Origin of the sequence: Streptomyces sp. NPDC051569 (assembly GCF_044454085.1) — a bacterium.
Taxonomy (GTDB): Bacteria; Actinomycetota; Actinomycetes; order Streptomycetales; family Streptomycetaceae; genus Streptomyces.
The window spans coordinates 460,120-567,184 of record NZ_JBITDJ010000003.1 but is presented as its reverse complement, the minus strand read 5'-3'; the positions used below and the strand labels follow the sequence as shown (position 1 = coordinate 567,184).

Sequence of the window (107,065 nt, the reverse complement as noted above, 5' to 3'; positions counted from 1 at the left end):
TGCAACGTCGCCCCGATATCGGACGTACGCGTCGTCGTCATCGACTGCACCGAAACCGGCGCATCCCCACCGACCGCCACCGACCCGACCTGGATGCGCCGCGAAACGCGGCGCATCGCGATCGGCCGGGCCGGCAGCTCGGGGAGCCCCAGTACGACAGGCTCTCCAGCGGTCATGTCGTCACCGGCTCCCGCCGACCGTCTCCCGGACGGCCCGCAAGGACTCCTTGAGGGAGCCCATGGTGGCGAGGACGGCGGTCGGCTCGTAGCCGCAGTGCGCCATGCAGTTGGCGCACCGCGGGTCCTTGCCGCGGCCGTACTTGTCCCAGTCGGTCTCCTCGATGAGCTCCCGGTACGTCGGCACGTACCCGTCGCTCATCAGGTAGCAGGGGCGCTGCCAGCCGAAGAGCGAGTAGTTGGGGATGGCCCACGCCGTGCACGGGAAGTCGGCCTTGCCTTCGAGGAAGTCCAGGAAGAGCGGCGAGTGGTTGAGGCGCCAGCGTGCCCTGTTGCCGCCGGAGAACGCCTTCTTGAACAGCTCCCGCGTCTGCTCGACGCCCAGGAAGTGCTCCTGGTCGGGGGCCTTCTCGTAGGCGTAGGCGGGCGAGATCATCATCTCGTCCACCTTCAGTTCGTCATTGAGGTAGTTGAGCACCTCGATGATGGTCTGCGGGGTGTCGGTGTTGAAGAAGGTGGAGTTGGTGGTCACCCGGAAGCCGCGCCGCTTGGCGTCCTTGATGGCCTCCACCGCCTCGTCGAACACTCCCTCCTTCGCCACGGACTCGTCGTGCCGTTCCCGCAGCCCGTCGATGTGCACGGCGAAGGCGAAGTACGGCGAGGGCGTGAACTTCTCGATCTTCTTGCGCATCAGCATCGCGTTGGTGCACAGGAAGACGTACTTCTTCTTGGCCACCAGCTGCCGCACGATCTCGTCGATCTGCGGATGCATCAGCGGCTCGCCACCGGCGATGGAGACCATCGGTGCCCCGGATTCGAGCACCGCCCCGACGGCCTGCGCGACGGGCATCCGCTGCTTGAGGATGCCGGCCGGGTGCTGGATCTTGCCGCAGCCCTCGCATTTCAGATTGCAGGCGAAGAGGGGTTCCAGCTCGACGATGAGCGGAAACTTCTCACGCTTGCGGAGCTTCTGTTCGAAGAGGTACGTCCCGACCCTGATGGTCTGACGGAGCGGCATGGCCATCTAGCTCACCTCCTGGGGAGCAGCAAAGAACGGTGCCATTCATGGAAAGCGGGAAGGACGGCACGGAGAACGCGGAAGGCTGATATTCCACCGCGCACGGTGCCGATGCGGACGAGCTCATGCTCCGGAGCGTCCACGACCACCCGGACGGCCGCAACCGGGCGGGGCCCGGTGCTCAGGGCGATCCGGAGCGTGGCGGCGGACTCCATGTCCACCGCCACCGCCCCCGTGGTGCGCAGATCGGCCAGTTCCTGGCCGCGCACCACGTGGTCGGAGCCGGTCAGCGGACCGGTGTGGACCGCGCGTCCCGGTAGGGCGCGGGTCAGCGCGTCGACGAGCAGCCCGGTGCCCGTACAGGGTGTGGAGCCGTACGGGCCCCGGGTCTCGTCGGCGACGATCAGATCCCCCGGATTCATCCCGGGGGTGAGTCCGGCACAGAACCCGGACGCGATGACGGCCGCGCCCCTGTTCCGGTCCTCTCCGAGCGCGCGCGCCACGGCGCGCTCGGCGTTCTTGGGCCCCATGCCGGTGCGGATGACGGTCACCGTGCCCAGCGCGTCACCGCGGCCGCCCCCGCGCAGGGCGAGCCGCTCGATGCCGAGCGCGCAGGCGATCAGCAGGGACGCCGGGGGCCCGGCCGGCCCGGAGGACCGTTCCATCAGACCCCCTTGCGGCTGCCCGCGAGAGCCGCCAGCGGCTCCCCGTGGACATAGCGGCCGAGCGCCGTGAGCGGGAAGACCAGCCGGTAGAGGTGGTAGTTGATGGAGAAGTCCCAGGGGAAGCCGGTGCCGGTGAAGTACGGCTCGTCCCAGGAGCCGTCCTCCCGCTGTGTCCCGGTGAGCCAGGCGATGCCCCGCTCGACGGCTCCGCTCTCGCGCTCCCCGGCCGCGAGGAGCGCGAGGAGCGCCCAGGCGGTCTGGGAGGCGGTCGAGGCGCCGTGCCCGATCCACTTCTCCTCGCGGTACGAACGCAGATCCTCGCCCCAGCCGCCGTCGTCGTTCTGCACGGACGCCAGCCAGCTGACGGCGCGGCGGATCGCGGGATGGGAGGCCGGCAGTCCGGCGGCGGTCAGGGCGGGCACCACCGAACCGGTGCCGTAGACGTAGTTGACCCCCCAGCGTCCGAACCAGGCCCCGCTGGTCTCCTGTTCGGCGAGAAGCCACTCGATGCCGCGCCGGGCGCCGGGGAGATGGGCCTTGCCCTCGAAGGCGAGCATCTCGATGACGTGCGCGGTGACGTCCGCGGACGGCGGGTCGATGACCTCACCGAAGTCGCAGAAGGGCAGCCGGTTGGGGAACGGGCTGCTGTTGTCGGCGTCGAAGGCGCCCCAGGCGCCGTTGCGGGACTGCATGCCCATGGTCCACCGGGCGCCGCGCTCGATGGACGCGTCGAGCCGCTCCGGGTCGGGGTGCCCGACCCGGCGCAGCGCGAGGATGACCTCGGCGGTGTCGTCGATGTCCGGGTAGTTGTCGTTGTGGAACTCGAACGCCCAGCCGCCCGGGGTGAGTCCGGGCCTGCGTACCGACCAGTCGCCGGGGCGGACGATCTGTTCGCCGATCATCCAGTCGGCCGCCTTGACCAGCGCCGGATGGTCCGGGCTGAGCCCCGCGTCGGCGAGGGCGATGGTGGCGAGGCAGGTGTCCCAGACCGGCGACTGGCAGGCCTCGATCATCCGGGCGCCGTCCTCGCGCCGGACGGCGAACCGGTCGAGGGAGGCGAGTCCCGCGCGCATGACCGGGTGGTCCAGGTCGTAACCGAGCAGGTGCAGGGCGATCACGGAGTACACGGCGGGCGGCTGGATCCCGCCCCAGCAGCCGTCGTTCTCCTGCCGTTCGATGATCCAGCGGGCTGCCGCGTTCATCGCGGTACGGCGCAGCAGGCGCGGTGCGACCTTGTGGTAGGCGTGCAGGATCTTGTCGAGGCGCTGGAAGACGCCGTCCCAACTGGCCACGCGGGCGAAGGGCTTGGCCGGGCTGGGGTCGGCCGGGTCGGTGTGCAGTTCGTCGAGGGCGAAGGGAGCGGGCCGGACCGGCCGCTTCGCCGAGACGATGGTGAGGGGCACGATGGTCTGCCGCGCCCAGCAGCCGAAGTCGTAGATGTTCAGCGGGAACCACGAGGGCAGGAAGATCAGTTCGGGTGGGAGTTCGGGGAGGTCGTCCCACTTCCACCAGCCGAAGAGGGCGAGCCAGACCCGGGTGAAGACCCGGGCGCCGGCCATGCCGCCCTGTTCCCGTACCCATTGCGCGGCGCGGGCCATGTGCGGGTCTTCCGGACGGTCCCCGGCGAGCCGCAGGGCGACGTACGCCTCGATGGTGGCGGAGAGATCCGAGGGGCCGCCGTAGAAGGTGGCCCAGGTGCCGTCACCGCGCTGTTCACCGCGGATGAAGAGCGCGGCCGCCGCGGTGGTCCCGGCGTCCTGCACGCCGAGGAACTGACGGAGCAGCAGGTCCTCGGCGTCCATCGTCACATTGGTTTCCAGGTCGCCCTTCCACCAGCCCTCGGCGTCCTGGAGGCCGAGCAGATGCTCGACGGATCGTGCGGTGGCCCGCTCGGCGGCGACCAGGAGGTCGCCGCCCGCGACGGGTGTCGTCATGGTCGGTTCACTGGCCGAGGCTGCGCGGGGTCCCATGGCCCCGGTGCTTCCGTCGGTCGTCGCTGTCATGGCTTCCCCTTCGTGCAGTGGATTTCTGCTGTGCTGGGGTCTCCGTCGTCCGACGCCTCACGGGCTGCGGACGGCGACTGCGATGCATATGGGAATGGTGATCATCTCTTTCGTACGACGACGAAGTCCGCGAGCGCGGTGAGCTGCGCCCGGACCTGTACCGGCATGTCCACACCATCCAGGGCCTCGATGGCGACGGCGTGCTGCCTGCGGGCCTCCTGCGAGGTCCACTCCCGGCCGCCCGCCTCCTCGATCAGCGCCGCCCTGATGGCGAATTCCTCTTCCGAGAAGTGCTCGAAGTCATTGCTCTTGGCGTCGGCGGCGAGCAGCTCGCCGAGCCGTTCGGACGCCGGACCGCCCGCGGCGAGCGCGGCGACGACCGGCAGGGACTTCTTGCGCTGGCGCAGGTCGCTCCAGGTCTGCTTGCCGGTGGACCCGGGGTCGCCCCAGATGCCGAGGAGATCGTCGACCGCCTGGAAGGCGAGACCGAGGTGGTAACCGTACGCCTCCAGCGTGTCGGCCGTACGGTCGTCGGCGCCGCCGAGGACCGCGCCGATGGAGACGGCGCAGGCGAGCAGGGCGCCCGTCTTGTTGCCCTCCATCTCCAGGCACTCCTCGACGGTGACCCGCTCGCGGTGCTCGTAGGAGATGTCCTGCGCCTGACCGTCGATCAGCTTGCGGGTCGCGGTGGTCAGCCGGCGTGTCGCGCGGCCCGCCTCCGGGGTGCCGAGCTCCAGCAGCAGTTCGTTGGCGAGCGCGAACAGGGCGTCGCCGACGAGGATCGCCTGGGCCGGGCCGTGCACCTTCCAGACGGTGTCGCGGTGGCGGCGCTGCTCGTCACCGTCCATCAGGTCGTCGTGGAGCAGTGAGAAGTTGTGGACCAGCTCCACGGCGACCGCGCCGGGGATGCCCTTCTCGGGGGCCGCGCCGGCCGCCTCGGCGGAGAGCAGCGCGAGCGCCGGACGGATCGCCTTGCCGCCGTCGCCGTCGGAGGGCCGGCCCTGCGCGTCGATCCAGCCGAAGTGGTAGGCGGCGACGGTGTCCATGGGCGCGGCGAGCCGGTCGACGGCGGCGCGCAGTACCGGGGTGGACAGGCTCCGCCCCCGTTCCAGCAGCGCATTGACCTCCACGGTGTCGACAGCCGGATTCGCCGGGGGCACAGTCGGCACGGTCTCTCCTCTTGTTCCAGTACTCGTTGGTGCGGTACTCGGGCTCATGCCGCCTCCCGCAGGGGGTGTTCATGGCGGTGGCCGAGCTCGGAGAGTGCCGCGCCGGCGGCGCTGAAGCCGCTGCGTACAGCGCCCTCCATGGTCGCGGGCCAGCCGGTGGCGGTCCATGCGCCGGCCAGGAAGAGGCCGGGGGCGCGGGTGCGGGCGGCGGGACGCAGCCGGCCCACCCCGGGGGCGGGCGCGAACGTCGCGGTCCGCTCCCGGGTGACGAAGAAGTCGCGTACCTCCGCGCCCCGGGCGGCGGGCAGGAGCCGTTCCAGTTCGGGCAGGTAGCGCTCGCGCAGGGCGGAGACGGGCGTGTCGATCTCGTCCTCGGCGGCCGACTGGGAGACCGCCAGGTACTGGCCGTCCTTGAGGCCGGACGCGTCGGTGCGGTCGAAGACCCACTGGACCGGGGAGCCGAGCGCGGCGAAGAAGGGCCGGCGCAGCACGGCGCGGTCGTAGACGACGTGCAGGTTCAGGATCGGCGCGGTGCCGATGTCGAGCAGCCGGTCGGGGTCGTCGAGCGCGCCTTCGGGCAGCAGGGCGTGGGCCTCGCGCTGCGGTACCGCGAGGACGACGGTGTCCGCGTCGAGCCGCTCGCCGTCCACCTCGACGTGCCAGCCGCCTTCCGGGGCGCGGGAGACCGAGCCGACCCGGGTGCGGAGTTCGGTGCGTACGCCGGCGGAGTCGAGTGCCTTGCGCGCCAGGGTGTCGTGCAGGTCGCCGAGCGGGACGTGCGCCCAGCCGATGTCGGCGGCGCCCGGCTCGGAGAGCAGCCCGGTCTTGAAGACCATCGCGGCGAGTCCCATGGAGGCGTGCGCGGCGGTGGCGTTCAGGGTCGCCACGCCGACGAGGTCCCAGAGCGCCTCGATGGTCCGGTCCGACTGTCCGTGGCGGCCCAGCCAGGTGGCGAAGTCGATACCGTCCAGCGCGGGGTCCGCGGGGTCGAGCCGCTTGAGAGCGAGTGCGGCGCGCCCGACGGAGGCGCGCTCGGCGAGCGAGAGGTGCGGGTACGCCGCGAGCCCGGGAGCGAGATGCAGCGGTACGGGCAGGGCGTTGCGCCGGATCCGCCCGAGCCGTGGCCCGCGGGCGGATCCGACATCGAGAACGGGCACGTCGAGACGATCCTGCAGCGGCGCGAGCGCCGCGCCGTCCACCCGGTCGAGGAACCAGCGGTAGGCGGTGCAGCAGCGCAGGTAGACATGCTGGCCGTTGTCGATGGTGAGGTCACCGCGGCGGAACGAGAAGGCGAGGCCACCGAGCCGGGGCCGTCCTTCGACGAGCGTCACCCGCACTCCGGCGTCGGCGAGCTGGAGGGCGGCGGTGATCCCGGCGAGCCCCGCCCCGACCACGACCGCGTGGCGGGATCGCGTGGAGTCATCCGTCGTCATGCGTGTTCCCCCCTCCGGCCGTCGGTGTCAGTGACGCCACGCGCCGGTCCGGGGTTGCCCGGCAATGATCAGCGTGTGCGTTCGAAAGCTGTGCCGCCCACCCGGCGTGCGGAGCGGGGCCCGCCGCGCGGTGGCCGGTGCCCCGCCGGTGCGCGCCGGCGTACGGCGCGATTCCGGCGCCGTACGGGCGCCGGGCGTGCGGGAAAGCCGCCGGCCGCGCCGCGCCGGTGCGCGCCGGTCGTCGCACGCCGGGCACAACGGCCTGCCCGCTCCCCGGGGCGACGCGCGGCGTCATCCGCGTCTCCTGACGGTCTGCCGGGAGATGTGCCGGGCGTCGAGGCCGGAGAGCCCGCGCACGGCGACGTACGCCTTCTCGTGTCCCGGCAGCGAGACCCGGCCGCGCAGGACGGCCTCGGGGTCGCGCTCGATGCGGTCGAGCAGCCGCCGGTAGATGCCGGCCATGGCGGCGACGCAGGCGCCGCTGCGCCGGTCGAGCAGGGGCAGCAGCCGGTAGCCCTCGGCGAACAGCGCGCGGGCGCGGCGGACCTCGAAGTGCACCAGACCGGCGAAGTCGGAGCCGGTGGGCGGGGTGGTGCCGTGGAAGCCGTCGGAGCAGCCGAACTTGGCGAGATCGTCGGCGGGGAGATACGTACGGCCGTTGCCCGCGTCCTCGCGGATGTCCCGGAGGATGTTGGTCAGCTGGAGGGCGAGCCCCAGCGTGTCGGCGTACTCGGAGGCGCGCTCCGCGCCGGGCGCGTCCGGCGCGGTACCGAACACGCCGAGCGACAGCCGGCCGATGGCGCCCGCGACGCACCGGCAGTACGTCTTGAGGTCGTCCCAGGTCTCGTACGTGTCGCCGCGCACGTCCATCAGCACGCCGTCGATCAGCTCGTCGAGTCCGCCGAGCGGGATCGGGAAGCGGCGTGCCGCGTCGGCGAGGGCGACCGCGACGGGGTCGGTGTCGTCCTCGTCCACGGCGCCTTTCCTGATCCTGTCCAGGAGGGCACGGGTGTCGTCGAGCCTGGCCTGCTTGATGTCGGGCGCGAGTGTGCCGTCCCCGATGTCGTCCACCCGCCGGGAGAGGGCGTACAGCGCGGACATGGCCTGCCGCTTGTCGGTCGGCAGCAGCCTGATGCCGTAGGCGAAATTACGTGCCTGCTGTCCGGTGACGGCCTCGCAGTAGCTGTAGGCCGCCAGTACCGGCGCGGACATGGGCGTCTGTCCCTCCACGTTCCGGCTCACCCCTCTCTGTGCGCACTTCGCAAGACAGCTCCCACTTCACGCAGCAGACGTGGCTTGGTGGGTTTGGGCGGTCCGGGGAGCACATCGTGCCCGGCGGCCGCGATCGAAGCGAGGGCGGCACGCCCTCCGGCCACGAATCCGGCGAGCAGCAGCTTGAGCCTGCCGTGGACGCTACCCACCAAAGGGGTGCCTTCATTCAGCAGCCGCCCGGCTCGTTCCGCTTCGTAGGCGATCAGGGCGCGCACCGACGCGTTGCCGGTGGCGGCGGCCAGATCCGCCTCGGTGACATGGAATCGCGCCATGTCCTCGGCGGGGAGATAGATACGGTCGCGGCCCAGGTCCTCGGTCACGTCCTGGAGATGTTCGATGATCTGGAGCGCCGTGCAGACGGCGTCGGAGCGGCGGACGCGCTCGGGGCTCGCGGTGCCGGTGATCTGGAGGACGAGGCGGCCGACGGGGTTGGCGGACAGCTCGCAGTAGGCGAGGAGGTCGTCGTACGTCTTGTACCGCCGCAGCAGCTGGTCCTGGCGGTTGGCCTCGATCAGCCCGTGGAACGGCTCGGGTGTGAGCGAGCGGCGCCGTACGGCCGGTGCGAGGGCGCGCAGCAGGGGGTGTCCCGGGGCCGGGGCACCCGGCTCGAAGACGCGCCGCAGATCCGCCTCCAGGGCGTCGAGCATGACGAGCCGGTCGTCGGCCCGCCCGGCGTCGACACCGAGGTGGCGGGCGTCCGCGCCACCGGGGGCGAGGTCGCCGTCGCCGATGTCGTCCACGAGCCGGGCGTAGCCGTAGACGGCCATCAGGTCGTCGCGCCAGGCGCGGGGCAGGAAGAAGGGGGCCACGGGGAAGTTCTCGTCCGTGGCCTTGTCCAGCGTCGCGCGCGAGGAGGTGTCGGGGCGCACCTGCGGGGGGCCCGTCACTGTCGACTTCCCGGCACGGGGACGGCGGAATCCTCGCGGAGCTGGAGATTTTCCGTCATTGCCGTCACATCTCCCGTTCTACACTGCTGACGCAATACATCCCATTTCGGACACGCCGCCCGTTCCTCCCGGTGCCGAAGGCCGTTCGGCGGGCGGGATGCTCGGGGAGTATGACCCCACTTGCCACGAATCAGCACCAGGACAGCTTACGTTGTACAACTAAGAGGACCACGACGGGGTGTTGAGCGCAGTACAAGAACGACGTATTCCCGGCCAACCTTCCCCAGGGCCAAGGGACTTGACCGATCTTTGACGATCGGACCCCGGACGCCGCGCCGCATTCCCTCCCGGCCCACGCCTCCCGGCCCACGCCTCCCGGCCCCACATCTCCCGGCCCTGGCCGGCGCCCTGTGGCGCCTCGCCGGGGGCCGGGGCCCCGCCATGATGCGCCCGGCCGCTTCACGATCACCGAGGACGCGCCGGGTGCCCACGAGGCCCCGCCGCGAGCCCCGCACCACGAAGCCCCCGCCGAAGCCGTCCGGCGGGGGCCTGCGTCGCGGACCGGACCACGTGCCGGTCTCCTGACCGGACTACTTGCCGGTCTCCTTCTCGTACGCCTTGATGACCTCGTCGGTCGGGCCGTCCATGAGCAGCTCGCCCTTCTCCAGCCACAGCACCCGGTCGCAGGTGTCCCTGATCGACTTGTTGCTGTGGCTGACCAGGAAGACCGTGCCTGCCTCCTTGCGCAGCTCCCGGATCCGCTGCTCGGAGCGGATCTGGAACGTGCGGTCACCGGTGGCCAGCGCCTCGTCGATCATCAGGACGTCGTGGTCCTTGGCGGCGGCGATGGAGAACCGGAGTCTGGCGGCCATGCCGGAGGAATAGGTCCGCATCGGGAGGGTGATGAAGTCACCCTTCTCGTTGATACCGGAGAAGTCGACGATCGACTGGTACCGCTCGCGGATCTGCTCGCGCGACATACCCATGGCCAGACCGCCGAGAACGACGTTGCGTTCGCCGGTGAGGTCGTTCATCAGCGCGGCGTTGACGCCCAGCAGGGAGGGCTGGCCGTCCGTGTAGACCTTGCCGCTCTCCGTCGGCAGCAGACCGGCGATGGCGCGCAGCAGGGTCGACTTCCCGGAGCCGTTCGTCCCGATCAGGCCGATCGCCTCGCCCCGGTACGCGGTGAAGGTGACCCCACGGACCGCGTGGACCTTGCGGACTCCTCGCGACTCCCCCTTCTCGCGGCGGATGATGCGGCTCAGCGCGGCGGTGGCGCTGCCCTTGCCGCCGCTGCCGCCGTTGACGCGGTACACGATGTGCACCTCGTCGGCGATGACGGTGGGGATACGTCCCTGCACGTTGTCGTCAGCCACGGCCGTACCGCTCCTCAGCCTTCCAGAAGTACACGAAACCGACCACGCCCAGGAACACGGACCACGCGAGCGCGGCCGGCCAGACGTGCGCCGGCAGGTTCGAGGAGCCGTATCCGTCGATCAGCGCGTACCGGATGAGGTCCATGTAGATGGCGGCCGGGTTGTACTGGAGCACGTCGGCGATCCAGGACGGCTTGCCCTTCAGCATGACCGGGATGGAGAACATGACGCCGGAGGCGTACATCCAGGTACGCATCACGAACGGCATCAGCTGCGCGAGGTCCGGTGTCTTGCTGCCGAGCCTCGCCATGATCAGCGCGAGACCGGTGTTGAAGACGAACTGGAGCGCCAGCGCGGGCACGATCAGCACCCAGCTCAGGGACGGATAGCTGCCGAAGCCGATCGCCACGACGAACAGCACGATCATCGAGAACAGCAGCTGCTGGAGCTGCTGGAGCGCGAAGGAAACCGGCAGCGACGCCCGGGGGAAGTGCAGGGCCCGGACGAGCCCCAGATTGCCGGAGATCGCACGGACGCCGGCCATCACCGAACTCTGCGTGAAGGTGAAGACGAAGACGCCGGTGACCAGGAAGGGGATGAAGACTTCCTGCGGCATGCCCTTCCTGGTCCCCAGGATCAGGCCGAAGATCAAATAGTAGACAAGAGCGTTCAGCAGCGGGGTGGCCACCTGCCAGAGCTGGCCCAGCTTGGCCTGGCTGTATTGGGCCGTGAGCTTCGCGCTGGAGAAGGCCAGGATGAAGTGGCGCCGGCCCCACAGCTGCCGGACATAGTCACGCAGTCCGGGGCGGGCGCCGCTCACCGCCAGGCCGTACTTGGCGGCTAGCTCCGCCGGAGTCAGACCGTCGTCGGGCGACGGCGGGGCGCTCACAGCGATCGCACCCTCATGGGTTGTGTCACTCACAAGTTGAAACTTTCGTGTTCAAGATGCGCAGCCGAACGGGCACAGGCACGATCGGCCCGGCCCCGGGGGTATGCGAGATGCTCTCAGAGCCGAGCTTGTCAGATGACAGGAGGTCGACCCAGCCGGGTCAGCCGCCATACCGTACGCCACTTCATGGGGCGCCGGGGTCCGCAGGGTGACGCCCAGCCTTCCCGGAATCCGCCGAACCATGCCTTCAACGCGGGAACGGACGGCCGCCTGAGCAGGGTCAGCAGCAGCCACACCCCGAGGTAGAGCGGGACGACCGGCGCGGGCAGGTTCCTGCGGGCGAGCCAGACCCGGTTGCGGGCCACCATACGGTGGTAGACCGCGTGCCGGGAGGGCGGCATGGTCGGATGATTGAGCACCATGTCGGCGCGGTAGTCGATCATCCAGCCGGCGTCCAGGGCCCGCCAGGCGAGGTCGGTCTCCTCGTGGGCGTAGAAGAATTCGCCCGGCAGCGCGCCGACCTGGGCGAGGACCTTCGTCCGCACGGCGTTGGCGCCACCGAGGAAGGTCGTCACCCGGGAGGATCGCAGCGGGTCCGAGGCACGCAGCCTCGGCACGTGCCGGCGCTGGGTGAGCCCGGTCTCGGGGTCGGCGATCCGGAAGCTGACGATGCCGAGTACGGGGTCGGCGGCGAACGCCTCGCGGACCAGTTCGGCGGTGTCGGTGTTCGGCAGGCGCCCGTCGTCGTCGAGGAAGAGCAGGACGTCCACATCGCCACCGGCCGAGCCGAATGCCTCGATGCCGACATTGCGGCCACCGGGGATACCGAGATTCTCGGGCAGCTCGACCGTCCGCACGCCGGCCGGAACGGCGCCCACCGGGGCGCCGTTCCCGACCACGACGATCTCGATCGGGTCGCCCTCCTGGCGGGCGACCGAGTCGATCAGCGCACGCAGATCATCGGGACGGTCGCCCATCGTGATGATCACCGCGCCGAGCCGCATGTCGCTCACCTCAGCCTGCTGGACGCCAGGATGGAGACCAGGTGCAGCAGCGTCTGGACGAGGGCGATACCGGCGAGGATCGCGATGCCGAGACGGCTGAAGAAGAGGTCGCCGTGGACCGTGTCGAGGATCGCCACCACGAGGATGAACAGACTGGCCTCGATGCCGCCGACGAGCCGGTGGAACTTGAGCGCCGCCGCCGCGCGGCGGGCCAGCGCCAGACCGGAGGAGCGGGGCGCGGACGCCTCGTCCTTGACGGCGGGCAGTCCGCTGCGCTGCCTGGCGACGTCGACCAGGTCGGTCTCGGCCTTGATCAGGATCGCGCCGAGCGCGGCCAGCGTGCCGAGGAAGGCCCACAGCCAGTTGGTGGACGTGCCGTTCTCATGGAACACGTCCGCGCCGCGCACCCCGAAGCCGACCAGCAGGGCCGCCTCGCAGAGGTAGTGGCCGATCCGGTCGAGATAGACCCCGGTGATGGAGGTCTGCTTGCGCCAGCGGGCCACCTCGCCGTCGACGCAGTCGAGCAGCAGGTAGATCTGGAAGAGGACGACCGCGAGGATCGCGCCGGTGAGGCCCGGCACGAGCAGCACGGCACCGCCTATGACACCCACGACCACCATGAGGTACGTGAGCTGGTTGGGCGTGATCCGGGTGTTCACCAGGTACGGGTCGATGTGCAGCGAGATCTCCCGCATGTACATGCGCCCGGCCCAGTGCTCTCCGCTGCGCCGGTCCTTCACGCCCTCCGGGTGAACGACCGGACGGAGTTCAGCTACTGATGGTCTTGGCATAGTCGGCGTACGCGTCCCTGATCTGGTCGGTGGACAGGTCGAGGTGCTCAAGGATGGTGAAGCGGCCCGGACGGGTCTGCGGCGCGTACGCCACCGCCCGGACGAATTCGTCGACGGAGAAGCCGATCTCCTCGGGCAGCACGGGCAGGCCGTGCCGGTGCAGCACCTCGGTGAACAGCTGTGCTTCGTCGTGGGCACCGCGCAGGTGCATGGCGAAGGCGGCGCCGAGGCCGACCTGCTCGCCGTGGAGCGCGGAACGCTTGGGGTACAGCAGGTCGAAGGCGTGGCTGATCTCGTGGCAGGCGCCGGACGACGGGCGGGTGTCCCCGCTGATCGACATGGCGATGCCGGAGAGGACCAGCGCCTCGGTCAGGACGGTGAGGAATTCGTCGTCGCCGACCCCGCCGGGGTGGCGCAGGACGGCTTCGCCGGCCGTCCGGGCCATGGCGGCGGCCAGGCCGTCGACGGATTCGCCGTTGACCCGGTGGGACAGCTCCCAGTCCGCGATGGCCGAGATGTTGGAGACGGCGTCCCCGATGCCGGAGCGGACGAAGCGGACCGGCGCGTCCCGGATGACATCGAGGTCGACGACCATGGCGATGGGGGTGGGTACCCCGTACGAGCCACGGCCGTTGTCGTTGTCGAGAATGGACACCGGCGAGCAGATGCCGTCGTGCGAGAGGTTCGTCGCGACGGCGACCATCGGCAGCCCGACCCGGGCCGCCGCGTACTTCGCCACGTCGATGATCTTGCCGCCGCCGAGGCCCACCACGGCGTCGTACCGCTTGCCCTTGATGTCGTCGGCGAGCTGCACCGCCGAGTCGATCGTGCCGTCCGCGACGGGGAACCAGTCGGCACCCGGCAGGACCGGCGAGAGCTTCTCGCGCAGCGCCTGGCCGGAACCGCCGCTGATCGCCACGGCGAGCCGCCCCGAGCTGGAGATGCGCTGGTCGGCGAGGAGCCCGGCGAGGTCGTCCAGGGCGCCGCGGCTGATGTCGACGACGACCGGGGACGGAATGAGCCGGGTCAGTACAGGCACGCGATCTCACGGCCCTTCGCGAGGTCGGCGTGATTGTCGATCTCGACCCACGGGATGTCCCCGATGGGGGCCACGTCCAGGGTGAAGCCGCGGTTGACCAGCTCCTGGTAGCCGTCCTCGTAGTAGAGGTCGGGGTCGCGCTCGAAGGTCGTCCTCAGCGCGTCGGCGAGGTCGGCGGCGGCCTCGGGCTCGATCAGCGTGACCCCGATGTACTCGCCGGTGGCGGTGGCGGGGTCCATCAGCTTGGTGATGCGCCGGACGCCCTTGCCGTCCTCGGTGATGACCTTCATCTCCTCGTCGGCGAGGTGCTTCACCGTGTCGAGGGCGAGGATGACGCGGCGGCCCTCGCCGCGGGCGGCCAGCAGGGTCTTCTCGACGGAGACCGGGTGCACCGTGTCGCCGTTGGCGAGGATCACCCCCCGGGTCAGGACGTCACGCGCGCACCAGAGGGAGTAGGCGTTGTTCCACTCCTCGGCCTTGTCGTTGTCGATGAGGGTGAGCCGGATGCCGTACGTCTTCTCCAGGGCGGCCTTGCGTTCGTACACGGCCTCCTTGCGGTAGCCGACGACGATCGCCGCTTCTGTCAGGCCGACCTCGGCGAAGTTGCCCAGCGTCAGGTCGAGGACCGTGGTGGTCCCTTCCCCGGCCGGGTCGACGGGCACGAGGGCCTTCGGCAGGGTGTCGGTGTAGGGGCGCAGACGCCGTCCGGCACCGGCGGCCAGTACGAGGCCGATCATGCGGGTTCTCCTTCGTCGTGTACGGCGGGGGCTCCGGAGGACACCCAGAAGCGGATGGACTCCAGGAGGACGACCAGCGCCACGGCCACCGCGAGCACCGTCAGAGCCAGCGGGAAAGTGGTGCCGCGCGTCACGAGGAGCGCGGCGAGCACGGTCACCAGCAGGGCCCTGCCCTCGTGCCCGCCGACCGTCCTGACCAGCCAGCGGGGCGGGGCGCCGGTGCCGCCGCGGATGCGGTAGACCGTGTCGTAGTGATGGTAGGCGACGGCCGCCACCAGCCCGAAGGCCGCGGGCAGCGCTCCGTTCACCTCGGAGCGGGCGGCGAGGACCAGGACGGTGCCGTACTCGGCCGCGCGGAACACCGGCGGGACGAGCCAGTCGAGCGCGCCGCGCAGCGGGCGGGCGACCGCGAGGCCCGAGGTCAGGACGTACACCAGGGCCGCGACGACGGGCCAGGGGCCGCCGGGGGGCGCGAAGGACGCCGTGGCGACGAGCGCGGCGCCACCGGCCGAGGCGACCACGAACGGCAGGACGCCGGGGAGCCGGCGGGCCGGGCGGCGCAGCAGAGCGGCGACGCCCTCGGCGAGCGGTCCCGAGTCGGCGAGGTCCGCGAGGGCCTGGGCGGCCCGGTCGGTGCGGTTGACCTTGCGGGTCACCGAGCGCAGGACGCGGCCGGCGGTGGTGTAGCAGGCGGCGAAGGCGCAGCCGACGAGCAGCGCGTAGAAGACGATCCGGGGGGTGGTCAGTGCCGTCAGGACGGCGACCATCGCCCAGCGCTCACCGATCGGGAGCACGATCATCCGGCGCACCCATACCGTCCAGCCGACGCTGTCGAGCTTGCTGGACAAGGCGGCGGTGGGGGTGCCCACCACGGTCTTCCCGGTGGCCGTGGCGGCCGTGGCGTCGACGTTCGCCTCGTTGAAGGAGAAGTCGACGACATGGCGGCAGGTCTGCAGGACCATCGCGCCGAGCGCCAGCGCCCAGACGTCATCGCCGCTCCGGGCCGCGCCGAGAGCGAGGCCCGCGTAGTAGGCGTACTCCTTGGCGCGGTCGAAGGTGGCGTCCAGCCAGGCGCCCATCGTGGAGTACCGCAGCGAGTAGCGGGCGAGCTGCCCGTCGGTGCAGTCCAGTACGAAGGAGAAGAGGAGCAGCACTCCGGCCGCGACGTAGCCGCCCCGGGTGCCGGTGGCCGCGCAGGCAGCCGCGATCAGGGCGGTGAGGAGGGAGGCGGTGGTGACCTGGTTGGGGGTCAGACCGCGGCGCGCGCACCAGCGGGCGAGGTAGCGGGAGTACGGGCTGATGCAGAAGGTGGTGAAGAAGCCGTCGCGCGCCTTCACGGCCGAGCGCAGCCGTACGGCTTCGTCGTCGACGGCGGCGACGGCGGCTTCGGCCTGTTCCCGGGCAGCGCTGTCGGCGGGTACGGCGGCGACGAGCGAGCCCAGCTCGGGCCGCTGTACGGCGGTGCCCTCGGCGTCGAGCGCGGCGGCGACCTGGTCGGCGAGGGGATCGCACGGGGCGAGGGTGGCGGCGGAAGCCTGCTGCGGCGCGGCGGCACCGCCCGCGAGGGGGTCGCCTCCGGCCGTCGGGGCCACCGGGCCGCCGTCGGCGACGGTGGCCACGGCGCGCGTCAGCGCGGCGCGGGCCTCGGGCTGCGCGGTGAGCGCGCCGGGCACCGCGGCGGCCGGGAAACGCGGGTCGGTCAGCGCGAGGCGCAGCGCGTGGAGATGGCCGACGAAGCGGGTGTCCACGAGGGCGACGCGCTCGGCCGCGGGGGCCGCGGCGAGCAGCTGCCCGGCCTCGGCCGCACCGGACGCGGTGCGTACGTCGAATCCCAGCGACCGCAGATCACCGTCGAGCGGCGATCCGGGTACCGGTGGACCGGTGAGGATGGCGGTCGACAGACGAACTCACTCCTTGGCGCTGACAGGGTCGGGTGCGCGGCGACACGCCCCGGGATCCGGGCGGCGGCACGTCGGCAGAGGCTATCCGATGGAGGGAAGGCCGAGTTCACCGGCCGTTTACACCCCTGACGCCCCGGTCTGGACCGGGGCCGGAACGGGTGGAGATCATCATGGTCGACGGATGCCCCGCCTCACAAACCGCGTGCCCCACGACCTGCGGCGGTCCCCGGGCCGGGGAGCGGGTCCGGGGCCCGGCACGATGCCGCGGACAGGGCGGGGAAGGGGCTGAACGGGGTGTTCCGACGTTGCGTCGCCCGCGCGGAGGGCGGCCCGCCGGACAGGAGGGGCTCCGGAACGACTCGTCTAGGGTGGCGGCATGACGTGGCTGATCACAGGTGGAGCGGGTTATATCGGGGCACATGTGGCGCGGTCGATGACCGCGGCGGGCGAGCGGGTCGTCGTCCTCGACGACCTGTCGACCGGCGTGTCCGAGCGGCTTCCCCCGGAGATCACCGTGGTGGAGGGCTCGGTCCTGGACCGGCGCCTCGTCGACCGGGCGCTGGCCGGGCACCAGGTCACGGGTGTGGTGCACCTCGCGGCGAAGAAGCAGGTCGGGGAGTCCGTCGAGCAGCCCCTGACGTACTACCGGGAGAATCTGCAGGGGCTCACGGTGCTGCTCGACGCCGTGGTGGCCGCCGGGGTGCGGCGGTTCCTCTTCTCCTCCTCCGCCGCGGTGTACGGAGTGCCGGATGTGGACTTGATCACGGAGCGGACCCCGGCGCTGCCGATCAGTCCGTACGGTGAGACGAAGCTCGCGGGCGAGTGGCTGGTGCGGGCGGCCGGGAAGGCGCACGGGATCGCGACCGGCTGTCTCCGCTACTTCAACGTGGCGGGGGCCGCGCGGCCCGAGCTGGCGGACACCGGGGCGTTCAACATCATTCCGATGTTCTTCGACCGGGTCGGCCGGGGAGAGGCGCCGCGGATCTTCGGCGCCGACTACCCGACGCCGGACGGCACCTGCGTCCGTGACTACATCCATGTCGCCGACCTCGCCGAGGCCCACCTCGCGGCCGCCCGGTGGCTCGTCCGACAGGAGGGCGCGGGGGACCTCACCGTCAACATCGGACGGGGCGAGGGCGTCTCGGTCCGTGAGCTGGCCGACCTGGTCGCCGAGGTCACCGGCCACCACGCACCGCCGGTGGTCGGGCCGCGCCGGGCCGGTGACGCCGCGAAGGCCGTCGCCTCGGTCGGGCTGATCACCGAGGAGCTGGGCTGGTCGGCCACCCGGGGGGTCCGCGAGATGGTGGAGTCCGCCTGGGAGGGCTGGCAGCTGCACCATCCGGTGGCGCCGGTCGGATGATCCGGCCTTCCGACGCTCTTCCGACCGGCGATCATTTTCGCGGGCCGGAGAAGCCGACAACGGTGTTCAGCACCGTGTTGCCCGATACCCCCCGCCCGTAGTTCACTGACATGGTCGGCGACCAAGGCGACCACGGAGACCACGGAAACCACCGGGAGGCAGCCGCATGGGGGCAGGACACGATCACGGGCACAGCCATGGCCCGCCGGCCGGTACGGCGACCGCCGCGTACAAGGGCCGTCTGCGGATCGCCCTGTCCATCACGCTGACCGTGATGGTGGTGGAGATCATCGGCGGTCTCGTCGCCGACTCCCTCGCCCTCATCGCCGACGCGGCGCACATGGCCACGGACGCGCTGGGGCTCGGGATGGCCCTGCTGGCGATCCACTTCGCGGCCCGGCCGGCGAGCGGGAACCGTACTTTCGGCTTCGCGCGGGCCGAGATCCTCGCCGCGCTGGCCAACTGCCTGCTGCTCCTCGGCACGGGCGCCTATCTGCTCTACGAGGCGATCGGGCGGTTCATCGAACCGGAGCACACCCGGGGCGGCCTGACGATCGTCTTCGCCCTCATCGGCATGGTGGCCAACATCATCTCCCTGTCCGTGCTGGTGCGGGGGCAGAAGGAGAGCCTCAATGTGCGCGGGGCGTACCTGGAGGTGCTGGCGGACACGCTCGGCTCGCTCGCGGTGCTGATCTCGGCCTCCATCATCCTGGCCACCGGCTGGCAGACGGCCGACCCGATCGCGGGCCTGCTGATCGGACTCATGATCGTTCCGCGTACGGTGAAGCTGCTGCGGGAGACCCTGAACGTGCTGCTGGAGTCGGCTCCCAAGGATGTGGACATGGCAGAAGTACGGGCTCATATGCTCGCGCTGCCGGGAGTGGCGGACGTCCACGACCTCCATGTCTGGACGATCACCTCCGGCATGCCGGTGCTCTCCGCGCACGTGGTGGTGAACCCGGAGGTACTGGACACCGTGGGACACGAGAAAATACTGCATGACCTGCAGCAATGCCTCGGGCATCACTTCGATGTCGAGCACTGCACCTTCCAGCTGGAGCCTCAGGGCCACGCGGAGCACGAGGCGAAGCTCTGCCACTGACGTGCGCGTCGGACATCCGCACCTCAGCTCCGCCGGTGAAGCCCGCCGGTGCCGCCCGCCCCCGCCGCCCGGCGCACCAGCCCGACGCACCCGCCCCCGGCGCACCCGCCCGGCGCTGGACCCCGCCGCCCGGCGCCCCCGCTGCGGACGATCCGCTGATCACGCCGCCGGGCGTCGAGGGGAACGGACATGCCCACGCCCCCGAAGTGCGGACACGGGGCTTTTGTACGGCAGACTTGGGGCCCGAGGCCCGAAGCGAAGGATGGTTATGCCGACCACACCAGTCACCACGGCGAACAACTCGTCGAACGGCGTACAAGAAACGATCTTGCTGGAGCTGGTCGACGAGGACGGCAGAACCATCGGCACCGCCGAGAAGCTCTCGGCCCACCAGGCGCCCGGGCAGCTGCACAGGGCGTTCTCCGTCTTCCTCTTCGACGAGCAGGGCAGGCTGCTGATCCAGCGGCGCGCGCTGGGCAAGTACCACTCCCCCGGCGTCTGGTCCAACACCTGCTGCGGGCATCCGTACCCGGGCGAGGCGCCGTTCGCCGCGGCGGCCCGCCGCACCTACGAGGAGCTGGGCGTCTCGCCCTCGCTGCTCGCCGAGGCGGGCACCGTGCGCTACAACCACCCGGACCCGGATTCCGGTCTGGTCGAGCAGGAGTACAACCATCTCTTCGTAGGACTGGCCCAGTCGTCGCTCAGGCCCGACCCGGAGGAGGTCGGTGAGACGACCTTCGTGACCCCGGCGGAGCTGGCCGAGCGGCACGCCGAGGCGCCGTTCTCCGCGTGGTTCATGACCGTGCTGGACGCGGCACGCCCGGCGATCAGGGAGCTCACGGGGCCGGCCGGGGGCTGGTGACACTCCGCGGCGGCGGCGCGGCGAGCGGGGACGCGAGTGGTAGCTCCGCCCAGATGATCTTCCCGCCGCCGGCGGTGCGCTCGACATCGCAGCTGCCGCCGGCCTCGCGGGCGATCTCCTTCACGAGCAGCAGTCCGCGTCCGCCGATGCGCGCGTGGTCGGCCTCCAGCGCCCTCGGCCGGTACGGATGTTCGTCCTCGACCGACACCCGGATGCGCTCGGCGCCGATGGCGATCTCCACGGCGAACTCGGGCGAGAGCAGGGCCGCGTGCAGGACGGCATTGGCGGCCAGCTCGGAGACGATCAGCAGCACCCCCTGCACGACGTCCTCCCTGACCGGCACGCGCTGGCGTTTCAGCAGGTCCCGTACGGCATGCCGGGCCCGGGGCACGGAGACCTCTTCGGCGGGCGCGGCGAAGCGCCAGACCCCTTCGTACGACCGGGGCCGGGCCGGAACACTCCCGCCGCTCTCCATACCTGGGGCACCCACCCTCGGCTCGGCCGGCCGTATCGGCCGGCATGGTCCATGAGCTGTCGAGTGTCGGGAATAAGCGGCTCCGCGCCGTGCCACTGAACAAAAGTCAGCCGGTATTGCCGCAGTGCGCCCGCATATGAGCGTCGAGAGCAACACTGTGACCTTTTCTGACTGTCCACTGTCCCTTGGGGAGCGATCTCGTGCCCGGATACCATCCGGCGCATGGAGCCGCAGCTGCTGCACACCGTCGCGGACGGCGTCGCGACCGTCGTCATCCGCCACCCCGCCAAGCGCAACGCGATGACGACCCGGATGTGGCGGGAGCTGCCGCCGCTGCTCGGGCGGCTGGCGGCCGACCCCGCCGTACGCGTGCTCGTGCTGACCGGCGAGGGCGACACCTTCTGCGCCGGCGCGGACATCTCCTCCCTGCGGGAGCCCGGCGAGGATCCGCGCTCCCTGGCGGTGGCGGCGGAGGAAGCCCTGGCCGCCTTCCCCAAGCCGACGCTGGCCGCCGTGCGCGGCTTCTGCGTGGGCGGCGGCTGCCAGCTGGCCGTGGCGTGCGACCTGCGGTTCGCCGCGGAGGGCGCGCGGTTCGGGGTCACACCGGCACGGCTCGGGATCGTCTACGCGGCCTCGTCCACCCGGCGGCTGGCCTCGCTGGTGGGCCCCGCGACCGCCAAGCACCTGCTGTTCTCGGCCGAGTTGATCGGTACGGAACGGGCGCTGCGCACCGGTCTCGTCGACGAGGTGCTGCCCGCCGGGGACCTGGCGGCGCGGGTCGCGGAGTACGCGCGGGTCCTGGTCTCCCGTTCACAGCTGACCCAGGTGGCGGCCAAGGAATTCCTCTCGGCCCCCGGCCAGGACGACCGCACCGCCTACTGGACGGACCAGGGCCTCGGCGCCGGTGACACCGCGGAGGGGGTCGCCGCCTTCCTGGAGCGCCGGGAGCCGCACTTCAGCTGGACCGTTCCGGCCTGAGCGCGGGGCCGTTCCGGGCCGGAGGGATTCTTCCCGTCCTGGCCGGACCCCCGCCTGCCATCCGTACCAACTAGTCGGTAACATGCGGCCATGACCACACTGCCCGAGCGCGCCGCACGACGCTGTTACGGCGTCGTCAACCCGATCCACTCGACCCTGTACTTCTCGCCCGACCTGCCGCGCGAGTTCGCGCGCGCCGGTCTCGACGACGAGAAGGCCGTCTACTTCGCCGCCCGCTCGGCGCCCATGGGCCGGGTCGGCGCCGGTACGGTGACCGCGGCCTTCTACAACTTCAAGCACGAGCTCGTCGCCCAGCACATCCCGCACGCCTGGGACAGCGTCTCCCCCGAGGACGCGCTCGACGCGCGGCTGCGTGCGGTGGACTCGCTGCTGACGCGACTGCTGGGCGAGGAGGCCATCGCCTCCAAGGAGATGACCGAGGTCGCGGAGCTGGCGCTGCGGGCCGCCGAGGGATGCTCGCGGCCGGCGCGGCCCCTGTACGCCGCGAACGCCGACCTGCCCGTGCCGGAAGCGCCGCATCTGGCGTACTGGCACGCCGCCACACTGCTGCGCGAATACCGGGGCGACGGCCATCTGACGGCACTGCTGAGCGCCGGCCTCGACCCGGTGGAAGCACTGGCCAGCCACACCGCGAGCGGCCGGGGCATGTCGCCGAAGTGGATCCTCGCCAGCCGGGGCTGGAGTCCGCGGGAGTGGGAAGCCGCCAAGGAGCGGCTTCGGGACCGCGGACTGCTGGCGGCCGACGATGAGCTGACCGCGTCGGGCACAGAGCTGCGCAGGGCCCTGGAGGACGAGACCGACCGGCTGGACCGTGCCCCGTACGCGCACCTGGGAGCGACCGGCGTGGCTCGCCTCACCGAGCTGGCCGGGGCTTTCGCGGGGGCGGCGCAGGCGGCCGGAGCGTTTCCGGCCGACCTCATCGGGAAGCGCTGAGGCAGGAGCCGAGGGAGCCGAGCGCACTGACGGTCCGGGGGCACGAGGGCACTGAGGCAGGGCTGGGGCGCTGTTCGGCGCCCACCCGTTTAGGGACTGTTCGACCGGATATCAGCTGTATGGGCGGTAGGCGAAGGTTCCGGCCTCCGGCTCCGGCCCGACAGCCGTCCTCAGGAGGTCATTGTGTTCACCGCCATCGCCGACGTGTTGCGCGCCATCGGCTCGACGCTCGCCTCTGTCGTCACGCTCCCCTTCCGGGCCGTCGCTCGTCTGCTGGGCGGGGCCGCCCACTGAAGGCCCCCGCCACGGCGCCTCCGGCCCGGCACAGCCGGTCGCGCCCGCTGATGTCGGCGCCACCTGCCACAATGCAGGCGGCGGACCACAGAACAGCGGAGCGTGATCGTGACGACGTCCATCGAAGACAGGATCGCCGGGGAACTCGGCGTACGGGAGCGGCAGGTGAAGGCGGCCGTCGAGCTGCTCGACGGCGGATCGACCGTGCCGTTCATCGCGCGCTACCGCAAGGAAGCGACCGAGATGCTCGACGACGCGCAGCTGCGCACCCTTGAGGAGCGGCTGCGCTATCTGCGGGAGCTGGAGGACCGGCGGACCGCGATCCTGGAGTCCGTCCGTGAGCAGGGCAAGCTCGACGCGGCCCTGGAGGCCCGGATCCGGGCCGCCGACACCAAGGCGCGGCTGGAGGACATCTACCTGCCGTTCAAGCCCAAGCGGCGGACGAAGGCGCAGATCGCCCGCGAGGCCGGCCTGGCGCCGCTCGCCGAGGGGCTGTTGAGCGATCCGTCGGTGGAACCGCTCGTGGCGGCCGCCGCGTTCGTCGACGCGGACAAGGGCGTCGCGGACCCCGCCGCCGCCCTGGAGGGCGCGCGCGCCATCCTCACGGAGCGGTTCTCCGAGGACGCCGACCTCATCGGCGAGCTGCGCGAACGGATGTGGAGCCGGGGCAGGCTCGCCGCCAAGGTGCGGGAGGGCAAGGAGGAGGCGGGCGCCAAGTTCGCCGACTACTTCGACTTCGCCGAGGCCTTCCCGCAGCTGCCCTCGCACCGGGTGCTCGCCATGCTGCGGGGCGAGAAGGAAGACGTCCTCGATCTGGTCCTGGAGCCCGAGGAGCCGTCCGACCAGCCGGGACCGGCTCTGTACGAGAACATGATCGCGCGGCGCTTCCAGGTCGCCGACCGGGGCCGTCCCGGCGACAAGTGGCTCGCGGACACCGTGCGGTGGGCCTGGCGGACCCGGATCCTCGTCCACCTCGGGATCGACCTCAGGCTGCGGCTGCGGACGGCCGCCGAGGACGAGGCGGTCCGGGTCTTCGCCGCGAACCTGCGCGATCTGCTGCTCGCCGCCCCGGCCGGTACGCGCGCCACGCTGGGGCTCGACCCCGGGTTCCGTACGGGCGTGAAGGTCGCCATCGTCGACGCGACCGGCAAGGTCGTCGCGCACGACACGATCTATCCGCACGTCCCGGCGAACAAGTGGGACGAGTCGCTCGCGAAGCTCGCCCGGCTGGCCGAGGAGCACAAGGTCGACCTCATCGCCATCGGCAACGGCACGGCGTCCCGCGAGACCGACAAGCTGGCCGCCGAGCTGTGTGCCAAGCACCCGGAGCTGAAGCTCACGAAGGTCATGGTGTCGGAGGCGGGTGCCTCCGTGTACTCGGCCTCGGCGTTCGCCTCGCAGGAACTGCCCGAGCTGGACGTGTCGATCCGGGGCGCGGTCTCCATCGCCCGCCGGCTCCAGGACCCGCTCGCCGAGCTGGTGAAGATCGATCCCAAGTCGATCGGGGTCGGCCAGTATCAGCACGATCTGTCCGAGGTGAAGCTGTCGCGCTCGCTCGACGCGGTCGTCGAGGACTGTGTGAACGGTGTCGGGGTCGACGTCAACACCGCGTCCGCGCCGTTGCTCTCCCGGGTGTCGGGCATCGGGGCGGGACTCGCCGAGAACATCGTCGCCCACCGCGACGCCAACGGTCCCTTCCGCTCGCGCAAGGCACTCAAGGCCGTGGCGCGGCTCGGCCCGAAGGCGTACGAGCAGTGCGCCGGCTTCCTCCGTATCCGGGGCGGGGACGACCCGCTGGACGCGTCGTCCGTGCACCCCGAGGCGTACCCGGTGGTGCGGTCGATGGTGAAGACGACGGGCAGCGAGGTCGCGTCCCTCATCGGGAACGCGCCGGTGCTGCGTTCCCTGCGGCCCTGCGACTTCGTGAACGAGTCCTTCGGATTGCCGACCGTGACGGACATCCTGCGCGAGCTGGAGAAGCCGGGCCGGGATCCGCGGCCCGCCTTCAAGACGGCCACGTTCAAGGACGGCGTCGAGAAGATCGGCGACCTGACGCCGGGGATGGTGCTGGAGGGTGTCGTGACGAACGTCGCGGCGTTCGGCGCCTTTGTCGACATCGGCGTGCACCAGGACGGTCTGGTCCATGTCTCCGCCCTGTCCAGGACCTTCGTCAAGGACCCCCGTGAGGTGGTGAAGCCGGGCGACGTGGTGAGGGTGAAGGTGCTGGACATCGACATCCCCCGCAAGCGCGTCTCCCTCACGCTGCGCCTGGACGACGAGGCGAAGCGCCCGGAGCGAGCGCAGGAGGGTGGCGGCGGTGGCCGTCCCCCGCAGCAGCGGCAGGGTGGCCGTGGCAACGGCGGCCGGGCCGGCGGCAGCGGCGGCAACAGCAGCGGCCGGGCAGGCGGCAACAGCAGCGGCAACGCCGGCGGTGGAGCTGCCCGGCGGGGGGCCGCCGCGCCCCCGGCGAACAGCGCCATGGCGGACGCCCTGCGCCGGGCGGGTCTGACGGATCCGAAGCAGGGCGGCGGCCGGCGCGGCTGAGGTGATACGGGGTGTGGGCGCCGCCGCTGGGCGGCGCCCACACCCCGCTCCCTCAGATCTCGGTCACGGTCCCCGCCGACACGTCCAGGCGGCGTGTCGTGTGGACCGCGTCCAGCATGCGGCGGTCGTGGGTGACCAGGAGCAGCGTGCCGTCGTACGAGTCCAGCGCGGACTCCAGCTGCTCGATGGCCGGCAGGTCGAGGTGGTTGGTCGGCTCGTCCAGGACGAGGAGGTTCACGCCCCGGCCCTGCAGGAGGGCGAGCGCGGCACGGGTCCGCTCACCCGGGGAGAGCGTCGTCGCGGGACGCGTCAGGTGGTGCGACTTGAGGCCGAACTTGGCGAGGAGCGTACGGATCTCCGCCGGTTCGGTGTCGGGGACGGCCGGCCGGAACGCGTCCAGCAGGGTCTCCGGGCCGTGGAAGAGGGCACGCGCCTGGTCGACCTCGCCGACGATCACGCCGGAGCCGAGTGACGAGTGGCCCGCGTCCAGCGGGAGGCGGCCGAGCAGCGCGGCCAGCAGGGTGGACTTCCCCGCGCCGTTGGCTCCGGTGATGGCGACCCGGTCGGCGCGGTCGATCTGGAGTGTGACCGGACCAAAACGGAAGTCGCCGCGCGCCACTTCGGCCGCGCGCAGGATCGCGACCACGGCTCCTGAGCGGTCGGCGGAGGCGATCTCCATACGGAGTTCCCACTCCTTGCGCGGTTCCTCGACGACATCGAGGCGTTCGATGAGCCGCTGCGTCTGGCGGGCCTTGGCGGCCTGCTTCTCGGTCGACTCGGTGCGCTTGTTGCGGCCGATCTTGTCGTTGTCCGTGGATTTGCGGCGGGCGTTCTTGACGCCCTTCTCCATCCAGGAGCGCTGCATGTGCCCCCGGGCCTCCAGGGACGACTTCTTGTCCGCGTACTCCTCGAACTCCTCGCGGGCGTGCCGCCGGGCGGTTTCCCGCTCCTCCAGATAGGCCTCGTAGCCGCCGCCGAAGAGCGTGATCTTCTGCTGGGCGAGGTCGAGTTCGAGCACCTTGGTCACGGTGCGCACCAGGAATTCCCGGTCGTGGCTGACCACGACGGTGCCGGCGCGCAGGCCGGAGACGAAGCTCTCCAGCCGGTCGAGGCCGTCGAGGTCGAGGTCGTTGGTGGGCTCGTCGAGCAGGAAGATGTCGTACCGGGAGAGCAGGAGCGAGGCGAGACCGGCGCGGGCCGCCTGGCCGCCGGAGAGGCTGGTCATCGGCTGGTCGAGGCCGACGGTCAGCCCGAGTGAGGCGGCGACCTCCTCGGCCCGCTCGTCGAGGTCGGCGCCACCGAGACCGAGCCAGCGCTCCAGGGCGATGGCGTACGCGTCGTCGGCGCCGGGTGAGCCGTCGACCAGGGCCTGGGTGGCCTCGTCCAGAGCGGTCTGGGCGGCGGTGACCCCGGTACGGCGGCCGAGGAAGTCCCTTACGGTCTCCCCCGCGCGCCGCTCCGGCTCCTGCGGAAGGTGGCCGACGGCGGCGGCCGGCGGGGAGAGCCGCAGCTCCCCGTTCTCGGGGGTGTCGAGTCCGGCGAGCAGCCGGAGCAGGGTGGACTTTCCGGCGCCGTTGGCGCCCACGAGTCCGATCACGTCGCCGGGCGCGACGACCAGGTCGAGCCCGGAGAAGAGTGAGCGGTCGCCGTGTCCTGCGGCGAGATCCTTGGCTACGAGCGTGGCAGTCATCAGACCGTCGATCCTAACGAGGCGGGCCGCCCGCCGTGGAGTGGGCCTGGACTCCGCTATCCGCTACGGTCCCGGCATGAGCGGTAGCAGGGGCGGGGGCGGCGGGAACGCCGAGGTGATCGTGGTAGGCGGCGGGGTCATCGGGCTGACGACGGCGGTGGTGCTGGCGGAGAGCGGCCACCGGGTGGGGGTGTGGACCCGTGATCCGGTCGCGCGCACCACGTCGGCGGTGGCGGGGGCGCTGTTCTGGCCGTACCGCATCGAGCCGGCACGGCTGGTCGGCGGATGGCTGGAGCATTCGCTGAGCAGGTACGAGCCACTCGCGCGGCGCCCGGAGGAGACCGGGGTGCGCCTCGTCGCGGGCCTGATGGCGGACACCCCGCTCGACGGCCCCGGCAGCTGGTCCTCCCGGATCCCCGGTCTGCGTGAGGCCCGCCCCGACGAGCTGCCCGCGTCGGTCGGCCAGGCCCTGCGGGCCACGGTCCCGCTGATCGACATGCCCGTACATCTGCGGTATCTGAAGGAGCGGCTGCGGGCGGCGGGCGGCACCGTTCAGCGGCGTACCGTCACCGGCTTCGCGGAGCCGGCGGCCGAGGCGCCGGTCGTGATCGACTGCACCGGGCTCGGCGCGCGGGAGCTGGCGGCCGACGCGTCGGTGTATCCGGTGCGCGGACAGGTGGTGGTCGTCGAGAACCCGGGGATAGACGAGTGGTTCGTGTCGTCCCTGCCCGGCCCCGCCGGTACGACGTACGTGATGCCGCACCCGTACGGGGTACTGCTCGGCGGCACGACGACCGAGCACTCCTGGGATCTGGGCCCCGACCCGGCCGAGGCGCGGGACATCATCGCGCGCTGCGCGCGGATCCATCCCGCGCTCGCCGGGGCGCGGGTGCTGGAGCACCGGGTGGGGCTGCGGCCGGCCCGCCCCGGGGTCCGGCTGGAGGCCGTACAACTTCCCGGCGGGGGACGGCTGGTGCACAACTACGGGCATGGCGGGGCGGGCGTCACGGTGGCCTGGGGATGCGCGCGGGACGCCGCGCGGCTGGCCACGGCGTGACGACGCGGCTCACGCGGGAGCACCACGCCGGTGCCGATCATGACGCGGCGGGGACTGGCTCCGGTGAGCGGCGGGAGCTGGCTCCGGGAAACCGGGGAGGGTCCGCCGCGCGGGCCCTCCCCGGTTTCCCGTCCTGACCTCGGTCCGTCACGCCCACTGCGGGCGGTCTTCAACTCATCGGCTCAACAGGCGGCTTCGGGCCGTCCGGCGGTCAGGTGGTACTGCGCCCGCTCGTCGAGGAGCAGCGGCACCAGATTCCGCTGGGACTGGCGGAGCGGCACGAAGGCCCCCTGCCCGAGAGGTACGGCCAGCACCCCGTGCAGAGCGAGTTCGTCCTTGACGTCCGCGTACTGGGCGGCGTCGAGGCGGTAGCCGCACGGCGGGTCCTGAAGGATCTGCTCGGCGGACGCGGGTTCGTTGTCGGCGCCGCCGAGATAGATCGGGCCGTGGTCCTTGAGTCCGGCCAGGCGGGCGCTCGCCGTGGCGGTGACGATCCGGGCCCGCCGCTCGTCGGTGAAGGAGAACAGCCCCTTCAGGGAGTCGAGTTGGCTGCGCACCCGGCGCCGGTTGTTCAGCGCGGCGTCGGCTTTCTCGGCGTCCGTCATCGGGTCGACGCGGCTCTCGATGAGCAGGCCGAGCGCGTGCTTGACCCCGGCGGCGTTCCGCAGGATGCGCTCCTGGCCGTCCCCCGCCGTCTGCTTGACGGGGTCGCCGGTCTCCGGGTCGGTCCAGATGCCGTACGTGCCGATGGAGTGGCCGCCGGCGCGCGCGGCGGGGCGTACGTACTGCTCCGACAGCGCCTGGGACTCGTCGTGGACGCGCGCGTCGGTGTTGAGGTTGCGCGGCCAGAGGTCGAAGAGGTCCTTGTCGTAGTACTTCGGGGTGGCGCCGTACTCGTGCAGGTCGTAGATGACGTCGGGGCGCCGGTCACGGATGAGGGCGGCCATCGCACGGCCCTCGGCGGTCTTGAGCGCGATGTGGTCGCGGTTGATGTCGACGCCGTCGGAGTTGCCCCGGGTGTCGGCGGCCCGCCCGTCCGGGTTGGCCGTGGGGACGACGAGCACGGACGTACGGGCCAGGAAGCGCTGGGTGTCGCGGTCCTGCGCGTAGGCGAGATCACGGACGGTGGTCAGACACGCCTCGCGGCCGGACGGTTCGTCGCCGTGCTGACTGCAGACGAGCAGGACGGTGGCGGGCGCGCGCCGGGCACCGATCTCGACGAGCTGGAGCGGGCGGCCCTGCTTGGTCGTCCCGATCGTGGAGAGCGAGGCGCGGTCGCTTCCCCGGTCGACGGCGGACAGGAACTCCTGTTCCTGGGGCTGACTCGTCCACCGCGCGCCGTCGCTGGTCTCGAAGTCGGTGCGCGGAGGGGTGTGCGCGGCCTGCGCGGGCGCGGTCGTGAGGAGGGGCAGGACGAGGGCCCCGGCGGTCGCCGCCAGAGCGACGGTCCGGAGGTGGGACCTCTTCGTCGTCGTCATCGTCATCGTCTTCGTCTTCGTCTTCGTCTTCGTCTTCATACGGGACGTCATCGGCGGAAATGTCATCAGCGGTACTCTCCCGGGATCGGAGGGGTCCGGCGCGGCTCGGCCGCACCCTGCGGGCGGGACGCGCGCGGGGTGCTGTGCGGTGCGGTGGTCTGCGGTGCGGTGGTCTGCGGCACGGTGCCGGTGGTGGCGGCGCGGTACGCCTCGGAGCCGCCGACCAGCGGGAGTTCCGCCGCCGTACGGGCCAGATCGAGGCGGAGGGTGGGGGTGGTGGACGGCGGGTCGATCAGGCCCCGGTCCGTACCGCCGATGATCAGGGCGAGCCGGTGACCGGCCGGGACGACATGGTCGCTCGCGGCGAGATCGATGGTGACGGTGTACGGCTTGCCCGGCGTGAGCGGACGGTCGTGACGCGCCGAGGCGTACGTGCCGAGGTCGGCCCAGCCCCGGCTGAAGACGGTGTGGTCGACGTCGGCCGTGCGGGCGGCGGTCTCCCGGTAGCAGGAGCTGTCGGCGGCGGTGCTCTCACCCCAGCAGGTGCGTTCGGTGAGGGTGGTGATGCCCTCGCCCGAGGCGTCGTAGGCGCGGATCGTATCGGGGCCGAGGTCGACGAGGACCGCCGAGAGGAACGCGGTCGTGGTGGACGGCGTGGCGGTGACGGTCACCGTGGACGAGCCGGACAGCCGCAGGTCACGGCTGAGCGTCGGGGTGACGAACCCGGCCTTGCCGGGGGTGGACCGGTCGATGTCGGCGGCCCAGCCGTCCTCGTCGAGGCGCGGGTCGTCGGTGAAGGTCTCGGTCGCGCCGGGCCTGGCCGCCGTACGGCTCAGCGTGCCGACCCCGGGCGCCGTGCCCGTACGGGGGTGCAGGGCGGTGGTCCGGGTGGTGCGCGGCGGCCAGGTCCGGTCGGTGGACCACTGGTCGGGGGCGCGCTCGATGTCGGCCATGGGCTCGCGTTCGACGCCGTTGTCGTAGCCGAGCAGGTAGTGGTCGAACCAGCGGTGCAGCGTGCTGACCCACTCGGTGCGCCGGAAGTCGAAGGGGTCGACGTGGCCGGTCTGGGAGAGCCAGATCTTGCGCTCCACGCCCGCGTCCGCGAGGGCGTCCCACCACTGGCCGAGATGCTTGGTGCGGACGTTGAGGTCCTGCATCCCGTGGACGGCGAAGACGCTGGCCCTGACCTTTCCGGCGTTCCGGACGTAGTCGCGCTCGTTCCACAGCCGCGTCCAGTCGCCCGAGCGCGGCGCTTCGTCGACCAGGCGCTGCTGGACGGCCCGGCAGCGGGCGCGGGCCTCGGGGCTCTCCACGTAGTTGGACAGCCACTCGGGTCCCGAGCTGTAGAGGGGGGCACCCTGCTGGAAGTAGTAGTCGTACCAGGAGGTGATGGCGCTGATCGGGACGATGGTCTTGAGTCCCTTGACGCCGGTGGCGGCGACGCCGTTGGCGATGGTGCCGTCGTAGCTCTTGCCGATCATGCCGGTCGCGCCGGTGGTCCAGCCGGCCCGCACCGGGGCGGTCCCGGTACGGGTGGCGTACGCGCGGGCCCGGCCGCCCAGCCAGTCGATGACCGCCTTGGCCGACTGGACGTCGGAGGGGCCGCCGACATCGACGCAGCCGTCGGAGCGGTTCGTACCGGCGAGATCGACGGCGACGAAGGCGTAGCCGCGCGGCACGAAGTAGTTGTCGTAGTGGAGCGGGAAGCCGAGCGGGCCGCCGTCGGCGTCGTAGGTCTTGAGCTGGCTCTCGTTGCCGCGTCCGCAGCAGGAGTAGTAGGGGCTCGCGTCCATGATCACCGGAATCTTCCGGCCCTGCCGGTCCGGCTCCCGGGGCCGTATGACGTCGACGGCGACGCGGTCGGTCCTGCCGTCGGCGTCGCCGTCGAGTCCGGTGTCCACCCAGACGGATTCGCGGATGGCGTCCTCGTACGAATAGACGGGTCTGCTCTCCTTGGCGGCCCCTCCGGCGACTTCGGGCGTACCGGCGACTTCGGGCGTACCGGCCACTCCGGGGCTACCGGCCGCTCCGGGTATACCGGCCGCCGTACCGCTCGCCGTCAGCTGCGCTCCCTGTGCTCCCGGGGCGGCGAGCAGCACCCCGAGCAGGGCGGCGGAGGCCGCCGCGACGATCGATCTGCTGGACCAGCGGTTTTTCCGCGCGGGGAATTCCATGGGGCGGAAGCTACCCCGGTCAACTCCCGTTCAAAAGAGGGAAGTCGAGAGGTAAAAGGGGCTGGCGGGACGGTCATGATGTGACATCTGACGCCATGGACGCGGTCACGGCACGGCGCTGTGGAGGCGCCATGGAAGCGCTCTCATCAGGATCGGTGGCTCAGGATCGGTGGCCGGATAGGCTGGGGCTTTCGCATCCGCCGACGAGGAGCACGCGCCTTGCCCGAACCGTCCCCCGGCCCCCGCCCCACTCTGGAAGCCGTCGCGGCGCGCGCCGGAGTCTCCCGGGCCACGGCCTCCCGGGTCGTCAGAGGCGGCGAGGGCGTGCGGCAGGCGCTGACCGAGAAAGTCCTCAGGGCGGTCGAGGAGCTGGGCTACGTACCGAACCACGCGGCCCGCACGCTGGTCACCCGGCGCACCGGCGCGGTAGCCGTGATCATCGCCGAGCCGGAAGTACGCATCTTCACCGACCCGTTCTTCTCCCAGCAGATTCGCGGCATCGCCAAGGAACTGGCCGCACATGACAGCCAGTTGGTGCTCCTACTGCTCGAAGGACCGGGCGACTACGACCGGATAGCCCGCTACCTGGCGGGCGGCCACGTGGACGGCGCACTCGCCTTCTCGCTGCACACCGACGACCCGATCCCTGCGATCACCCGGCGGGCCGGAATGCCGACCGTCTACGGAGGCCGGCCGAGCTGGACGGCGGCTCGGGACCACCAGGCCGTGCCGTACGTCGACGCCGACAACCGGGGTGGCGCCAGGGCGGCCGTACGGTACCTGAGCGACCTGGGCCGCCGCCGTATCGCGCACATCGGCGGCCCCCGCGACCAGGCCTCGGCCACCGACCGGCTCGACGGCTACCGCGACGTCCTCCCGGACGCGGACCCGGCCCTGATCGCGGAGGGCGCGTTCACCGAGGAGAGCGGGGCGGCGGCGATGACGGAACTGCTGGAACGGTGCCCCGACCTGGACGCGGTGTTCGCCGCCAACGACCTGATGGCCTCGGGCGCCCTGCGGGTACTCAAGGAGCGCGGCCGCTCGGTGCCGGACGATGTGGCGCTGGTCGGCTTCGACGACATGGACCCGGTCGCGAAGGCCACCGACCCGCCGCTGACAACGATCCAACAGGACATCGAAGGCCAGGGCCGCCTGATGGCACGCCTGCTGCTCCGAGGCCTGGCCCACGAACGCGAGGGCACCCCGGCCCCGGCCTCGGTGATCACCCCGACGACCTTGGTACGGCGGGCCTCGGCGTGAAGCCGGGGTCGGTGGAGACGTGCATGGCCGGGCAAGAGCTGGTTCACTGTGCGGAGGTTGTGCTGAGCGGTGTGGCTTCGTCGGTCATTTACCGGGCGGACGCGGACGGGGCTTCTCAGGCTGGACCACGCGAATCCAACTGAATGAAAAGGCCGTTGGCCGCTGACAGAAGAGCAGGTCAGCAAGTGTCGTCCCCGCGTAGGCGGGGGTGTTCCCGCTTGGCGGTCTCCCGGGAGCAGCCGCAGCCGGTCGTCCCCGCGTAGGCGGGGGTGTTCCCCACGTGGTCCAGGTCGTCTGTCCCGGTACCCGGTCGTCCCCGCGTAGGCGGGGGTGTTCCGGTGCGCTGACGGCGGAGGACGCCGACTTCGCCGTCGTCCCCGCGTAGGCGGGGGTGTTCCCTCGACCCCGACCGCGCCCACTACCTACCCGTAGTCGTCCCCGCGTAGGCGGGGGTGTTCCGCGGCCTTCCGTGCCGCCCGCCGGGCCGCGACTGTCGTCCCCGCGTAGGCGGGGGTGTTCCGCGCGGGAACGTTAAGTCCCCGTGGGTGACGATGTCGTCCCCGCGTAGGCGGGGGTGTTCCTCTGAGAGCGCAGGTCGTCTGCGATGGATCGAGGTCGTCCCCGCGTAGGCGGGGGTGTTCCGTCGGACACCGAGGTCAGCACGTGGCTGCTGTCGTCGTCCCCGCGTAGGCGGGGGTGTTCCCGCGGCGATCGCCTCGGCGGGCGGGCCCTCGCTGTCGTCCCCGCGTAGGCGGGGGTGTTCCCGCACCACGGGGCGTACGAGGGTCGGGCCGGTGGTCGTCCCCGCGTAGGCGGGGGTGTTCCCCGGTACGGTCCGGCGCCTGGCATCACACCCATGTCGTCCCCGCGTAGGCGGGGGTGTTCCGCGGTTGCGGTCAGGGAGGTGACGTTCTCTCCGGTCGTCCCCGCGTAGGCGGGGGTGTTCCTGCGGCACGGGACAGGGCCGCAGGATCGATGCTGTCGTCCCCGCGTAGGCGGGGGTGTTCCGCGCCTGAGCACCGTGGCCGGCATGTTCCAGGTGTCGTCCCCGCGTAGGCGGGGGTGTTCCCCGACCGCGCACGAGCTGGGCGACCGGTTGGGGTCGTCCCCGCGTAGGCGGGGGTGTTCCGAGAGCCCGCCGACCGAAAAGGCCGGCGGGCTCGTCGTCCCCGCGTAGGCGGGGGTGTTCCGACCGCCTTCACCACCAGCCTCTACGCCGGCCTGTCGTCCCCGCGTAGGCGGGGGTGTTCCGGGGATCATCAGGTCGTAGACCGTGGGGCGGCGGTCGTCCCCGCGTAGGCGGGGGTGTTCCGCGCTTATGTCACCGGAGCCAGTCCCGGAAGGCGTCGTCCCCGCGTAGGCGGGGGTGTTCCCCCGGGGGATCATCACGTCATCTGCCTCAGGAAGTCGTCCCCGCGTACGCGGGGGTGTTCCCGTCCGTTTACAACGCTGTTCAGGCGTCAGGCGGTCGTCCCCGCGTAGGCGGGGGTGTTCCCTTCCCCGTGCGTTCCAGGTCGGAGATGAAGGAGTCGTCCCCGCGTAGGCGGGGGTGTTCCGCCCACCGGCAAGGACAAAACCATGTCGGCTCTGTCGTCCCCGCGTAGGCGGGGGTGTTCCGCGTTGATATCGGCAAGCCGTCCACAAGAGGCGGTCGTCCCCGCGTAGGCGGGGGTGTTCCCTCGTGCCCGGTCGCCTCCAGGTCCTGGTTGTGGTCGTCCCCGCGTAGGCGGGGGTGTTCCTGGCGCCAGGCCCTGACCGATGCCATCACGGAAGTCGTCCCCGCGTAGGCGGGGGTGTTCCGGGCGCTTGCTCGACGTGGTCGTCGGGCAAGCCGTCGTCCCCGCGCCTGCGGGGGTGTTCCGCGTCAGCGGCGGGCCCGCATCCTCACCGAGGAGTCGTCCCCGCGCCTGCAGGGGTGTTCCCTCTTCGCCGCACAGCCCCTCCTGGCGACCGCGGTCGTCCCCGCGCCTGCGGGGGTGTTCCTGCCATACTGGAGACACTCTGCGCCGGCGTACCCGTCAAGGCGAACCTGGGTTCCCTCGTCGGCGTCGTGCCGATCGCGGTCCAGGACATCCCCGTCCTGTCGGCTCCGCAGAACCAGCAGTGCACGGAGAACTCCACGCAGGCCAAGGGCGACGAGCCCCTGTCGCACATCCTCGACCAGATTCCGGTGCTCTCCGGCAACGGCGTGCACAACGGGTGATCCCCTGAGCCTGATCAGCGTCAGGTGCTCCCCGTCATGGAACTCAAAGAGCCTCGTCCGGCATGATGCCGGACGAGGCTCTTTGAGTGTCTTCGAGGAACTATGCGGCCCGGTCCAACTGTCACGGAAACAGGCCGGTGTGAAGCGCCACAGCGTGACTCGGGCGGGGCTACAGGATGGATCCCGGGCCACTCGCACACTCTATGTAACGGACTTGAACGGGCGCCTGAGCGCGGTGGCCACCGTAGTCCATTCGGTCCCCCCGCCCTCGGGGCGCAGGAAGGCGAGCACGGGCGGTCGGCGTGGTTGCATCCATCGCGGTAGCGACGGGTCCACGTAGGCCTGAACGGCCCGGAGGATGCCGGTGAGGCCCGTGGCGTCGTCCATGACGGTCTCCCCTATGGCGGGGCCGGATTGGTGCCGCGCGGTCACAGCAGCGGTCCTGGGCGTTTCGCGACAAGCCACTCCGTCTCGTCGAGCGGCATCCAGAGCGGCGAGAAGCCGAAGGGGTCGTCGCCGACTCCCGGACGAACGGCAGTGGAGCGGGCGCGATACAGGTACAGGAAGGTGATCCTGGTACGGCGGCGAGTAGCACCGAAGGGGTCCACGATGTCGACCATGACAGGACCGTCGAGCCCGGGAAGCTCCCCGACCTCTCCCACTCGGGTGAACTCCCGCAGTGCGCGCGCGCCGGCGGCCCGCAGGGATTCTCCACCCGTCGGCGTTCCCTCGACGAGCGTGCGGTGTCCGCTGCGGCAGACCGCGAGCAGCCGACCCCGCTCGTCCAACACGAGAGCGCTCGCCTTGACGACGGGGCACCGGCCCCCATGCAGGCACCGCCGATGCCGGGCGTGATCACGCAGCGCACGGAACAGCGGCATCAACTCCCTTGCCTCGTCAGGATGGTGGGTCTCGTAGGCGCGGGCGTCCCTGGCGATGCCGCAGCAGCTCTCCGCCAGGACGTTTCCCCGCTCCGCGCGTAACGCCCGGGGGCGCCGTACACGGCACGCCCGCTCACTGATGCCCCTCAGGGTGCCGCCGCATCAAAACGTTGCAGTCCGACACCGTGCTCGCGTCGCCCACCAAGCGCGACCGGTCACGTACGTTGGCGAGTTCGGTGCACCCTAAACATCCTTCTACCGGGGTCGGTTCCAACGCCGGCCCCAACGGCAGTTCAACCGGTGCGGTGCTGTATCGCGTGGGATCGGTCATGTCTGTACCTCCGCCATTAGCCGCTACACACACCTTCGGCCAGTCAGCGGAGAGGGAGCAGGGGCATCCATAGGGGCAAGTAATGAGCTGTGAAGACACTTGAGCTCTCCAGGAGCAGGCGTACGGGCAAGATGGACGCATGGCCATCGGGAAACTGATCAGAGACCTTCGCACTTCGCGCGGCTGGTCGCAGGGGCGACTAGTGTCGGAGATCAACGATGCCTTTGGAACGAACCTTGACCGGGAGTACCTGAGCCGCTGGGAGCGTTCCAAGGTGACACCGGGGCCCTACTACCTCCGGTGCCTGTCGGCCGTCCTGGACGTGCCCCTAGCCGTACTTGAGGGTGAAGTGAAGCGCCGTACGTTTATCAGCGATGTTGCCGCGACCGCCATAGCCCCTGTGGTGGCCTCCGACTTGCTCAGCGCGGGATTCGCCGCTCGACTCACCAAAGGGCCTTCCGTGGAAGACTGGGGAGCGAAGCTGGCCACGTACGGAACGGAGTACATGAGTCTTGGGGCCGCCGACATTCAGCGTCGCGTGTCCGGTGAGCTTGTCGTAATCCAGCAGCAACTGGACACTCCTCAGCTCTGGTCCGTCGCCGCACGTCTCATGACTCTCTACGCCAAGACCTTTCCGGGCTCCGACGGTTCCAAGGCCGTGAACTGGTATCGCATGGCGGCCAAGGCCGCTGACGAGTCGGGCGACGACCAGGCCCGCGTATGGGTCCGGGGGCGGGCAGCGATCGCGCTGGGATACGAGGGGGCATCCCTTGGCGTCGCCGACGTGTTCGCCGACCAGGCCATGGCGATCAGCGACAAGCCGTCGCTGGGGCTCTTGAACGCGATCATGGGGAAAGCGCACGCCGCGGCCATCCGGGGCGACCACCCGACCGCGCGGAAGCTCATGGACCGAGGGCGTCGTGTTTTCGATACCGCGGCATCGTATGAACAGACCTCTGACTACGCCGTGCCTTGGTGGCGCATGAACGTCTTCACTTCCCTTCTCGCTGCCCGACTCGGGGACGAGGGCACAGCGGTGACAGCGCAAGAGGCCGCGCGTCGGGAGCTGCCCGCTACGCTGCCCCGCTTCGCCACGCACCTGGAGATGCAGCGGGGCCTCATGCTCGCCCGTTCCGGCGACCGAACCGGGGGCGTGGCCTACGCACGGGCAGCTATGAACGAACTGCCGCCCGAAAAACACTCGTTGACCCTGCGACTCCTCATGTCCGAGGTGGAGCGCTCTTGAGTCCGCGTGGCAACCTCAAACCCGTACGCCGGTGGGAGTGGTATCACCTCTCGGTCCCAGTCGGTGTGTCAACGAGGAACTTCCCGCCTCCGCCCAGTCGGCCCGAACGGAAGTGTTCCCCCGCTCCGCGCGTAACGTACGGGACGCGCTGTACACAGCACGCCCGCTCACTGATGCCCCTCCGGGTGCCGTCGCATCAAGACGTTGCAGTCCGACACCGTGCTCGTGTCGCCCACCAAGCGCGAACGGTCACGTACGTTGGCGAGTTCGGTGCACCCTGGACACCCTTCTACCGGGGTCGGTTCCAACGCCGGCCATAACGGCAGTTCAACCGGTGCGGTGCTGTATCGCGTGGGATCGGTCATGCATGGATCGTGCCGCCGGGCGACGCGGGCTTACAGGGACGGAGCGTCCTAGTCTCGCGACGCTAATACCGGTCGCGGCAAGGTCTGCCCCGTCGTGCCGCCCAGCACGCACGCTGTGTTGGCCGTAAGCCCCGACAGCTCCGCTACGAGGGCGTGTGGTCGCCTTACGATCACACGCACGGGCACGACCACTTGACGGGCAACCCTTTCGACCGCCTTGCTAGTTGGCCACTCCCAGGAACTCGGCGAGCCTTCGCAGACCTGGTGGTCGCGCGGCCCCGTTCCACAAGTCGCTGACGACGGCGACAGCCAACGTGTGGTGCCGCATCCACCCTGGGGCCACCCGCCGCAGACTCTCCAGCGCTCCCACAGCCCCGGCAGCATCTCCCATGTCGGTGTGCGCGCGTGCTACGTCCAGCAGCAGCCACGTCCGCCATGAGGGCGGCGTGTCCTTGCTCAGCCTTATGCCCTTGGACAGTGTCAGGGCTTCCTGGGGCCGCTCATGCTGCACGGCGAGGCGAACCCGTTCGATGCGAACCGACGACCGGCTGAACACCGACACCAACTTGCCCTCAGCCGGTGGCGGAAGCGTCGCCAACCGGCCCGCTGCCTTCTCGGCTGTCACCATCATGTCGTTGGCGGTCTCATAGTCGTCGCTTCGTGCGTACGACGTGGCCGCAGACATCAGCAGGCCACCCCAGACACGGATACCCTCCGGCGTACCCGTGTCCTCCCGCTCCACCCCGTCGGCAGCGTGTACGGCGAGATTCCGCGCATCGTCCAACCGGGCCTGCCGCTGATAGGCCCATGCCACCGAGTTCGACACCATCGGGGCAAGCAAGGGGTCCGAAGAGTTCCCAGCGGCAGCGTAGGCGCGCTCCAGAGCCGAGAGACCGAGATCGGTCTTCCCAAGGCGGATGGCCAGGTGTCCGCCGAGTTGCAGTGCCTTGCCGAGCGCCGCGTGACCGGCCGCCCGCTGGTCCGCGCTTCCCACGGCAGCAAGTAGGCGGGCGTCCTCGATGATGCCGGGCAACATGTCCATGAGCCGCCCGAACTCCGCCGCGTGGTACAACGTCCACCCTTCTGCCAGTTCGGCCCGTAGAAGGGGCAGAGACAGCCGCTCAACGCCCCTGGGCTCGATGGGTGGAGCGAACATCGGCGGCATGATCGCGCGCCGGACAGCGACCAATTGGGGCGGCTCGGCATCACCGCTGGACGGCACGCCGGGCGGGTCCCCGAGAAGCGCCGTCAGTTCTACGCCCAGCCCTTTGGCGAGTGAATGAAGCGTCGGCAGCCGTGCACTGTGCTTGCGATGCTGCTCAAGTTTCCGGATCACGTCCACGGACACGCCGGATCGTTCGGACAGCCCCTCTTGGGTGAGGTCGGCAAGGCGGCGCAGTCTTGCCACGCGGTCGCCCAGGTGCTCAGTAGCCATGCCCCGAAACTACGCCCAGGCGTCAGGGCGAACGAAGAAACAACGCTCTCTGTCCCAGTTCACCTTCGCCAATCCCGTTGTCACGTATTGACCCGTGCTCAACGGCGATTGCGCGCCGAGAGGATCAGCCCGTCGAAGTCCACGGGCCGCGAGCGGTCGCGGCCCGCCGTGCGGATCGCCCAGCCCTGTTCGTTGGACGCCGGCTCGACCAGTACGGCTTGGCCGTCTCCGATGCGGGTGGCGAGGAGTTCCCAGAGGCGGTCACGTACGCGGCGGTTGGGGTTGCCGACGAAGACCCCGGCGTTCACCTCGACCATCCACCGTGTGAGGTGGCCCCGGAGGCCGTCGGGTGCGGCGATCAGGACGATGACGGTCATGTGGGCTGCTCCGGGGAGGTCGGTTCCTCGAACTCCGGTCCGATGATGGCGATGTACCGCTCACCCATGCCGGGCTCGGCGGAGGTGGGCGGTTCCGGTTGAGCGGGATCGTCGGCGGCGGTGGGTTGACCGGAGGCCGAGGCCGTGCCGCTCGCCGGGGCGTGCGCTTCTTCGGAAGAGGCCCAGTTGACGCCGGCGGAGACCGTACCGAGGCGTTCGTCCCAGAGTTCGCTGGTCTCCGGGGTGTCGAAATCGGCGCCGGGCGGGTTCAGCAGGGCTTTGATGTCCGTCACGATACGGCCGAGAAGCTTTGTCCCGGCGATCTGGTCGCGGAGGCCGACGCGGGCGTCCCGTTCGTCCGTGAGGCCCTTGGCGGTGAGGTCGAAGGCCAGCGGGATCGTGTACTCCGCCTTGTACAGGTCGGCGATGTCGAGGACGAAGGAGATCGCCGAGCCCGTGTGGACGAACCCGAGTCCGGGGCTCGCGCCGAGACCGACGATGACGGCATGGCAGATGCCGTAGAGCGCGGCGTTGGCGGCGGACAGCAGGCGGTTGAGGTCGTCGCCCGCGGCGAACGCGTCCGATGCAGGTCGTGCGGGTCGGCTTTCCACCAGATGTCGGCCATGGCTCAGCCCTCCCGGCCGGTGAGGGGGGCGAGGGTGAGCAGGCCGCAGCCGTACGCCTTGGAGGGGCCGATCCCGTCGAGGAGGCGGGCGGTGAACGCCGCCGGGTCGGTGATGACCAGGCGCCCTTCGAAGGTGGCGCTGTGGAACGTGACGCTGGACCCAGCGCCGTTCTTCTTGAAGGAGTGACGCTGCCGGTCCGTGATCCGTACCTCGCGGAGCGGGTGCGGATTCCAGGGTGCCTCACCGGGCACAGGGGTGTCCTCCGGACGCGGCCGGTCGGGGACGGGCGCCGGGTGATCGATACCGGGGGCGGCGGCGTCGGTCCGGGAGGCGGGGATGTCGAAGCCCCAGCGCTCGGTCCGGCTGAGGAACCAGTGGAGTTGGGCGGCGGCGGTGCGGTGGCCGAGCCGGAAGCCGCGTACCCGCTTCTGGTCGGTGTTGGCCTCGATGCGCTCGGTCTGCGCGGGGGTGGGGGTACGCGGTGTCTGCGTGTTCTGGACGGGGTTGGCGGTCAGGCGGAACGCGAACTCCCGGCCGCCGGCGATCTGGCCGAGGAGGGGTGCGTAGTCGCGGACCGCGGCGTGCTCACCGTCGGCGTCGGGCCAGCCGGCCCGCTCGACGACATGGGTCCAGTCAGGCTTGGACCGGGTGAGGGCGAAGAGGTGCGGGCGGTGGGGATTGTCGGCGTCCAGCCGCCACAGCACGCGTTCGTCGGCCGGGGCGCCAGGTATGCCGCCCATGACGGCGCCGTGCATGGCACGCGGGTTGGCCAGCAGCCGGCGGCTTTCCGTGCGGAGGGGGTTGATGCGGATACGGGAGAGGTAGGTCATGTCGCTCACCAGCCCAGCAGGGCGAAAGGGTCGTGCCCGGCTTCGTCATCCGGGCCGCTGACGGATTCGTCGTCCGGCTTCGGGAAGCCGGTGGGGATGCGCAGCCAGCCGTGCCGTACGCGGCGGCCGGTGAAGCCGCGGGCGTGCGGGTGGAACGAGACCGGTGCGTCGTGAAGGACGTCGTCACCGTCCGGCTCCTCCAGCGTGACCGAACGGTCGAGGCGCGCCGGGTAGAACGGGTGGCCGAGCTGTCGTTCCCGGCCGCACTGGGCGGCGTACTGTTCGCGGGCGCGCCGGGACGCCTGCCACGGCTCCTCCCGGAGCACCTCGTCGAGCTGTCCTTCCCGCAGGCCGAGGGAGACCGGCTGGGTGGGCGGGCACGATCGGCGGCCCAGCGCGAGGGGGAACGCGGGCGCCCGTACGGCTCGGTCGAGGGTGGTCAACAACGCGTACGGGCCGGTCACGGCAGCCAGGAAGACGGCGTCCTGGAGGTAGTAGCGGGTCGTCACATGGGTGTGCTTGGCCGGGGAGGTCGGTTTCTGGATCCCCTTGGCGGAGACACCCGCCTGGGGCAGTGGTCCGCCCCGGTAGTCACTGACGGTGTGGTAGTCACGCAGCAGGGTTCCGGGCTGGTCGACGCGGATGCCGAGCCGTAGCGGGAGAAGCTCGTCGAGGGGTGCCTCCCGAGGGAGCCCCGACGCGGCGGCGAGCAGGCCGATCACCCCGGATTTGGTGGGTTCCGCGCTGGTCTCGCGGCGGTTGAAGGCGCTGCGCGTGCCCCACGACTGGATCGGCCCGGCAAGCCGCAGCAGCAGGACGGCCTCGCCGTCGGATGTGGGCTCGGGCGGGCTCTGGGTCATCGGGCGGCCTGCTTGAGGGTGTCGGTGAGGTGTGCGCGCAGGCCGTTCAGGAGCTGCGGGAAGGCGAGGGCCTCGCCGAAGGTCTCCTCCAGCAGCTCGGTGGTGCCGGCGGACTCGGTGAAGGTGTGACACACGCCGGTGAAATCGGGTGCGTCGCCCCAGGCGCGGAGGGCTTCGGCGTGCTCGCGCGCCAGCCTCCGCGCGGAGTTCGCCGCGATGCCCGAGGGGCCGTTGCGCCGGGAAAGGTGTCCCTCGGCCGGAGTGGCCGAGGAGGCACTGACCGGCTCCTCGAAGGCGGAGACCAGGTTGACCGGCTGGTCGGAGCGCACGACGACCGCCACCAGACTGGGCAGGGTGCGGTGCGCGAAGGAGTTCCCGTAGCCCGTCGGCATGGAGCGGGTGAACGACGTCACGAACTCCTCGACGGCCGTGACGGCCGCCTCCTCGTCGGTGAGGTTGTGCAGGAGCTGGTGGAGGCCCACGGACGCGTAACGGTAGAGAGTCGCGGAGTTGAAGCCGATGGTGCCGATCATGCCGGCGCCGGTCTCCTCTCCGGTCTGCGCGTCGTCGACCGCGGTGAAGTAGTCGAATTCCAGCTCGACCGCGTGGGTGGACAGGGCATGGGCGACCTGGGTGGCGGCGTCGACGTTCAGGGCGGGGATGTCCGCCACCATGCGTCCGAACAGGGCGACGTCCATGGGGTGACCGGTACTGAACTTCTCCTGTACCGGCATCCGCTTGATCTCGTCGGCCAGTTGGACGTCGTCCAGGCCGGCGAGCTCGACGGCACGGTCCTTCACCAGCCTGGCCACGGCTTCGAGCTGGCGGTTCCCGTAGAAGAAGAGGTAGGCGGTGTCGCCGTCCTTCTTCCCGGCACTGATCTTCAACTGTGCCAGGAGCGCGCCCGACAGTCGAGCAGCCGGCTCCGCGTCCAGACCGGAGCCGACGACGATCCGTTCGGTGAGCGCGGCACCGATACGCCGGGTACGGGTCGCCAGGTCCTGCTCGGGAACGCGCTCGGCGAAGTGCGTGCGGGTGGAGCGCTTCCACGCCTGGGAGGAGACCCGGGAACGGCGGACCCCGCCGAAGTAGGCCTCCTTGGGGTTTCCCTGGTCGTCCCGGTTGAGGTTGGCCGGAGGAACGGTCTGCAGAATGTGAATGTCGACATACGTACGGGACGCGGACAGCGCCATGAGGTCCTCCGGTGGATCGGTCAGCGGGTACGGGTCATCGGCGGTCCTGCCGGACCGCTGCTTCGAGGGGCCACCTGGACGATGGCGCTGGTGTCTGTGGGCTCGATCCCCTTGTGGGCTCGATCCCCTCGTGGGCTCGATCCCCTTGAGCGAAAGGGGAGTCAAGAGGTTTTCGAGGGGGATGCCCGGTCCGCGCGGGCATCCCAGGAGTGGTAGGCGAGCCCCCAGTCGCGGCGGACTCGCTGCCGGGATTCGGGGTGGTCCCAGCGCGCGATGTCCCGGAGCAGCAGGTCGTAGTCCAACGGCTGCTCCACGGAACGCAGTTGGGTCACCAGTCCACGGAGCCGGTAGACCAGGGCCGGTACGGACGTGGCCTGGACGGCTGCCGCGACCCGCCGGTCGACGGCTTCCTCGCCGAACCGCCCGCTGCGGTGCAGGCTGCGCAGGGCCTTGCCCATGGTGATTCCGCCCATGTGCATGGGCCGGCTCTGACTCTGCTGGTGCAGACCGTAGAGCGACAGGGCCGCGTGTTCGGCTTCCAGCTCCGGCGTCACCTGCCCGTCGGTCCGACTCGTGTAGAAGCGCCAGAGCGCGGGCACCGTACCGGCCGGACGGCCCAGGCCGGAACGCAGGGCGGCGAGGTCCTCTCCCGGTGCCCGCATCTCAGCCCCGCCGGCGCGATCGGTGCGCCACCTTCCGTGGCTGTCCGCCCGCTGGCTCCAGTAGCGGCGCACGGGGGCAGCGGGACGGGGGCGCGGGGCGATCGCGGGTGCGGCGGGATCGAGTTGCGGGTCGGTGGACACTGCGGTCCCCTTCGGTGAGAGAGCGGGTGGATCGTCACGTGGTGCCGGTCCGGACGAACCGGTACTCATCCGTTCCGGCGTCCTGCGGCCCGGCGGGTGAGGATCCCGTCCAGACGGGCCCGGAAGGCACCTTCGGCTGTGCTGAGCCGGTAGACGTGGTCCTTACCGTCCTTGCTCACGGTCCGGCCGGTGAAAGTGCCGGGAGCGGCGGTGGAGAAGACCTGCTCCGCCACCTTCCATGTCGCCCGCTCGGCTTTCCGCTCCCATGCCTCCAGGCCTCGCTCCGACAGGTCGAAGTCCTCTCCGACCGTGCGCAGCCCCACCAGCAGACGCCGCACCACCGGGTCGAGTGCGTGCAGAAGGGTGTCTCCGGGGCGCTGGCCTCTGTCCCAGGGAATCGGTTCGCTGCCCGCCGCCCTCCGGAGATCCCCGGAGAGGTGATTGACGGCGGTGGCGAGCTTCTCCGCCTGATCCACCGCGTCCAGCAACGACTGGCAGGTCAGTCCGTCCGGGTCCAGCGCCGCCAGCGGCAGCGGGATCTCGTCGAAGAAGATGTCCTCGATGACGGCGGACTGGTTTCCGTACGCGACGCCGGTCAGCTCCACCTGGAGCGGATACGCCTCCGGTATCCGCTCCCGCACCTCGCTGAGGCAGCTGATCAGGACACTGGCCTGGAAACCCGAACGGGTGGCGGTCGCGTCGCGGTCCTCGGTCGCGCTGCTCATGGCCAGCAGCGCTTCGAGGCCGCGCCAGGCGGCCCGGCCCGGTTGGTGCCTACGGGGGCGGACGGATGGCACCGAACTGCTCCCACCGGCCTTCTTCTTGCCCCGGAGGGCGGGGCGGTCGGTGATCCAGGCGGTGTGCGGCTCGACGCCCGGGTCGATGACGAGCCGGTCACCGGCGGCGACGATGACCCGGGTGACGCGCGCACCCGCCGCTGTCTCTTCGGGGACCAGCCGGATCCGGCGCGACTGCCAGGTCCATACGTCGAGCAGACCGCGGGGGGCTCTGGACCGCCAGGCGGGTGTGGCGCACGAGAGGGTGTCCTCGATCGTGCCTTCCGTCGCGCGCCGGTGCCACTGGGGCAGGTCGTCGGACGGAATCCCCTGCCCGAAGGGGATGTTGAGCAGCAGGGTCTCATAGACGGTCCGCCCGACAGGCATGATGACGCCCAGCTGCCCCAAGGGACCGACCGGGTTTCCCGTGGTCTTGCCGGACTTCATCCGCGGATCGCCGACGACTCCCGTCTTGATGGCGGCCGTGTCCCAGCAGTGGGTGTGCAGAAGCCACCGTGCGGCCTGTGCCGGGGTCAGCTCCAACGGATCGCCCTCGGTACGGGACGAGAACAGCGGAACGTTGTTCCCGGTGGCGTAGGTGGCCACCAACAGGGCGGACCCCTTCGTCTCGCCTTTGGGCGTACGCAGCCCGGCGACCTGCGCGAAGGGCGCGACGGGATCGAACAGATCGAAGAGATGGCGGTACGTGTCCATATAGGCGGACAGCTTTTCCCGCTGCTGACGCGTGAAGGCTCCAGCCTCGAACATCGCTGCCCATTCGGCTGCGTCCGCCGGCCGTCCGAGCGCATCCACCACAACAGGAAGCAGTAATTGACGGAAGATCGCGGGCTTCTGCGTGGGCAGGTCGACCACGATGTCCTGAAATTTTTCCGCGTCAAGGAGCAGGCGACTCAGGCCGACCGCCGGCGTTTCTCCGCCCTTGCGCCGACTCTCACTCTCCGCGTCAGCCGCAGGGCGTACGAGCAGCCATGGCTCGTCCAGTACATTGAACAACTTGGTCCCCCCAAGCTTTTTCGTCTGATCGACGTAAGGTCAAGCGTCGCATATTCCCCTTCGTTCACGTGGGGGAATGGAAAGAATGCCCCGCACCCTTTCACACCAGCCATCCTCGGTACCCACCGAAGACGTTCCGCTTTCTTCTTCCACGGACGGTCCCGTTCCACGGGCAGTCCCGCGACGGAGAGGAAAGCCGAACGGTGAGGAACGTGTTCCCGCCGCTTCGCGCACACTTATCTCCTGGAATGGGGCTCAGCGGCTGTTCCTTCTTCCAGCAGACCGAGTTCGTCGTCATAGCGCAGTCGGCGACCGGCGAGAACGGCACCGCGCCGGGAATCGAGGACGAGAGCCTGGCTGTACCGCAGCCGCGGATGACCGAGCCAGCCGGGCAGCGGGCCCAACTGCTGAACGGCTTCCGCCGACACATGCGTGGGCAGTCGCACCGTCCCACCCAGCACGTCGTCCAGCAGGTGGTCGGAAACATCGCCGTTGACGGTCAGCGCCCTCCCCGAGAGGGTCCGGTACATCTCAGCGTCCTCGATCACGACGATGACCTCGGCGCCGGCCTCTCCGTCCCGGACGACGGCGTCCAGGTCGGTGTCCCGGCCGCCGCCCGGTACGGAGACATAGTGCAGCCCCGCCAGGGTGGTGCCTTCCTTGTCTCCGCGTCGGGTCAGGAGGTACTCGGCGGCCGCGGCGGCCCGCTCGCGCTGTTCGGTCTCCCAGCGCGTCGCCGCCGCCCGCGCGTCCTCTCTCCAGGGTGACGGCACGAACGTGTCGCGGCTCCCGTAACCGGCCGCGACGAGTTCGGGCACCTCGCCGGGGACGCGCCACAGGCCGGTGTCGCCCTGGGCCTTGAACACCAACGCGGCGGTACGGAGCAGCAGGTGGCGTCCGTAGATGAATTCTGACGCGCCGAGGAACTCCGGCGCCGCGCCGCCGGCCGTGGCGAGGACGGGATCGGACGCGCCCGCGTCCGGTGTTCCGTCCTGCCCCGCGAAGCCGGTGATCACGACGCGTGGACGGGCCAGGCGGGCGGTCCGGGTGACACCCTCATGGCGGTGCAGGCGCCCGATCCGTTGCAGCAGGAGGTCGATCGGAGCGAGGTCCGTGATGAGAAGGTCGGCGTCGACATCGAAGGACTGCTCAGCCAGTTGAGTCGCGACGACGATCAGCCGGGCCGGCCGTACCGGGGGCTCGCCCTCCTTCGGCGCGCCGAGCATGCTCAGACAGTGTCGCGTTCGGTCCGCTCGTGGTCCGACAGCGATCTTCCCGTGCAGCAGCAGTACGTCCTCACCGAAACGCTCGCGCAGCGCGATGGAGAGGGACTGAGCCCGACGGACGGTATTACGGATCACCAGGGCGCAGCCGCCCGCCGCGAGTTCCACGCCGAGAAGGTCGGCGACCGAAGCGTCCGCCGCCTCCTGTGCCTTCTCCGCCTCCTCCCGGGGCGCCCGGGGACCGGGGATCGTCTCCGGCATGAGCTCGACGGAGACATGCAGATCCTCACGCCAACTGGCACAGGTCGCGATATCGACGTGCGACCGGGACCCGTCCGGCGCCATCCACGCGGCGGTCACCGAGGGGTACCCCCGTGGTTCAGGAAGCGCTTCGGCAGTGAATTCCTCGGCGGTGAATTCCTCACGTGAGGCGGCGCCGGCCAGGTAGGCGTCGATCAGCTCCTGGCGCTGCCGGGGCGGAAGCGTCGCGGACAGCAGCACCACGGGAGCCCCGGCCTGACCGAGCCAGCGCAGGCCCTCCTTGAGGAACTGCGACATGTAGACGTCCGCCGCGTGCACCTCGTCAAGCACCACGACCTTGCCGGCCAGGCCCGCCATACGGAGCATCACGTGCTTGGTACGGGTCGCGGCGAACAGCAACTGATCGATCGTGCCGACGACGAACGGGCACAGAAGCCCTCGCTTGGCACCGAGGAACCATTCGGCGGGGCCGCGTGACACCGGTCGTACGGGGTGTCCGCGCAGAGCGGCCACTCCGTCTCCGTACAGGTCGTCGTCAGCGCACTCGCCGAACTCGTCGACCCCACCGAACCTGGCCTCGGGGTCTTCGGCGCCCCCGTCCAGCAGATCGCGCCACTCCTTGTTGAACATCCGCTTGCCATGGAGCAGGGCGACCTGGGAGGCCAGTTCCTCGTCGATGGCGCCGACCCAGGTCCTCACCTGCCCGAACATCGGATCGCTGGTGGACTGCGTCGGCATCCCCACGAACACGCCGTCCGCACCGAATCGGGCCGCCAGGATCTCGGCCGCCATCAGCGCGGCCTTGGTCTTGCCCTCCCCCATCGGCGCCTCGACGACCAGCAAGCCGGGGGCTTCCATGCGCCGGGCCGTGTCCAGGACCATGGTCTGGGACGGACGGGGGTCCTGCCGGAACCGGTCCCGGAACGCGTCAGGAGCAGGCTCGGCCAGACGCCCCCAACCACCCCGCAGGCGGAGACTCTCCCAGGCCCGGCCCGCCCGCTCTCGCGCACGGCCCACGGTCACCTCCGACAGCTTGTCGATGCCGCCGAAGTGCTTCTCGTCGCTGGCGATCCAGTCCGCCATGACGACGAGACCGCTCAGGTGCAGCTGCGCCGCGCGCGAGGGGACCCGCACCGGCTCGGCCCCGGCCAGGTCCCGGAAGCCGAGCTCCTCGGTGAAACGGTGCACCAAGGCCGACCGCGCCTCGGCCCAGCGCGGGCCGCCGGCCAACTGTCCCCGGCCTTTCGGATTCGGATCCGTGGCGGCCCGGCGTGGAAAGGCACCATGATGCCCGGCCACCAGCGGCCATACCCAGCCCACGTGTTCGTCCCGCCACCCGGCTCCCGGAAGCACCGTACGCAGCACCCAAGCGCCTGCCCGATCGTGCCGCCACGCGAATTTTCTGGCGGTGGGCTCATGCCATTCGAGCCCGGTCGCACGCACCCTCTCGGCGCCCTTCGGCCAGAGACGCTGAAAGGCGGGCGTGGCCTTTCCACAGTCGTGCAGTCCGCACAACCAGGCGAAGAACCGCCGCCCTTTGCCCGCCCCTCCGGCGACTTCGTCGATCATCTGCCGGGTGGAAGGAGTCAGAAAACCATCCCACAGGCACTCAGCCACCGCTGCGGTGTCAAGGAGATGGGACAGCAGGAGATTCATCGTCCCGCCGCCCTTCTCCTCGGACTTCCCCCAGAGCACACCGAGGGCGTCGGCAGCGTCACGTGCGGCGTCGGGCTGAAAGCGGCTCCCAGCCACGCAACTCCCTCCGTCCGTCTCGGTCTGCTTTGTAAGCTGGATCGGCAGCCTAAACGGGACCACTGACAGTGCGAGGGAATTGAACATTGCTTACCTGTTTTCCGTCCGCCGGGAGGTGCCCTGTGGTAGGGACGGAGGCCGCAACGCAACTGAATGAAAACGGGGCGGCGGCCGGGTAAGGTCGCAGGTCAGCAAGTGTCGTCCCCGCGCCTGCGGGGGTGTTCCCCGCAAGGCGCAACCCCCACAAATCGAACGGGCGTCGTCCCCGCGCCTGCGGGGGTGTTCCCGGGTGGAACGGGGCGGGTGCAACGGGGCGTCCGTCGTCCCCGCGCCTGCGGGGGTGTTCCCTTCGGGCTCTTCCTTGGCGCGCTCCCATCCGAGTCGTCCCCGCGCCTGCGGGGGTGTTCCCTGTGATTCCGATAGAGCGGGCCTGCGACCAGAGTCGTCCCCGCGCCTGCGGGGGTGTTCCGACCTTGACGCCACCTTTGACGAGATCAACGAGGTCGTCCCCGCGCCTGCGGGGGTGTTCCGCCGAGGTTGTCCCACGCCTGCCAGCTGTTCCGGTCGTCCCCGCGCCTGCGGGGGTGTTCCGGTGACGTCGCGCGGTGAAGAGCAGCCGCAGACGTCGTCCCCGCGCCTGCGGGGGTGTTCCGCTCGGCCCACGCGCCCTTGTCGGCGACCAGGTGTCGTCCCCGCGCCTGCGGGGGTGTTCCTCTCTGCGTCGGGCCTCAGCGGTGGTGGGCACCGTCGTCCCCGCGCCTGCGGGGGTGTTCCCTCGGTCATCGGGCACATGGAGTGGCAGAAGGGGTCGTCCCCGCGCCTGCGGGGGTGTTCCGTCGGGGCGCTGTACCGGTGCACCTGAGCAGCAGTCGTCCCCGCGCCTGCGGGGGTGTTCCCCAGCACCAGGAGATTCGCAACCTCCACGCCGAGTCGTCCCCGCGCCTGCGGGGGTGTTCCAGCAGCCAACTTCGGCGGCCTCGGCGCCCCGGGGTCGTCCCCGCGCCTGCGGGGGTGTTCCACCGCGTGATGAAACCGTCAAGAAATTCGCCAAGTCGTCCCCGCGCCTGCGGGGGTGTTCCTTGGGCCACGGTGGGCTTGTTCGGCGCCCCGGGGTCGTCCCCGCGCCTGCGGGGGTGTTCCCCCACCGTCGTTGGACGCACCCGCGTCTCACTGGTCGTCCCCGCGCCTGCGGGGGTGTTCCTGCTCGGCGGGCGCGTCGCCACCCTTACTGCCCGTCGTCCCCGCGCCTGCGGGGGTGTTCCGGTTGCGCTGACGGAGTTCGTTCGGAGCGAGGAGTCGTCCCCGCGCCTGCGGGGGTGTTCCGATTCCGTCACCTACGGAATCCACGCTCGACTGGTCGTCCCCGCGCCTGCGGGGGTGTTCCCCCGTTGGCAGCCTCGACGCATCCCTCCGTGCTGTCGTCCCCGCGCCTGCGGGGGTGTTCCCGCAGTCGGCGCCTACACACTGGAGATCAGCGCGTCGTTCCCGCGCCTGCGGGGGTGTTCCCCTCACCCTGACCGTCGCTGGATCCACCTCGGCGTCGTCCCCCGCGCCTGCGGGGGTGTTCCGTGGATGGGCGGCGGGATCGCGGCGATTCTGCTGTCGTCCCCGCGTCTGCGGGGCTGTGGCTTCCGCCTTGCCGTCGAGGCGGGCGGCGGGCTTTCCGCCCGCCGCCCGCCTCCGTCCGTCGGCCCCACAAAGCTCGCCGCCGCAAGCGCTCGTACGCCCCCCGGGCTCACGGGTCGCCCGCGCCCCCAGGAGTCGCGGCGTCGGGCGAACCGTACCGGCCGGTAGGGCTCGGCTCAGGATTCCGGGACCTCCAGGGTGGTGATTCGCTGGGCTCCCCCCGTGGTGCCGGGCTGGGCGCTTGTCAGGTCGAGCCTCAGGCGTGCGGCCGTCAGGCGGTCGAAGGTCAGGGTGGTCGGTGACCCGGAGGTGGTGGCCCAGGTGATGTGCTGGTTCTTTGCCGGGACGTACTTTCGGCCGTCCCAGTACGAGGCCGTCACGGAGGCCGGCAGTGCGTGTGTGGCGTCGACGGTGAAGGTGATCTCGACGGTGGTGAAGGTGCGCGGGCCGTCCCACGTCACCGATACCCAGTCGGACGGGCGTGCTCCGTTGAAGGCGGGCAGGAGCGCGGTCGCGCTCTTGGCGAACGCGTTCGACCAGCCGGTGTTGGTGTTCCCGTCGAGCATGGCCGTCGGCAGCGTGTTCGGCGACCCTGAGTAACTGGCATCCGCCAGGGGGTAGTTCGGGGTCCCGGTGCCCGGGTCGGGCTGCGGGGCCGGGGCCGGTGCGCGGGAGAGGACGGCCGCGTTGGTGGCGCGGACCGTGATGGTCGCCGGGCGCAGGGCCGCCGATTCGGCGGTGATGGCGACCTTGCCGGGCTTGGTGCCCGACCGGACGATGGCCAGGGCCTTGCCGTGGAACGCGGCCCGGTCGGAGGCCTGGTAGCGTTCGGCGCTCTCCTGGCGTCCGTTGTCCACCCCGGCGAGCGAGCCGCCGGTGACGTGGAAGGCGATGCGGTTGTCGGCGCCGGGCACCACGACTCCCCTCGCGTCGATCACCTCGGCGGTCACGTAGCACACGGAGCGGCCGTCTGCGTCGAAGGCCGGGCGGTCCGGGGTGAGCCGCAGGGCGTGTGGTGCACCGGCGGTGCGCAGCACGTCCGTGGCGACCTGGCGTCCCTGGTGGCGGGCCACCGCCTTGAGCTCCCCGGCCGCGAAAGGCACCTGCCAGACGAGGTGCAGTTTTCCGGCGCTTCCGTTCGGGCTGGTGTAACTGCTTGGGTAGGGGCCGGAGGTGACGGTCTTGTCGTCCCCGGTCGGCTCGGTGGTCTCCAGGTAGGTCCTGCCGTCGGTCGTCCTCTTCGTGTCGAACTTCCGGACGCCGAGCGATGTGCCGTTGAGGAACAGCTCGACCGTGTCCACGTTCGCGTACGCCCAGACCTCGACGGTCTCGCCGGGCCGGTGGTCGGTCCAGTCCATGGGCAGCAGGTGGACCATCGGTTCACTGGTCCACTGGCTGCGGAAGAGGTGGTACATGTCCTTCGGGAAGCCGGCGGTGTCCACCGCGCCGAAGAACGACGCCTTGACCGGGAAGACGTCGTAGGGCGTCGGTTCGCCGATGTAGTCCATGCCCGACCACAGGAACTCCCCGACGAAGAACCGGCGGTCCCTGTCCTTCTTGAGCCCGTACTCGCCGCTCATCGTCCAGGACGCGAGGTTGTTGTCGAAGGAGGAGGTCTCGCGCTTGCCGGGGGTGTGGTTCTCGCCGGTGTTGAGGTGGGCGGGTTCCTGGTACGTCCCGCGGGTCGAGGTCTCCGAGGAGGACTCGGACTCGAAGAGGAACAGGTGCGGGTACCGCGCGTGCAGGGCGTCCACCGAGGCGGCGGAGTTGTAGTTGAGGCCGAGACCGTCGATCTTGCTCAGCATCCGGTCGGCCGGGGATCCCACGGCGGGCAGCGCGCGGTACTTGTCCGAGCCGATCACGATCGGGCGGGTGGTGTCGAGGGCGCGGATGCCGTCGATGAGCCGCTGCGCCATGCCGAGTCCGGCTTCGCCGGTGGAGTCAGGGATCTCGTTGCCGATCGACCACAGCATCACCGCCGGGGAGTTACGGGCGGCCTTGACCATCTCGGCGATGTCGGCGTCGCACCAGGCGTCGAAGAAGCGGCCGTAGTCGTGGGCGTTCTTGCCGGTCTTCCAGCAGTCGAACGCCTCGACCATCATGAGGATGCCCAGGCGTTCGCAGACCTCGATCATCTCCGGTGACGGCGGGTTGTGCGAGGTCCGGAGGGCGTTGACACCCATGGACTTCATGAGGGTCATCTGGCGCAGCAGTGCGTCGCCGCTGACGGCGGCGCCCAGGGCGCCCTGGTCGTGGTGGAGGTCGACACCCTGGATCTTGGCGTATTCGCCGTTGAGGGTGAGTCCGTTGTCGGGGTCGATCGTGAGGGAGCGGAATCCGAAGGTGGTGCGGTACGTGTCCACGGTCTTTCCGTCGACGCGCAGTTCGGTGTCCAGGCTGTAGAGGTGCGGGGTGTCGAACGACCACAGTCGGGGATGCCGGACGGTCATCTCCTGTGTGGCGGCGGTCGGGGTCTGCCCCGTCGTCAGGTATGAACTCGCCCGGGCCACCACGTGGTCATCGGGGTCGCGCACCGTGGTGACGACGGAGACCTTCGTGCCGCCGCCGGACGCGTCGGCGACGGTGGTCCGCGCGCTGACGGTGGCGTGGCCCGCCGCGACGGTACGGGCGAGGTCGGGCGTGGTGACGGCGGTGCCCCAGCGCTCCACGTGTACCGGGGTGGTGATCACCAGCCGGGCGTGCCGGTAGATCCCGCTGCCCGAGTACCAGCGGCTGCTGGGGAGTTGGTTCTGCACCTTGACGGCTATGACGTTGGGGGTCCTGCCGTCGGTGTGCAGCAACGGGGTGAGGTCGAAGGCGAATCCGGTGTAGCCGTACGGGTGGTTGCCCACGAGTGTGCCGTTGCAGTACACGTACGAGTCCATGTAGACGCCGTCGAACTCCACGGAGATCCGCTTGCCGGCCAGTTCGCGCGGCAGGGTGAAGGAGTTGCGGTACCACCCGAGGCCGCCCGGCAGGAAGCCGGTGCCCGCCGCGGTCCCGAAGTCCGTGGTGGGGGTGAGTTCGATGCTCCAGTCGTGCGGCACGGCGACCGCGCGCCACGCCGAGTCGTCGAAGTCGGGTTTAGCGGCGTCGGCGTACGCACCGGTCGGGTCGGTGATCCCGGCCGGGTTGACCAGCGAGAACCGCCAGCCGTCGGTGAGTTCGACGGTACGGCCGGAGGAGGCCCGGGAGGAGGAAGTGGCCGGATCGGCTTGTGCGTTGCCCGGGGCGAGCAGCCCCGCGAGTGAACCGGTCGCGCCGACTGCCAGGAACGACCTGCGATTGACTGCCACGCGATTCTCCGCTTCGTCGCCGGACGGCACACATATCCATCGGATGGACCAGAAACAATCAATGGCAAACAGAATCGCTCACCGGGGATCGGATTCTTCCAGGTGAGCGCCGCCGAGCGTCAAGTGGTGTGCCGAGGGTTTCGCTCCCCGCGTGGCAGTCGGCCGCCCTCCCCGTCGGCGATGTCGTACACCGCCTCCGACATCTCGCCACCGTAGAAGCGGCCACTGACAGTCCCGTCCGCCCTTTCACCGCCGTGGTGGCGCGGCAATACTGTTGCTCCTGGTCCGAGAAGCGAGGTGTGGGCATGGTGGTCGATACCGAGGAGCCGGCGCTCACCGTCGACGAGCTGGCCGCACGGGCCGGGGTCACCGTACGGACCGTGCGCTTCTACAGCGCCCGGGGGCTGCTGCCGCCCCCGGTGATCGGGCCGCGCCGGGTCGGCCGTTACGGGCGGGGGCATCTGTCCCGGCTGGCGCTCATCGACGAGCTCCAGCACCAGGGCATGACGCTCGCCGCGATCGAACGCTATCTGGAGCATTTGCCGCCCGGTCTGAGCGCGCACGATCTGGCCGTCCACCGCGCGCTGGTGGCTTCCTGGGCACCGGACTCGGAGGAGGACGCCACGCGGGCGGAGCTGGAGCGGCGCGCCGGGCGGGGGCTGGGCGAGGAGGACATCGACCGGCTCGCCGCGATGGGGGTCCTCGTGCGGGGCGAGGGTCCGGACACCTACCGGCTGGATCCGGGGCTGCTGCGGCTCGGCGTCGAGCTGCTGGAGGTGCCGATCGCGTACGAGACGATCCTCGCGGCACGGGCGGTCCTGCTGGAACACACCCGGGAGGCGGCGCAGACGCTGACGCGGCTGTTCCGGGACGAGGTGTGGGCGCCGTACCGCGAGCGCGAATCCGACCAGGAGCAGGTCGCGGCGATGAAGTCCTTGTCGGCCCATATGCGGCCGCTGGTGGTGCGGGCACTGGTGACCGCCTTCCAGCGGTCGCTGAAGGAGGAGCTGCGGGCCGCGTTCCAGGCGGAGTGAGGACGGCCTGGAGCGCGGGGCGGGGCGCGGGGCGCCCGTGGTGGGTCAGGCGTCGCTGAACCGCTCGCCCTTCGCCGCCTTCTCGACCAGCAGCGCGGGCGGCTCGAACCGCTCGCCGTACCGCTCCGCCAGCTCGCGGGCGCGCGCGACGAAGCCGGGCAGGCCGCCCTCGTACCCGTTGATGTACTGGAGCACCCCGCCCGTCCAGGCCGGGAAGCCGATGCCCATGACGGAACCGATGTTGGCGTCGGCGACCGAGGTCAGGACGTTCTCCTGGAGGCAGCGGACGGAGTCCAGGGCCTCGGAGAAGAGCATCCGCTCCCGCATGTCGAGGAAGGGTACGCCGGCGTCGGGCCTGGCGAAGTGTTCGCGCAGGCCGGGCCAGAGGCGGACGCGCTCGCCGTTCTCGGCGTACACGTAGAAGCCGGCGCCGCCGCTGCGTCCCGGTCGCCCGAATTCGTCCACCATCCGGTCGATGACCGCGTCCGCCGGGTGCCCGGACCAGGTGCCGCCCGCCTCCTCGACCGCGCGCCTCGTCTCCTCGCGGATCTTGCGCGGCAGGGTGAGCGTCAGCTCGTCCATCAGCGAGAGCACCTTGGCCGGGTAGCCGGCCTGCGCGGCGGCCTGTTCGACCGACGCGGGCTCGATGCCCTCGCCGACCATCGCGACGCCCTCGTTGAGGAACTGCCCGATGACACGCGAGGTGAAGAAGCCCCGCGAGTCGTTGACGACGATCGGGGTCTTCTTGATCCTGCGCACCAGGTCGAAGGCGCGGGCGAGGGCCTCGTCGCCGGTGCGTTCACCCTTGATGATCTCGACGAGCGGCATTTTGTCGACGGGTGAGAAGAAGTGCAGCCCGATGAAGTCGGCGGGGCGTGACACGCCGTCGGCGAGCGCGGTGATGGGCAGGGTGGAGGTGTTGGAGCAGAGCAGCGCGTCCGGCTCGACGACGTCCTGGATCTCCTGGAACACCTTGTGCTTGAGCGCGGCGTCCTCGAAGACCGCCTCGATCACGGCGTCGCAGCCGGCCAGGTCGGCGGGGTCGGCGGTCGGGGTGATGCGGGCGAGCAGCGCGTCGCGCTCGGCCCCGGTCGTCCGGCCCCGGGAGAGCGCCTTGGCGAGGAGTTTCTCCGCGTACCCCTTGCCCTGTTCGGCCGCTTCCCGCGTGACGTCCTTGAGGACGACGTCGATACCGGCGCGCGCGCAGGAGTACGCGATGCCCGCGCCCATCATCCCGGCGCCCAGGACCGCGACCTTGCGGACCTCGCGCGGTACGACGGAGCGGGGGCGTCCCGCACCCGAGTTGACGGCCTGGAGGTCGAAGAAGAACGCCTGGATCATGTTCTTGGCGATCCGGCCGGTGACCAGCTCGGTGAAGTACCGGGCCTCGATGATCTGCGCGGTCTCGAAGTCGACCTGAGAGCCCTCGACGGCCGCCGCGAGGATGTTGCGCGGCGCGGGGTAGGGGGCGCCCGCGATCTGCTTCTTCAAGGTGGCAGGGAAAGCGGGCAGGTTGGCGGCGAGACGTGGGGTGGACGGTGTGCCGCCCGGGATCTTGTAGCCCTTGACGTCCCAGGGCTGCCACGACTCGGGGTGGGCGTCGATGAAGGCGCGCGCCCGCGTGAGCATGTCCTCGGTGGTGGCGGCGACCTCATGGATCAGACCGTTGTCCCGGGCGCGCTCCGGGGTGTACTGGGTGCCCTGGAGCAGTACCTTCAGCAGCGCGTCGGCGATGCCCATCAGCCGTACGGTACGGGTGACTCCGCCGCCGGCGGGCAGCAGCCCGAGCGTGACCTCGGGCAGGCCGATCCTGGACCCGGGGGCGTCGAGGGCGATGCGGTGGTGGCAGGCGAGGGCGATCTCGTAACCGCCGCCCAGAGCGGCGCCGTTGATGGCCGCGACGACAGGCTTGCCGAGGGTCTCGATGCGGCGCAGGGCGCGCTTGACGGCCAGGCCGCTCTCGAAGACCTCCTGGGCGTCCTCGGGGCGGGCCTTGATCAGGTCCTTGAGGTCGCCGCCCGCGAAGAAGGTCTTCTTGGCGGAGGTGACGATGATGCCGCGGATGCTGTCCCGCTCGGCCTCCGCGCGGTCGGCGACGGCCGCGACGGACTGCCGGAACGCCCGGTTCATGGTGTTGGCGGACTGGTTCGGGTCGTCGAGGACGAGGGTGACGACGCCCGTCCCGTCCTGTTCCCAGCGGATGGTGGTGGACTCGCTCATGCTGCTGCTCCGTAAAGTCCGTGCGGGCCGTGCCGGGTGGGAGGGGAACGGGCGGGGAGGGGAACGGGCCGGTCAGAGGCGCTCGACGATGGTCGCGACGCCCATGCCGCCGCCGACGCAGAGCGTGGCGAGGCCGTACCGCTTGTCCTGGCGCTCCAGTTCGTCGATGAGGGTGCCGAGGATCATCGCCCCGGTGGCGCCGAGCGGGTGGCCGAGCGCGATGGCGCCGCCGTTGACATTGACCTTGTCGAGGGAGATTCCCATCTCCCCGACGAAGCGCAGGACGACCGCCGCGAAGGCTTCGTTGATCTCGACCAGGTCGATGTCGTCGATGGTCAGTCCGGCCTTGGTGAGTGCCTTGCGGGTCGCGGGGGCCGGGCCGGTCAGCATGATGGTCGGTTCGGAGCCGGAGACGGCGGCCGAGACGATCCGGGCGCGGGGCGTCAGCCCGTACCGCTCGCCGATCTCCCGGGAGCCGATGGCGACGAGGGCGGCGCCGTCCACGATGCCGGACGAGTTGCCCGCGTGGTGGACATGGTCGATCCGCTCGACCCAGTGGTACTTCTGCAGGGCGACGGCGTCGAAGCCGCCCTGCTCGCCGATGGCGGCGAAGGACGGTGTGAGCGCGGCGAGCGAGTCGGCGGTGGTGCCGGGGCGCGGGTGCTCGTCGTGGTCGAGGACGGTGAGTCCGTTGCGGTCGAGGACCGGGACGACCGAGCGCCCGAAGCGGCCTTCCTTCCAGGCGGTGGCGGCCCGTTCCTGGGAGAGCGCGGCGAATTCGTCGACATCGCGCCGGGTGAAGCCGCCGAGGGTGGCGATCAGGTCGGCGCCGATGCCCTGCGGGGCGAACCCGGTCGCGAAGTTGGTCATCGGGTCCATCGCCCAGGCCCCGCCGTCGGAGCCCATCGGTACGCGCGACATGGACTCGACGCCGCCCGCGAGGATCAGGTCCTCCCAGCCGGAACGGATCTTGGCGGCGGCCAGGTTGACGGCCTCCAGGCCGGAGGCGCAGAAGCGGTTCTCCTGTACGCCGGCGACGGTGTCGGGCAGTCCGGCGGCGATGGCCGCGACCCGCGCGATGTCCGAGCCCTGGTCGCCGAGCGGGCTCACCACACCGAGCACGATGTCGTCGATCGCGGCCGGGTCGAGACCGGGGAAGCGGCCACGGAGTTCGTGGATCAGGCCGACGACGAGGTCGATCGGCTTGGTGCCGTGCAGGGCGCCATGGGCCTTGCCGCGGCCGCGCGGGGTGCGGATCGCGTCGTAGACGAACGCTTCGGTACTCACGGCAACTGCCTTTCGGAGAATGCGGAGACTTCACTGAAGCGGTGGAGCGGCGAGCGGTGGAGCGGCGAGCGACACGGGAGGGCTTGGACGGCGGAGAGATGGGCCGCCCGCCTGGTCACGCCAGCAGTGACCGGCCGATGATCTCCTTCATGATCTCGGTCGTACCGCCGTAGATCGTCTGGATCCGGCCGTCCGTGAACGCCCTGGCGACCGGGAACTCCGTCATGTAGCCATAGCCGCCGTGCAGTTGCAGGCAGCGGTCCGCGACCCGTTTGTGCAGCTCGGTGGCCCACCATTTGGCCATCGAGGCGTGCACGGCGTCGAGTTCCCCGTTCGCGTGGTCGACGATGCAGCGGTCGAGGAACGTCCGGGTGACGGCGCACTCGGTGGCCATCTCGGCCACCTCGAACCGTATGTGCTGGAGTGCGGCCAGCGGCCGCCCGAACGCCTCGCGCTCCTTGACGTGTCGCGTGGTGATCTCCAGCAGATGTTCGGCGCCGGCGATCCCGGCCATCGCGATGCTCAGCCGCTCCTGCGCCAGGTGGTTCATCAGATGACCGAAGGCGCCGTTGAGTTCGCCGAGCAGATTCTCCTTGGGGACGCGGACGTCGTGGAAGAACAGCTCGGCGGTGTCCTGCGCCTTCTGGCCGATCTTGTCGAGGTTGCGGCCGCGCTCGAAGCCGGCCGCCCCGCGCTCGACGACCAGCAGGGAGAGCCCTTTCGCGCCGCCCTGCGGAGTCGTGCGGGCGACGACGATCACCAGATCGGCGAGGATGCCGTTGGAGATGAAGGTCTTCGAGCCGTTGAGCAGCCAGTGGTCGCCGTGGTCCTCGGCGGTGGTGCGGATGCCCTGGAGGTCGGAGCCCGCGCCCGGTTCCGTCATCGCGATGGCGGTGATGATCTCGCCGGTGCAGAAACCGGGCAGCCAGCGGCGCTTCTGTTCCGCCGTGCCGAGCGTGGTGAGGTAGGGGCCGATGATGTCGTTGTGCAGGCCGAGCGCGAGCCCGGAAGCACCGGCCCGGGTGAACTCCTCGGCGAGGACGGCGCTGTAGCGGAAGTCCGGGTCGCCGCCGCCTCCGTACTCCTGAGGTACGGCGAGGCCCAGCAGCCCCTGCCGGCCGGCCGCCAGCCAGGCGTCCCGGCTCACGATCCCGTCCTTCTCCCACTGATCGTGGTGGGGAAGGACCTCCTTGGCGAGGAAGGTACGGACGGTCGCGCGGAACGCCTCGTGCTCGGCGGCGAAGATCCGGCGCTTCATCTCAGCTCCCCTCGGTGTCGCGTACGGGCACGCCCTGGCCGGGTGCGGGCCGTTCGCGTGCGGGCCCGTCCGTCTCCCGCGCGGGCAGGTCCCAGTCGCGGGCGACCTCGGCGGTGTCCGCCCCCGGCTGCGCGGGCGGGCGGCGCACGGACCCCGGGGTGGCGGAGAACCGGGGCGCGGGGGCCGGCTGGGTGATGCCGCCGTGATCCGTGAACGTCCCCCGGGCCGCGAGATGCGGGTGGGCGGGGGCCTCGGTGAGCGACAGGACGGGGGCGACGCAGGCGTCGGAGCCCTCGAAGATCTTGGTCCACTCCCGCCGGGTCTTCGTCCTGAACCGGGCGGCGACGGCGTCCCGGAGCTCGTCCCAGCGCGCGAAGTCCTTACGGGCCGGGACCTCGTCCGCGATGCCGAGCAGCTCGATGAACTCGTTGTAGAACCGCTGCTCCAGCGCGCCGACCGCCATGTACGCGCCGTCGGCGGTCTCGTAGGAGCCGTAGAAGGGGCTGGCCCCGTCGAGCAGGTTGGCGCCCCGCCGGTCCTGCCAGCCACCGGCGGCCATCATGGCGTGGATCATGGTGGTGAGGTGGGCGGTCCCGTCGACGATCGCCGCGTCCACGACCTGGCCGGTGCCGCCGGGGGTACGCGCGTGCTGGAGCGCCGCGAGCACCCCGATGACGAGATAGAGCGCGCCGCCCGCGTAGTCCCCGAGGAGGTTGGCGGGCAGGGCGGGCGGTTCCTCGGCCTTGCCGATCATGGAGAGGGCGCCGGTGACGGCGATGTAGCCGATGTCGTGCCCCGCGCGCTCGGCGAGCGGGCCTTCCTGGCCCCAGCCGGTCATCCGCCCGTACACCAGCCGTGGATTGCGGTCCAGGCACTCCTGGGGGCCGATGCCGAGGCGCTCGGCGACGCCGGGCCGGTACCCCTCGATGAGCACATCGGCGCGCTCGACTAGATCGAGGACCCGGGCCGCGCCGTCCTCGGCCTTGAGGTCGATCAGCACGGAGCGTTTGTTGCGGTTGGTCAGGTCGTACGCCGGGTCGATCCCGAGGCCCGCGCCGCCCGGCCGGTCGATCCGTACGACGTCGGCGCCGAGGTCGGCGAGCGTCATGGCGGCGAACGGGCCGGGCCCGATCCCGGCCAGCTCGACCACGCGGACGCCGGTCAGCGGACCGTTTCCCGTCGCCTCGGTCGGCGGACCGTTTCCTGTCGCTGCCATCTGGGCCCCCAGCACTGTGACACAACCGATGTAACACCAGCGATGCTAAGAAGCCGCTCCACACCGCACAAGACCCCGGCGAAGCAAGCGCTTAGCTCTTCGTCGCCGAGCCTATGCCGTCCAGCTCCGCGATCAGCTTCTTGGTGGCGATGACGCGATAGCTCTCCTCCACCCAGTCGCAGAGCAGCCGGGCGGGCTGCGCGCCCTTCTCTTCCAGCGGGACCCGTACCCAGCCGGCCTTGCCGAGTCCGTATCCGACGGGCTCGGCGCCCGGGAGGGACAGGGCGTGGGCGTGCGCGGCCTCGTCCGTGAGTTTGAATCCGACGCCCAGCGGATCGGTGCCGTGCCCCATGCCGAGGAAGACGAAGATCTTCTTGTTGACCTTGACGACAGGCTCACCCCAGGGGAATTCCTCCGCCGCACCGGGCAGCGAGAGGGCGAATTCCCGCACCTCTTCCCATGTCGTCCGCGCGCCTGTCGGTTTCGTCGCCATCCCGGCCTCCGCTGTCGCGTCCCCCTGTTTCCTCCCACGCTAGCGTCGGCCACCGACAAGGGCGCGGAGCGGACGGCGGGGGTCCGCTTGTGGGTCGCGGACGCGCGGCAGCAGCGCGGTCAGGACCGGGACCGGCCTCACCCGGTCGCCGACCGGTCGCAATCGGTCACAACAGATCGATAACCGGTCACTAACCGGTCGCTTCGCGCAGCGCCCTGCGGCAGAGGGTGTCGGCCCGCCGGGTCGACTCGGGAAGGCGGTAGTCGCGGGCGAGGTGGAGGGTGTGCGCGCAGGCGGTCGCGAGATCGACGCGGTGGCCGACGGAGACGAAGACCGGCTTGACGCCCTCCTGGGTGCGCAGCGCCCTGCCCACCTCCTCGGCATCTCCCTGAACGCTGCCCGCCTCCCCGCCATGCGCGAGCAGCGGCGAGAAGTCACCACGCCGGGCGCCCGGCTGTTCGTACGAGAACGTGAACGGGTTCTTCGCCACCCCGATCACCGGCAGCCCGGTGACCACCCCGAGATGGCTGGCGAGCCCGAAGCGGCGCGGATGAGCCCGCCCGTAACCGTCACAGACGACCAGCCCCGGGCCCTTCGTCAGCGAGGCGAGGGCGGCGAGGACGGTCGGGATCTCCCGGAAGGCGAGCAGCCCGGGGACATAGGGGAAGGTGACGCGGCCGACGGCGGTGGCCTCGTCGACCACGGCGAGGGTCGCGGCGTCGAGTACGACGGCCGCGGCGGCGACGACATCCCGCTCGTCGTCGTACGCCACATCCACCCCGGTCACCAGGCCCGTGCCGGGCGGCGGCCCCGGCTCGCCGAGCACGACGCGGCCGCGCAGTTCGTCCTGGATGGCGCGTGCCTCGGTCTCGTCCGCAGGCGTTCTGAGCATGGTCATGATGATCACCACCCTAGGGCCGGACGGGACCTGTGGGCCGCCCACGTTCTGGCTGATCCGGGTCTTGGCTAATCTGGCGATCATGTTCGTTCTGGAATTGACCTATACCGGTCCCATCGAGCGCGTTGACGAGCTTCTCGACGCCCATGTGGCCTGGCTGGACGCGGAGTACGCGTCCGGTGTCTTCATCGCTTCGGGCCGCAAGAACCCGCGCGACGGCGGGGTGATCCTGGCGGTCGGGGAGGACCGTGCCGAGATCCAGCGGATCACGGCGGCCGACCCCTTTGTGACCGGCGGTGTCTGCGTGTACCGGATCACCGAATTCATCGCGACGAAGACCGCGCCCGCGCTCGCCTCGTACCGCCAGACGCTCCCACAGCTCCCCCACTGATCACCCTGAGCCCGATCTCCCTGAGCGGCCCGCGCCTCCGAGCGGCCCGCGCCTCCGAGGCCCCACAGATCTCGCGGCGCTCAGGGGACTCAGGGCGCCGCCTCCGAAGTGCGTCCTTCCCTTGCCCTGACCGCCGCAGCCGCCCCAGGACCATCCGCCGGCCCGGCAAACCCTCAAGAGAAGTGACACACGTCACTCCCCTCCAGGCGCACTTATCGGCCCGCTCCTCCGTCTTTCTCATAAGGAGAAGACCGCCGGAGACGACCCCATCCGAACCGTCGCCGGTCCGTCGAAGGGGAGCAGTCATGTCACCCGTCATCGAAGAGGCCGTACAGGCCCGCCTGGTCGCGTCCACCCCCCAGGTGGAGATCGTTCCCGCGACGCTGCACTACGACCGTGAGGACCCCTTCACCGTACGCATGGCCTTCCCGCCGCCTGCGACGCTGGAGGGCACCGAGGTGACCTGGGAGTTCTCCCGTGAGCTGCTGGCCACGGGGATCACCGAGCCCGCCGGAGCCGGTGATGTGCGGGTGCGGCCCTTCGGCTACGGCCGTACGGTCATGGAGTTCCACGCCCCCGAGGGCACGGCGATGGTGCACCTGCGCACCGCCGAGCTGCGCCGCTTCCTGGAGCGGGTGCACGGCCTGGTCCCGGCCGGCCGCGAACACCTCTATCTGGACCTGGACCACGATCTCACCGAGCTGCTGCGCGACGCCTGCTGAGACGGGCCGCCCTCAGCCAGGAACGGGCCACCTGCCCTGCCCCACCTGCCCTGCCCTGCCCTGCCCTGCCCACACGCGATCGCGCGACGTATCCGTATACCGCCCGGCGGTATACGGATCTTTCGCTGTGCCACGAAACCACCGGCTGCCGCTCCCATCCGCCTCCCCTGTGATGAGACCGGGCAAAGGGCGGAAGGGCGGGAAAGGTGGAGGGGAGGGAGAGGTGCGGGGGAGGGAAAAGTGGAGGGGAGGGGGGAGAGACGGGGGCAAGGTACGCGTCCTGCCCCTTCCGTACACCTCCCCGACCTCGGCACATAGCGGAGCGTAACGACCCTCCGGCGCCCCCGGGCTTGGACTCCGGCTTACCGCGCCTTTAACCTACGGTGTCGTAACCTACGAACCCGTAGGTAAAAAATACTCCCGTCCCCAGGAGCACCCGTGACGATCACCTCTCCCCACCTCGGCAGTTCGGACGCGTGGACCGACGCCCGACTGCTGTACGCGCTGGAAGAGGTGGTGGAGAAGGAGCTCAACCGCCATCTCAAGGTGGCCAAGGACTGGATGCCGCACGAGTACGTGCCGTGGTCCGACGGCCGCAACTTCCCCGGCATATTCGAGGACGGGGATGCCTGGGACCCCCAGCAGTCCAAGGTCACGGACATCGGCAAGATCGCCCTCGTGGTGAATCTGCTGACCGAGGACAATCTCCCCAGCTACCACCACGAGATCGCCAGCCTCTTCGGGCGCGACGGAGCGTGGGGCACCTGGGTGCACCGCTGGACCGCCGAAGAGGGCCGGCACGGCATCGTGATGCGTGACTATCTGCTCACCTCGCGCGCGGTGGACCCTGACAAGCTGGAGCAGTTCCGGATGACGCACATGGCGGAGGGTTTCGAGTCCGACAACCGCCACTCGATGCTGCACTCCGTCGCGTACGTCGCCTTCCAGGAGCTGGCGACCCGTGTCTCGCACCGCAACACCGGGCACCAGTCGGGCGACCCGGTCTGCGACCGGATGCTGGCGCGGATCGCCACCGACGAGAACCTGCACATGGTCTTCTACCGGAATCTGCTGGGCGCCGCCTTCGAGATCGCCCCCGATCTGACCATGCAGTCCGTGCGCGATGTCGTCGTCAACTTCCGGATGCCGGGACACGGTATGCCGGGCTTCGAGCGCGCCGCCGCGCAGATGGCCATAGGCGAGATCTACAACATGCGGATCCACCACGACGACGTGCTGCAGCCGGTGCTGCGCTACCTCAAGGTCCTCGACATCGACGGGCTGGGCCCGGAGGGGATCAAGGCGCAGGAGGAACTCGGCCTGTACATGGGCGGGCTGGACTCCGAGGCGAGCAAGTTCGACGAGAAGCTCGCCGCTCGCAAGGCCCGGATGGCCGCCCGCGCCGCCGACTGACCTCCTGCACCGGGCAGGCCCGCGCCGAGGCCCGATCAGCGCTGAGAGCCGATCAGCGCTGAGAGGCCATCAGCGCTGAGACCCAACCAGCGGCGTGATCCGGCCCCTTGAAGGCGATGCCCGTTCCGGGCCGTACGGACGCGTCGTAGGCTGATCAGGATGAAACCTGTCCTCCGTGTTTTTCTCATCGGCGCCCCCCTTGCCGTCGTCGCCGCCGTCATCTTCGGCAGCGGCGGCGGCTCCGGTGTGCTCGCCGACCATCCGCCGTCGTACCCCGGGCAGAGCAGCGCGCCCGATCCGCTCGCGTCCGGGGACTCCAAGGACAACGAGGAGCTGGAGGACCGGATCCGCGCGATGCCGGCCGGGCTCGCGGATCCCGGGAAGAAGGAGATCGCCGGCAAGCTGGTGGCCAGCGCGGAGAACTCCACGCTCGACTGGCGGAGCCAGTACGGCGTCATCGGGGACGTCGGCGACGGCAACGGTTACACGGCCGGGATCATCGGCTTCTGCTCCGGTACGAACGACATGCTGCGCCTGGTCGAGTCGTACACGGAGAGCCACCCGGACAATCCGCTCGCCCCGTATCTGCCCGCGCTGCGCGAGGTGGACGGCACCGACTCGCACCAGGGGCTCGATCCCGGCTTCCGCGAGGCCTGGGCGAAGGCCGCCGAGGATCAGGACTTCCGTGACGCGCAGGTCGCGACCCGTGACCGGCTCTACTTCGACCCGGCGGTCCGGCTGGGCAAGATGGACGGGCTCGGCACACTCGGTCAGTTCGTCTACTACGACGCGATGGTGCTGCACGGCCCCGGGGTCGACGCGCAGGGCTTCTACGGCATCCGTCAGGCGGCGATGAAGAAGGCGAAGACGGCGGCCGAGGGTGGCGACGAGAAGGCGTATCTGAACGCCTTCATGGACGAGAGCCGGTCCGTGATCAAGCTGAAGTTCATCAAGACGCAGCGTGACTCGTCCCGGATCGACACCGCTCAGCGGGTGTTCCTGCGGGACGGCAACACGAACCTCGATCCGCCGCTCGTCTGGCAGATGTACGGGGACACGTTCCGGATCGAGGAATGACACCGACCGGTCACACGGGCCGGTCGCAGCGACCGGTCGCACGGGCAGGTCGCAGCGACCGGTCGCACGGGCAGGTCGCACGGCCCGGTCGCACGGGCAGGTCACACGGGCCGGTCACCCCACCGACCGGTCGCCGCGCCGGAGTCGCTGCCGCTCCTTCTCGGAGAGCCCGCCCCACACACCGAACCGCTCGTCGTGGGCGAGCGCGTACTGAAGGCACGCTGTCCGGCCGGCGCAGGCACCGCACAGCCGCTTCGCCTCGCGGGTGGAGGAGCCGGGCTCGGGGAAGAAGAACTCCGGCCCGGTCTGCGCGCACAACGCGTCGGCCTGCCAGGACAGTTCACGCGTGCTGGGGTTGATCGCCATGCCCGTCAGGCTGCCGCGTCGCGATAAACGCCCGCTTGACGAAGCATCAACGGGGGACGATATCGGTACCCGGCCGTCAGGCGTCGTCCGGAGCCGCTCCCTGCATGACGGCGAACCGTGCCCCGTAGGGATCGGCGAGCTTGGCGAACCGTCCCACGCCCTCCATGTCGAACGGCGCCATCCGTACCGTACCTCCCAGCTTCCGCGCCGCGGCCACCGTCGCGTCGCAGTCCGCGACCGCGAAGTACAGCAGCCAGTGCGGCCCCGCGTCCGACTCGACCGGGTCGGAGCCGAGCGGCACGAACCCGCCGAACATGGCGTCCGGACCCTGGCCCGCCGGATTGACCATCCGGTACGTACCGGTGCCGTCCGGCAGCGGCATGCTGAGGGCCTCCCAGCCGAAGACCGAGCTGTAGAAGGCGTACGAGGCGTCCTCGTCCTCCGTGTACAGCTCGCCCCAGCACAGCGCGCCCGGGTCGTTGACGACATCGAGCCCCTTCAGCTTGCCCGGCTGCCAGGCCGAGAAGGGGGCCCCCGACGCGTCGTTGAAGACCGCCATCCTCCCGATGTCCATGACATCCATCGGCTCGTTGACGATGGAACCGCCGCCCTGCCGGACGGCCTTGGCCGCCGCGTCGGCGTCGGAGGTCTGGAAGTACAGATGCCACGCCGAAGGCCCCTGGTCGGTCGGCACGGTCATCGCGCCGGCCGCTGTCCTGCCTCCGAGCTGGAACATGCCGTAACCGCCCGCGTCGGGCCCCGCCGACAGGAAGTCCCAGCCGAGCAGTCCGTTGTAGAAGGCGATCGCCCCGTCCAGATCGGGGGTGCCGAGGTCGGCCCAGTTCGGCGAGCCGGTGACAAAGGGAGTCTTGAGCATGACGTACTCCTTCGTGGTCCCGTTGCTCTCCTTCCGAGTCTCCCCCCGTTGCCACGCCGGGGCGACCGCGATGGTCCCCTGGGCAGCACGCCGGCCCGGCGGCGGTTCCGGCGAGGCGCCACGTGCGGCGGGCCGCGGCGCCTCCCGCCGGGCATGGGAGCATGAACGGGTCGGAGCGGATCGGTCGGATGGGGCGACGTCATGGCTGGTACGGGTCCCGGGCCTCAGGGCGATCTGGTGCCGCCGGGCAGAAAGGCCAAGGCGACTGTCGCCGAAGCGGCACTGCTCCTGGAGAACGCGGACCGGACGCTCGGTGATCACGCCCGCGCCGTGGCCGCCGTACGGAACGCTTTCCGGCCGCTCCAAGAGGATCTGATCCACGCCGAGCTGGGGGCGATCCCGGTCTCCCGGCTGAAGGATGTCACCGGGGGGCGGCTGCGGCTCGGCGCCCTCGAACAAGCCGGATTCGCCTCCGTGGGTGAGGTGCGCGACGCGGGCAGGCACGCCCTGCGCCAGCTGCCCGGCGTGGGCGCCCAGACCGCCGACCAGGCGGTCGAAGCCGCCGACCGGATCGCCGAGGCGGTCGGGGAGACCGTCTCCCTGAGGATCGATGTCGACGCGCCCGAGCCGCGCGTCACGGCGCTGCTGCTCGCCCTGCACCGGCTGATCGAGGCGGGCCCCGGGCTGCGGCGCGCTCATGACACCGCCGACCGGCTCGCCACCGAGCTGCGGGCGCTGCTGCCGGAGGCGGGTCCGGCCGGCGGACGGCTGCGGATGGCACTGGGCGGACGGGAGCGGCGTACGCGGGCCCTCGCCGCGGTGGGCCGGCTCCGGCGCCTGCTCGACGAGGCGGCGCGGGCGGACGTACCGGTCCTGCTCGCGCAGGTATCGGTCGATCTGCTGCGCGAGCCCGCCTCGGAGATCGCCGGATGGGTCGACTTCGAGCTGCGCTCCGCGGAGTACTACAGCCTGCTCGCGGAGACGGTGGGCGGCAGTCCCGATCTCACCGCCTCCGAGGGCTTCATGCCCTCCGCCATCGTCGCGCGGGTACGGGCGCAGGAGCTCGACGACACCCGGCTGCGGGTGTCGCTGCGCGGCTACCAGTCGTTCGGCGCGCGCTTCGCGCTGGCCCAGCGCCGCGTGATCATCGGCGACGAGATGGGTCTCGGCAAGACGGTCCAGGCCATCGCCGCGCTCGCGCATCTCGCGGCGCACGGCTCCACGCACTTCCTGGTGGTGTGCCCGAGCAGTGTCCTGATCAACTGGACGCGGGAGATCAGTGCCCGGAGCACCCTGCGCGCGATTCCGGTGCACGGTCCTGAGCGACTGGCGGCGTTCGCCGAGTGGCGTGAGCGGGGCGGGGTCGCCATCACCACCTTCGACTCACTGCACACGCTGCCGCCGCCGCGAGCCGACGGCGGCGAACCGCAGATGCTGGTCGTCGACGAGGCCCATTACGTGAAGAACCCGGAGACGCGCAGATCCCGTGCCGTGGCCGCGTGGACGGAGCCGGCCGGGCATGTCCTCTTTCTGACGGGGACCCCGATGGAGAACCGGGTCGCGGAGTTCCGGGGCCTGATCCGGCGCCTGCGGCCCGAACTGGCCCCGGATGTGCAGGAGATCGACGCGGTGGCCGGCTCGCAGGCCTTCCGCCGGGCGGTCGCCCCCGCCTATCTGCGCCGCAACCAGCAGGACGTCCTCGGCGAACTGCCCGCGCTGGTGCGGGTCGACGCGTGGGAGGAGTTCAGCGCCGCTGACCTGGCGGCCTACCGCGAGGCGGTGTCCGACGCGCACTTCATGCGGATGCGCCGGGCCGCGTACGCCCGTCCCGAGACCTCGGCCAAGCTGGGCCGGCTGCGGGAGCTGGTCGCCGAGGCCGCGGGAAACGGGGTGAAGGTCGTGGTCTTCTCGTACTTCCATGACGTCCTGGCCACCGTCCACGACGCGCTCAGGGCGGTCCACGAGGGCCCCGGCGAGCCGGTGTTCGGCCCGTTGTCCGGCGCTGTCCCGGCCGCCCGGCGGCAGCGGCTCGTCGACGACTTCACCGCGGCCCCCGGCCACGCGGTCCTGCTGAGCCAGATCCAGGCGGGTGGCATCGGGCTGAACATGCAGGCCGCTTCGGTCGTCATCCTCTGTGAACCCCAGGTCAAACCCACGCTGGAGCACCAGGCCGTGGCCCGGGCGCACCGTATGGGCCAGGTCCGCACCGTCCAGGTGCACCGCCTCCTCGCGGTGGACAGCGTGGACCAGCGGATGCTGGACCTCCTCGCCGACAAGAGCCGTCTCTTCGACGCGTACGCGCGCCGGAGTGAGACGGCCGAGGCGGTGTCCGAGGCCGTGGACGTCCCGGACCGGGACATCGCTCGCCGCATCGTCGAGGAAGAGCAGCTGCGGTTGAACACCCCGGGGCCCGGGGCGGCGACGAGGATGCCGGGGAGCGCGGCGGAAGAGCCGCGCCGCACCCCGGAGGATGCGGATGCCGTGAGTGACGCGCCCTGATCGCGTAGGCGCACGCCGGGGCCCGTCGACGCCGGGCGTGCCACCGTACGAAGGGGCGCCGGCCGGCGGCCCGGAAGGCTTCCGGGCCGCCGGCCGGCGTGGTCGTCGGAGGTGGTGTCGTCGGACGTGGTCGTCAGACGTGGAACGCTCTCCGGTGGAGTGTCACCAGCGGGTCGGCGCCGGCGGCGCGACCACCGGCGGACGGTCGTCGCAGGTGATGGTGTTCGGCAGTTCCCATGAGGCGAGCCAGGGACCGGTGGTGCCGCCCCCGTCGTTGCCACCGAGGTCCGTCAGCGCGAACTCCGAGCCGGCGGGGGTGAAGTTGAACGATCCGCAGTTGTTGACGCCGACAGCGCCGACGTTGCGCGCGTCCACGTTCTCGAAGGACGCGGACCCCGACGCCCGGGCGCTGAGCACCGAGGTGCCCGTACCGTCGACCTTGATGTCCTTGAAGTGGACGTTCGTGATCGAGTACAGGTCCTTCACCGGGAAGTCGCTGACCAGCATGATCGCGTTGTAGGTGTTGTCGAGGAAGCGGTCCCCGGTCACCTGGATGTCCGCGTCGATGTTCTTCTCCAGGGCGTAGAACCAGATGGCTCCCAGCCCGATGTTCCAGTTCAGCTCGTACGTACCGGCCCGGACCGTGGTGTTGTCGGTGATCCACAGGTGCCCGGTGAACGGCTCGGCGCCGAAGCGCGAGCCGACCTGGATGGCGCTGCCCTCCCGGATCGGGTCGGCGATGAGGTTGTTCGAGACGGTGTTGTCGGTGCCGCCGTAGAGGGCGACGCCGTTCGCGAGCACCGGCGTCTGCACGGTGTTGTGATCCACCGTGTTCCTGGCGTCCTCGGTCTTCTCGGACCACAGGGCTATGGCGTCGTCACCGGAGTTGCGGACGAAGTTGTCCGACACGACCGACTGTGTCACGCCGGTGTGGAAGTTGATGCCGTCGGCGATCTGGTCGGTGATGACGTTGTCCGTGATCCTCAGCTTCGACATCGGTCCGTCGAACCACATGCCCACCTTGGTGTGGTGGATGTAGAGGCCGTCGATGGTCGAGTCGCTCATCGCCCCGCCGACGCCGTTCACCTGGTCGGTGTCGATACGTTCGCGGACGTCGCCCTCGATGGCGAAGCCGGACAGGTGGACATTGGTGCTGCCACCGGCCGACGCGTCCTTGCCGTAGAAGCCGACGCCCGTGTGCACCGAGCCGTCGGGGGCCGGGGTGCTGAGGGCGACCTGGTGGCCCTTGATGATCGTGTACCAGCTGCCGGCGCCTTCGATCGTCACGTTGTCGACGATGATGTGGCGGTTCACCTGGAAGGTGCCCGGCGGGATGTAGACCTTGAGGTGCGTCCGCTTCGCGAAGGCGATCGCCTTGTCGAACGCGTCGGCGGAGTCACGCCGGCCGAGCGGGTCGGCCCCGAAGGCCAGGACGTTGGCCGCGAGCAGATCGACGTGCGGCAGACCGACGAGCTGCGAGTCGAGCAGGTCGACGACCGTCGGTACGCCACGGCTCCCGGCGGGCACGGTCAGCCGCACCTTGTCGCCGGCGCGGTAGGTACGGCCGAGCGGCAGGCGCTGCTCGTCGTAGAAGTGGTTCGGACGGTACGGCTTCGCGATCACGGGGGCGGGCGTCGTGGCGCTGGGCACGCAGGAGCACTCGGTGATCCACCAGTCGGGCTGCAGCAGACCGGCGTTGGGGGCGTTCGAGAACGGATACTGGTTGTACAGCCACGCGTACTGCGAGGTGAGCGTCATGGTGGACCGGTCCTTGCCGTTCACCGTGACATCGAGCGGCGCGGTGATGCCGCCGCCGCCCGGCGCGTCCGGAATGCTGTAGCGCACGTTGATCGCGTCGGCCGCGCTCGGCAGCGTGAACTCGACGTACTGTCCGGCCGTCAGTTTGACCGCCTTGCGGCCGGACGCCTCCGCCGGCAGCGTGTAGGCGCTGCGGTCGGGGCCGATGACCGCGCCGTTCGTCACGGCGTTCTCCGCCTCCTGCTCGGCGAAGCCGACGGCGGCGCCCCGGCCCGTGACGAGCGACGGATCGAGGGCGGCGCGGGTCACCACGGGGGCGGCGGCGCCCGCGCCGGTACCGGCGAGGGCCGTGCCGCCGACCAGCATGCTGAGACCGACGGTGGCGGCGGTCACCGCCGCGACCGCCGCGACCGCCGAGGCGGCTCTTCGCGGTGGTCTGCCGGTCCACCTCGCCGCGGCTCTTGTGAGGCTCCGTGACATCGAATGCTCTCGTTTCTCTCGGAAGGGCGCATGCCTGAACACTCGAGGCGAAGCGGACGCCATGAGGGTGAGGCGAGATTAGGACTCCGCATCCCGTTCCACAAGGTTCCTACACAATATTTTCGCGGCCTTGCCGCACAGCTGCGGCTGTCCATTAATTTTTTGCGCTGACTACCGCATTCATTGCACGATCCGTACGGTCCGCGCGCACGACTGAGGCCCCCGTCCCCAGCGTGAGCTGGGGGACGGGGGCCTCAGGTGGGGCGTGGGCCGGCGGGCAGGACCTAGTGACCCGCGTGCTCGGCCGCGCCCTTTCCGGCGTCCGCCGCGCTCTTTCCGGAGTCGGCACTCTTTCCGGCCTCCGCGCCCTTCGGCGACTTCTCCGCGCCCATCGTGTGGCCGGGGTGATGCGGCTCGTAGTTGGGGATCGTGCCGTCCGGCTTCGCCACCAGCAGCAGACCCGCCATGCCCATGTCGGAGTGGCTCTGGACGTGGCAGTGGTACATCCACGCGCCCGCGCCCACGTTCTCACCCGCGATGATCTGGAAGCCGAACGAATCCGCCGGGCCGACGATCTTGTTGTCGATCACCCGGCTGGTGTCGTCCGGGCCGCTGAGCAGGCCCGTCCTGGTGTCCGCCCAGCGATGACCGTGGATGTGGAACGTGTGGTAGAACTCGCCGTGCGTGATCATGATGATCTCGACCCGGTCCCCCACCGTGGCCTCGAAGTTGGGGGTTTCGGCGGCGGGCTTGTTGTTGATCGTCATGTCGTTGAAGACGATCGTGAACTGCTTGTCCGGCAGGATGTCGCCCTTCCTGCGGACGATGACCGGACCGAAAAGCCCCTTGCGGATGCCACCGGTCCCGTGGTCCGTGCCGACCACATGGTCGTGGTAGTGCCAGTACCCCGCACTGCCCGTCTGCCAGGTGCCGTCCTTGCGCTTGCCGGGGGCGTGGGTACGCCAGGTGTAGGTGCGCGTGCCGCCCGGTTCGACATGGCTCTTGTTCATCCGGGTGCCGTCGCTGGCGACGTCGTAGTCCACCCCGTGCACGTGGAGGCTGGCGTCGACATCGGTGGCGTTCTCGAACTCGATGTGGAGGGTGTCCCCCTCGATCAGCTCGATCAGCGGGCCCGGGACGCTCGCCTTGCCCTTCTCGAAGCCGTACCCCATCTGGCCGTCCGGCAGGGTCTCCGCGTAGAGCTTGATGGTGCGCACCTGGCCGCCGGCGGGGGCGGTCCTCGGGGGCGGTTCCGCCGAGGTCGCCGAGGGAGCCGAGGCGACCGACAACGATGTCAGCCCCGTCGCGGCCACCGCACCCCCGGCGAACAGGCGCCGGTTGAAGCTCCTTCTGTCCATGGCCATACCGAACTCCCCTGTGCCGTAAGGAGGTTGCGGGGCACACGAGGCCCCTGGGACGGCCACACGGTAGACCAGCGAACTTCGTTTATCCACACCCAGGACAAAGTTGGTGGGAATGCGGCCGTAGCTATTGGCGAAACGCCGAAAGAGGTCTAGCTTCATGCGCTGTTGTGTACACCACAAGTTGTGTCCCGAGATGTGACCACAGAGGGGTGGGTGAACACGTGCAGCGCGCACCACATCACCGGTCGAGATCCAGGCGCGGAATGGCCGCGGCCCTGGTGGCCGGCACGATGGCGGCGTCCCTGCTCGGCGGCACGGCCGCCACGGCCAAGCCGGTTCCGGAGCCGTCGTCGAGCAAGCTGGCCATCACGTCGCCGCCCGGCGGAAAGAACGTCAAGGTCCTCGTCTTCCACGCCTCGGCCACCGAGGAGTCGCCGGTCGTCAACGCCGGCATCGAGGCCATCGAGGCGGTCGGCCGGTCAGGGCCCGAGGCCGAGCGCTTCAAGACCGTGGCCACGGACGACGCCTCGGTCTTCACCAAGGCCAACAAGCTCAGCACGTTCAACGCGGTCGTCTTCCTGACGGGCGGCGGCGACGTGCTCGATCCGGCGCAGGAAGCGGGCCTGGAGGCCTATCTGGAGGCCGGCGGCGGCTTCCTCGGCATCCACGACGCGGCCCGTACGGAGCCGTACTCCGACTGGTTCACCGGGCTGATCGGTGCCCGGCCGGCCGCCACGAGCCCCACCAAGGTGCAGCGGGCGACCGTCGAGGTCGGTGACCGGATCAATCCCGCCACGAAGAACCTGCCGCTGGAGTGGAAGCGGCCGGACACCTGGTTCAACTGGAAGACCAATCCCACCGGTACGGTGCACACCGTCGCCCGGGTCCGGGAGAGCACCTACCAGCCGGGCACCGGCGCCAACGGCGCCGACCACCCCGTCTCCTGGTGCCGTGACTACGACGGCGGCCGGTCCTTCTACACCGGCATGGGCGGCACGGCCGACTCGTACGCCGAGACGGACTTCCGCGACCACCTGCGCGGCGCCCTCCTGTGGACGACGCGCATCTCCCGCGCCGACTGCAAGGCGACGATCGACTCCAACTACACGGCGGAGCGCGTCACCCAGCCCAACCAGCCCGGTCAGCAGGACCAGATCGGCGAGCCGCACGGCACGGTCATCGCGCCGGACGGACGCGTGCTGTACATCGGCCGGGGCGGCGGCGACAACAGCGCCCCCGTGGTGACCGACTGGAACAACCCCGAGGCAGGCAAGGGCATCGGCCAGATCCACGTCTACGACCCGAAGACCAAGAAGGTGACGCTCGCGGGCGCGCTGACGATCTTCGGCAACAAGGGCGGCGGCGACGAACTGGTCAAGGTCGAGGAGGGGCTGCTCGGTATCGAGCTGGACCCCGGCTTCGAGACCAACGGCTGGGTGTATCTGCACTACACACCGCACTCCCAGCTCGACCGCGACAAGCAGATGGCCGAACGGCGCGTCTCCCGCTTCACGCTCGACCTCGCGACCAACAAGCTGGACCTCGCCTCCGAGAAGGTCCTGCTGAAGTGGCCGGTGCAGGTGCACAGCTGCTGCCACGCGGGCGGCGGCATGGCGTGGGACTCGAAGGGCAACCTCTACATCGCGGTCGGCGACAACAACTCGTCGCAGTTCAGCGATGGTTACTCGGGCAACAACCCGCAGCCCACCTACAAGGGCGTCTCCTTCGCGGACGCACGCCGCACCGCCGGTAACACCAACAACCTCAACGGCAAGATCCTGCGGATCCACCCGGAGGCCGACGGCACGTACACCCTGCCCACCGGGAACCTCTTCACGGGCAAGGAGACGGCCGAGGGCGGCGGCAAGACCCGGGGCGAGATCTACGTGATGGGCGTGCGCAACACGGCACGTATCTCCGTCGACAAGAAGACCGACATCCTCTACGCGGGCTGGGTCGGCCCGGACGCGGGTGAGCCGAGCACCACCTGGGGCCCGGCGAAGTACGACACCTTCTCCGCGATCACCCACGCGAGCAACCGTGGCTGGCCGTACTGCATGGGCAACAAGCAGCCCTACCGGGACCGCAACCTGCCCGACCCGAGCAAGCCGCTCGGCTGGTACGACTGCGACCACCTGAAGAACGAGTCCCCGAACAACGACGGTCTGGTGAACATCCCGCCGGCCGAGGCCAACACCATCTGGTACTCGCCGCAGGGCGGTGCGCCGGACTACCCGCGTGACGCCAACGGTGTCCCCAGCTACGACGTCGACGAGGCGACGTATCTGCTGCCGTGGCTCAAGGGCGGCGGTCAGGCGACGATGGACGGCCCGGTCTACCGCTACGACGCGGCGACCGCGAGTGACGTCAGCTGGCCCCAGTACTGGGACGGCAAGTGGTTCGTCGGCGACTTCTACGACGCGGACAACCCGCGCCACGCGGTGCTGACCGACCCCAAGACACTCGCGAACGGCGGACTGCCGGTGAGCGCCGAATCGCTGCGGAAGATCGTCCCGGTCGGTGAGGGCGGCATCCGCAACCTCATGGACTGGAAGTTCGCCCCGGACGGCTCGCTCTACGTCCTCGACTACGGGCGCGGCTTCTTCACCTCCGATTCCCAGTCCGCGCTGTGGCGCGTCACGTACAAGGGCGGCGAGCCGACACCGGCCGCCAACGATCTGGCCAGGAAGGCTGCACAGTGAGACAGCGACCTCTACGCCTGTGGACGGCCCTGATGGGCGCGTTGCTGATGGTGCTGGGGCTGACGTCGACGGCCGCCTACGGTCGTGCCAACGACAGCGCCGCCGCGCCCAAGGCCGCCCAGGTGCTCTCCTGGACGGCGGGCGACCCCTACGACCACTACCTCAGCTTCCCGACGACGGCGGTGGCCGGAGCGGCCACCATCACGTTCGAGAACAGCGCGGCCACCGGCAACACCACCGGTATGCCCCACACGTTGACCTTCGACGTGTCCAATCCCGCCTACAACAACGACGTCCCGCTGAACATCCTGGCCAACCCCAGTGATGCCCAGGGCGGCAAGTACACGGCCGAGGTCAACCTGACCCCGGGCACGTACCGCTTCTTCTGCTCCATGCCCGGCCACACCCAGATGACCGGCATCCTCACCGTGACCGACGGCGGTGGCGGCGGGGGCGACGAGGACACCACCGCCCCCGAGACGTCGGCCAAGGTCGACGGCCAGCAGGACGCCGACGGCGCGTACGTGAACTCCGCGACGGTCTCCGTGACGGCGACCGACGACGGTTCCGGCGTGGCGACGACCGAGTACGCGGTCGGCGCGGACGGCGCGTGGCAGCCCTACACGGCTCCGGTGGTGGTCGACCAGGTCGGCACGCACACGATCCGCTACCGGGCCACCGACAAGGCGGGCAACGCGGCGGAAGAGAAGTCCGTCGACTTCTCCGTCGTGTCCGGGCCGAGCGACGACACGACCGCGCCGGAGACCTCGGCGACCGTGAGCGGCGAGAAGGACGACGCGGGGAACTACCTGACGATGGCCACGGTCACCGTCACCGCGTCGGACACCGGCTCGGGCGTCAACACCATCGAGTACGCGATCGGCGCCGACGGCGCGTGGCAGGCCTACACCGCACCGGTGATGGTCCATGAGACAGGCACCCACACGGTCCGCTACCGCGCGACCGACAAGGCGGGCAACGCGGCGGCCGAGAAGTCCGTCGACTTCACCGTCGTCGAGCAGCCGCCGGCGCAGGACACCACCGCGCCGGAGACCTCGGCGGCCGTGACCGGTGACAAGAACGCGAACGGCGCGTTCATCACCAGCGCCAAGGTGACGCTCACCGCCACCGACGCCGACTCGGGCGTGGACAAGGTCGAGTACTCCCTCGACGGCGGCCCGTACCTCGCGTACACCGCGCCCGTCATCGTGGACCGGGTCGGCTACCACACGGTGGCGCACCGGGCGACGGACAAGGCCGGCAACACCTCGCAGGCCAAGCAGGCGTCGTTCAGCATCGCGCAGGGCGGCGGTGTCCCGGCACCCAACTGCCCCGAGTTCGACGAGCGGTTGACGGTCATCGTCGGCACGGTCGACTCGGGTGTGCCGAACCGGCTGACCCGTAACCGGTGCACCATCAACGAGCTGATCGAGGACGAGAGGGAGTGGACCTCGCAGGCCCTCTTCCTCAAGCACGTGGACGGTGTGCTGGACAAGCTGAAGACCGACAACGTCATCGACCAGCGCGAGCTCAAGGCGATCACCAAGGCCGCCAAGCAGTCCAAGATCGGGACGCCCGGCCAGACCGAGGGCTACCGCGATCTGTTCGACGGCACGGCCGCGTCCCTGGCGAAGTGGGAGCAGGTCGGCGGCGGCAGGTTCGAGCTGGCCGACGACGGTGCGATCACCAGCAGCACCACGGTCGACGGCATGGGCATGCTGTGGTTCCCGGAGCGCAAGTACGGCGACTTCTCGCTGAAGCTCCAGTTCCGCGACAACGGCGCGGGTGACGTCAACGCCAACGGCGGTGTCTTCGTCCGCTTCCCGAACGTCCACGACCACCCGGAGGAGACCCGGCCCGAGTGGGTCGCCATCAACTACGGGCACGAGATCCAGATCTACGACGGTCCCGGCGGCGACATGTACAAGACGGGGTCGGTCTACGGCTTCGACCGCGTGGGGCTGGCCGGTGCGGGTGTCACGGAGAAGGGCACCTGGAACGACTACGAGGTCCGCGCGGTCGGCCAGCACTTCACCATTCTGCGCAACGGTGTCGTGATCAACGAGTTCGACAACATCGGTGGCCAGGAGTTCACACCGGCGCGTGACGGCGACCCGGGCACGGACGGCCGGCGGTACGCCACCGGCTATGTCGGGATCCAGGTCCACAGCACGACGGACGTGATCTCGTACCGCGACATCCGGATCAAGGAGCTGTGACCGGAGCGGTTCCGGTGCCGTCATCGGCACCTGAGTGACAGCGGCGGATGTGCCCCCTCCCGTACCGGAGGGGGCACATCCGTCTCCTCGCGGGTCACGACGCGCCGTCGTGCCGCGCGCGGCTCGGCTGGACACGCTTCGGCTCCCCCGGCATCTTCGGATAGTCCGGCGGGTACGGCATGTCCCCCAGCCCGTGGTCCCGTTCGTGCCGGTCCGCCAGCTCCAGCAGGCTCTCCAGGCTGTGCGCCTCGTCCGCCATCTCCGCGTGCACGTCACCCAGTTCGGCGAAGCGCACCGGCATGGTCGCCACATCGAAGTCGCGCGGCGCCACCTCGTCCAGCTCCGACCAGCGCAGTGGCGCGGAGACCGGTGCGTGCGGCCGGGGGCGTACGGAGTAGGCGCAGGCGATGGTGCGGTCCCGGGCGGTCTGGTTGTAGTCCACGAAGATACGCTCGCCGCGTTCCTCCTTCCACCAGGCCGTGGTGACCCGGCCCGGCATCCGCTTTTCCAGCTCGCGGCCGACGGCGATGGCGCAGCGGCGCACGTCCGTGAAGGTCCAGCGCGGTTCGATGGGGACGAAGACGTGCAGGCCGCGCCCGCCGGAGGTCTTGGGCCAGCCGCGTACCCCGTGTTCTTCGAGCAGGACGCGCAGCTCGTGGGCGGCCGCGACCGCGTCGTGGAAGTCGGTGCCCGGCTGCGGGTCCAGGTCGATGCGCAGCTCGTCCGGGTGGTCGGTGCGCCCGCGCCGTACCGGCCAGGGATGGAAGGTGAGGCAGCCGAGGTTCGCCGCCCAGAGAACGGCGGCCTCCTCCGTCGGGCAGATCTCGTCGGCCGAGCGCCCGCTGGGGAAGTCGATACGGGCCGTGGGGATCCAGTCGGGGAGGTTCTTCGGCGCCCGCTTCTGGAAGAACGACTCGCCCTCGACGCCCTCGGGGAAGCGTTCCAGGGTGGTCGGCCGGTCGCGCAGGGCACGCAGGATCCCGGGCCCCACGGCCAGGTAGTAGCGCGCGATGTCCAGCTTGGTGAAGCCGCGCTCGGGGAAGTAGACCTTGTCCGGGCTGGACAGCCGTACGGCCCTGCCGCCCGCTTCCAGCTCCACCGCTGTACCCGCTGCACCCATGTGCGCCACGGTAGGCCGGGCGCACCCGGAGCGCATATCGGGCGAAGCGCCACCATCCCGCGCACAATCGGTCCATGGATCTGCCGGTGATGCCCCCCGTGAAACCCATGCTGGCCAAGTCGGTGGCCACGATCCCGGCCGGGATGCTGTACGAGGCCAAATGGGACGGCTTCCGGGCGATCGTGCACCGCGACGGCGACGAGGTGGCGATCGGCAGCAGGACCGGGAAGTCCCTCACGCGCTACTTCCCCGAGCTGGTCACCGGGCTGCTCGCGCAGCTGCCCGAGCGCTGTGTGGTCGACGGCGAGATCGTGATCGTCCATGAGGACCGGCTGGACTTCGAGCGGCTCACCGAGCGGATCCACCCGGCGAAGTCCCGGGTGGACCTGCTCGCCGAGCGGACCCCGGCGAACTTCGTGGCCTTCGATCTGCTGGCCCTCGGGGACGCGTCCCTGCTCACGATCCCGCAGGTGCGGCGGCGGGAGGCGCTGGAGGCCGCCTTCACCGGCGTACGGGCGCCCGTGTATGTGGCGCCCGCCACCACCGATATCGAGGTGGCGCGCGAGTGGTTCGACCAGTACGAGGGGGCCGGTCTGGACGGGGTGGTGGCCAAGCCGCTCGACCTGCCGTACCGGCCGGACACCCGGGCGATGTACAAGATCAAGCACGAGCGGACGGCGGACGTGGTCGTCGCCGGTTACCGGCCGCACAAGAGCGGCCCGGTGGTGGGCTCGCTGCTGCTCGGCCTGTACGACTCCGGGGGCGTCCTCCAGCATGTCGGGGTCTGCGCCGCGTTCTCGATGAGGCGCCGGGCGGAGCTGGCCGAGGAGCTGGCGCCGCTGCGGATGGAGACGGCGCGGGGGCATCCGTGGGCGGCCTGGGCGGAGGAGTCGGCGCACGAGAGCGCCCGGCTGCCCGGTGGCCCCAGCCGCTGGTCCGGTACGAAGGACCTGTCCTGGCTCGCGCTGCGGCCGGAGCTGGTGTGCGAGGTGGCGTACGACCATATGGAGGGCGACCGGTTCCGGCACACCACGCAGTTCCGCCGGTGGCGCCCGGACCGTACGCCCGCGAGCTGCACGTACACGCAGCTGGAGGAACCGGTGCGGTACGACCTGGCGCAGGTGCTGGCGACGCCGGGGGCGTGAGCCCGGCCCCCGGCGTCGCCGGCACCTGCCCCCGCTGATCCGGTCGGGCGCGGCGATCCTGCGGGCGGGTGATCCTGCGGGCGGGTGATCTCGGCGGCGGTGATCCTGCGGGCGGGTGATCTCGGCGGCGGTGATCTCACGGACCTGTGACGCCCCGGCGCGTGACCGGGTCAGGGAGCCGCCCGGCGCATAACGTCCCCGTCATGCGTGTACTCGTCACCGGAGGCGCGGGCTTCATCGGCTCGCACATCGTCACAGCCCTGGCCGGGGCCGGCCATGAGCCCGTCGTCCTGGACGCCCTGCTGCCCTCGGCGCACCCCGTGCCACCACCGCCGCCCCCGGGGGTGGCGTGGATCCATGCCGATGTACGGGACCGGGCGGCCGTCGCGCACGCCCTGCGGGGCGTGGACGCCGTCTGCCATCAGGCGGCGATGGTCGGTCTGGGCAAGGACTTCGCGGACGCGCCCGCGTACGTGGGCTGCAACGACCTGGGCACCGCCGAGCTGCTCGCGGCGATGGCCGTGGCGGGCGTACGGGACCTCGTCCTGGCCGGGTCGATGGTGGTCTACGGCGAGGGCCGCTACGAATGCCCCCGGCACGGCCGGGTCGCGCCGGGCCCCCGGGCGGCGGCGGACCTGGACGCGGGACGCTTCGAGCCCGGATGCCCTTACTGCGGTGCCGAGTTGGCGCCGGGACTGATCGCCGAGGACGCACCCACCGACCCGCGCAATGTGTACGCGGCGACCAAGCTGGCCCAGGAGCATCTGGCGGCGTCCTGGGCGCGGGCAACCGGCGGCCGGGCGATCTCGTTGCGCTACCACAATGTGTACGGCCCCGGGATGCCGCGCGACACGCCGTACGCGGGGGTGGCGTCGTTCTTCCGGTCCTCACTCGCCCGGGGCGAGGCACCGCAGGTCTTCGAGGACGGCGGGCAGCGGCGGGACTTCGTGCATGTACGGGACGTGGCGGCGGCCAACGCGCTGGCCCTGGCGGCCGCGCGGGGCAGGGAGCCCGGCGTGCTCCGCGCGTTCAACACCGGCAGCGGGGAGCCGCACACGGTCGGCGAGATGGCCACCGCCCTGGCGGCGGCGCACGGCGGTCCTGATCCGGTGGTCACCGGCGGGTACCGGCTCGGCGACGTCCGGCACATCACGGCCTCGTCGGAGCGGCTGCGGACGGAGCTGGGCTGGCGCTCCGAGGTCGGATTCGCCGTGGGCATGGCGGAGTTCGCGGGATCGGGGCAGCGGGCGGCGGCGATCCCGTAGGCAGGCGCTTCCCCCGTACGCCCCGCAGCCTCCCGTCCCCGTACGCCCGTTCCCGTACGCCCGCGCTCGCACCCCCACGCTCGCAACCCCACGCTCGCACCCCCGCGCTCGCACCCCCACGCTCGCACCCCTGCGCTCGCACCCCTGCGCCGTCGTACACCCCCCCGCCGGTTTCCGAATTCACCTGGTGATGGACATGACTCATTCGACCCTGCCCCCGACGCCCCTGCCCCCGACGCCCGCGACGGTCGACGTCGTACTCCCCTGCCTGGACGAGGCGTTGGCACTGCCCTGGGTGCTGGAGCGGCTGCCGGACGGCTGGCGGGCGATCGTCGTCGACAACGGTTCGTCGGACGGCTCCGCCGAGATCGCCGCCGGACTCGGAGCGACGGTGGTGCACGAGGCGCGGCGCGGTTTCGGGGCGGCCTGTCACGCCGGGCTGCTCGCCGCCGAGGCGGAGTTCGTCTGCTTCTGCGACTGTGACGCCTCCCTCGATCCCGGGCTGCTGCCCGCGTTCGTGGCGGAGGTGGCGGCGGGCCGGGCCGATCTGGTGCTGGGACGGCGGCGCCCGGGGACGCGCGGGGCCTGGCCGCCGCACGCCCGGGCCGGGAATATGGCGCTGTCGTGGATGCTGCGGCGCCGGACGGGCCTGCGCCTGCGTGATCTCGGCCCGCTGCGCGCGGCCCGCCGGGAGGCGCTGCTCGGCCTGGCCCTGACGGACCGCCGCAGCGGCTACCCGCTCCAGATGGTCGTCCGGGCGGCGGACGCGGGCTGGCGGGTGACGGAACGCGACGTGCCGTATCTCCCCCGGGCCGGCAAGTCGAAGGTGACCGGTACGTGGCGGGGCACCTGGCAGGCGGTGCGGGACATGAGGGGCGTACTGGCGGAAGCACCGGTGGAGGCCGCTCCTCAGGCGGACACCGCTCGGGCGGACACGGCTCAGGCGGGTACCCGGTGACGACGCTGATGGTGCTGGCCAAGGCCCCCGTGGCCGGGCGGGTCAAGACGCGGCTCACGCCCCCGTTCCGGCCGGAGGAGGCCGCCGCGCTGGCCGAGGCGGCGCTCGTCGACACCCTGGCGGCGGTGCTGGCCGCGCCCGCCCGGCGGCGGGTCCTCGTCCTGGACGGCGTACCGGGCGACTGGCTGCCGGCCGGCATCGACGTCGTACCGCAGTCGGATGGCGGACTGGACGAGCGGCTGGCCGCCGCGTTCGGAGCGTGCGCCGGGCCCGCCGTGCTCATCGGGATGGACACCCCGCAGGTCACACCGGAACTGCTGGCCCCGGCCCTGGCACCGGACGCCTGGCGGGGCTGCGACGCGTGGTTCGGTCCCGCCGTCGACGGCGGGTTCTGGGCACTGGGCCTCGCGGCGCCCGACCCGGCGTTGCTGCGGGGCGTGCCGATGTCCGTCCCGGAGACCGGGGCGGTGCAGCGGAGGCGCCTCACCGACGCGGGGCTCGCCGTACGGGATCTGCCACGGCTGCGGGACGTCGACACCGCGTACGACGCCGAGCTGGTGGCGGCGCGGGCGCCGGACACCCGGTTCGCCGCCGCCCTCGGCCGGCTCACCGGGGCCGGGGTTCGATGAGCCGGGGTTCGATGAGCCGGGGCGCGATGCGAGGCGCCTTGCGGCCGCGCCGTGCGACGCCGTGGGAGGCCGACCCGTACACCGACGCGCTGCGCACCGGCCGGGGGCCGCTCTTCCTGCGGCGGGCCGACGGGCGGCTGCTGCCCCTGGACGTGGAGCGCTGGTGCGCGGCGCCCGACGGGGCGGATCTGACCGTGCTGGACAGGTGCCACGGGCCGGTGCTCGACATCGGTTGCGGCCCCGGCCGGCTCGTCGCCGCGCTGGCCGCCCGGGGCCGTCCCTCGCTGGGCATCGATGTCAGCCCGGCGGCGGTGGAGCACACCGTACGGGCGGGCGGCCGCGCACTGGTGAGCTCGGTCTTCGACCCGTTGCCGCGCGAGGGCGGCTGGCACACAGCGCTGCTGATGGACGGCAACATCGGCATCGGCGGGGACCCGGTGGCGCTGCTCAGCCGGCTCGCGGACGTCGTGGGCGCGGTGGGTTCGCTGATCGTCGAGACGGCTCCGGCCGGGATGGACCCGGATCTCGACGAACGGGCCCGCGTCCGGGTCGACAACGGCAACGGCACTCCGGGGGATGCCTTCTCCTGGGCCCGCGTCGGCGCCCGCGCACTGGTCGGACACGGTCACGCGGCGGGCTGGACCCTGCTGGAGGAGTGGACGGCGGAGGGCCGGAACTTCGTGGCCCTGGCACGTACGCCGTCACCGCCGAAGGCGCTCCCGCGCCCGGCACATCGTGGTTAGGCGCTGTCAGACAGCTCCCCGGCGCACCGGCGAGGAGCTACGCACAGGGCACGGGGCCAAGGCCGTCGTCCGGCGAGGCGCGGCCCGCCCGACAGCGTGAGGCCGGTACGCCGGATCGCGGTGTGTCTCCCCCTTGCCGGGCGGAGACGCACCGCGATCGCCGAAGTGACACCGAATGCCGTACCGGTCCGGTCGGTCCGGTCGGTCCGGTCGGTCCGGTCGGTCCGGTCGGTCCGGTCGGTCCGGTCGTGCTCTTACTGGAGTGCGCCTTCCGGCCGCGCCTCCGAGGTGTTGCCGCGTGCGACGGTGCGGCCCTTTCCGCCGTTGTTCCTCTCGGGGCGCAGGGCGCGGAAGAGAAGGGGAACGGTGACGGCCGCGAGACCGGCACTGATCCAGATGACGACGTGCAGGGCGCTGGTGAACGCCTCGGCCGCGACGAGCGAGGTGGTGTGGATACCGCCGTTGAGTTCGTCGGTGACCTTCTGCGGGTCGGCGACCTTGCCGATCAGCTGGGAGGACGTGACGCTGATCAGCAGCGAGGCGCCGACCGCGGCGGCGGCGGTGTCGCCGCTGAGACGGAAGGCGTTGAACATACCGGCGGCCATGCCGGCCCGGTTCAGTTCGACGCTGGAGACCGCGGCGCCGTCGAGGATGGCCAGCGTGACACCGTAACCGGCGCCGGTGAGCAGCAGCGGACCGGCGATCACACCGAGACCGCCGTGCGGGGCGATGACCGTCAGCCAGGCCATACCGGCGGCCACCATCGCCATGGCGGTCACGAGCTGGGCCCGGACGGAGAAGAGCTTGGCCAGGACCGGGGCGAGGAGCGGCAGGATCAGCGTGGGCACGGTGAAGAACATCAGCACCGCGCCGGCTTCCAGCGCGCTGTAGCCCTCGACGGCACTGAAGTACGTCGGCAGCAGGACCAGCAGCGGCAGCAGCGTGAAGGCGAGGGAGGCGGCCGCGAAGCTGACTCCCGTGAAGCGCCCGTTGCGCAGCAGGGCCAGGTCGAACATCGGGTTCTTCTGGTGCTTCTCGGCGAAGTAGAAGATGGTCATGAGGACCACGGCTCCGATGAAGGAACCGATGACCGCGCCGGAGCCCCAGCCGAATTCCGGGCCCTCGATGAGCGCGAAGATCAGCAGGAACAGACCACCGGTGAAGGTGATCGTGCCGGGCCAGTCGAGCCGCTTGGCGTCCGGGTTCTTCGACTCCGCGAGCAGCGGGGAGAAGAGGGTCACCAGGAGGCCGATGACGGCCGGGATGGCGAAGACGCCGCGCCAGCCCATGCCGGTGAGCAGGAGGCCGGAGATGAGCGGGCCGAAGGCGAGGCCGGCGCCGAGGGCGGTGCCGAAGACACCGAAGGCGCGGACGCGGGCGGCGCCCTCGAAGCGGGCGGCGAGGAGGGTCGAGCCGGCGGTCAGGGCCGCGCCGGCGCCGATGCCGTTGATGAAGCGGGCGATGTCCAGCAGGACGATCGAGTTGGCGACCACACAGAGGATCGCGCCGATGGTGAAGAGGAGCATGCCGAGTTGGAAGATGCGACGCCGGCCGAAGCGGTCGGCGAGGGTGCCGAAGGCGAGCATCAGCGAGGCGAACATGACGTTGTAGCCGCTGACCACCCATGACAGGGCCTGCGGGCTCGGGTGCAGTTCCTTGGCGATGTCGGGCAGGGCGACACCGGCGCCGGTCAGGCCGACCGGGAGCAGGAAGATGCCTACGGAGATCAGCAGCAGGGTGACCCAGGCGGGTCTCAGCGCGGATGATGAAGGAGTCTTCATCGCTTGTGCGTCATTCATAGTTTCAGGACCCTACACCGATGTTGGACAGTGTGAAGCCTGCGTAAAAGTCGTCACGCCGTGGCAGCTCCGGCTTCCCGGCGATTGCGGGTCACCCAGGCCGACGATGTGGCAAAGGACACGGCCCGTGTGATGCCCGGGGCCGTCACGGACACCTCACTGCGCGTCCACGTCGGCGGCGTCACCGCCAGCTACGACGACTTCGCCAAGGTCATCGTCGGCAAACTCCCGCTCTTCGTCGGCGTCGTCATCGCGCTCGGCTGTCTCCTCCTGCTGCTCGCCTTCCGCTCCATCGGCATCCCGCTCAAGGCCGCGTTGATGAACGTCGCCGCGGTCGCCTCGTCCTTCGGGATCGTGGTCGCGATCTTCCAGTGGGGACGGGGAAGCGAGCTGCTGGGCCTCGGCAGCGCGGGCCCCCGTCGAACCCTTCCTGCCGGTGATCATGGTCGCCGTCCTCTTCGGTCTGTCCATGGACTATCAGGTCTTCCTGGTCAGCCGGATGTACGAGGAGTGGCTGCTGACCGGCGACAACCGCCGGGCGGTCCGGGTCGGCCTCGCCGAGACCGGCCGGGTGATCAACTCGGCGGCGGTCATCATGATCGTGGTCTTCCTCTCCTTCGTCCTCAGCGGGGAGCGGGTCATCGCGATGTTCGGCATCGGGCTGGCATCGGCGGTCGCGCTGGACGCCTTCGTCCTGCGCACGCTGCTGGTTCCCGCCCTGATGCACCTGCTGGGCGGCGCCAACTGGTGGCTGCCCTGGTGGCTGGACCGCTGGCTGCCGCGTCTCAGCATCGAGCCGCCCGAGTGCCGCGCCCTGGCGAAGGTCCCGGTCACGCGCCCGGCGCCGGGACAGTCCGCTCGTACCGTAGGGGCGGCAGACACGGGTTGCTCGGGCGCCGGTCAGGATGTGTCGGTACGGAGGCGTCGCGTCCGGCCATCACCGCCTCCTCTCCCTCTGCTCGTGCTCTGCTCGTGCGAAGGGGAGCGCCCGCGATCGACAAAAACGCGGGAAAGACAGGAGGTCAGCTCCAGAGGGCCGAGGCCATGGCGATGGAGTGCTTGCGTGCTTCCGGGTCGTGGGTCTCGGTGGCGAGGAGCAGTTCGCGGACACCGGTCCGGGCGACGAGTTCCTCCAGCCGGGGCCGTACGGTCTCCAGGGTCCCGAGGTAGGACGCCGCGAGCTGCTGATCCACGGCGGCGGCCTCCCGCGCCGTCCAGAGGGGACCGATGTCGTCCACCGGTCGCGGGAGGAGCTGGGAGACGCCGCGCAGGTGTCCCAGGAAGCGCTGCTGGATCGAGGTGAACAGGCGCCGCGCCTCGCGTTCGTCGTCCGCCAGGACCAGATTGACGCAGGCGATGGCGTACGGCTCCGGCAGGGTGTCGGAGGGCCGGAAGTCCGCGTGGTAGAGGTCCATGGTCTCCTGGAGGCCGCCGGGCGCGAAGTGGCCCGCGATGACGAACGGCAGCCCGAGCCGGGCGGCGAGCGCCGCGCTGTACGTGCCCGAGCCCAGCAGGTGGATCGCCGGCCGGGCACCCTCGCCCGGCACGGCGTGCACCCGGGGGTGGCTGCCGTCCAGGTAGGCGCGGAGTTCGGCGAGGGCCGTCGAGCGCGTCGGGCAGATCCGGGGCCTGCTCGACGCGGGCCTGTCCACGGATCTCATCCGGGAGATCCTGCCCTGCTTCCGGGGTTCCGGCTCCGATCTGCGGCCCGTGGTCCACCCGGACCTGGTCGCCAGCCTCTCGCAGGTCCTCGCGGACATCGAGCGCCGGCTCTCCGCGCTCCACCACAACCGCGACGTGATCCGGCACTACATCGCCCAGGCGGGATCGGCGCCCTCCCCGGTGGGCATCCAGGCGGTTCCGTCTGGATCGGCGGGCGTGCGATAGGGCGATGCCGGGCGGGTAGGGGTGGCTGTCAGTCGTAGAAGAACAGCTCAAGGTCCTCGACGGATCCTGGCCCGGTCAGAAAACGCTCGGCCTGGGCAATCTCATTCTCCGGCGGCGGCCGCCCCTCTCGGAGCCGCGTCATCCATTTCTCGCCCTGCTCGACGATCGCATAGATCCCGGACAGCAGCTCGGCCATGCCCGCAGGGTGGGTCGGGCTGTGCCCGACGACGGGTTGGAGTTCCCACCCGCCTGCCCGGGCCGCCAGTCGGAGCGCACCGGCCCAGTTGGCGATCCGTCCAATACGTACGTGCCAGGAGTCGTCGGTGAACGGGGCCGGTCGGCCGCCGTGCAGGGCGCCGGTGGCGGCCCCGATGTCCGCCATCACCTGCCGCTCCACGGCATCACGGACCCAGCGTCCCTCCTGTGATTCCTCGATGGCGGCAGACCACCACGCCCATGCACTGTCCAGCCGGGCTGTGAACGTATCCGTGCCGACAGGTTTCCATGAGCGCCGCCGTCGGCCTCCAGAGCGAGGCGGATCACTCTGAGGGCCAACTGCTCATAGAGACAGACTCTTGCTGGCTGCGGGGTGTGGGACAACGCCCCGCCGGCGCGGGGATCACAGTTCGGCGGTGGCACGCTCGCGCGCCTCAAAGGAACCAACCCCGCGGGCGCGGGGATCACGCACGGCGCTACAAGCCGATGCTCGCCGACACGGGACCAACCCCGCAGGCGCAGGGATCACAGGAGCTGACCTGGGAGTTTATCTGGGCAGGCGCCTGTTTTTACTTACTTCTTCAGATTCCGACATAGCGATCGGACAGGGCCCCACCCGACTCCAACGCGGCCCACCGCAGATCTTCGCGCGAGCTTGCACAGGGTTCAATCCCAGCGAGTTCATCAGGGGAAGCCCAGTACCACGACCCGCTGGTCAGGACCGTGCGGCTGCCCGGTGCAGGATCCCTGCCAGTTCGCGCGGTTGGGAGAACATCGGCCAGTGGCCGGTGTCCATCTCGACCAGCCGCCAGTGCTCGCTGGTCAGCAACTCCGTTACGTCGTCGTTCGGTTCGGGACCGTCGAGCAGGCATTTGATGTACGTCGCCGGAAGCTCGCCGAGCGGACGCGACAGGGCGGCCGGCTCGGTCAGTGTGGCGCCCGGGTGTGGCGTCGAGCCGCCCACGATCCGTGCGACCTGTTCATCGCCGAGCCCCTGCCCCTCGTAGTCGTCGGGGGTCAGCGGCGGCCAGAAGCCGCCGTTGTCGGCGATCAGAGCCTCCAGGGCCGCCCGGCCCTGCCACCAGCCGGAGGCGAACGAGCCGCCGTCGACGGGAACTTCGGAGTCGACGAAGACCACGCGGGCCAGCCGGTCGCCGATCCGTTCGGCCGCCTGACCGACCGGGATGCCCGCGTAGCTGTGCCCGACCAGGACGACGTCCCGGAGATCGTGCCGTTCCACCTCGTCGACGATGTCCCGGACGTGGGTCTGCTGCCCCGCCGGTACGCCCTGCTTGTCACCGAGGCCGGTCAACGTGATCGGGTGGGCACCGTGTCCGGCCGCTCGCAGCTCGGGCACCACCTCGTCCCACGCCCACGATCCCAGCCACGCGCCCGCCACCAGTACGTATGTCGCCATGGCCGCAACCTAGCGCAGAGATCCGGCCGACGCGGGACGCCCGGGCCCGGTGCTCATTCCTCCAGGAAGGTGCCGTCCACGTACACCCAGGCACCTTCGTGGCGGGAGAAGCGGCTCCGCTCGTGCAGCGACCCCGGCCGCCCCTGGTCGGTGAAGCGGGCGCGGAAGGTGACCGTGCCGGTCGTGTGGAACGCGCTGCCATCGGTGGTTTCCAGGATCTCCAGCCCCGCCCACCGCATCGCCGGATCGAATTCCACGCTCGGCGGCCGGGTCGCGGGGGCCCAGCTCCGGAGGAGATACGGCTCGTCGCGGACGACGAAGGCGCTGTAGCGCGAACGCATCAGCAGTTCGGCGGTGGGCGCCGTCCCGGCTCCCCCATGGAACCGCCCGCAACACGCCCCGTACGTGGCCGGCAGACCACAGGGGCAGGGCGAGGCGGCCGTGACGGCGGACGGAGCGGGGCGGGAGGAACGGGCGGGGCGTCGGGACATGCCCCTATTCTGCGGCCTGCCGTCAGGCGTCCGTCCGATCCGCTCGCTGGGCGGCGAAGGCCACGAAGCCCGTCCACGCACCGGGGACGATCATGAGCACCGGCCCGGCGGGGTTCTTGGAGTCACGGACGGGCACGACATCAGGCAGGCCGGACGCGACCTCAACGCAGTTACCGCCGTTGTCGCTGCTGTAGCTGGACTTTTGCCACGCCGTACCGGGCAGGCTGCTCACGCTGATCATGGTCTGAGTTCCTTCAAAGCGTTGGCGATCATGTCGATCGACCGGTCGGGCGAAAGGGCAGCGGCCGTGAGCAGATCATAGGCGCGTGCGGCCTCCCTCACTTCTTCGGGCTCAGCGAGGATCTGCCCTTGCAGGAATCCGTCGACGTACACGACGTCCGGCCCCTCATCCAGGGTGAGGGCGGAGAACGGCCCACCCACTCCCGCGTGCCCACCTGCGTCGAACGGGACGATCTGCAGAACCGTGTTGTACGCCTCAGCGGCCGTCAGCAGGTGCTCAAGTTGACCACGCATCGTGTCAACGCTTCCCATCCGGCGGTGGAGCACGTTCTCATCCAGCACTATCCACAGTTCCGGTGGAGTGTCCCGCTTGAGAATGTGTTGTCGTTGAAGCCGCGCAGTGACGTGTTCCTCGACGATGTCGGGATGAGGCCGTCTTACGGCAAGTACCGCCCGCGCGTAGTCTTCCGTCTGCAACAGGCCAGGCACTACCTGCACTTCGAACGACCTGATCTCTGCCGCCGCTTCCTCAAGCTCTACGTACGGACGGAACCACTTGGGGTACGCGTACTTGATCACCAAGGGCCAGAGTCGCGTGAAGTGCTGGTCCATATCGAAGATTCTGTCCGCGAGCGCCGACAGTTCCTTCGTCGGCAGCCGCTTCGCCGCCTCGATCTTGTTGAGCAGCGAGGGCGCCATCAACGCCTCTTTGGCGAGGGCTCGCTGGGACATACCCGCCTTTTCCCGGAGCCTCCGTAAATCCGTCGCGTAGAACGCCAGTACGGAGTCCGCCGGGTCCAGCTCGTCTGCATACGCCACGTGGGCAGCCCCTCTCTTGAAAGCCCCCAAAGTCAACGCCGACCCCCTGTTGAGCGTACTCGCGCCCGCCGATGCTTGAACACAGAAAGCGAGTAAGCGATTACGGAAGGCACGCTCTCATGTGTAAGAAAACCCCGCAGGGGCCGGAACCGGTCGGCAAGCCGGCCGCGCCGGACGCTTCTCTCGCCGCCGAGGAACTTCCTCACCTGACACCTGAGTGGGTTCCTCGCCATTTCGCCCGGCCGACCAGGGAGTTGACGGCGCGCGTGGCGCTCGGGCTGAGGCGGCTGGCGGGATGACACGTAGCGAGTCGCGAAGGATTCTGTCCCTGCTGGAGACGGCGTTCGGCGCGGACGGGGTCCTCCTCGTCAGGAAGTCCGATCCCGGAGCGGAGGGCGCGGACCTCGTCCCCGGCTCCGCGCTGCGCTGGCCCCCGTGCGAGTGCGGGTCGCCCAAGTGCCCCGACTACGTGGCCCCGTCCGGCCCGGAAGCGGAGGGAGCCGCAGAACGATGACCAACCACCCTCTGCGACTTGGCCGTTGACGTGGTCGGCGCCTGGGTCCAGCGCATGTCTTACGTCTTGCGTCATAGGTGAGACGCGATCCGCTGGACGAGCGCTCACGACCTTGGCGCCGCCCCGGCTCGGCTACGCCCGCGCGACGAACGCATCCGTGCCGAACTTGGACGACGCCTCACCATGCTCTTCGGCCCGGACGCGCTCCAGCACCTGATCGAGCAGATGTCCCACCACCTGGCGGACGCGGCCGAGGCCCGCTGAGCCGCGTCCCGGTGCCCCGGCCGGATCAGCCGCCGAAGGCGGTGGACGGCAGGCCCTGCCCAGCGCCGGGGAGGACCAGCAGCGAACCGGAGAGCGGGTGCGGGCGGTCCAGGCCGGTGCGGGCCGTGGTGACATAGAGGTCCCGCAGGCCCGGACCGCCGAAGGCGCAGGCGGTGGGGCGCTGTACGGGCAGCTCGACGGTCCGGTCCAGCACACCGGTTGGCGTGTAGCGGCGTAGCGCCCCGCCGTCCCAGAGCGCGACCCAGAGGCAGCCGTCCGCGTCGACGGTGAGCCCGTCCGGAAGGCCCGCTCCGGGCTCGATGGTGGCCAGTGTCCGCCGGTCCACGACGCGTTCGCCGTCGACGCGGAAGCGGTCGACGCGCCGGGTGGGGCTGTCGATGTAGTACATCGTCCGCCCGTCGGGACTCCAGCCGGTGCCGTTGCCGACGGCCACGGTCAGTGCCCGGGTGGCCGTGCCGTCCGGGGCCACCCTGATCAGGGTGCCGCCCTCGGGCGCTTCGTCGTAGCGCATGCTGCCCGCCCAGAGCGCGCCGTCGGGGGCGACGGCCGCGTCGTTGCCCCGGCGGCCGGGCACCGGGTCGTGGTGCAGCCAGGAGAACGCCCCGTCGGGACCGTACCGGCCGATGCCGTCCCGGAGGTTGACCACCAGGCCGCCGTCCGCGCACGGCTTGGCCGCGCCGACGTGCTGCTCGGTGGCCAGCACCGTACGGTGTCCGCCGGCCGGGTCGTAGGTGTGGACGCGGGAGGCGAGTATGTCGACCCAGATCAGCCGCTGAGCCGCACCGTCCCAGGTGGGGCCCTCGCCGAGGCGGGCGTGCGCGCGGGTGGCGACCTCGGCCCTCATCGCCGCGCCCGGTGGCCGAGGCGTACGGAGATCTCGGTCGCGCCCCGGACGGCCAGCCCGGCCAGCTCGGCCTCGCGTTCGTCGCTCCAGCGGATCATCGGTACGGAGATGGACAGGGCCGCGACGACCTGTCCGGTGCTGTCCCGTACCGGTGCGGCCACGCAGCTCACGTCGGGGTTGGACTCGCGGCGCTCGACGGCCACACCGCGCTCCCTGATCTGTGCCAGCTGGGCGCCGAGGACGTCGGGGTCGGTCACGCTGTCGGGTGTCATCGCGATGAATTCATGACCGGCCATGCGGAGTTCGAGTTCCGTCTCGGGGAGCGAGGCGAGCAGCATCTTGCCGACCGAGGTGCAGTGGGCGGGCAGCCTGCGCCCGGTGGCGGAGACCATCCGGACGGCGTGGGTGGAGTCGACCTTGGCGATGTAGATGACGTCGGTGTCTTCGAGGATCGCGACGTGCACGGTCTCGTCGCAGGTCTCGGCGATCTCGCGGGCGACCTGCCGGCCCTCGGCGGCGAGGTCGAGCTGTTCGGCGTAGCGGCTGCCCAACTGGTAGGTGCGGACGCCGAGTCGGTAGCGGCCCGGCCGACCGGGGACGGGTGCGACGTACGAGCGGGCCGCGAGGGTGGTGAGCAGTTCGTGCGCGGTGGTGCGCGGCAGTTCCAGCCGGCGGATGACGTCGGGGGCGGAGAGCGTGCCGTCACCGTCCAGGAACAGTTCGAGTATGTCCAGGGCCCGCGTGACCGCGGGAACCAGCCGTCCCATGGCCGATCACCCACCCTTTCGTTCGGTACTTCGGCTGTCGTTCGATACTTCGGCCAGTGGCCGGAATGACGAACAGGCTAACGGCTGTGCAACCCATTGACACCCCCCGTGCCGCCTGAATAACGTCACGCCAGCATTTCGAACGTGTGACGAGATTTCGAACACACTCAAGGGGCCAACTGCCTTGCGCATCACGGGAATCACCACCCATGTCGTCGGTACGCCCTGGCGTAACCTCACCTACGTCCTCGTCCACACCGACGAGGGTCTGACCGGCGTCGGCGAGACCCGGATGCTCGGCAGGACCGACGCGCTGCTCGGGTATCTGCGCGAGGCGGAGGCCAACCACATCGCGGGGACGGACCCGTTCGCGGTCGAGGACCTCGTCCGCCGGATGAAGTACGGCGACTTCGGCCGGGCCGGAGAGATCGTGATGTCGGGGATCGCCGTCGTCGAGATGGCCTGCTGGGACATCAAGGGCAAGGCCCTCGGCGTGCCGGTCTGGCAGCTGCTCGGCGGCAAGGTCACCGACCGCGTCAAGGCGTACGCCAACGGCTGGTACACCACCGAGCGCACCCCGGAGGCCTACCACAAGGCGGCCCAGGCGGTCGTCGAGCGCGGCTACCGGGCCCTGAAGATCGACCCGTTCGGAACCGGCCACTTCGAGCTGGACCGGGCGGCGTCCAACGACGCTGTCGCGCTGATCGAGGCGGTACGCGACGCGATCGGGCCCGAGACCGAACTGATGCTGGAGATGCACGGGCGGTTCAGCCCGGCGACGGCGATCCGGATGGCACGGGAGCTGGCACCGTACGCCCCGGCCTGGCTGGAGGAGCCCGTACCGCCGGAGAATCTGAAGGCGCTGCGCAAGGTCGCCGACAAGGTCGACCTGCCGATCGCGACGGGCGAACGCATCCATGACCGGATCGAATTCCGCGAACTCTTCGAGTCCCAGGCCGTCGACATCATCCAGCCCGACGTCGGACACATCGGCGGCATCCTGGAGGCACGGAAGCTGGCCGCCACCGCCGAGACGCACTACACACTCATCGCGCCGCACAACGTCGGCGGCTCCGTGCTGACCGCCGCCAGCCTGCAACTCGCCGCCTGCACACCGAACTTCAAGATCCTTGAACACTTCAACGACTTCGCGGACGCGGAGATCAAGAAGGTGGTCACGGGCGCCCCGCGGGTCGACCCCGCGACGGGCTGCTTCGAGATCTCGCACGCACCGGGGCTCGGCGTGGAGTTCGACATCGACGCGGCGGCCGAATTCCCACAGCAGCAGGCGCGGTTCGACCTGTGGGCCGAGGGCTGGGAGAAGCGCGACCCGAAGCGCGCCGGGACGGGCGCAGCACGCGATGACGCGGAGGCGGCGAGATGAGCAGCCGGTCCGTGGTCGTCGACCGGCCGGGCGTCCACCGGCTGGTGAACGGCCCCGAGCCGGTGCCCGGACGCGGCGAGGTACGCGTCCGGGTGGCGGCGGCCGGTATCTGCATGAGCGACCGCGAGGTGTACGACGGCCACCGCGACGCCTCCTTCGTCCGCTACCCGGTGACACCGGGACACGAGTGGTCCGGGACCGTGGACGCGGTGGGCGAGGGCGTCGGGGCCGACCTGATCGGCCGCAGGACCGTGGCCGAGGGGTTCCGCTTCTGCGGGGTCTGCGCGCGCTGCCGGGACGGCGAGACCTCGCTGTGCACCGCCGGATACGCCGAGACCGGCTTCACCGTCCCCGGTGGCTTCGCCGACCATGTGGTCGTCCCCGCGCGGCTGCTGCACCTCCTCGCCGACACGGCCGATCTGCGGGCCGCGGCCCTGCTGGAGCCGGCCGCGGTGGTGGCCGCCGCCGTACGGTCCTGCCCCCCGGAACCGGGTGAGCGGGTCGCGGTCGTGGGCGCGGGGACGCTGGGGCTGCTCGCCGTACAGCTGCTCGCCGCCTCCTCCCCGGGCGAACTGGCGGTCATCGACCCGCGCACCGAACGGGCGTGTCTGGCGGGGGTGCTGGGCGCGAGCACGATCCACACGCCCGAGCAGGCGGAGAAGCTGCACGGCCGCTACGACCTCGTCATCGAGACGGCCGGGGCGCCGACGACAGCCGCCTCGTCGTGTCTGCTGGCGCGGCGCGGCGGCCGGGTCGTGATCACCGGCATGTTCGCGCCCGGCGCGACCGGCATCGACCCGGTGCACCTGTCACTGAACCAGCTGACCGTGCGGAGCGTCTTCGGGGCCCCCTCGGCCGCCTGGTCCTTCGCCGTCGGCGCGTTCACGGCCGGGACGCTCGATCCGGGGCCGCTGATCACGCACGAATTCCCGCTGGAGCGGTACGGGGAGGCGGTGGCGCTCGTCGGCGGGGGCGACCCCGGCACCGGGAAGGTGCTGCTGCGCCCCTGAGCGGGCCGTGCGCCACGCGCACCCGACCCGGGCCACCGCACCGCACCGCAGCACGGGCGCCACGCGACACCGCACCGCAGCACCGGCCCGACGCACACGACCGATCCACCGCCCCGAACCGAAGGACTCCGTCCGTGACCGACGCATCAGCCCCCGGCCCGCGCCGTCCCGGCGAGCGGGCGCTCGCCGCGCTCGGCCTGGCCGCGCCACCGGACAACCCGGCGGACACCTCTCCCCACGCCTTTCCCGACGGCGGTCGCTGGCGCACCGAGATCCCCTCCGTCGAAGGCCCCGAGTCACTGGCCGAGGTCCTCAAGGAGTCCCTGCGCCTCGACGTGCCGGTCCACCGGGTCAGCCAGGGCAGTGGCGTGTGGATGCTCTCGGACGCCGACATCACCGAGATGGTCGACGCCTGCGCCGCCCGCGACATCGAACTGTGCCTGTTCACCGGGCCGCGCGGCACCTGGGACACCGGCGGCTCGACCCGTACCGCCTCCGGCGGCGCGGGGCTGCGCGCCCGGGGCCATGACGCCGTGGCCGGCTGCGTCGAGGACGCCCTGCGCGCGACGGAACTCGGCGTGCGGTGTCTGCTCGTCGCCGACGAAGGCGTCCTGTGGTCGCTGCACCAGCTGCGCGCCCGGGGTGCGCTGCCCGCCGACACCACGTTCAAGGTCTCGGCGCTGATCGGTCCGGTCAACCCGGCTTCGTACGCGGTGTTCGAGCGCCTGGGCGCCGACTCCGTCAACGTCCCCTCGGACCTGACACTCGCCCACCTCACCGAGATCCGCCGGGTCAGCCGCGCCCCCATGGACCTCTACATCGAGGCGCCCGACGACCTCGGCGGCTACGTCCGGATGTACGAGACGGCGGAGCTGATCCGGCGTGGCGCACCGCTCTACCTCAAATTCGGCCTGTCCAGGTCCCCGGGCATCTACCCGTACGGCGCCCAGCTCCGCGAGACCGCTCTCAGCAGCGCCCGCGAACGGGTCAGGCGGGGCAGGCTCGTCCTCGATCTGCTCGACCGGCACGGCGCCGGCGGCGGCATGTCGCCGCTCGGCTCCCGGCTGCCCGGTCCCCTCGACCGTTTCACCCCCACCCTTCCGCTCCCCCACGACAAGGACTGATCGCCATCATGCGTACGCGCCGAGCCGCACTGACCGTCACCGCCGTATCCCTCATCCTCTCGCTGGCCGCCTGCGGGCAGAGCGGCGACGGCGGCAGCAAGGAGGAGAAGAAGAAGAGCAGCGAAGGCGCCACCATCGGGATCGCGATGCCCACCAAGTCGTCGGAGCGCTGGATCGCCGACGGCAACAACATGGTCGCCCAGTTCCAGAAGCTCGGTTACAAGACCAACCTCCAGTACGGCGAGGACGACGTCGCCCAGCAGGTGTCCCAGATCGAGAACATGATCACCAAGGGTGTCGACGTCCTGGTGATCGCGGCCATCGACGGCCGGGCGCTCAGCGACGTCCTCCAGCAGGCCGCCGACAAGAACATCAAGGTGATCTCGTACGACCGGCTGATCCTCGGCACCAAGAACGTCGACTACTACGCGTCCTTCGACAACGAGAAGGTCGGCGTGCTCCAGGCGAACTACCTGCTCGACAAGCTCGGCCTGAAGGACGGCAGCAAGAAGGGCCCGTTCAACCTGGAGGTCTTCGGCGGCTCCCCGGACGACAACAACACCGGCTACTTCTTCAACGGCGCGTGGAAGACCCTCAAGCCGTACATCCAGAAGAAGCAGCTCGTCGTCCGCAGCGGCCAGACCTACCTGAGCCAGGTCACCACCCTGCGCTGGGACGGCGGCACGGCCCAGAAGCGCATGGACGACCTGCTGACCAAGGCGTACGGCTCGCAGAAGGTGGACGCGGTCCTCTCGCCGTACGACGGCATCTCCATCGGCATTCTGTCGGCGCTCAAGTCGGACGGTTACGGCACGTCCGCCAAGCCGTACCCGCTGGTCACCGGGCAGGACGCCGAGGTGGCCTCGGTGAAGTCGATCATCGCGGGGCAGCAGACGCAGACCGTCTACAAGGACACCCGGGCGCTGGCCAAGCAGGCCGTGCAGATGGCGGACGCCGTCCTGAACGGCAAGAAGCCCGAGGTCAACGACGAGAAGACCTACGACAACGAGGTCAAGGTCGTCCCGGCCTTCCTGCTCGACCCGGTCAGCGTCGACAAGTCCAACTACCAGTCGGTGCTCGTGGACTCCGGTTACATCAAGGCGAGTGACCTGAAGTGACCTCTCCTGTCCTGGAGATGCGCTCCATCGTGAAGACCTTCCCGGGGGTCAGAGCGCTCTCCGACGTCAGCCTCACCGTGGAGCGGGGTGAGGTGCATGCCATCTGCGGGGAGAACGGCGCGGGCAAATCCACCCTGATGAAGGTGCTCAGCGGGGTTCATCCGCACGGGAGTTACGAGGGAGAGATCCTCTTCGAGGGCGCTCCCTGCGCCTTCAAGGACATCGGGGCCAGCGAGTCACAGGGCATCGTGATCATCCATCAGGAGCTGGCCCTCATCCCCTACCTGTCCATCGCGGAGAACATCTTCCTCGGCAACGAGCACGCCTCGCGCGGCATCATCAGCTGGAACGAGACGCTCCGGCATGCCGCCGCGCTGCTCAAGCGGGTGGGGCTGAAGGAACATCCGCAGACCCGGGTCGCCGACATCGGCGTCGGCAAGCAACAGCTCGTGGAGATCGCGAAGGCGCTCGCCAAGAAGGTGAAGCTGCTGATCCTGGACGAGCCGACGGCCGCGCTCAACGACGGCGACAGCGCTCAACTCCTGCTGCTCATCAAGGAGCTCAAGGCACAGGGCATCACCTCGATCATCATCTCGCACAAGCTGAACGAGATCTCCGAGGTGGCCGACTCCGTCACCATCCTGCGGGACGGCCGGACCATCGAGACCCTCGATGTCCGGGCGGAGTCGACCACCGAGGACCGGATCATCCGGGGCATGGTCGGCCGCGATCTCGACCACCGCTTCCCCGACCGCACCCCGTACGAGGGCGAGCCGGGGGCGCGGCCCGCGCTCGAAGTGCGCGACTGGACCGTGCACCACCCCATCGACCAGCAGCGCAAGGTCGTCGACGGGGTCTCGGTGGAGGTCCGCCGGGGCGAGATCGTCGGGATCGCGGGGCTGATGGGCGCGGGCCGCACGGAGCTGGCGATGAGCGTCTTCGGGCGCTCGTACGGGCGCAACATCAGCGGCACGGTGCTGAAGGACGGCCGGGAGATCCGTACCCGCACGGTGCCGGAGGCCGTTGCCCACGGCATCGCGTACGTCACCGAGGACCGCAAGCAGTACGGGCTCAACCTCATCGACACCATCGCCAGGAACATCACGCTGGGCGCCCTGTCCAAGGTCGCCCGGCGCGGGGTGGTCGACGAGCACGAGGAGACCCGGGTCGCCGAGTCGTACCGCGCGAGCATGAACATCAAGGCGCCGACCGTCTTCGAGCAGGTCGGCCGGCTCTCCGGCGGCAACCAGCAGAAGGTCGTGCTCAGCAAGTGGATCTTCGCGGGGCCCGATGTGCTGATCCTCGACGAGCCCACGCGCGGGATCGATGTCGGCGCCAAGTACGAGATCTACACCGTCATCGACCAACTGGCGGCCCAGGGCAAAGCGGTCGTCTTCATCTCCTCCGAACTCCCCGAGTTACTCGGCATGTGCGACCGCATCTACACGATGGCGGCCGGCCGGCTCACCGGTGAGATCCCGCGCGCGGCAGCGACCCAGGAGGTCCTGATGCGCCACATGACCAAGAACACGAGGTAGTCGACATGGGTCCGGTCACCACCGACACACCGAAGGGCGACGCTCCGAAGGGCGACGGGGCGAAGGGAGGCACGGCGCGGAAGGGCCCGTCCTCGCCCTCGTCGGGGCGCACCACCACCGGGGCGCTGCTGCTGGAGGCCGCGCGCCGCAACATGCGGCAGTACGGGATGCTGATCGCGCTCGGCCTGATCGTCGTGCTGTTCCAGATATGGACCGACGGCGTGCTCCTCATGCCGAACAACGTCACCAATCTGGTGCTGCAGAACAGCTACATCCTGGTGCTCGCCATCGGCATGATGATCGTCATCATCGCGGGCCACATCGACCTGTCGGTCGGCTCGCTGGCGGCGTTCGTCTCCGCCGCGTGCGCGGTGATGATGGTCGAACACAAGATGCCCTGGGTCCTGGCCCTGGTGATCGGCCTGATCATCGGCGCGATCGCCGGTGCCTGGCAGGGCTTCTGGATCGCGTACGTCGGCATCCCGTCGTTCATCGTCACACTCGCCGGCATGCTGCTCTTCCGTGGCGCCACGCAGATCTTCCTGGGCTCGCGCTCGCTCGGCCCGTTCCCGGAGGGCTTCCAGAAGATCTCGACGGGGTACCTCCCCGAGGTCGGCCCGGTCACCAACTATCACAATCTGACCCTGCTGCTGGGGCTCGCGCTCCTGGCCTTCGCGCTGTTCCAGGAGTTCAGGGACCGGCGCCGGCAGCAGGCGTACGACCTGGAGGTGCTCCCCCGGAATCTGTTCCTGGTCAAGTGCGTGGCGCTGGCGGCGGCGGTCGTCGCCTTCACGATGACGCTGGCCAGCTACCGGGGCGTCCCGGTCGTCCTGCTGCTGCTCGCGGCGCTGCTCATCGGCTTCGGTTTCGTCATGCGCAACGCCGTCGTCGGCCGCCACGTGTACGCCCTCGGCGGCAACCAGGCCGCCGCCAAACTGTCCGGCGTCAAGGACCGCCGGGTCACCTTCCTGGTCTTCGTCAACATGGGCGTACTCGCCGCGCTGGCCGGGATCGTGTACGCGGCCCGGCTCAACGCGGGTGTGCCGCAGGCCGGGGTCAACTTCGAGCTGGAGGCCATCGCGGCCTCGTTCATCGGCGGCGCGTCGATGAGCGGAGGCGTCGGCACGGTGTTCGGCGCGATCATCGGCGGGCTCGTCCTGGGCGTGCTGAACAACGGCATGTCCCTGGTGGGCATCGGCACGGACTACCAGCAGGTCATCAAGGGCCTGGTGCTGCTGGCGGCGGTGGGCTTCGACGTCTGGAACAAGCGCAGGGTGGGAGCCTGACAGCCAGGCAGGCCCGTCACCCCCCAAAATAACCCTCATGAGGCTGACTATTCTGGGTGGTGGCGGTTTCCGCGTGCCGCTGGTGTACCGGGCGCTGCTGCGGGACCGGGGGGCGGGCCGGGTCACCCGGGTCGCTCTCCACGATGTGGACGCCGGCCGGCTCGCCGCCGTGGCGCGGGTCCTGGCCGACCAGGCCTCCGGTGTGGCCGACGCGCCGGAGGTCACGGTGAGCACCGATCTGGACGAGGCGCTGCGCGGCGCGGACTTCGTGTTCTCCGCGATCCGGGTGGGCGGGCTCGACGGGCGCGCTGCCGACGAGCGGGTGGCGCTGGCGGAGGGCGTGCTCGGGCAGGAGACGGTCGGGGCGGGCGGGATCGCGTACGGACTGCGGACGGTCCCGGTCGCCGTCGACATCGCGCGCCGGGTGGCCAGGCTGGCCCCCGGCGCGTGGGTCATCAACTTCACGAACCCGGCGGGTCTGGTCACGGAGGCCATGTCGCGGGTCCTGGGCGACCGGGTCATCGGGATCTGCGACTCGCCGGTCGGTCTGGGCCGCCGGGTCGCGCGGGTGCTGGGGGTGGATCCGGACGAGGCGTGGTTCGACTACGTGGGGCTCAATCACCTGGGCTGGCTGCGGGGGCTGCGGGTCGGCGGGCGCGACGTGCTGCCCCGGCTGCTGGCGGATCCGGCGGCGCTGGGTTCGTTCGAGGAGGGCAGGCTGTTCGGCCCCGAGTGGCTCGATTCGCTCGGCGCGATCCCCAACGAGTATCTGCACTACTACTACTTCAACCGGGAGACCGTCCGCGCCTATACGGACGCCGAGCAGACGCGCGGGGCGTTTCTCCGCGACCAGCAGGCGGGTTTCTACGGTGAGTTGGGCCGCGCGGACGGCGCTCCCGGCTCGGCGCTCGACGCCTGGCACCGTACGCTCGCCGAGCGCGAGGCCACGTACATGGCGGCGAACCGCGACGCGGCCGGGGTGGGTGAGCGGGACGACGAGGATCTGGAGTCGGGCGGGTACGAGAAGATCGCCCTGGCCCTGATGCGGGCCATCTCCCGCGACGAGCGAGCCACGCTGATCCTGAACGTACGCAACCGCTCCACGCTGTCCGTGCTGGATCCGGAGGCGGTCATCGAGGTGCCGTGCTTCGTGGACGCGAACGGCGCGCATCCGGTGGCGGTGGATCCGCTGCCGTATCACGCGGTGGGTCTGGTGACCTCGGTCAAGGCGGTCGAGCGCGAGGTGCTGGCGGCGGCGGAGAGCGGGTCACGGGCGAACGCGGTGAAGGCGTTCGCGCTGCATCCGCTGGTGGACTCGGTGCCGGTGGCGCGGCGGCTGCTCGACGGCTACACGCGGGCGCATCCGGGGCTGGCGTACCTGAAGGGCTGACGCCGGAATACGCGCGGCGCCGCAGCACACCTGAAAGCGCTGCGACGCCGCGCGGTTCTACCGGGTGACGGATAGTGGTTCGCGAGGTCCTGCGAACGGGGTCCACGGACGAGCCGCGGCGGATCTGCGATGGATCTGCGATGGATCTGCGGTGCATCGGTGGGTCGGTGCGTCGGTGGAACAGGAACGGCTGGTGGGGATCAGGTGAGGAGGAAGTCCGCCTGACCCGACTTGGCGCCCTGGATGAACGCGGCGATCTCGCCGGTGGTGTAGATCAGGGCGGGGCCGTCGGGGTCGGCGGACTGGCGCACCGCGACCCTGCCGTCGGCCAGCTTCATGGCCTCGATGCAGTTGCCGCCGTTACCGCCACTCCACGGCTTGTGCCAGCCTTCGGCGCCGAGGTCGGCGGCGGGCATGCCGTTGTATATGCGATCCATTCACAGCTCCTTGCGGACATCCTGGAGGATCTCCTTCGTGCGTTGTGCAGTCGCGGCCTGGGCCGCCATCCGGTCCATGACCTCCAGGTGAGTGGCCACCTCCGGGCGCGCGTCGAGATAGACGGCGCCGGTCAGGTACTCGCTGTAGACCATGTCCGGCAGTTCCGGTACGGCGAAGCGGAAGATCACGAACGGCCCGTAGGTCCCGGGGTGGTGTCCGGACGAGAATTCCGCGATCTGGAGCGTCACATGGGGCAGGGACGAGCTGTCGAGCAGCCTGTCGATCTGCTCCCGCATGACGTCCGGGGTGTCGCCCACCGGGCGGCGCAGCACTGTCTCATCCATGATCACCCAGAATTTGGGCGCGTCGGCCCGGGTGAGCAGTGCCTGGCGCTCCATGCGGAGTGCCACATGCCGTTCGATGTCTTCCGACTGGGACTGTCCCACGGCCCCGGCGTTCATGACCGCGCGGGCGTATCCCTCGGTCTGGAGCAGGCCGGGAACGAAGTGCGGTTCGTACGACCGGAGCAGGGCGGCCGCGCCCTCCAGGCTCACGTACATGCTGAACCAGTCGGGCAGGATGTCGTGGAACCGCTGCCACCAGCCGGGCTTGTTGGCCTCTTCGGTGAGTTCGACGAATGCGTCGGCCTCGTCCTCGGGGATCCCGTACGCCCTGAGCAGCACCTGGACATAGGGGATCTTGAGGGCGACCTCGGCCGTCTCCATGCGACGTATCGTGGCCGGGGCCACGCGCAGGAGCTTGGCGGCCTCTTCGCGTTTCAGGCCGGAGCGCTCGCGCAGATCCTGCAGGCGTCTGCCGAGTACGACCTGGCCCACGGTCGGGGCGGACCGCGGTTCACTCACTTTGGGACCTCCCCACGCACGTTTGGCAGCAGTCTGCCATGCCTTCCGGACGAAGAACACGGCACTCTGGATTTTTCAGAGTGGCACTTGCCAAGTGTCCTCGGCGGGAGGACAGTGGGCGTGTGAACCAGTTCACGCGGCTGTGCGCTCTGCCATGGGAGATGTCTGGTGCACCGTCGCCGCTCCCCCACCGTTAGGAATCGGTCGTGGCACCTGGTAACGCGCTCACCCCACAGCTCACCGCCCCGTGCCTTGCTCACGCTGTCCGCCGCTACGGCTTCGAATTGCCGGCCCGTGCCGAATCCGTCGGCCGTGCCAGAACGCTCGCGGGCGACCGGCTCGCTCGCTGGGGCATATCGGAGAGCACCCGCGAGACCGTGATCCTGATCGTCTCCGAACTCTTCACGAACGCGATCGTGCACGCCGCGGGCGATCACGTCATCTGCGAGATCAAGGAAGGCATGGGATACCTGCGGGTCTCCGTGGAGGACCAGGGATACGGTCCGACCGGGCCTCGGATGCACCGCGCCTCCGAGGACGAGGGCGGCCGGGGCCTGTTCCTCGTCGACTCGATGGCGCAGGGCTGGGGAGTCCACGACACCGCGGGCTACGGCCCCGGGCGGGTCGTCTGGGCCGAACTGCCGCACGGAGTGGAGTCGCCGTGCTGAAGACCGCGCTGCACCGCATCGGCCTCGGCGGACCGCCCGGCCAGGTGGAACTCCCGCTCCCGCCGACCCTGCCGGCCTCGCTGGGCTGCGACGCGGTGGGCGTCCCGGCCCGGCACGGCTTCCGGCTCATCGCACGGCTGCCCCGTACGGGCTGTGTCTTCGCCGACGCCGACTACTGGTGGTGGATCGTCCCCGCGGGCTCCGACCTCGACCTGAGCTGGCCGTCACCGGCCCGCTACGTGGCGGGGACGAGCGTGCCCGCGACGCGGCCCCGGCTGATCCACTGGCCGGACGACGCCACGCCGTACACCCCGCCGATCCCGTTCTACCTGATGGTCTGCCAGCTGGCCGGCAAGGCTCCGGCCTGGGCCCCGCAGCCCACGGGGACGGTACCGGCGCGGCAGCGGGGCTGAGAAGAGCCGGGGACCTGGGCCCCGGGCGTCTTCCGGTCCGCCGGGCGCCGGGGATCTTCTCGCCGCCGGGCGCCGGGGATCTCTTCGTCCGCCGGGCGGACGGGCGTCAGGCGCCAGGGCGGGCGTCAGGGCGTCGCCCCGGACCAGCCGCCTTCGGTCGCCGTCAGCAGCTCCGTCAGCCGGGCCGGTGACGGGAGGGGACCGTGGTCCGCTGTGACCCGCAGGGCCGAGGCCGCCGTCAGGTGACCCAGGCGCAGGGCGCGTACGGGGTCGCCGCCGTGGCGCAGGCTCGCCAGGTAGCCCGCGGCGAAGGCGTCTCCCGCGCCGACCGGCTCGACGACGTGGACGCGCAGCGCGGGGACGGTGTACGCCGTCGGGCCGAGGAAGGCCGTGGAGGCGCGGGATCCGTCCTTGACCACCAACACGGCCGGGCCCGGGAGCAGTTCACGGACCGAGCCCGCGTCCTTGACGGTGTCGCCCCACAGGGCCTGGGCCTCGTCGAGGCCGACGAAGACGATGTCCGCGCGGTCGGCCAGTGACCACAGGGTCTCGGCGGCCGGTTCGTGCCGCCAGAGAGCCGGGCGGTAGTTGACGTCGAAGCTGACCGGGTAGGGGCGCCCGGGAGCCAGCGTCTCCTCGACGAGGGCGCGGCAGGACGGTGACAGGGCCGCCGTGATACCGGTGAGATGGACAAGTCCCGCGTCCCGCAGGGCGTCGGTGCGCAGCAGCTCCGGGCCGAGAGCGGCGGCGGCCGAGCCGCTCCGGTAGTAATGGACCCGCGTGCCGTCCGGGCCCGGGTTCTTGATCAGCAGGCCTGTCGGGCGCGTGGGGTCGGTCCGTACGGCGGTGACGTCGACACCGAGGGCCGCGACCCCGTCCCGTACACGCCGGCCGAAGGGGTCGTCGCCGACCGCCGAGACCCAGCGCGCGGGCACCCCGTGGTCGGCCAGATACATCGCGACGTTCGACTCGGCGCCCGCGATGTCCACGCGGAGCAGACCGGCGGTTTCGAGCGGGGCGACCGGGTCGGGGGCGAGGGCGGCCATGGTCTCGCCGATACAGACCACGGGACCGGGGCCCAGGGGCCTCGGGGCGCTCACGACCCGTGCTCCGGGCGGTAGGACGCGGTCGGCGGGCCCGGTACGTCGACCCGTACGGCGAAGACCGCGCCGTCCAGCGGGCCCGGCCGGGTCAGGCCGATCCGGGCGCTGGTGACGTACAGCGTGCGGCCGTCGCCGCCGCCGAGGCAGACCCCGGCGGGCTGGGTGGCGGGCAGCGGCACCACCTGGTCGAGTGTGCCGTCCGCCCGGTAGTGGTGGACGACTCCCTCACCCCAGATGGCGGTCCACAGACCGCCTTCCGTGTCCACGGTCATCCCGTCGGGGCTGCCGGAGGGCGGCGCCGCGAACACCGAGGGGGCACCCAGCTCTCCCGTCGCCGGTTCCACCGGATAGCGGCGGATGAGCGCGCGGGCGCTGTCCGCGAGGAACAGTGCCGTGCCGTCGGCGGAGAAGGCCGGGCCGTTCGGCACGGTGATGCCGTCCAGTACCCGGGTCACCGTGCCGTCGCGGTCCACCCGGTAGAGGGATCCGGCGCCGTCGGCCGCGTCGTACGTCATGCTGCCCGCCCAGAACCGGCCGAACGGGTCGGCGGTCCCGTCGTTCATCCGGGTCGCCGTGGACGCGGCGTCCTCCGGGCGGGCCAGCCACTCGGCCGTGCCGTCGGCGGCGAGCAGGCAGATACCGGTGCCCGCGGCGGCGATCCAGTCGCCGGGGCGGCCCGCGACCGGGGCCACCGCGCCCAGCGGTACGGGCAGTTCGGTGAGGACGTCCAGCGGACCGTCCGTACGGTCGTCGCCCGGCGGGGCGGAGAGCAGCCGGCCGGTCAGGATGTCGGTGAGGACGATCCGGCCGTCGACCCAGCGGATGCCCTCGCCGAGTTCGAGCCGGTCGGACCAGCGGGCGACGGGCACGGCGGCGGACACAGCGGTCGGCACAGCGGTCGGCACAGCGGTCGGTACAGCGGCGGACGGGCGTCCGGGTGCGGTGTCGTTCATCGCGTCTTCTCCCTGCTCTCGATGTCACCGACGACCGCGAGGAACTCCGCTGCCCGGGTGCGCAGTCCAGCCTGGCTTCCGCCGTCAGCCGCGTCCCCGACCAGCGGTGAACCGACCCCCACCGCGAGGGCGCCGGACGCCAGATACTCCCGCGCGGCCGCCGCGTCCACTCCCCCGACGGGCACGAGCGGCAGGTCGGGAAAGGGCCCCCGCAGCGCCCGCAGATAGCCGGGGCCACCGGCCTGGGCGGCCGGGAAGATCTTGAACGCCTCGGCTCCCAGCCCGCGTGCGGCCAGGATGTCCGTCGGCGTCATCACCCCGGCGAGCACCGGAAGCCCCAGCTCCCGGGCCGCCGTGATGCCGTCACTCACCGCCGGGGTGACGATGAAGTCCGCCCCGGCCCGGTGTGCGGCGCGCGCGTCGCCGGCGCCGAGGACGGTGCCCGCGCCGAGCGGCACGCCGGGGCCGAGGGCGGCCCTGGCCCGGGTGATGACGTCGAGCGCGTCCCGGCCGCTGAGGGACACCTCGACCAGCCGGACGCCCTCCTCGATCAGGGTCAGTACGGTCCTCAGCGCCGCGTCGGGGTCGTCGCCGCGCACGATGGCGACAAGTCGGTGGGCGCGCAGGGCGGCCGGCAGATCCACGGGAGGGGTTCCTTTCCTGTACGACATTCAGAGT

Annotated in this window: 90 protein-coding genes, 2 pseudogenes and 2 CRISPR repeat arrays (1 of these 94 cut by a window edge); of the genes and pseudogenes, 36 read left to right on the top strand and 56 right to left on the bottom strand. The window is 70.7% G+C overall.

Annotated features, from left to right (window positions below):
- The 15 genes from ACIBAE_RS08250 to ACIBAE_RS08180 form a co-directional block, all read right to left on the bottom strand.
- Window positions 1-176 (bottom strand): flavodoxin-dependent (E)-4-hydroxy-3-methylbut-2-enyl-diphosphate synthase (locus ACIBAE_RS08250; protein WP_399283082.1); only part of this gene is annotated, 176 nt, incomplete at its 3' end.
- A 4-nt stretch (window positions 177-180) separates the two neighbouring features.
- Window positions 181-1,200 (bottom strand): adenosyl-hopene transferase HpnH, encoded by a 1,020-nt coding sequence (hpnH, locus tag ACIBAE_RS08245; protein WP_399283044.1) that lies wholly within the window; start codon window positions 1,198-1,200, stop codon window positions 181-183.
- Window positions 1,201-1,205: 5 nt separating this feature from the next.
- Window positions 1,206-1,859 (bottom strand): 1-hydroxy-2-methyl-2-butenyl 4-diphosphate reductase, encoded by a 654-nt coding sequence (locus tag ACIBAE_RS08240; RefSeq protein WP_399283043.1) that lies wholly within the window; start codon window positions 1,857-1,859, stop codon window positions 1,206-1,208.
- The gene (gene shc / locus ACIBAE_RS08235; RefSeq protein WP_399283042.1) at window positions 1,859-3,862 is read right to left on the bottom strand and encodes a squalene--hopene cyclase; all 2,004 of its coding nucleotides are present in this window, start codon (window positions 3,860-3,862) and stop codon (window positions 1,859-1,861) included. The genes ACIBAE_RS08240 and shc overlap by 1 nt, the downstream gene beginning before the upstream one ends.
- 101 nt (window positions 3,863-3,963) lie before the next feature.
- Window positions 3,964-5,022 carry a polyprenyl synthetase family protein gene (locus ACIBAE_RS08230; protein WP_399283080.1) on the bottom strand — a complete coding sequence of 353 codons (1,059 nt, stop codon included), beginning with the start codon at window positions 5,020-5,022 and terminating at the stop codon, window positions 3,964-3,966.
- A gap of 53 nt (window positions 5,023-5,075) precedes the next feature.
- Window positions 5,076-6,464 carry a hydroxysqualene dehydroxylase HpnE gene (gene hpnE, locus ACIBAE_RS08225; protein ID WP_399283041.1) on the bottom strand — a complete coding sequence of 463 codons (1,389 nt, stop codon included), beginning with the start codon at window positions 6,462-6,464 and terminating at the stop codon, window positions 5,076-5,078.
- Window positions 6,465-6,755: 291 nt separating this feature from the next.
- Window positions 6,756-7,706 carry a presqualene diphosphate synthase HpnD gene (gene hpnD, locus ACIBAE_RS08220; protein ID WP_399283040.1) on the bottom strand — a complete coding sequence of 317 codons (951 nt, stop codon included), beginning with the start codon at window positions 7,704-7,706 and terminating at the stop codon, window positions 6,756-6,758.
- Window positions 7,703-8,623, bottom strand: a complete 921-nt coding sequence (gene hpnC, locus ACIBAE_RS08215) for a squalene synthase HpnC (protein WP_399283039.1) — start codon at window positions 8,621-8,623, stop codon at window positions 7,703-7,705. The genes hpnD and hpnC overlap by 4 nt, the downstream gene beginning before the upstream one ends.
- A 590-nt stretch (window positions 8,624-9,213) precedes the next feature.
- Window positions 9,214-9,999: an ABC transporter ATP-binding protein gene (locus ACIBAE_RS08210; protein ID WP_399283038.1), complete on the bottom strand. Its 786-nt coding sequence runs from the start codon at window positions 9,997-9,999 to the stop codon at window positions 9,214-9,216.
- Window positions 9,992-10,921, bottom strand: a complete 930-nt coding sequence (locus ACIBAE_RS08205; protein WP_399283037.1) for an ABC transporter permease — start codon at window positions 10,919-10,921, stop codon at window positions 9,992-9,994. Before ACIBAE_RS08205 ends, ACIBAE_RS08210 begins: the two co-directional genes overlap by 8 nt.
- A 98-nt stretch (window positions 10,922-11,019) precedes the next feature.
- The gene (locus ACIBAE_RS08200; protein ID WP_399283077.1) at window positions 11,020-11,892 is read right to left on the bottom strand and encodes a glycosyltransferase family 2 protein; all 873 of its coding nucleotides are present in this window, start codon (window positions 11,890-11,892) and stop codon (window positions 11,020-11,022) included.
- Between the two features lie 5 nt (window positions 11,893-11,897).
- Window positions 11,898-12,683, bottom strand: coding sequence for a CDP-alcohol phosphatidyltransferase family protein (locus ACIBAE_RS08195; protein ID WP_399283036.1), 786 nt, complete (start codon window positions 12,681-12,683; stop codon window positions 11,898-11,900).
- Window positions 12,661-13,722 (bottom strand): iron-containing alcohol dehydrogenase family protein, encoded by a 1,062-nt coding sequence (locus ACIBAE_RS08190; protein ID WP_399283035.1) that lies wholly within the window; start codon window positions 13,720-13,722, stop codon window positions 12,661-12,663. The genes ACIBAE_RS08195 and ACIBAE_RS08190 overlap by 23 nt, the downstream gene beginning before the upstream one ends.
- Complete coding sequence (locus ACIBAE_RS08185; protein ID WP_399283034.1) at window positions 13,710-14,459, bottom strand: sugar phosphate nucleotidyltransferase; 750 nt, start codon at window positions 14,457-14,459, stop codon at window positions 13,710-13,712. The genes ACIBAE_RS08190 and ACIBAE_RS08185 overlap by 13 nt, the downstream gene beginning before the upstream one ends.
- Window positions 14,456-16,360: a DUF5941 domain-containing protein gene (locus tag ACIBAE_RS08180; protein ID WP_399283075.1), complete on the bottom strand. Its 1,905-nt coding sequence runs from the start codon at window positions 16,358-16,360 to the stop codon at window positions 14,456-14,458. Before ACIBAE_RS08180 ends, ACIBAE_RS08185 begins: the two co-directional genes overlap by 4 nt.
- A gap of 376 nt (window positions 16,361-16,736) precedes the next feature.
- Between ACIBAE_RS08180 and galE the strand changes: the two genes are divergently transcribed.
- The 3 genes from galE to idi all read left to right on the top strand — a co-directional run bounded on the left by galE (window position 16,737) and on the right by idi (window position 19,684).
- On the top strand, window positions 16,737-17,720 hold the full coding sequence (gene galE, locus ACIBAE_RS08175; protein WP_399283033.1) for a UDP-glucose 4-epimerase GalE: 984 nt from the start codon (window positions 16,737-16,739) through the stop codon (window positions 17,718-17,720).
- 166 nt (window positions 17,721-17,886) lie between these two features.
- Window positions 17,887-18,822, top strand: a complete 936-nt coding sequence (locus tag ACIBAE_RS08170) for a cation diffusion facilitator family transporter (RefSeq protein ID WP_399283032.1) — start codon at window positions 17,887-17,889, stop codon at window positions 18,820-18,822.
- A 268-nt stretch (window positions 18,823-19,090) separates the two neighbouring features.
- Window positions 19,091-19,684 carry an isopentenyl-diphosphate Delta-isomerase gene (gene idi / locus ACIBAE_RS08165; protein WP_399283031.1) on the top strand — a complete coding sequence of 198 codons (594 nt, stop codon included), beginning with the start codon at window positions 19,091-19,093 and terminating at the stop codon, window positions 19,682-19,684.
- Here idi and ACIBAE_RS08160 read toward each other — a convergent pair.
- Entirely contained in the window at window positions 19,659-20,159 is a 501-nt protein-coding gene (locus ACIBAE_RS08160) for an ATP-binding protein (protein ID WP_399283030.1), read from the bottom strand. The genes idi and ACIBAE_RS08160 overlap by 26 nt on opposite strands.
- 222 nt (window positions 20,160-20,381) lie before the next feature.
- Between ACIBAE_RS08160 and ACIBAE_RS08155 the strand changes: the two genes are divergently transcribed.
- The 4 genes from ACIBAE_RS08155 (at window position 20,382) to ACIBAE_RS08140 (ending at window position 24,929) form a co-directional block, all read left to right on the top strand.
- Window positions 20,382-21,137: an enoyl-CoA hydratase/isomerase family protein gene (locus ACIBAE_RS08155; protein WP_399283029.1), complete on the top strand. Its 756-nt coding sequence runs from the start codon at window positions 20,382-20,384 to the stop codon at window positions 21,135-21,137.
- A gap of 90 nt (window positions 21,138-21,227) precedes the next feature.
- Entirely contained in the window at window positions 21,228-22,091 is an 864-nt protein-coding gene (locus ACIBAE_RS08150; protein ID WP_399283028.1) for a hypothetical protein, read from the top strand.
- A gap of 183 nt (window positions 22,092-22,274) precedes the next feature.
- Entirely contained in the window at window positions 22,275-22,385 is a 111-nt protein-coding gene (locus ACIBAE_RS08145; protein WP_399283027.1) for an LPFR motif small protein, read from the top strand.
- Window positions 22,386-22,493: 108 nt separating this feature from the next.
- Window positions 22,494-24,929: a Tex family protein gene (locus tag ACIBAE_RS08140; protein WP_399283026.1), complete on the top strand. Its 2,436-nt coding sequence runs from the start codon at window positions 22,494-22,496 to the stop codon at window positions 24,927-24,929.
- Window positions 24,930-24,981: 52 nt separating this feature from the next.
- Here the strand turns inward: ACIBAE_RS08140 and ACIBAE_RS08135 are convergent, their stop codons facing one another.
- Window positions 24,982-26,619, bottom strand: a complete 1,638-nt coding sequence (locus ACIBAE_RS08135; protein ID WP_399283025.1) for an ABC-F family ATP-binding cassette domain-containing protein — start codon at window positions 26,617-26,619, stop codon at window positions 24,982-24,984.
- A gap of 76 nt (window positions 26,620-26,695) precedes the next feature.
- On the opposite strand from ACIBAE_RS08135, the gene ACIBAE_RS08130 reads away from it, so the two are divergent.
- Window positions 26,696-27,676 (top strand): FAD-dependent oxidoreductase, encoded by a 981-nt coding sequence (locus ACIBAE_RS08130; RefSeq protein WP_399283024.1) that lies wholly within the window; start codon window positions 26,696-26,698, stop codon window positions 27,674-27,676.
- Window positions 27,677-27,858: 182 nt separating this feature from the next.
- On the opposite strand, the gene ACIBAE_RS08125 is transcribed toward ACIBAE_RS08130, so the two are convergent.
- Window positions 27,859-29,154: a M14 family metallocarboxypeptidase gene (locus tag ACIBAE_RS08125; RefSeq protein ID WP_399283073.1), complete on the bottom strand. Its 1,296-nt coding sequence runs from the start codon at window positions 29,152-29,154 to the stop codon at window positions 27,859-27,861.
- 65 nt (window positions 29,155-29,219) lie between these two features.
- Window positions 29,220-31,328: a Xaa-Pro dipeptidyl-peptidase gene (locus ACIBAE_RS08120; protein WP_399283023.1), complete on the bottom strand. Its 2,109-nt coding sequence runs from the start codon at window positions 31,326-31,328 to the stop codon at window positions 29,220-29,222.
- A 219-nt stretch (window positions 31,329-31,547) separates the two neighbouring features.
- Between ACIBAE_RS08120 and ACIBAE_RS08115 the strand changes: the two genes are divergently transcribed.
- Both ACIBAE_RS08115 and ACIBAE_RS08110 read left to right on the top strand, forming a co-directional pair.
- Complete coding sequence (locus ACIBAE_RS08115) at window positions 31,548-32,588, top strand: LacI family DNA-binding transcriptional regulator (protein ID WP_399283022.1); 1,041 nt, start codon at window positions 31,548-31,550, stop codon at window positions 32,586-32,588.
- Between the two features lie 187 nt (window positions 32,589-32,775).
- Window positions 32,776-34,571: a CRISPR direct-repeat array (repeat unit 28 nt; unit sequence GTCGTCCCCGCGTAGGCGGGGGTGTTCC).
- Window positions 34,572-34,584: 13 nt separating this feature from the next.
- Window positions 34,585-34,791, top strand: a pseudogene (locus ACIBAE_RS08110) (rodlin); the annotation flags it as partial.
- 428 nt (window positions 34,792-35,219) lie between these two features.
- On the opposite strand, the gene ACIBAE_RS08105 reads toward ACIBAE_RS08110, so the two are convergent.
- Complete coding sequence (locus ACIBAE_RS08105; RefSeq protein ID WP_399283021.1) at window positions 35,220-35,672, bottom strand: NUDIX hydrolase; 453 nt, start codon at window positions 35,670-35,672, stop codon at window positions 35,220-35,222.
- 470 nt (window positions 35,673-36,142) lie between these two features.
- Here ACIBAE_RS08105 and ACIBAE_RS08100 point away from each other — a divergent pair, with 470 nt between their 5' ends.
- Complete coding sequence (locus ACIBAE_RS08100; RefSeq protein WP_399283020.1) at window positions 36,143-37,249, top strand: helix-turn-helix domain-containing protein; 1,107 nt, start codon at window positions 36,143-36,145, stop codon at window positions 37,247-37,249.
- 585 nt (window positions 37,250-37,834) lie between these two features.
- Here ACIBAE_RS08100 and ACIBAE_RS08095 read toward each other — a convergent pair.
- The 10 genes from ACIBAE_RS08095 to ACIBAE_RS08050 all read right to left on the bottom strand — a co-directional run bounded on the left by ACIBAE_RS08095 (window position 37,835) and on the right by ACIBAE_RS08050 (window position 53,686).
- Window positions 37,835-39,049, bottom strand: coding sequence for a helix-turn-helix domain-containing protein (locus ACIBAE_RS08095; protein WP_399283019.1), 1,215 nt, complete (start codon window positions 39,047-39,049; stop codon window positions 37,835-37,837).
- A 98-nt stretch (window positions 39,050-39,147) separates the two neighbouring features.
- On the bottom strand, window positions 39,148-39,426 hold the full coding sequence (cas2e, locus tag ACIBAE_RS08090) for a type I-E CRISPR-associated endoribonuclease Cas2e (RefSeq protein ID WP_399283018.1): 279 nt from the start codon (window positions 39,424-39,426) through the stop codon (window positions 39,148-39,150).
- Window positions 39,423-40,037, bottom strand: a complete 615-nt coding sequence (locus ACIBAE_RS08085; RefSeq protein WP_399283017.1) for a CRISPR-associated endonuclease Cas1 — start codon at window positions 40,035-40,037, stop codon at window positions 39,423-39,425. The genes cas2e and ACIBAE_RS08085 overlap by 4 nt, the downstream gene beginning before the upstream one ends.
- Window positions 40,038-40,054: 17 nt before the next feature.
- Window positions 40,055-40,882, bottom strand: coding sequence for a type I-E CRISPR-associated protein Cas6/Cse3/CasE (gene cas6e, locus ACIBAE_RS08080; RefSeq protein WP_399283071.1), 828 nt, complete (start codon window positions 40,880-40,882; stop codon window positions 40,055-40,057).
- A 5-nt stretch (window positions 40,883-40,887) separates the two neighbouring features.
- Window positions 40,888-41,742 (bottom strand): type I-E CRISPR-associated protein Cas5/CasD, encoded by an 855-nt coding sequence (gene cas5e, locus ACIBAE_RS08075; RefSeq protein WP_399283016.1) that lies wholly within the window; start codon window positions 41,740-41,742, stop codon window positions 40,888-40,890.
- Window positions 41,739-42,935 (bottom strand): type I-E CRISPR-associated protein Cas7/Cse4/CasC, encoded by a 1,197-nt coding sequence (cas7e, locus tag ACIBAE_RS08070; protein WP_399283015.1) that lies wholly within the window; start codon window positions 42,933-42,935, stop codon window positions 41,739-41,741. The genes cas5e and cas7e overlap by 4 nt, the downstream gene beginning before the upstream one ends.
- Window positions 42,936-43,096: 161 nt before the next feature.
- Window positions 43,097-43,738: a type I-E CRISPR-associated protein Cse2/CasB gene (gene casB, locus ACIBAE_RS08065; protein WP_399283014.1), complete on the bottom strand. Its 642-nt coding sequence runs from the start codon at window positions 43,736-43,738 to the stop codon at window positions 43,097-43,099.
- Between the two features lie 65 nt (window positions 43,739-43,803).
- The gene (gene casA / locus ACIBAE_RS08060; RefSeq protein ID WP_399283012.1) at window positions 43,804-45,528 is read right to left on the bottom strand and encodes a type I-E CRISPR-associated protein Cse1/CasA; all 1,725 of its coding nucleotides are present in this window, start codon (window positions 45,526-45,528) and stop codon (window positions 43,804-43,806) included.
- Between the two features lie 236 nt (window positions 45,529-45,764).
- Window positions 45,765-48,764, bottom strand: coding sequence for a CRISPR-associated helicase Cas3' (cas3, locus tag ACIBAE_RS08055; protein ID WP_399283011.1), 3,000 nt, complete (start codon window positions 48,762-48,764; stop codon window positions 45,765-45,767).
- Between the two features lie 197 nt (window positions 48,765-48,961).
- A CRISPR array of direct repeats spans window positions 48,962-50,393; the repeat unit is 28 nt; unit sequence GTCGTCCCCGCGCCTGCGGGGGTGTTCC.
- A gap of 173 nt (window positions 50,394-50,566) precedes the next feature.
- Complete coding sequence (locus tag ACIBAE_RS08050) at window positions 50,567-53,686, bottom strand: glycoside hydrolase family 2 TIM barrel-domain containing protein (RefSeq protein ID WP_399283010.1); 3,120 nt, start codon at window positions 53,684-53,686, stop codon at window positions 50,567-50,569.
- 305 nt (window positions 53,687-53,991) lie between these two features.
- Here ACIBAE_RS08050 and ACIBAE_RS08045 point away from each other — a divergent pair, with 305 nt between their 5' ends.
- Window positions 53,992-54,720: a MerR family transcriptional regulator gene (locus ACIBAE_RS08045; RefSeq protein ID WP_399283008.1), complete on the top strand. Its 729-nt coding sequence runs from the start codon at window positions 53,992-53,994 to the stop codon at window positions 54,718-54,720.
- 45 nt (window positions 54,721-54,765) lie between these two features.
- Here ACIBAE_RS08045 and ACIBAE_RS08040 read toward each other — a convergent pair whose 3' ends face one another.
- The 6 genes from ACIBAE_RS08040 to ACIBAE_RS08015 form a co-directional block, all read right to left on the bottom strand.
- Window positions 54,766-56,940 (bottom strand): 3-hydroxyacyl-CoA dehydrogenase NAD-binding domain-containing protein, encoded by a 2,175-nt coding sequence (locus ACIBAE_RS08040; protein ID WP_399283007.1) that lies wholly within the window; start codon window positions 56,938-56,940, stop codon window positions 54,766-54,768.
- A gap of 72 nt (window positions 56,941-57,012) precedes the next feature.
- On the bottom strand, window positions 57,013-58,227 hold the full coding sequence (locus tag ACIBAE_RS08035; protein WP_399283006.1) for an acetyl-CoA C-acetyltransferase: 1,215 nt from the start codon (window positions 58,225-58,227) through the stop codon (window positions 57,013-57,015).
- A gap of 115 nt (window positions 58,228-58,342) precedes the next feature.
- Window positions 58,343-59,485: an acyl-CoA dehydrogenase family protein gene (locus tag ACIBAE_RS08030; protein WP_399283005.1), complete on the bottom strand. Its 1,143-nt coding sequence runs from the start codon at window positions 59,483-59,485 to the stop codon at window positions 58,343-58,345.
- 1 nt (window position 59,486) lies between these two features.
- Window positions 59,487-60,701: a CaiB/BaiF CoA transferase family protein gene (locus ACIBAE_RS08025; protein ID WP_399283004.1), complete on the bottom strand. Its 1,215-nt coding sequence runs from the start codon at window positions 60,699-60,701 to the stop codon at window positions 59,487-59,489.
- Between the two features lie 91 nt (window positions 60,702-60,792).
- Window positions 60,793-61,194, bottom strand: coding sequence for an MmcQ/YjbR family DNA-binding protein (locus ACIBAE_RS08020; protein ID WP_399283003.1), 402 nt, complete (start codon window positions 61,192-61,194; stop codon window positions 60,793-60,795).
- 190 nt (window positions 61,195-61,384) lie between these two features.
- On the bottom strand, window positions 61,385-62,092 hold the full coding sequence (locus ACIBAE_RS08015) for an endonuclease V (protein ID WP_399283002.1): 708 nt from the start codon (window positions 62,090-62,092) through the stop codon (window positions 61,385-61,387).
- Window positions 62,093-62,174: 82 nt separating this feature from the next.
- On the opposite strand from ACIBAE_RS08015, the gene ACIBAE_RS08010 reads away from it, so the two are divergent.
- From ACIBAE_RS08010 to ACIBAE_RS07995, 4 genes are all read left to right on the top strand, one after another.
- Window positions 62,175-62,483: a YciI family protein gene (locus ACIBAE_RS08010; protein WP_399283001.1), complete on the top strand. Its 309-nt coding sequence runs from the start codon at window positions 62,175-62,177 to the stop codon at window positions 62,481-62,483.
- 305 nt (window positions 62,484-62,788) lie between these two features.
- Window positions 62,789-63,205 (top strand): SsgA family sporulation/cell division regulator, encoded by a 417-nt coding sequence (locus ACIBAE_RS08005; RefSeq protein ID WP_399283000.1) that lies wholly within the window; start codon window positions 62,789-62,791, stop codon window positions 63,203-63,205.
- A 438-nt stretch (window positions 63,206-63,643) separates the two neighbouring features.
- Window positions 63,644-64,618, top strand: coding sequence for an acyl-ACP desaturase (locus ACIBAE_RS08000; RefSeq protein WP_399282999.1), 975 nt, complete (start codon window positions 63,644-63,646; stop codon window positions 64,616-64,618).
- 159 nt (window positions 64,619-64,777) lie between these two features.
- Window positions 64,778-65,695, top strand: coding sequence for a chitosanase (locus ACIBAE_RS07995; protein ID WP_399282997.1), 918 nt, complete (start codon window positions 64,778-64,780; stop codon window positions 65,693-65,695).
- Window positions 65,696-65,809: 114 nt separating this feature from the next.
- On the opposite strand, the gene ACIBAE_RS07990 is transcribed toward ACIBAE_RS07995, so the two are convergent.
- Both ACIBAE_RS07990 and ACIBAE_RS07985 read right to left on the bottom strand, forming a co-directional pair.
- The gene (locus ACIBAE_RS07990; RefSeq protein ID WP_399282996.1) at window positions 65,810-66,061 is read right to left on the bottom strand and encodes a WhiB family transcriptional regulator; all 252 of its coding nucleotides are present in this window, start codon (window positions 66,059-66,061) and stop codon (window positions 65,810-65,812) included.
- Window positions 66,062-66,137: 76 nt separating this feature from the next.
- Window positions 66,138-66,938 (bottom strand): VOC family protein, encoded by an 801-nt coding sequence (locus ACIBAE_RS07985; protein WP_399282995.1) that lies wholly within the window; start codon window positions 66,936-66,938, stop codon window positions 66,138-66,140.
- Window positions 66,939-67,139: 201 nt separating this feature from the next.
- Between ACIBAE_RS07985 and ACIBAE_RS07980 the strand changes: the two genes are divergently transcribed.
- Window positions 67,140-69,437 (top strand): DEAD/DEAH box helicase, encoded by a 2,298-nt coding sequence (locus ACIBAE_RS07980; RefSeq protein ID WP_399282994.1) that lies wholly within the window; start codon window positions 67,140-67,142, stop codon window positions 69,435-69,437.
- 162 nt (window positions 69,438-69,599) lie between these two features.
- On the opposite strand, the gene ACIBAE_RS07975 is transcribed toward ACIBAE_RS07980, so the two are convergent.
- Both ACIBAE_RS07975 and ACIBAE_RS07970 read right to left on the bottom strand, forming a co-directional pair.
- Complete coding sequence (locus ACIBAE_RS07975; protein WP_399282993.1) at window positions 69,600-71,675, bottom strand: glycosyl hydrolase family 28-related protein; 2,076 nt, start codon at window positions 71,673-71,675, stop codon at window positions 69,600-69,602.
- Window positions 71,676-71,959: 284 nt separating this feature from the next.
- Window positions 71,960-73,033 carry a multicopper oxidase domain-containing protein gene (locus ACIBAE_RS07970; RefSeq protein WP_399283070.1) on the bottom strand — a complete coding sequence of 358 codons (1,074 nt, stop codon included), beginning with the start codon at window positions 73,031-73,033 and terminating at the stop codon, window positions 71,960-71,962.
- A 269-nt stretch (window positions 73,034-73,302) separates the two neighbouring features.
- Between ACIBAE_RS07970 and ACIBAE_RS07965 the strand changes: the two genes are divergently transcribed.
- Entirely contained in the window at window positions 73,303-75,741 is a 2,439-nt protein-coding gene (locus ACIBAE_RS07965; protein WP_399282992.1) for a ThuA domain-containing protein, read from the top strand.
- A 32-nt stretch (window positions 75,742-75,773) separates the two neighbouring features.
- Window positions 75,774-77,960, top strand: coding sequence for an OmpL47-type beta-barrel domain-containing protein (locus ACIBAE_RS07960; RefSeq protein ID WP_399283069.1), 2,187 nt, complete (start codon window positions 75,774-75,776; stop codon window positions 77,958-77,960).
- Between the two features lie 94 nt (window positions 77,961-78,054).
- Here ACIBAE_RS07960 and ligD read toward each other — a convergent pair whose 3' ends face one another.
- The gene (ligD, locus tag ACIBAE_RS07955; RefSeq protein WP_399282991.1) at window positions 78,055-79,080 is read right to left on the bottom strand and encodes a non-homologous end-joining DNA ligase; all 1,026 of its coding nucleotides are present in this window, start codon (window positions 79,078-79,080) and stop codon (window positions 78,055-78,057) included.
- A 74-nt stretch (window positions 79,081-79,154) separates the two neighbouring features.
- On the opposite strand from ligD, the gene ACIBAE_RS07950 reads away from it, so the two are divergent.
- From ACIBAE_RS07950 to ACIBAE_RS07930, 5 genes are all read left to right on the top strand, one after another.
- Window positions 79,155-80,225, top strand: a complete 1,071-nt coding sequence (locus ACIBAE_RS07950; RefSeq protein ID WP_399282990.1) for an ATP-dependent DNA ligase — start codon at window positions 79,155-79,157, stop codon at window positions 80,223-80,225.
- 203 nt (window positions 80,226-80,428) lie between these two features.
- Window positions 80,429-81,490 carry an NAD-dependent epimerase/dehydratase family protein gene (locus ACIBAE_RS07945; RefSeq protein ID WP_399282989.1) on the top strand — a complete coding sequence of 354 codons (1,062 nt, stop codon included), beginning with the start codon at window positions 80,429-80,431 and terminating at the stop codon, window positions 81,488-81,490.
- A gap of 196 nt (window positions 81,491-81,686) precedes the next feature.
- Window positions 81,687-82,448: a glycosyltransferase family 2 protein gene (locus ACIBAE_RS07940; protein ID WP_399282988.1), complete on the top strand. Its 762-nt coding sequence runs from the start codon at window positions 81,687-81,689 to the stop codon at window positions 82,446-82,448.
- An 8-nt stretch (window positions 82,449-82,456) separates the two neighbouring features.
- Complete coding sequence (locus ACIBAE_RS07935; RefSeq protein WP_399283067.1) at window positions 82,457-83,077, top strand: DUF2064 domain-containing protein; 621 nt, start codon at window positions 82,457-82,459, stop codon at window positions 83,075-83,077.
- A gap of 26 nt (window positions 83,078-83,103) precedes the next feature.
- Window positions 83,104-83,820, top strand: a complete 717-nt coding sequence (locus ACIBAE_RS07930) for a class I SAM-dependent methyltransferase (RefSeq protein ID WP_399282987.1) — start codon at window positions 83,104-83,106, stop codon at window positions 83,818-83,820.
- 254 nt (window positions 83,821-84,074) lie between these two features.
- On the opposite strand, the gene ACIBAE_RS07925 is transcribed toward ACIBAE_RS07930, so the two are convergent.
- The gene (locus ACIBAE_RS07925) at window positions 84,075-85,619 is read right to left on the bottom strand and encodes an MFS transporter (protein ID WP_399282986.1); all 1,545 of its coding nucleotides are present in this window, start codon (window positions 85,617-85,619) and stop codon (window positions 84,075-84,077) included.
- A gap of 150 nt (window positions 85,620-85,769) precedes the next feature.
- Between ACIBAE_RS07925 and ACIBAE_RS07920 the strand changes: the two are divergent.
- Window positions 85,770-86,433 (top strand): annotated as a pseudogene (locus ACIBAE_RS07920) (MMPL family transporter); the annotation flags it as partial.
- A gap of 208 nt (window positions 86,434-86,641) precedes the next feature.
- Here the strand turns inward: ACIBAE_RS07920 and ACIBAE_RS07915 are convergent.
- The gene (locus ACIBAE_RS07915; RefSeq protein ID WP_399282985.1) at window positions 86,642-87,280 is read right to left on the bottom strand and encodes an LLM class flavin-dependent oxidoreductase; all 639 of its coding nucleotides are present in this window, start codon (window positions 87,278-87,280) and stop codon (window positions 86,642-86,644) included.
- Window positions 87,281-87,329: 49 nt separating this feature from the next.
- Between ACIBAE_RS07915 and ACIBAE_RS07910 the strand changes: the two genes are divergently transcribed.
- Window positions 87,330-87,506, top strand: coding sequence for a hypothetical protein (locus ACIBAE_RS07910; protein WP_399282984.1), 177 nt, complete (start codon window positions 87,330-87,332; stop codon window positions 87,504-87,506).
- Between the two features lie 28 nt (window positions 87,507-87,534).
- Here ACIBAE_RS07910 and ACIBAE_RS07905 read toward each other — a convergent pair whose 3' ends face one another.
- The 5 genes from ACIBAE_RS07905 to ACIBAE_RS07885 all read right to left on the bottom strand — a co-directional run bounded on the left by ACIBAE_RS07905 (window position 87,535) and on the right by ACIBAE_RS07885 (window position 90,689).
- Complete coding sequence (locus ACIBAE_RS07905) at window positions 87,535-87,888, bottom strand: hypothetical protein (protein WP_399282983.1); 354 nt, start codon at window positions 87,886-87,888, stop codon at window positions 87,535-87,537.
- Window positions 87,889-88,437: 549 nt separating this feature from the next.
- Window positions 88,438-89,139, bottom strand: a complete 702-nt coding sequence (locus ACIBAE_RS07900) for an alpha/beta fold hydrolase (RefSeq protein WP_399282982.1) — start codon at window positions 89,137-89,139, stop codon at window positions 88,438-88,440.
- A gap of 53 nt (window positions 89,140-89,192) precedes the next feature.
- Complete coding sequence (locus tag ACIBAE_RS07895) at window positions 89,193-89,630, bottom strand: YchJ family protein (RefSeq protein WP_399282981.1); 438 nt, start codon at window positions 89,628-89,630, stop codon at window positions 89,193-89,195.
- A 22-nt stretch (window positions 89,631-89,652) separates the two neighbouring features.
- Window positions 89,653-89,871 (bottom strand): DUF397 domain-containing protein, encoded by a 219-nt coding sequence (locus ACIBAE_RS07890; RefSeq protein ID WP_399282980.1) that lies wholly within the window; start codon window positions 89,869-89,871, stop codon window positions 89,653-89,655.
- Window positions 89,868-90,689: a Scr1 family TA system antitoxin-like transcriptional regulator gene (locus tag ACIBAE_RS07885; RefSeq protein ID WP_399282979.1), complete on the bottom strand. Its 822-nt coding sequence runs from the start codon at window positions 90,687-90,689 to the stop codon at window positions 89,868-89,870. The genes ACIBAE_RS07890 and ACIBAE_RS07885 overlap by 4 nt, the downstream gene beginning before the upstream one ends.
- Window positions 90,690-90,984: 295 nt before the next feature.
- Between ACIBAE_RS07885 and ACIBAE_RS07880 the strand changes: the two genes are divergently transcribed.
- Window positions 90,985-91,203, top strand: a complete 219-nt coding sequence (locus ACIBAE_RS07880; RefSeq protein ID WP_399282978.1) for a hypothetical protein — start codon at window positions 90,985-90,987, stop codon at window positions 91,201-91,203.
- A gap of 289 nt (window positions 91,204-91,492) precedes the next feature.
- On the opposite strand, the gene ACIBAE_RS07875 is transcribed toward ACIBAE_RS07880, so the two are convergent.
- Window positions 91,493-92,332 (bottom strand): SMP-30/gluconolactonase/LRE family protein, encoded by an 840-nt coding sequence (locus ACIBAE_RS07875; protein WP_399282977.1) that lies wholly within the window; start codon window positions 92,330-92,332, stop codon window positions 91,493-91,495.
- Window positions 92,329-93,099, bottom strand: coding sequence for an IclR family transcriptional regulator (locus ACIBAE_RS07870; RefSeq protein ID WP_399282976.1), 771 nt, complete (start codon window positions 93,097-93,099; stop codon window positions 92,329-92,331). Before ACIBAE_RS07870 ends, ACIBAE_RS07875 begins: the two co-directional genes overlap by 4 nt.
- A gap of 184 nt (window positions 93,100-93,283) precedes the next feature.
- Here ACIBAE_RS07870 and ACIBAE_RS07865 point away from each other — a divergent pair, with 184 nt between their 5' ends.
- The 7 genes from ACIBAE_RS07865 to ACIBAE_RS07835 all read left to right on the top strand — a co-directional run bounded on the left by ACIBAE_RS07865 (window position 93,284) and on the right by ACIBAE_RS07835 (window position 101,949).
- A complete protein-coding gene (locus ACIBAE_RS07865) occupies window positions 93,284-94,483 on the top strand; it encodes a mandelate racemase/muconate lactonizing enzyme family protein (RefSeq protein WP_399282975.1) in 1,200 nt (399 codons plus the stop codon).
- A complete protein-coding gene (locus ACIBAE_RS07860; RefSeq protein WP_399282974.1) occupies window positions 94,480-95,493 on the top strand; it encodes a zinc-binding dehydrogenase in 1,014 nt (337 codons plus the stop codon). The genes ACIBAE_RS07865 and ACIBAE_RS07860 overlap by 4 nt, the downstream gene beginning before the upstream one ends.
- A gap of 134 nt (window positions 95,494-95,627) precedes the next feature.
- Entirely contained in the window at window positions 95,628-96,617 is a 990-nt protein-coding gene (locus tag ACIBAE_RS07855; protein WP_399282973.1) for a hypothetical protein, read from the top strand.
- A gap of 8 nt (window positions 96,618-96,625) precedes the next feature.
- A complete protein-coding gene (gene chvE, locus ACIBAE_RS07850; RefSeq protein ID WP_399282972.1) occupies window positions 96,626-97,735 on the top strand; it encodes a multiple monosaccharide ABC transporter substrate-binding protein in 1,110 nt (369 codons plus the stop codon).
- Window positions 97,732-99,273, top strand: a complete 1,542-nt coding sequence (mmsA, locus tag ACIBAE_RS07845) for a multiple monosaccharide ABC transporter ATP-binding protein (protein WP_399282971.1) — start codon at window positions 97,732-97,734, stop codon at window positions 99,271-99,273. Before chvE ends, mmsA begins: the two co-directional genes overlap by 4 nt.
- A 5-nt stretch (window positions 99,274-99,278) precedes the next feature.
- Window positions 99,279-100,559, top strand: coding sequence for a multiple monosaccharide ABC transporter permease (mmsB, locus tag ACIBAE_RS07840; protein WP_399282970.1), 1,281 nt, complete (start codon window positions 99,279-99,281; stop codon window positions 100,557-100,559).
- 37 nt (window positions 100,560-100,596) lie between these two features.
- The gene (locus ACIBAE_RS07835; protein WP_399282969.1) at window positions 100,597-101,949 is read left to right on the top strand and encodes a 6-phospho-beta-glucosidase; all 1,353 of its coding nucleotides are present in this window, start codon (window positions 100,597-100,599) and stop codon (window positions 101,947-101,949) included.
- Window positions 101,950-102,149: 200 nt separating this feature from the next.
- Here the strand turns inward: ACIBAE_RS07835 and ACIBAE_RS07830 are convergent, their stop codons facing one another.
- A complete protein-coding gene (locus tag ACIBAE_RS07830; RefSeq protein WP_399282968.1) occupies window positions 102,150-102,386 on the bottom strand; it encodes a DUF397 domain-containing protein in 237 nt (78 codons plus the stop codon).
- Window positions 102,387-103,250: a helix-turn-helix domain-containing protein gene (locus ACIBAE_RS07825; RefSeq protein ID WP_399282967.1), complete on the bottom strand. Its 864-nt coding sequence runs from the start codon at window positions 103,248-103,250 to the stop codon at window positions 102,387-102,389.
- A gap of 206 nt (window positions 103,251-103,456) precedes the next feature.
- Between ACIBAE_RS07825 and ACIBAE_RS07820 the strand changes: the two genes are divergently transcribed.
- Both ACIBAE_RS07820 and ACIBAE_RS07815 read left to right on the top strand, forming a co-directional pair.
- Window positions 103,457-103,918 carry an ATP-binding protein gene (locus tag ACIBAE_RS07820; RefSeq protein ID WP_399282966.1) on the top strand — a complete coding sequence of 154 codons (462 nt, stop codon included), beginning with the start codon at window positions 103,457-103,459 and terminating at the stop codon, window positions 103,916-103,918.
- Window positions 103,912-104,331: a hypothetical protein gene (locus ACIBAE_RS07815; RefSeq protein WP_399282965.1), complete on the top strand. Its 420-nt coding sequence runs from the start codon at window positions 103,912-103,914 to the stop codon at window positions 104,329-104,331. The genes ACIBAE_RS07820 and ACIBAE_RS07815 overlap by 7 nt, the downstream gene beginning before the upstream one ends.
- A gap of 125 nt (window positions 104,332-104,456) precedes the next feature.
- Here ACIBAE_RS07815 and ACIBAE_RS07810 read toward each other — a convergent pair whose 3' ends face one another.
- From ACIBAE_RS07810 to ACIBAE_RS07795, 4 genes are all read right to left on the bottom strand, one after another.
- Entirely contained in the window at window positions 104,457-105,431 is a 975-nt protein-coding gene (locus ACIBAE_RS07810) for a sugar kinase (RefSeq protein WP_399282964.1), read from the bottom strand.
- Window positions 105,428-106,315 carry an SMP-30/gluconolactonase/LRE family protein gene (locus ACIBAE_RS07805; RefSeq protein ID WP_399283065.1) on the bottom strand — a complete coding sequence of 296 codons (888 nt, stop codon included), beginning with the start codon at window positions 106,313-106,315 and terminating at the stop codon, window positions 105,428-105,430. Before ACIBAE_RS07805 ends, ACIBAE_RS07810 begins: the two co-directional genes overlap by 4 nt.
- A gap of 68 nt (window positions 106,316-106,383) precedes the next feature.
- On the bottom strand, window positions 106,384-107,031 hold the full coding sequence (locus tag ACIBAE_RS07800) for a bifunctional 4-hydroxy-2-oxoglutarate aldolase/2-dehydro-3-deoxy-phosphogluconate aldolase (RefSeq protein ID WP_399282963.1): 648 nt from the start codon (window positions 107,029-107,031) through the stop codon (window positions 106,384-106,386).
- 27 nt (window positions 107,032-107,058) lie between these two features.
- Window positions 107,059-107,065 carry the end of a hypothetical protein gene (locus tag ACIBAE_RS07795; RefSeq protein WP_399282962.1) on the bottom strand. The gene runs 878 nt beyond the window's last position, so the window shows 7 of its 885 coding nt (coding positions 879-885); the start codon falls outside the window, past its right edge; it ends in the stop codon at window positions 107,059-107,061.

What these genes read in the sequence shown, in the direction of transcription:
- hpnH (WP_399283044.1), bottom strand. Translation starts at nt 1,200, where the DNA reads ATGGCCATGCCGCTCCGTCAGACCATCAGGGTCGGGACGTACCTCTTC.
- ACIBAE_RS08240 (WP_399283043.1), bottom strand. Translation starts at nt 1,859, where the DNA reads ATGGAACGGTCCTCCGGGCCGGCCGGGCCCCCGGCGTCCCTGCTGATC.
- shc (WP_399283042.1), bottom strand. Translation starts at nt 3,862, where the DNA reads ATGACAGCGACGACCGACGGAAGCACCGGGGCCATGGGACCCCGCGCA.
- hpnE (WP_399283041.1), bottom strand. Translation starts at nt 6,464, where the DNA reads ATGACGACGGATGACTCCACGCGATCCCGCCACGCGGTCGTGGTCGGG.
- ACIBAE_RS08200 (WP_399283077.1), bottom strand. Translation starts at nt 11,892, where the DNA reads ATGCGGCTCGGCGCGGTGATCATCACGATGGGCGACCGTCCCGATGAT.
- ACIBAE_RS08195 (WP_399283036.1), bottom strand. Translation starts at nt 12,683, where the DNA reads ATGCCAAGACCATCAGTAGCTGAACTCCGTCCGGTCGTTCACCCGGAG.
- ACIBAE_RS08185 (WP_399283034.1), bottom strand. Translation starts at nt 14,459, where the DNA reads ATGATCGGCCTCGTACTGGCCGCCGGTGCCGGACGGCGTCTGCGCCCC.
- galE (WP_399283033.1), top strand. Translation starts at nt 16,737, where the DNA reads ATGACGTGGCTGATCACAGGTGGAGCGGGTTATATCGGGGCACATGTG.
- ACIBAE_RS08170 (WP_399283032.1), top strand. Translation starts at nt 17,887, where the DNA reads ATGGGGGCAGGACACGATCACGGGCACAGCCATGGCCCGCCGGCCGGT.
- idi (WP_399283031.1), top strand. Translation starts at nt 19,091, where the DNA reads ATGCCGACCACACCAGTCACCACGGCGAACAACTCGTCGAACGGCGTA.
- ACIBAE_RS08160 (WP_399283030.1), bottom strand. Translation starts at nt 20,159, where the DNA reads ATGGAGAGCGGCGGGAGTGTTCCGGCCCGGCCCCGGTCGTACGAAGGG.
- ACIBAE_RS08155 (WP_399283029.1), top strand. Translation starts at nt 20,382, where the DNA reads ATGGAGCCGCAGCTGCTGCACACCGTCGCGGACGGCGTCGCGACCGTC.
- ACIBAE_RS08150 (WP_399283028.1), top strand. Translation starts at nt 21,228, where the DNA reads ATGACCACACTGCCCGAGCGCGCCGCACGACGCTGTTACGGCGTCGTC.
- ACIBAE_RS08135 (WP_399283025.1), bottom strand. Translation starts at nt 26,619, where the DNA reads ATGACTGCCACGCTCGTAGCCAAGGATCTCGCCGCAGGACACGGCGAC.
- ACIBAE_RS08130 (WP_399283024.1), top strand. Translation starts at nt 26,696, where the DNA reads ATGAGCGGTAGCAGGGGCGGGGGCGGCGGGAACGCCGAGGTGATCGTG.
- ACIBAE_RS08125 (WP_399283073.1), bottom strand. Translation starts at nt 29,154, where the DNA reads ATGACGACGACGAAGAGGTCCCACCTCCGGACCGTCGCTCTGGCGGCG.
- ACIBAE_RS08120 (WP_399283023.1), bottom strand. Translation starts at nt 31,328, where the DNA reads ATGGAATTCCCCGCGCGGAAAAACCGCTGGTCCAGCAGATCGATCGTC.
- ACIBAE_RS08105 (WP_399283021.1), bottom strand. Translation starts at nt 35,672, where the DNA reads ATGCCGCTGTTCCGTGCGCTGCGTGATCACGCCCGGCATCGGCGGTGC.
- ACIBAE_RS08100 (WP_399283020.1), top strand. Translation starts at nt 36,143, where the DNA reads ATGGCCATCGGGAAACTGATCAGAGACCTTCGCACTTCGCGCGGCTGG.
- ACIBAE_RS08095 (WP_399283019.1), bottom strand. Translation starts at nt 39,049, where the DNA reads ATGGCTACTGAGCACCTGGGCGACCGCGTGGCAAGACTGCGCCGCCTT.
- cas2e (WP_399283018.1), bottom strand. Translation starts at nt 39,426, where the DNA reads ATGACCGTCATCGTCCTGATCGCCGCACCCGACGGCCTCCGGGGCCAC.
- cas6e (WP_399283071.1), bottom strand. Translation starts at nt 40,882, where the DNA reads ATGACCTACCTCTCCCGTATCCGCATCAACCCCCTCCGCACGGAAAGC.
- cas5e (WP_399283016.1), bottom strand. Translation starts at nt 41,742, where the DNA reads ATGACCCAGAGCCCGCCCGAGCCCACATCCGACGGCGAGGCCGTCCTG.
- cas7e (WP_399283015.1), bottom strand. Translation starts at nt 42,935, where the DNA reads ATGGCGCTGTCCGCGTCCCGTACGTATGTCGACATTCACATTCTGCAG.
- ACIBAE_RS08045 (WP_399283008.1), top strand. Translation starts at nt 53,992, where the DNA reads ATGGTGGTCGATACCGAGGAGCCGGCGCTCACCGTCGACGAGCTGGCC.
- ACIBAE_RS08040 (WP_399283007.1), bottom strand. Translation starts at nt 56,940, where the DNA reads ATGAGCGAGTCCACCACCATCCGCTGGGAACAGGACGGGACGGGCGTC.
- ACIBAE_RS08030 (WP_399283005.1), bottom strand. Translation starts at nt 59,485, where the DNA reads ATGAAGCGCCGGATCTTCGCCGCCGAGCACGAGGCGTTCCGCGCGACC.
- ACIBAE_RS08025 (WP_399283004.1), bottom strand. Translation starts at nt 60,701, where the DNA reads ATGGCAGCGACAGGAAACGGTCCGCCGACCGAGGCGACGGGAAACGGT.
- ACIBAE_RS08020 (WP_399283003.1), bottom strand. Translation starts at nt 61,194, where the DNA reads ATGGCGACGAAACCGACAGGCGCGCGGACGACATGGGAAGAGGTGCGG.
- ACIBAE_RS08015 (WP_399283002.1), bottom strand. Translation starts at nt 62,092, where the DNA reads ATGACCATGCTCAGAACGCCTGCGGACGAGACCGAGGCACGCGCCATC.
- ACIBAE_RS08010 (WP_399283001.1), top strand. Translation starts at nt 62,175, where the DNA reads ATGTTCGTTCTGGAATTGACCTATACCGGTCCCATCGAGCGCGTTGAC.
- ACIBAE_RS08005 (WP_399283000.1), top strand. Translation starts at nt 62,789, where the DNA reads ATGTCACCCGTCATCGAAGAGGCCGTACAGGCCCGCCTGGTCGCGTCC.
- ACIBAE_RS07995 (WP_399282997.1), top strand. Translation starts at nt 64,778, where the DNA reads ATGAAACCTGTCCTCCGTGTTTTTCTCATCGGCGCCCCCCTTGCCGTC.
- ACIBAE_RS07990 (WP_399282996.1), bottom strand. Translation starts at nt 66,061, where the DNA reads ATGGCGATCAACCCCAGCACGCGTGAACTGTCCTGGCAGGCCGACGCG.
- ACIBAE_RS07985 (WP_399282995.1), bottom strand. Translation starts at nt 66,938, where the DNA reads ATGCTCAAGACTCCCTTTGTCACCGGCTCGCCGAACTGGGCCGACCTC.
- ACIBAE_RS07980 (WP_399282994.1), top strand. Translation starts at nt 67,140, where the DNA reads ATGGCTGGTACGGGTCCCGGGCCTCAGGGCGATCTGGTGCCGCCGGGC.
- ACIBAE_RS07975 (WP_399282993.1), bottom strand. Translation starts at nt 71,675, where the DNA reads ATGTCACGGAGCCTCACAAGAGCCGCGGCGAGGTGGACCGGCAGACCA.
- ACIBAE_RS07970 (WP_399283070.1), bottom strand. Translation starts at nt 73,033, where the DNA reads ATGGACAGAAGGAGCTTCAACCGGCGCCTGTTCGCCGGGGGTGCGGTG.
- ACIBAE_RS07965 (WP_399282992.1), top strand. Translation starts at nt 73,303, where the DNA reads ATGGCCGCGGCCCTGGTGGCCGGCACGATGGCGGCGTCCCTGCTCGGC.
- ACIBAE_RS07960 (WP_399283069.1), top strand. Translation starts at nt 75,774, where the DNA reads ATGGGCGCGTTGCTGATGGTGCTGGGGCTGACGTCGACGGCCGCCTAC.
- ligD (WP_399282991.1), bottom strand. Translation starts at nt 79,080, where the DNA reads ATGGGTGCAGCGGGTACAGCGGTGGAGCTGGAAGCGGGCGGCAGGGCC.
- ACIBAE_RS07950 (WP_399282990.1), top strand. Translation starts at nt 79,155, where the DNA reads ATGGATCTGCCGGTGATGCCCCCCGTGAAACCCATGCTGGCCAAGTCG.
- ACIBAE_RS07945 (WP_399282989.1), top strand. Translation starts at nt 80,429, where the DNA reads ATGCGTGTACTCGTCACCGGAGGCGCGGGCTTCATCGGCTCGCACATC.
- ACIBAE_RS07940 (WP_399282988.1), top strand. Translation starts at nt 81,687, where the DNA reads ATGACTCATTCGACCCTGCCCCCGACGCCCCTGCCCCCGACGCCCGCG.
- ACIBAE_RS07935 (WP_399283067.1), top strand. Translation starts at nt 82,457, where the DNA reads ATGGTGCTGGCCAAGGCCCCCGTGGCCGGGCGGGTCAAGACGCGGCTC.
- ACIBAE_RS07930 (WP_399282987.1), top strand. Translation starts at nt 83,104, where the DNA reads ATGCGAGGCGCCTTGCGGCCGCGCCGTGCGACGCCGTGGGAGGCCGAC.
- ACIBAE_RS07925 (WP_399282986.1), bottom strand. Translation starts at nt 85,619, where the DNA reads ATGAATGACGCACAAGCGATGAAGACTCCTTCATCATCCGCGCTGAGA.
- ACIBAE_RS07915 (WP_399282985.1), bottom strand. Translation starts at nt 87,280, where the DNA reads ATGAGATCCGTGGACAGGCCCGCGTCGAGCAGGCCCCGGATCTGCCCG.
- ACIBAE_RS07905 (WP_399282983.1), bottom strand. Translation starts at nt 87,888, where the DNA reads ATGGCGGACATCGGGGCCGCCACCGGCGCCCTGCACGGCGGCCGACCG.
- ACIBAE_RS07900 (WP_399282982.1), bottom strand. Translation starts at nt 89,139, where the DNA reads ATGGCGACATACGTACTGGTGGCGGGCGCGTGGCTGGGATCGTGGGCG.
- ACIBAE_RS07895 (WP_399282981.1), bottom strand. Translation starts at nt 89,630, where the DNA reads ATGTCCCGACGCCCCGCCCGTTCCTCCCGCCCCGCTCCGTCCGCCGTC.
- ACIBAE_RS07890 (WP_399282980.1), bottom strand. Translation starts at nt 89,871, where the DNA reads ATGATCAGCGTGAGCAGCCTGCCCGGTACGGCGTGGCAAAAGTCCAGC.
- ACIBAE_RS07880 (WP_399282978.1), top strand. Translation starts at nt 90,985, where the DNA reads ATGACACGTAGCGAGTCGCGAAGGATTCTGTCCCTGCTGGAGACGGCG.
- ACIBAE_RS07875 (WP_399282977.1), bottom strand. Translation starts at nt 92,332, where the DNA reads ATGAGGGCCGAGGTCGCCACCCGCGCGCACGCCCGCCTCGGCGAGGGC.
- ACIBAE_RS07870 (WP_399282976.1), bottom strand. Translation starts at nt 93,099, where the DNA reads ATGGGACGGCTGGTTCCCGCGGTCACGCGGGCCCTGGACATACTCGAA.
- ACIBAE_RS07860 (WP_399282974.1), top strand. Translation starts at nt 94,480, where the DNA reads ATGAGCAGCCGGTCCGTGGTCGTCGACCGGCCGGGCGTCCACCGGCTG.
- chvE (WP_399282972.1), top strand. Translation starts at nt 96,626, where the DNA reads ATGCGTACGCGCCGAGCCGCACTGACCGTCACCGCCGTATCCCTCATC.
- mmsB (WP_399282970.1), top strand. Translation starts at nt 99,279, where the DNA reads ATGGGTCCGGTCACCACCGACACACCGAAGGGCGACGCTCCGAAGGGC.
- ACIBAE_RS07835 (WP_399282969.1), top strand. Translation starts at nt 100,597, where the DNA reads ATGAGGCTGACTATTCTGGGTGGTGGCGGTTTCCGCGTGCCGCTGGTG.
- ACIBAE_RS07830 (WP_399282968.1), bottom strand. Translation starts at nt 102,386, where the DNA reads ATGGATCGCATATACAACGGCATGCCCGCCGCCGACCTCGGCGCCGAA.